Annotated in this window: 113 protein-coding genes and 1 tRNA gene (1 of these 114 running past the window's edge); 54 read left to right on the top strand and 60 right to left on the bottom strand. The window is 56.9% G+C overall.

What is annotated here, in order from left to right; translation table 11 throughout:
- From AC6I7J_RS09090 to AC6I7J_RS09080, 3 genes are all read left to right on the top strand, one after another.
- Positions 1-507, top strand: the 3' portion of a protein-coding gene (locus AC6I7J_RS09090; RefSeq protein ID WP_031280203.1) for a PTS mannose/fructose/sorbose transporter subunit IIC. The gene continues 294 nt to the left of window position 1, outside the view; 507 of the gene's 801 nt are visible here — the last part of the coding sequence; its start codon lies off the left edge, out of view; its stop codon occupies positions 505-507.
- Between the two features lie 14 nt (positions 508-521).
- Complete coding sequence (locus AC6I7J_RS09085; RefSeq protein ID WP_021510027.1) at positions 522-1,367, top strand: PTS mannose transporter subunit IID; 846 nt, start codon at positions 522-524, stop codon at positions 1,365-1,367.
- Positions 1,368-1,459: 92 nt separating this feature from the next.
- Positions 1,460-1,918, top strand: a complete 459-nt coding sequence (locus AC6I7J_RS09080; protein ID WP_058781830.1) for a DUF986 family protein — start codon at positions 1,460-1,462, stop codon at positions 1,916-1,918.
- On the opposite strand, the gene rlmA is transcribed toward AC6I7J_RS09080, so the two are convergent.
- From rlmA to AC6I7J_RS09055, 5 genes are all read right to left on the bottom strand, one after another.
- Positions 1,915-2,721 carry a 23S rRNA (guanine(745)-N(1))-methyltransferase gene (rlmA, locus tag AC6I7J_RS09075; RefSeq protein ID WP_498007180.1) on the bottom strand — a complete coding sequence of 269 codons (807 nt, stop codon included), beginning with the start codon at positions 2,719-2,721 and terminating at the stop codon, positions 1,915-1,917. The genes AC6I7J_RS09080 and rlmA overlap by 4 nt on opposite strands.
- Before the next feature lie 140 nt (positions 2,722-2,861).
- Positions 2,862-3,071 (bottom strand): transcription antiterminator/RNA stability regulator CspE, encoded by a 210-nt coding sequence (cspE, locus tag AC6I7J_RS09070; protein WP_021510024.1) that lies wholly within the window; start codon positions 3,069-3,071, stop codon positions 2,862-2,864.
- A gap of 83 nt (positions 3,072-3,154) precedes the next feature.
- The gene (locus AC6I7J_RS09065; RefSeq protein WP_110866451.1) at positions 3,155-3,229 is read right to left on the bottom strand and encodes a DUF2627 domain-containing protein; all 75 of its coding nucleotides are present in this window, start codon (positions 3,227-3,229) and stop codon (positions 3,155-3,157) included.
- Between the two features lie 540 nt (positions 3,230-3,769).
- Entirely contained in the window at positions 3,770-4,768 is a 999-nt protein-coding gene (locus AC6I7J_RS09060) for an MBL fold metallo-hydrolase (protein WP_498007179.1), read from the bottom strand.
- A gap of 18 nt (positions 4,769-4,786) precedes the next feature.
- Entirely contained in the window at positions 4,787-5,062 is a 276-nt protein-coding gene (locus AC6I7J_RS09055; protein ID WP_152390949.1) for a YebO family protein, read from the bottom strand.
- Positions 5,063-5,280: 218 nt separating this feature from the next.
- Here AC6I7J_RS09055 and AC6I7J_RS09050 point away from each other — a divergent pair, with 218 nt between their 5' ends.
- Positions 5,281-5,517, top strand: coding sequence for a YobH family protein (locus tag AC6I7J_RS09050; RefSeq protein ID WP_021510021.1), 237 nt, complete (start codon positions 5,281-5,283; stop codon positions 5,515-5,517).
- Between the two features lie 40 nt (positions 5,518-5,557).
- Here AC6I7J_RS09050 and kdgR read toward each other — a convergent pair whose 3' ends face one another.
- On the bottom strand, positions 5,558-6,349 hold the full coding sequence (gene kdgR / locus AC6I7J_RS09045; RefSeq protein WP_498007178.1) for a DNA-binding transcriptional regulator KdgR: 792 nt from the start codon (positions 6,347-6,349) through the stop codon (positions 5,558-5,560).
- A 162-nt stretch (positions 6,350-6,511) separates the two neighbouring features.
- Here kdgR and AC6I7J_RS09040 point away from each other — a divergent pair, with 162 nt between their 5' ends.
- Positions 6,512-7,894: an MFS transporter gene (locus AC6I7J_RS09040; protein ID WP_058774591.1), complete on the top strand. Its 1,383-nt coding sequence runs from the start codon at positions 6,512-6,514 to the stop codon at positions 7,892-7,894.
- 42 nt (positions 7,895-7,936) lie between these two features.
- Here the strand turns inward: AC6I7J_RS09040 and htpX are convergent, their stop codons facing one another.
- The 4 genes from htpX to AC6I7J_RS09020 form a co-directional block, all read right to left on the bottom strand.
- Positions 7,937-8,818, bottom strand: a complete 882-nt coding sequence (gene htpX / locus AC6I7J_RS09035) for a protease HtpX (protein ID WP_021510018.1) — start codon at positions 8,816-8,818, stop codon at positions 7,937-7,939.
- A 210-nt stretch (positions 8,819-9,028) separates the two neighbouring features.
- The gene (gene prc, locus AC6I7J_RS09030) at positions 9,029-11,068 is read right to left on the bottom strand and encodes a carboxy terminal-processing peptidase (RefSeq protein ID WP_021510017.1); all 2,040 of its coding nucleotides are present in this window, start codon (positions 11,066-11,068) and stop codon (positions 9,029-9,031) included.
- Positions 11,069-11,088: 20 nt separating this feature from the next.
- Positions 11,089-11,769, bottom strand: coding sequence for an RNA chaperone ProQ (gene proQ, locus AC6I7J_RS09025; RefSeq protein ID WP_010616374.1), 681 nt, complete (start codon positions 11,767-11,769; stop codon positions 11,089-11,091).
- Positions 11,770-11,865: 96 nt separating this feature from the next.
- Positions 11,866-12,366, bottom strand: a complete 501-nt coding sequence (locus AC6I7J_RS09020) for a GAF domain-containing protein (RefSeq protein ID WP_498007177.1) — start codon at positions 12,364-12,366, stop codon at positions 11,866-11,868.
- A gap of 218 nt (positions 12,367-12,584) precedes the next feature.
- On the opposite strand from AC6I7J_RS09020, the gene yebS reads away from it, so the two are divergent.
- From yebS to rsmF, 3 genes are all read left to right on the top strand, one after another.
- A complete protein-coding gene (gene yebS, locus AC6I7J_RS09015; protein ID WP_166711656.1) occupies positions 12,585-13,829 on the top strand; it encodes a membrane integrity lipid transport subunit YebS in 1,245 nt (414 codons plus the stop codon).
- Entirely contained in the window at positions 13,798-16,431 is a 2,634-nt protein-coding gene (locus AC6I7J_RS09010; RefSeq protein ID WP_058771299.1) for a PqiB family protein, read from the top strand. The genes yebS and AC6I7J_RS09010 overlap by 32 nt, the downstream gene beginning before the upstream one ends.
- A 113-nt stretch (positions 16,432-16,544) precedes the next feature.
- Positions 16,545-17,969: a 16S rRNA (cytosine(1407)-C(5))-methyltransferase RsmF gene (gene rsmF, locus AC6I7J_RS09005; RefSeq protein ID WP_498007220.1), complete on the top strand. Its 1,425-nt coding sequence runs from the start codon at positions 16,545-16,547 to the stop codon at positions 17,967-17,969.
- Between the two features lie 6 nt (positions 17,970-17,975).
- On the opposite strand, the gene AC6I7J_RS09000 is transcribed toward rsmF, so the two are convergent.
- Positions 17,976-18,623 (bottom strand): metallophosphoesterase, encoded by a 648-nt coding sequence (locus tag AC6I7J_RS09000; RefSeq protein WP_498007219.1) that lies wholly within the window; start codon positions 18,621-18,623, stop codon positions 17,976-17,978.
- Between the two features lie 251 nt (positions 18,624-18,874).
- Here AC6I7J_RS09000 and AC6I7J_RS08995 point away from each other — a divergent pair, with 251 nt between their 5' ends.
- Both AC6I7J_RS08995 and AC6I7J_RS08990 read left to right on the top strand, forming a co-directional pair.
- The gene (locus AC6I7J_RS08995) at positions 18,875-19,606 is read left to right on the top strand and encodes a class I SAM-dependent methyltransferase (RefSeq protein WP_260640142.1); all 732 of its coding nucleotides are present in this window, start codon (positions 18,875-18,877) and stop codon (positions 19,604-19,606) included.
- 232 nt (positions 19,607-19,838) lie between these two features.
- Positions 19,839-20,600 carry a hypothetical protein gene (locus AC6I7J_RS08990; RefSeq protein WP_021510009.1) on the top strand — a complete coding sequence of 254 codons (762 nt, stop codon included), beginning with the start codon at positions 19,839-19,841 and terminating at the stop codon, positions 20,598-20,600.
- A 43-nt stretch (positions 20,601-20,643) separates the two neighbouring features.
- Here the strand turns inward: AC6I7J_RS08990 and AC6I7J_RS08985 are convergent, their stop codons facing one another.
- Positions 20,644-20,814: a hypothetical protein gene (locus AC6I7J_RS08985; RefSeq protein ID WP_021510008.1), complete on the bottom strand. Its 171-nt coding sequence runs from the start codon at positions 20,812-20,814 to the stop codon at positions 20,644-20,646.
- 388 nt (positions 20,815-21,202) lie between these two features.
- Between AC6I7J_RS08985 and AC6I7J_RS08980 the strand changes: the two genes are divergently transcribed.
- The 3 genes from AC6I7J_RS08980 to AC6I7J_RS08970 all read left to right on the top strand — a co-directional run bounded on the left by AC6I7J_RS08980 (position 21,203) and on the right by AC6I7J_RS08970 (position 22,141).
- Positions 21,203-21,433 (top strand): hypothetical protein, encoded by a 231-nt coding sequence (locus tag AC6I7J_RS08980; RefSeq protein ID WP_058781840.1) that lies wholly within the window; start codon positions 21,203-21,205, stop codon positions 21,431-21,433.
- A gap of 75 nt (positions 21,434-21,508) precedes the next feature.
- Complete coding sequence (locus AC6I7J_RS08975; protein ID WP_058757753.1) at positions 21,509-21,901, top strand: YgiW/YdeI family stress tolerance OB fold protein; 393 nt, start codon at positions 21,509-21,511, stop codon at positions 21,899-21,901.
- A 69-nt stretch (positions 21,902-21,970) separates the two neighbouring features.
- Positions 21,971-22,141, top strand: a complete 171-nt coding sequence (locus AC6I7J_RS08970) for a hypothetical protein (RefSeq protein WP_058774586.1) — start codon at positions 21,971-21,973, stop codon at positions 22,139-22,141.
- Positions 22,142-22,592: 451 nt separating this feature from the next.
- Here AC6I7J_RS08970 and ymcF read toward each other — a convergent pair whose 3' ends face one another.
- From ymcF to AC6I7J_RS08950, 4 genes are all read right to left on the bottom strand, one after another.
- A complete protein-coding gene (gene ymcF / locus AC6I7J_RS08965) occupies positions 22,593-22,742 on the bottom strand; it encodes a cold shock small protein YmcF (RefSeq protein WP_223815600.1) in 150 nt (49 codons plus the stop codon).
- Between the two features lie 20 nt (positions 22,743-22,762).
- Positions 22,763-22,975 (bottom strand): transcription antiterminator/RNA stability regulator CspE, encoded by a 213-nt coding sequence (gene cspE, locus AC6I7J_RS08960; protein ID WP_021510003.1) that lies wholly within the window; start codon positions 22,973-22,975, stop codon positions 22,763-22,765.
- A 498-nt stretch (positions 22,976-23,473) separates the two neighbouring features.
- Positions 23,474-24,103 (bottom strand): hypothetical protein, encoded by a 630-nt coding sequence (locus AC6I7J_RS08955; protein WP_211724383.1) that lies wholly within the window; start codon positions 24,101-24,103, stop codon positions 23,474-23,476.
- A 455-nt stretch (positions 24,104-24,558) separates the two neighbouring features.
- On the bottom strand, positions 24,559-24,873 hold the full coding sequence (locus tag AC6I7J_RS08950) for a hypothetical protein (protein WP_132462392.1): 315 nt from the start codon (positions 24,871-24,873) through the stop codon (positions 24,559-24,561).
- Positions 24,874-25,213: 340 nt separating this feature from the next.
- Between AC6I7J_RS08950 and AC6I7J_RS08945 the strand changes: the two genes are divergently transcribed.
- Positions 25,214-25,438, top strand: a complete 225-nt coding sequence (locus AC6I7J_RS08945; protein ID WP_132462390.1) for a hypothetical protein — start codon at positions 25,214-25,216, stop codon at positions 25,436-25,438.
- A 470-nt stretch (positions 25,439-25,908) separates the two neighbouring features.
- Here the strand turns inward: AC6I7J_RS08945 and AC6I7J_RS08940 are convergent, their stop codons facing one another.
- From AC6I7J_RS08940 to yobA, 3 genes are read right to left on the bottom strand one after another with little or no spacing between them, the layout of a single operon-like run.
- The gene (locus AC6I7J_RS08940; protein ID WP_031280196.1) at positions 25,909-26,256 is read right to left on the bottom strand and encodes a YebY family protein; all 348 of its coding nucleotides are present in this window, start codon (positions 26,254-26,256) and stop codon (positions 25,909-25,911) included.
- Between the two features lie 28 nt (positions 26,257-26,284).
- Positions 26,285-27,166 carry a copper homeostasis membrane protein CopD gene (copD, locus tag AC6I7J_RS08935; protein WP_264251640.1) on the bottom strand — a complete coding sequence of 294 codons (882 nt, stop codon included), beginning with the start codon at positions 27,164-27,166 and terminating at the stop codon, positions 26,285-26,287.
- Complete coding sequence (yobA, locus tag AC6I7J_RS08930; protein WP_498007176.1) at positions 27,166-27,543, bottom strand: CopC domain-containing protein YobA; 378 nt, start codon at positions 27,541-27,543, stop codon at positions 27,166-27,168. The genes copD and yobA overlap by 1 nt, the downstream gene beginning before the upstream one ends.
- Before the next feature lie 153 nt (positions 27,544-27,696).
- On the opposite strand from yobA, the gene AC6I7J_RS08925 reads away from it, so the two are divergent.
- Both AC6I7J_RS08925 and exoX read left to right on the top strand, forming a co-directional pair.
- The gene (locus AC6I7J_RS08925) at positions 27,697-27,927 is read left to right on the top strand and encodes a DNA polymerase III subunit theta (RefSeq protein WP_010616356.1); all 231 of its coding nucleotides are present in this window, start codon (positions 27,697-27,699) and stop codon (positions 27,925-27,927) included.
- Positions 27,928-27,930: 3 nt separating this feature from the next.
- Entirely contained in the window at positions 27,931-28,599 is a 669-nt protein-coding gene (gene exoX / locus AC6I7J_RS08920) for an exodeoxyribonuclease X (RefSeq protein WP_021509985.1), read from the top strand.
- Here exoX and AC6I7J_RS08915 read toward each other — a convergent pair.
- Both AC6I7J_RS08915 and AC6I7J_RS08910 read right to left on the bottom strand, forming a co-directional pair.
- Complete coding sequence (locus AC6I7J_RS08915; RefSeq protein WP_498007175.1) at positions 28,593-30,656, bottom strand: prolyl oligopeptidase family serine peptidase; 2,064 nt, start codon at positions 30,654-30,656, stop codon at positions 28,593-28,595. The genes exoX and AC6I7J_RS08915 overlap by 7 nt on opposite strands.
- A gap of 119 nt (positions 30,657-30,775) precedes the next feature.
- Positions 30,776-31,417 (bottom strand): tellurite resistance TerB family protein, encoded by a 642-nt coding sequence (locus tag AC6I7J_RS08910; RefSeq protein WP_152390758.1) that lies wholly within the window; start codon positions 31,415-31,417, stop codon positions 30,776-30,778.
- Positions 31,418-31,578: 161 nt separating this feature from the next.
- On the opposite strand from AC6I7J_RS08910, the gene purT reads away from it, so the two are divergent.
- Positions 31,579-32,757: a formate-dependent phosphoribosylglycinamide formyltransferase gene (gene purT, locus AC6I7J_RS08905; RefSeq protein ID WP_031280195.1), complete on the top strand. Its 1,179-nt coding sequence runs from the start codon at positions 31,579-31,581 to the stop codon at positions 32,755-32,757.
- A gap of 85 nt (positions 32,758-32,842) precedes the next feature.
- Here the strand turns inward: purT and AC6I7J_RS08900 are convergent, their stop codons facing one another.
- Both AC6I7J_RS08900 and zwf read right to left on the bottom strand, forming a co-directional pair.
- Positions 32,843-33,490, bottom strand: a complete 648-nt coding sequence (locus AC6I7J_RS08900; RefSeq protein WP_058771226.1) for a bifunctional 4-hydroxy-2-oxoglutarate aldolase/2-dehydro-3-deoxy-phosphogluconate aldolase — start codon at positions 33,488-33,490, stop codon at positions 32,843-32,845.
- Positions 33,491-33,768: 278 nt separating this feature from the next.
- The gene (gene zwf, locus AC6I7J_RS08895) at positions 33,769-35,244 is read right to left on the bottom strand and encodes a glucose-6-phosphate dehydrogenase (protein WP_021509979.1); all 1,476 of its coding nucleotides are present in this window, start codon (positions 35,242-35,244) and stop codon (positions 33,769-33,771) included.
- A gap of 374 nt (positions 35,245-35,618) precedes the next feature.
- On the opposite strand from zwf, the gene AC6I7J_RS08890 reads away from it, so the two are divergent.
- The 3 genes from AC6I7J_RS08890 (at position 35,619) to AC6I7J_RS08880 (ending at position 39,366) form a co-directional block, all read left to right on the top strand.
- Entirely contained in the window at positions 35,619-36,488 is an 870-nt protein-coding gene (locus tag AC6I7J_RS08890) for a MurR/RpiR family transcriptional regulator (protein WP_498007174.1), read from the top strand.
- 107 nt (positions 36,489-36,595) lie between these two features.
- Positions 36,596-38,038 carry a pyruvate kinase gene (pyk, locus tag AC6I7J_RS08885; protein WP_021509977.1) on the top strand — a complete coding sequence of 481 codons (1,443 nt, stop codon included), beginning with the start codon at positions 36,596-36,598 and terminating at the stop codon, positions 38,036-38,038.
- A gap of 92 nt (positions 38,039-38,130) precedes the next feature.
- The gene (locus AC6I7J_RS08880; protein ID WP_127834161.1) at positions 38,131-39,366 is read left to right on the top strand and encodes an MFS transporter; all 1,236 of its coding nucleotides are present in this window, start codon (positions 38,131-38,133) and stop codon (positions 39,364-39,366) included.
- A gap of 44 nt (positions 39,367-39,410) precedes the next feature.
- Here the strand turns inward: AC6I7J_RS08880 and lpxM are convergent, their stop codons facing one another.
- From lpxM to znuA, 3 genes are all read right to left on the bottom strand, one after another.
- Positions 39,411-40,385, bottom strand: coding sequence for a lauroyl-Kdo(2)-lipid IV(A) myristoyltransferase (gene lpxM, locus AC6I7J_RS08875; protein WP_498007173.1), 975 nt, complete (start codon positions 40,383-40,385; stop codon positions 39,411-39,413).
- 127 nt (positions 40,386-40,512) lie between these two features.
- The gene (gene mepM, locus AC6I7J_RS08870; RefSeq protein WP_031280193.1) at positions 40,513-41,841 is read right to left on the bottom strand and encodes a murein DD-endopeptidase MepM; all 1,329 of its coding nucleotides are present in this window, start codon (positions 41,839-41,841) and stop codon (positions 40,513-40,515) included.
- Between the two features lie 14 nt (positions 41,842-41,855).
- Positions 41,856-42,827 carry a zinc ABC transporter substrate-binding protein ZnuA gene (gene znuA / locus AC6I7J_RS08865; RefSeq protein ID WP_058771223.1) on the bottom strand — a complete coding sequence of 324 codons (972 nt, stop codon included), beginning with the start codon at positions 42,825-42,827 and terminating at the stop codon, positions 41,856-41,858.
- Positions 42,828-42,904: 77 nt separating this feature from the next.
- On the opposite strand from znuA, the gene znuC reads away from it, so the two are divergent.
- A complete protein-coding gene (gene znuC / locus AC6I7J_RS08860) occupies positions 42,905-43,660 on the top strand; it encodes a zinc ABC transporter ATP-binding protein ZnuC (RefSeq protein ID WP_031280192.1) in 756 nt (251 codons plus the stop codon).
- The gene (gene znuB, locus AC6I7J_RS08855; RefSeq protein ID WP_127834164.1) at positions 43,657-44,442 is read left to right on the top strand and encodes a zinc ABC transporter permease subunit ZnuB; all 786 of its coding nucleotides are present in this window, start codon (positions 43,657-43,659) and stop codon (positions 44,440-44,442) included. Before znuC ends, znuB begins: the two co-directional genes overlap by 4 nt.
- A 6-nt stretch (positions 44,443-44,448) precedes the next feature.
- On the opposite strand, the gene ruvB is transcribed toward znuB, so the two are convergent.
- From ruvB to aspS, 6 genes are all read right to left on the bottom strand, one after another.
- Positions 44,449-45,453 carry a Holliday junction branch migration DNA helicase RuvB gene (gene ruvB, locus AC6I7J_RS08850; protein WP_498007172.1) on the bottom strand — a complete coding sequence of 335 codons (1,005 nt, stop codon included), beginning with the start codon at positions 45,451-45,453 and terminating at the stop codon, positions 44,449-44,451.
- Between the two features lie 8 nt (positions 45,454-45,461).
- Positions 45,462-46,076 (bottom strand): Holliday junction branch migration protein RuvA, encoded by a 615-nt coding sequence (gene ruvA, locus AC6I7J_RS08845; RefSeq protein ID WP_021509969.1) that lies wholly within the window; start codon positions 46,074-46,076, stop codon positions 45,462-45,464.
- A gap of 154 nt (positions 46,077-46,230) precedes the next feature.
- Positions 46,231-46,758, bottom strand: coding sequence for a crossover junction endodeoxyribonuclease RuvC (ruvC, locus tag AC6I7J_RS08840; RefSeq protein WP_021509968.1), 528 nt, complete (start codon positions 46,756-46,758; stop codon positions 46,231-46,233).
- Positions 46,759-46,795: 37 nt separating this feature from the next.
- A complete protein-coding gene (locus AC6I7J_RS08835; protein WP_021509967.1) occupies positions 46,796-47,539 on the bottom strand; it encodes a YebC/PmpR family DNA-binding transcriptional regulator in 744 nt (247 codons plus the stop codon).
- Positions 47,540-47,780: 241 nt separating this feature from the next.
- Positions 47,781-48,212 (bottom strand): dihydroneopterin triphosphate diphosphatase, encoded by a 432-nt coding sequence (gene nudB / locus AC6I7J_RS08830; protein ID WP_058771222.1) that lies wholly within the window; start codon positions 48,210-48,212, stop codon positions 47,781-47,783.
- On the bottom strand, positions 48,212-49,993 hold the full coding sequence (gene aspS, locus AC6I7J_RS08825; RefSeq protein ID WP_059009762.1) for an aspartate--tRNA ligase: 1,782 nt from the start codon (positions 49,991-49,993) through the stop codon (positions 48,212-48,214). Before aspS ends, nudB begins: the two co-directional genes overlap by 1 nt.
- A 230-nt stretch (positions 49,994-50,223) precedes the next feature.
- On the opposite strand from aspS, the gene AC6I7J_RS08820 reads away from it, so the two are divergent.
- From AC6I7J_RS08820 to cmoB, 3 genes are all read left to right on the top strand, one after another.
- Positions 50,224-51,045: a DUF72 domain-containing protein gene (locus AC6I7J_RS08820; protein ID WP_058757508.1), complete on the top strand. Its 822-nt coding sequence runs from the start codon at positions 50,224-50,226 to the stop codon at positions 51,043-51,045.
- Positions 51,046-51,123: 78 nt separating this feature from the next.
- Complete coding sequence (gene cmoA, locus AC6I7J_RS08815; RefSeq protein WP_021509963.1) at positions 51,124-51,852, top strand: carboxy-S-adenosyl-L-methionine synthase CmoA; 729 nt, start codon at positions 51,124-51,126, stop codon at positions 51,850-51,852.
- The gene (gene cmoB / locus AC6I7J_RS08810) at positions 51,849-52,817 is read left to right on the top strand and encodes a tRNA 5-methoxyuridine(34)/uridine 5-oxyacetic acid(34) synthase CmoB (protein ID WP_021509962.1); all 969 of its coding nucleotides are present in this window, start codon (positions 51,849-51,851) and stop codon (positions 52,815-52,817) included. Before cmoA ends, cmoB begins: the two co-directional genes overlap by 4 nt.
- Before the next feature lie 3 nt (positions 52,818-52,820).
- On the opposite strand, the gene AC6I7J_RS08805 is transcribed toward cmoB, so the two are convergent.
- The 3 genes from AC6I7J_RS08805 to cutC form a co-directional block, all read right to left on the bottom strand.
- Complete coding sequence (locus AC6I7J_RS08805; protein ID WP_058757506.1) at positions 52,821-53,441, bottom strand: LysE family translocator; 621 nt, start codon at positions 53,439-53,441, stop codon at positions 52,821-52,823.
- A 45-nt stretch (positions 53,442-53,486) separates the two neighbouring features.
- Positions 53,487-54,335, bottom strand: coding sequence for a hypothetical protein (locus AC6I7J_RS08800; protein WP_498007171.1), 849 nt, complete (start codon positions 54,333-54,335; stop codon positions 53,487-53,489).
- Positions 54,336-54,503: 168 nt separating this feature from the next.
- Positions 54,504-55,256, bottom strand: a complete 753-nt coding sequence (cutC, locus tag AC6I7J_RS08795) for a copper homeostasis protein CutC (RefSeq protein ID WP_498007170.1) — start codon at positions 55,254-55,256, stop codon at positions 54,504-54,506.
- An 85-nt stretch (positions 55,257-55,341) separates the two neighbouring features.
- Between cutC and AC6I7J_RS08790 the strand changes: the two genes are divergently transcribed.
- Positions 55,342-56,481, top strand: coding sequence for a MalY/PatB family protein (locus tag AC6I7J_RS08790; protein WP_125310396.1), 1,140 nt, complete (start codon positions 55,342-55,344; stop codon positions 56,479-56,481).
- Here AC6I7J_RS08790 and AC6I7J_RS08785 read toward each other — a convergent pair.
- Complete coding sequence (locus tag AC6I7J_RS08785) at positions 56,478-57,038, bottom strand: VOC family protein (protein ID WP_141495350.1); 561 nt, start codon at positions 57,036-57,038, stop codon at positions 56,478-56,480. The genes AC6I7J_RS08790 and AC6I7J_RS08785 overlap by 4 nt on opposite strands.
- Before the next feature lie 313 nt (positions 57,039-57,351).
- On the opposite strand from AC6I7J_RS08785, the gene AC6I7J_RS08780 reads away from it, so the two are divergent.
- Positions 57,352-57,474 carry a hypothetical protein gene (locus AC6I7J_RS08780; RefSeq protein ID WP_007889544.1) on the top strand — a complete coding sequence of 41 codons (123 nt, stop codon included), beginning with the start codon at positions 57,352-57,354 and terminating at the stop codon, positions 57,472-57,474.
- 166 nt (positions 57,475-57,640) lie between these two features.
- On the top strand, positions 57,641-59,371 hold the full coding sequence (gene argS / locus AC6I7J_RS08775; RefSeq protein WP_498007169.1) for an arginine--tRNA ligase: 1,731 nt from the start codon (positions 57,641-57,643) through the stop codon (positions 59,369-59,371).
- 50 nt (positions 59,372-59,421) lie between these two features.
- Here argS and flhE read toward each other — a convergent pair whose 3' ends face one another.
- The 3 genes from flhE to flhB are packed head-to-tail and all read right to left on the bottom strand — an operon-like array spanning position 59,422 to position 63,060.
- The gene (gene flhE / locus AC6I7J_RS08770; protein ID WP_262264729.1) at positions 59,422-59,817 is read right to left on the bottom strand and encodes a flagellar protein FlhE; all 396 of its coding nucleotides are present in this window, start codon (positions 59,815-59,817) and stop codon (positions 59,422-59,424) included.
- Between the two features lie 11 nt (positions 59,818-59,828).
- The gene (gene flhA, locus AC6I7J_RS08765; RefSeq protein WP_021509954.1) at positions 59,829-61,916 is read right to left on the bottom strand and encodes a flagellar biosynthesis protein FlhA; all 2,088 of its coding nucleotides are present in this window, start codon (positions 61,914-61,916) and stop codon (positions 59,829-59,831) included.
- Positions 61,909-63,060 (bottom strand): flagellar biosynthesis protein FlhB, encoded by a 1,152-nt coding sequence (gene flhB, locus AC6I7J_RS08760; RefSeq protein WP_021509953.1) that lies wholly within the window; start codon positions 63,058-63,060, stop codon positions 61,909-61,911. The genes flhA and flhB overlap by 8 nt, the downstream gene beginning before the upstream one ends.
- Before the next feature lie 163 nt (positions 63,061-63,223).
- Between flhB and AC6I7J_RS08755 the strand changes: the two genes are divergently transcribed.
- The 9 genes from AC6I7J_RS08755 (at position 63,224) to AC6I7J_RS08715 (ending at position 72,692) form a co-directional block, all read left to right on the top strand.
- Positions 63,224-63,520 (top strand): hypothetical protein, encoded by a 297-nt coding sequence (locus AC6I7J_RS08755; protein ID WP_498007168.1) that lies wholly within the window; start codon positions 63,224-63,226, stop codon positions 63,518-63,520.
- Positions 63,521-63,699: 179 nt separating this feature from the next.
- Positions 63,700-64,191, top strand: coding sequence for a hypothetical protein (locus AC6I7J_RS08750; RefSeq protein ID WP_021509952.1), 492 nt, complete (start codon positions 63,700-63,702; stop codon positions 64,189-64,191).
- A gap of 85 nt (positions 64,192-64,276) precedes the next feature.
- Positions 64,277-65,488, top strand: a complete 1,212-nt coding sequence (icmH, locus tag AC6I7J_RS08745) for a type IVB secretion system protein IcmH/DotU (RefSeq protein WP_058774571.1) — start codon at positions 64,277-64,279, stop codon at positions 65,486-65,488.
- The gene (gene tssM / locus AC6I7J_RS08740; RefSeq protein ID WP_021509950.1) at positions 65,488-67,602 is read left to right on the top strand and encodes a type VI secretion system membrane subunit TssM; all 2,115 of its coding nucleotides are present in this window, start codon (positions 65,488-65,490) and stop codon (positions 67,600-67,602) included. The genes icmH and tssM overlap by 1 nt, the downstream gene beginning before the upstream one ends.
- Positions 67,603-67,615: 13 nt before the next feature.
- Complete coding sequence (tagF, locus tag AC6I7J_RS08735; protein ID WP_058771215.1) at positions 67,616-68,314, top strand: type VI secretion system-associated protein TagF; 699 nt, start codon at positions 67,616-67,618, stop codon at positions 68,312-68,314.
- 33 nt (positions 68,315-68,347) lie between these two features.
- Entirely contained in the window at positions 68,348-69,478 is a 1,131-nt protein-coding gene (gene tagH / locus AC6I7J_RS08730) for a type VI secretion system-associated FHA domain protein TagH (RefSeq protein WP_125310408.1), read from the top strand.
- Positions 69,475-70,251 carry a PP2C family protein-serine/threonine phosphatase gene (locus AC6I7J_RS08725; RefSeq protein WP_058771213.1) on the top strand — a complete coding sequence of 259 codons (777 nt, stop codon included), beginning with the start codon at positions 69,475-69,477 and terminating at the stop codon, positions 70,249-70,251. The genes tagH and AC6I7J_RS08725 overlap by 4 nt, the downstream gene beginning before the upstream one ends.
- 14 nt (positions 70,252-70,265) lie before the next feature.
- Positions 70,266-71,216: a hypothetical protein gene (locus tag AC6I7J_RS08720; RefSeq protein ID WP_058757494.1), complete on the top strand. Its 951-nt coding sequence runs from the start codon at positions 70,266-70,268 to the stop codon at positions 71,214-71,216.
- A 66-nt stretch (positions 71,217-71,282) separates the two neighbouring features.
- The gene (locus AC6I7J_RS08715) at positions 71,283-72,692 is read left to right on the top strand and encodes a serine/threonine protein kinase (RefSeq protein ID WP_498007167.1); all 1,410 of its coding nucleotides are present in this window, start codon (positions 71,283-71,285) and stop codon (positions 72,690-72,692) included.
- A 2-nt stretch (positions 72,693-72,694) separates the two neighbouring features.
- Here the strand turns inward: AC6I7J_RS08715 and AC6I7J_RS08710 are convergent, their stop codons facing one another.
- Positions 72,695-73,366 (bottom strand): gamma-glutamylcyclotransferase, encoded by a 672-nt coding sequence (locus AC6I7J_RS08710; protein WP_021508695.1) that lies wholly within the window; start codon positions 73,364-73,366, stop codon positions 72,695-72,697.
- 238 nt (positions 73,367-73,604) lie between these two features.
- Entirely contained in the window at positions 73,605-73,835 is a 231-nt protein-coding gene (gene chaB, locus AC6I7J_RS08705) for a putative cation transport regulator ChaB (RefSeq protein WP_021313035.1), read from the bottom strand.
- A gap of 369 nt (positions 73,836-74,204) precedes the next feature.
- On the opposite strand from chaB, the gene chaA reads away from it, so the two are divergent.
- From chaA to AC6I7J_RS08690, 3 genes are all read left to right on the top strand, one after another.
- Positions 74,205-75,296: a sodium-potassium/proton antiporter ChaA gene (chaA, locus tag AC6I7J_RS08700; protein ID WP_021508693.1), complete on the top strand. Its 1,092-nt coding sequence runs from the start codon at positions 74,205-74,207 to the stop codon at positions 75,294-75,296.
- A gap of 764 nt (positions 75,297-76,060) precedes the next feature.
- Positions 76,061-76,195, top strand: a complete 135-nt coding sequence (locus tag AC6I7J_RS08695) for a hypothetical protein (protein ID WP_275044638.1) — start codon at positions 76,061-76,063, stop codon at positions 76,193-76,195.
- A gap of 66 nt (positions 76,196-76,261) precedes the next feature.
- Positions 76,262-76,750 (top strand): hypothetical protein, encoded by a 489-nt coding sequence (locus AC6I7J_RS08690; RefSeq protein WP_498007166.1) that lies wholly within the window; start codon positions 76,262-76,264, stop codon positions 76,748-76,750.
- A gap of 299 nt (positions 76,751-77,049) precedes the next feature.
- Here the strand turns inward: AC6I7J_RS08690 and kdsA are convergent, their stop codons facing one another.
- Genes kdsA through hemA form a run of 6 tightly spaced genes read right to left on the bottom strand, consistent with a single transcriptional unit; the run spans position 77,050 to position 82,356 of the window.
- Positions 77,050-77,904: a 3-deoxy-8-phosphooctulonate synthase gene (gene kdsA, locus AC6I7J_RS08685; RefSeq protein WP_021509944.1), complete on the bottom strand. Its 855-nt coding sequence runs from the start codon at positions 77,902-77,904 to the stop codon at positions 77,050-77,052.
- A gap of 27 nt (positions 77,905-77,931) precedes the next feature.
- Complete coding sequence (sirB1, locus tag AC6I7J_RS08680; RefSeq protein WP_021509943.1) at positions 77,932-78,741, bottom strand: invasion regulator SirB1; 810 nt, start codon at positions 78,739-78,741, stop codon at positions 77,932-77,934.
- Positions 78,738-79,136 (bottom strand): SirB2 family protein, encoded by a 399-nt coding sequence (locus tag AC6I7J_RS08675; RefSeq protein WP_058757490.1) that lies wholly within the window; start codon positions 79,134-79,136, stop codon positions 78,738-78,740. Before AC6I7J_RS08675 ends, sirB1 begins: the two co-directional genes overlap by 4 nt.
- Before the next feature lie 9 nt (positions 79,137-79,145).
- The gene (gene prmC / locus AC6I7J_RS08670; RefSeq protein WP_494260560.1) at positions 79,146-79,976 is read right to left on the bottom strand and encodes a peptide chain release factor N(5)-glutamine methyltransferase; all 831 of its coding nucleotides are present in this window, start codon (positions 79,974-79,976) and stop codon (positions 79,146-79,148) included.
- Entirely contained in the window at positions 79,976-81,058 is a 1,083-nt protein-coding gene (prfA, locus tag AC6I7J_RS08665) for a peptide chain release factor 1 (RefSeq protein WP_021509940.1), read from the bottom strand. The genes prmC and prfA overlap by 1 nt, the downstream gene beginning before the upstream one ends.
- Positions 81,059-81,099: 41 nt before the next feature.
- Complete coding sequence (hemA, locus tag AC6I7J_RS08660; RefSeq protein ID WP_021509939.1) at positions 81,100-82,356, bottom strand: glutamyl-tRNA reductase; 1,257 nt, start codon at positions 82,354-82,356, stop codon at positions 81,100-81,102.
- A 216-nt stretch (positions 82,357-82,572) separates the two neighbouring features.
- On the opposite strand from hemA, the gene lolB reads away from it, so the two are divergent.
- The 4 genes from lolB (at position 82,573) to AC6I7J_RS08640 (ending at position 86,533) form a co-directional block, all read left to right on the top strand.
- Entirely contained in the window at positions 82,573-83,199 is a 627-nt protein-coding gene (lolB, locus tag AC6I7J_RS08655) for a lipoprotein insertase outer membrane protein LolB (RefSeq protein WP_021509937.1), read from the top strand.
- On the top strand, positions 83,196-84,053 hold the full coding sequence (gene ispE, locus AC6I7J_RS08650) for a 4-(cytidine 5'-diphospho)-2-C-methyl-D-erythritol kinase (protein ID WP_058771206.1): 858 nt from the start codon (positions 83,196-83,198) through the stop codon (positions 84,051-84,053). Before lolB ends, ispE begins: the two co-directional genes overlap by 4 nt.
- Positions 84,054-84,190: 137 nt before the next feature.
- Complete coding sequence (gene prs, locus AC6I7J_RS08645) at positions 84,191-85,138, top strand: ribose-phosphate diphosphokinase (RefSeq protein WP_006118899.1); 948 nt, start codon at positions 84,191-84,193, stop codon at positions 85,136-85,138.
- 225 nt (positions 85,139-85,363) lie between these two features.
- Positions 85,364-86,533, top strand: a complete 1,170-nt coding sequence (locus AC6I7J_RS08640; protein WP_166711628.1) for a GGDEF domain-containing protein — start codon at positions 85,364-85,366, stop codon at positions 86,531-86,533.
- On the opposite strand, the gene ychH is transcribed toward AC6I7J_RS08640, so the two are convergent.
- Positions 86,530-86,808: a stress-induced protein YchH gene (gene ychH, locus AC6I7J_RS08635; protein ID WP_481657582.1), complete on the bottom strand. Its 279-nt coding sequence runs from the start codon at positions 86,806-86,808 to the stop codon at positions 86,530-86,532. The genes AC6I7J_RS08640 and ychH overlap by 4 nt on opposite strands.
- A gap of 261 nt (positions 86,809-87,069) precedes the next feature.
- Between ychH and pth the strand changes: the two genes are divergently transcribed.
- Complete coding sequence (gene pth, locus AC6I7J_RS08630; protein ID WP_021509932.1) at positions 87,070-87,657, top strand: aminoacyl-tRNA hydrolase; 588 nt, start codon at positions 87,070-87,072, stop codon at positions 87,655-87,657.
- A gap of 107 nt (positions 87,658-87,764) precedes the next feature.
- A complete protein-coding gene (gene ychF, locus AC6I7J_RS08625; protein ID WP_021509931.1) occupies positions 87,765-88,856 on the top strand; it encodes a redox-regulated ATPase YchF in 1,092 nt (363 codons plus the stop codon).
- Between the two features lie 105 nt (positions 88,857-88,961).
- On the opposite strand, the gene uxuR is transcribed toward ychF, so the two are convergent.
- From uxuR to uxuA, 4 genes are all read right to left on the bottom strand, one after another.
- A complete protein-coding gene (uxuR, locus tag AC6I7J_RS08620; protein WP_031280188.1) occupies positions 88,962-89,738 on the bottom strand; it encodes a Uxu operon transcriptional regulator in 777 nt (258 codons plus the stop codon).
- Positions 89,739-89,812: 74 nt separating this feature from the next.
- The gene (gene uxaC / locus AC6I7J_RS08615; RefSeq protein ID WP_058774557.1) at positions 89,813-91,231 is read right to left on the bottom strand and encodes a glucuronate isomerase; all 1,419 of its coding nucleotides are present in this window, start codon (positions 91,229-91,231) and stop codon (positions 89,813-89,815) included.
- Positions 91,228-92,709, bottom strand: a complete 1,482-nt coding sequence (locus AC6I7J_RS08610) for a fructuronate reductase (RefSeq protein ID WP_498007165.1) — start codon at positions 92,707-92,709, stop codon at positions 91,228-91,230. The genes uxaC and AC6I7J_RS08610 overlap by 4 nt, the downstream gene beginning before the upstream one ends.
- Before the next feature lie 64 nt (positions 92,710-92,773).
- On the bottom strand, positions 92,774-93,952 hold the full coding sequence (uxuA, locus tag AC6I7J_RS08605) for a mannonate dehydratase (RefSeq protein WP_282955036.1): 1,179 nt from the start codon (positions 93,950-93,952) through the stop codon (positions 92,774-92,776).
- Positions 93,953-94,315: 363 nt separating this feature from the next.
- Here uxuA and AC6I7J_RS08600 point away from each other — a divergent pair, with 363 nt between their 5' ends.
- The 5 genes from AC6I7J_RS08600 (at position 94,316) to gap (ending at position 100,968) form a co-directional block, all read left to right on the top strand.
- Positions 94,316-95,617, top strand: coding sequence for an MFS transporter (locus tag AC6I7J_RS08600; protein ID WP_058771183.1), 1,302 nt, complete (start codon positions 94,316-94,318; stop codon positions 95,615-95,617).
- 11 nt (positions 95,618-95,628) lie between these two features.
- Positions 95,629-98,022: a glycoside hydrolase family 31 protein gene (locus tag AC6I7J_RS08595; RefSeq protein WP_498007164.1), complete on the top strand. Its 2,394-nt coding sequence runs from the start codon at positions 95,629-95,631 to the stop codon at positions 98,020-98,022.
- A gap of 247 nt (positions 98,023-98,269) precedes the next feature.
- Entirely contained in the window at positions 98,270-98,521 is a 252-nt protein-coding gene (locus AC6I7J_RS08590; RefSeq protein WP_211726895.1) for a YmdA family protein, read from the top strand.
- A gap of 378 nt (positions 98,522-98,899) precedes the next feature.
- Positions 98,900-99,880: a GlxA family transcriptional regulator gene (locus AC6I7J_RS08585; protein WP_498007163.1), complete on the top strand. Its 981-nt coding sequence runs from the start codon at positions 98,900-98,902 to the stop codon at positions 99,878-99,880.
- A gap of 77 nt (positions 99,881-99,957) precedes the next feature.
- Complete coding sequence (gene gap, locus AC6I7J_RS08580) at positions 99,958-100,968, top strand: type I glyceraldehyde-3-phosphate dehydrogenase (RefSeq protein WP_132462284.1); 1,011 nt, start codon at positions 99,958-99,960, stop codon at positions 100,966-100,968.
- A 38-nt stretch (positions 100,969-101,006) separates the two neighbouring features.
- Here the strand turns inward: gap and AC6I7J_RS08575 are convergent, their stop codons facing one another.
- Positions 101,007-101,801 carry a helix-turn-helix transcriptional regulator gene (locus tag AC6I7J_RS08575; RefSeq protein ID WP_132462282.1) on the bottom strand — a complete coding sequence of 265 codons (795 nt, stop codon included), beginning with the start codon at positions 101,799-101,801 and terminating at the stop codon, positions 101,007-101,009.
- 86 nt (positions 101,802-101,887) lie between these two features.
- Here AC6I7J_RS08575 and AC6I7J_RS08570 point away from each other — a divergent pair, with 86 nt between their 5' ends.
- Positions 101,888-103,063, top strand: a complete 1,176-nt coding sequence (locus AC6I7J_RS08570) for a YbfB/YjiJ family MFS transporter (protein ID WP_498007162.1) — start codon at positions 101,888-101,890, stop codon at positions 103,061-103,063.
- Between the two features lie 5 nt (positions 103,064-103,068).
- On the opposite strand, the gene phoA is transcribed toward AC6I7J_RS08570, so the two are convergent.
- Positions 103,069-104,475, bottom strand: coding sequence for an alkaline phosphatase (gene phoA, locus AC6I7J_RS08565; RefSeq protein WP_498007161.1), 1,407 nt, complete (start codon positions 104,473-104,475; stop codon positions 103,069-103,071).
- Between the two features lie 245 nt (positions 104,476-104,720).
- Here phoA and AC6I7J_RS08560 point away from each other — a divergent pair.
- Positions 104,721-104,808, top strand: a tRNA-Ser gene (locus AC6I7J_RS08560).
- A gap of 262 nt (positions 104,809-105,070) precedes the next feature.
- Here the strand turns inward: AC6I7J_RS08560 and AC6I7J_RS08555 are convergent.
- From AC6I7J_RS08555 to AC6I7J_RS08545, 3 genes are all read right to left on the bottom strand, one after another.
- Positions 105,071-105,265, bottom strand: coding sequence for a hypothetical protein (locus AC6I7J_RS08555; protein ID WP_498007160.1), 195 nt, complete (start codon positions 105,263-105,265; stop codon positions 105,071-105,073).
- Between the two features lie 68 nt (positions 105,266-105,333).
- Entirely contained in the window at positions 105,334-106,599 is a 1,266-nt protein-coding gene (gene umuC / locus AC6I7J_RS08550; RefSeq protein WP_498007159.1) for a translesion error-prone DNA polymerase V subunit UmuC, read from the bottom strand.
- The gene (locus tag AC6I7J_RS08545; protein WP_325924592.1) at positions 106,599-106,838 is read right to left on the bottom strand and encodes a DNA polymerase V; all 240 of its coding nucleotides are present in this window, start codon (positions 106,836-106,838) and stop codon (positions 106,599-106,601) included. The genes umuC and AC6I7J_RS08545 overlap by 1 nt, the downstream gene beginning before the upstream one ends.
- 269 nt (positions 106,839-107,107) lie before the next feature.
- Here AC6I7J_RS08545 and AC6I7J_RS08540 point away from each other — a divergent pair, with 269 nt between their 5' ends.
- The gene (locus AC6I7J_RS08540) at positions 107,108-108,136 is read left to right on the top strand and encodes an acyltransferase family protein (RefSeq protein WP_498007158.1); all 1,029 of its coding nucleotides are present in this window, start codon (positions 107,108-107,110) and stop codon (positions 108,134-108,136) included.
- 466 nt (positions 108,137-108,602) lie between these two features.
- Here AC6I7J_RS08540 and AC6I7J_RS08535 read toward each other — a convergent pair whose 3' ends face one another.
- From AC6I7J_RS08535 to AC6I7J_RS08525, 3 genes are all read right to left on the bottom strand, one after another.
- On the bottom strand, positions 108,603-109,514 hold the full coding sequence (locus AC6I7J_RS08535; RefSeq protein ID WP_498007157.1) for a hypothetical protein: 912 nt from the start codon (positions 109,512-109,514) through the stop codon (positions 108,603-108,605).
- Positions 109,515-109,598: 84 nt separating this feature from the next.
- On the bottom strand, positions 109,599-110,852 hold the full coding sequence (locus AC6I7J_RS08530; protein ID WP_498007156.1) for a tail fiber domain-containing protein: 1,254 nt from the start codon (positions 110,850-110,852) through the stop codon (positions 109,599-109,601).
- Between the two features lie 59 nt (positions 110,853-110,911).
- A complete protein-coding gene (locus AC6I7J_RS08525; protein WP_498007218.1) occupies positions 110,912-112,219 on the bottom strand; it encodes an IS4 family transposase in 1,308 nt (435 codons plus the stop codon).
- Positions 112,220-112,229: the final 10 nt, after the last annotated feature.

The raw sequence follows: 112,229 nt of genomic DNA, 5'->3' as shown, positions 1-112,229 counted from the left end.
GCCATCCCGCTGGCCGCAGCCGGTCAGGTGCTGACCATCATCGTGCGTACCATCACTGTCGCCTTCCAGCACGCCGCGGATAAAGCTGCGGAGAAAGGCAACCTGACGGCGATTTCGTGGATCCACGTCTCTGCCCTGCTGCTGCAGGCGATGCGTATCGCTATCCCGGCGCTGATTGTGGCGGTCTCGGTCGGTACCAGCGCGGTACACAGCCTGCTGAGTTCGATTCCGGAAGTGGTCACCAATGGTCTGAACATCGCCGGCGGCATGATCGTGGTGGTCGGTTACGCGATGGTCATCAACATGATGCGTGCCGGTTACCTGATGCCGTTTTTCTATCTGGGCTTTGTCACCGCCGCGTTCACCAACTTTAACCTGGTGGCGCTGGGCGTGATTGGCGTGGTAATGGCGGTGCTGTACATCCAGCTAGCGCCAAAATACAACCGCGTCGCAGGCGCTGCCTCGGCGGGCCCGGCTAACAACGACCTCGACAACGAACTCGACTAGGAACAGGTGACATCATGGTAGATACAACCAATACTCCAAAGAAACTCACCCCCGGTGACGTGCGCGGTGTGTTCCTGCGCTCTAACCTGTTTCAGGGTTCGTGGAACTTTGAACGCATGCAGGCGCTGGGCTTCTGCTTCTCAATGGTGCCGGTGATCCGTCGCCTGTATCCGGAAAACAACGACGAGCGTAAGCAGGCGATTAAGCGTCACCTTGAGTTCTTCAACACCCATCCTTACGTGGCAGCGCCAGTGCTCGGCGTGACCATGGCCATGGAAGAGCAGCGCGCCAACGGGGCGGCGATCGATGACGGTGCCATTAACGGGATCAAAGTGGGTCTGATGGGGCCGCTGGCTGGCGTGGGCGACCCGATTTTCTGGGGGACCGTGCGTCCGGTGTTCGCCGCACTGGGTGCCGGTATCGCGATGAGCGGCAGCCTGCTCGGTCCGCTGCTGTTCTTCTTCCTGTTTAACATTGCGCGTATGCTGACCCGCTATTACGGCGTGGCTTATGGCTATCGCAAAGGGGTGGATATCGTCAGCGATATGGGCGGCGGCTTCCTGCAAAAACTTACCGAGGGGGCATCGATACTCGGCCTGTTTGTCATGGGGGCGCTGGTCAACAAATGGACGCACGTCAACGTGCCGCTGGTGGTATCCCGCATCACCGACCAGACCGGCAAAACCACGGTCACCACCGTGCAGTCGATTCTCGACCAGCTGATGCCCGGCCTGATTCCACTGCTGCTGACCTTTGGCTGTATGTGGCTGCTGCGCCGTAAAGTTAACGCGCTGTGGATCATCGTTGGCTTCTTTGCCATCGGTATCTTTGGTTACTGGATCGGCCTGCTCGGTCTGTAATCTCACCGCCGGGAGTCAGACTCCCGGCGTTTTTTGAACGGCGTGACCTGAGCGCCAACGCTGAGGTCACTTCGGTTGAGGAAGAAGCCTGTATGTCACTGACTGACGCCCTGATTGCCCTGCTGATCGCCGCTCTCGCCCTGTTTGCGATTTACGACGATCTCATCCTGCCCCGCCGCAATGGACCGACCCGACTGCGCGTCACCCTGCGTCGCCGCCATAAAATCGACAGCGGCATCTTTATCGTGCTGCTACTTATTCTGCTGTGGAACAACGTCAGCCATCATGGCCCGCAGCTCACCACCACTTTGCTAATGGTGCTGTGCTTTATGGCTATCTGGCTGTTCTGGATCCGCAGCCCGCGGCTGCTGATGAAAAATGACGGCCTGTTTTTTGCCAGCGTGTGGATCGATTACCGGCGTATTCAGAGTATGAACCTGTCAGAGGATGGCATTCTGGTGATGCAGCTGGAGCAGCGTCGCCTGCTGATTGCGGTGAAACAGCTCGACGACCTGGAGAAAATCTATCATACGCTGGTGGAGGCGCGTTAAACGCGCTGCCACAGCGTCAGGGTGAAATCCGCGTCACAGCTGAAGGTGGCGCTGGAGGCCAGCTGCTGCCACACCGCTTCACGCGCACGCCAGGCAAAGGGGGTCATCTGCAGCAGGCTCACCGCTTCCGCCCCGTTCAGCGTCATCGTGTAGTGGAGGTTTTGCTGATCGATCTGATCAAATCCCGCATAGTTTTTCTCTTCCGCCGTATGCAGCTGCACTTCACGATAGATCAACGCTTTAAACTGCTGCAGATGGTGCGGCCCCGGCGTCACCGTCAGCAAATAGCCGCCGGGCCTGATAACGCGGCTCAGCTCCTGCTCGTTACAGGGCGCGTAAATGCGCACGATGGCGTCCAGTGAACCATCGGCAAACGGCAGGCGCTGGCTGGAGGCGACACAAAAGTTAACCGCGCGATAGCGCTTTGCCGCCATGCGCACCGCGGCTTTGGCCACATCCAGACCGTACAACTGGCTGTCGGGCAACGCGGCAGCCAGGGCGGCGGTGTAATAGCCTTCGCCACAGCCGATATCCAGCAGCTGCGCGGGCCGGTTCGTGAGCGGCTGAGCCAGACGTTGCGCCACCCGATCGCGCAGCGGCTGATAGTGTCCGGCATCCAGAAAGGCCCGGCGCGCCTGAAGCATCTCTGCGCTGTCGCCCGGTTCCCGTGAACCTTTATGCTGCACCGGCAGCAGGTTGACGTACCCCTCTTTCGCCCGATCGAACTGATGACCGGACGCACAGCGATAACTGCTGGCGTGCAGGTGCAAAGCGAGGTGGCAAAGTGGGCAAATCAACGACATAGATAACTCCGGGTTAGCGATTCGCGGCGCAGTTTACCCTGATCATCCGGTAACAGAAAGGATAAAGAAAAGCCCCGCTCATTGAGCAGGGCTTTTAAGATTCGATTCAGCGGTGCATGACACCGAGCCTGAGTGCGAAATCAGATAGCAGTAACGTTAACTGCTGCCGGGCCTTTCTGGCCGTCCTGAATTTCAAACTCAACTTGTTGACCTTCGGCCAGGGTTTTAAAACCGTTGCCCTGGATAGCAGAGAAGTGAACGAACACGTCTTTGCTGCCGTCAGCAGGAGTAATAAAACCAAAACCTTTAGACTCGTTGAACCACTTAACCTGACCTTTAATCTTTGCCATTTTTGCAAATTCCTTAGAGTGTTTATATTGCCCGCAGGCAGTCTTACAGAGAAACCAGAGACATTACTGAATGAGGCACTAATTTAAGGTTCGGCAAGGAAGCGGTATTCAACGTCAACGTCTTTACTCGTAACTTCTTTACTGAAGATGCCATACATAAACAGAACTGTACCTCGTTTGACCCACGATTCGTTATCACATATCCGCTAATTAATGGCAAGCCATTTTTAAACAGTGATCGACATGCCGCACATAATTGCCTGAAACCGGCAGCGAAAGGTGGATAACGTTATTGACAGCAACGCCTCAGCGTGTGCAAAAAAAGTCTATGCGTCAGTATAGTTAGCGCCAGACTCGCGTTTCGTCAAGCGCAGCGGTAAACGCTGCCTTTTCACATTTAAACCAAATAAGTTTAGGCAAAAAATATTGCATTAATATGGCACAGATAAGCTATTTCACTGGCCGTTGTGCAATGAGCAACATAAACTGCGCAGCGCTCAAATCTTGTACAATAAATTGCTGGCAGTACAAGTTAAAAATAGTTTTGCACCAAAATCAGGAAAATATAATCGCCGTTGCCCCAAATATAGGCAGACTGCACGCTGGCATTTATCTCATTTTTTTCTAAACACCCAACAATTAAATGTTAAAAAGCGCGGAAGCCGCTGGCATTTAACAAAAATGGCTTAGGATAAATCTTAATCGTAATTCATCAGGCTGCGGCTCTCGCCAATTCGCCATGGGGCAAAAGGCGCATCGACCTCGCCCGCCTGCAGCAATGCTTGCGCCAGCACCGTCGGCGGATCGTCAAGCGACTCGTCCGCCAGTTCAAACACGCCCCAGTGAATGGGAATCGCCAGCGGTCGCCCTATCTGCTGCCAGAGCTGTACCGCCTGATCCGGGTCCATGTGCTGGCCGCGCATGAACCATTTTGGTGCATAGGCACCTATCGGTAACGCAGCCAGATTAAACGGCCCCAGCCGCTGTGCGACGGCAGAGAGATTATCGCTGTAGCCGCTATCGCCGGAGAACCAGAAATTGAGCTGCGCATTACGCACTACCCAGCCGCACCACAGCGACCGGTTGCGATCCCAGAAGGTACGCATGCTCCAGTGGCGCGCGGGAACGGCTGTGAAGCTGATGTCGTCCAGTTGCAACTGCTGCCACCAGTCCAGTTCGGTGACGGTGCGCACGCCACGCCGGCGACACCAGTCGGCCATCCCCAGCGGCACCAGAAAGTGCGCGGCAGGAAAGCGGCGGGCGATGCGTTTCACCGTAGGCCGATCAAGGTGGTCGTAATGGTTATGCGAGATCAGCACATAATCAAGATGCGGCAGCTGCGCCACGCTGATCGGCGCCGGGGTTTTACGCTCCGGCCCGGCAAACGGCAGCGGCGAAGCGCGTGCCGACAGCGCCGGGTCGATCAGAATATAGCGCTGATTGAGACGCAGCAGCAGCGCGGCATGGCCCAGCCACCAGACACGGTCATCTTCACCGCTCAGGTCGGCCTGCTGGCACCAGCTAGCGGTAAAGGCCGCATAGCCGGACTGCGGTGGCAGCGGCAGATTCTGCTGCTTACGCTCGCGCCGCCAGCGCTGTAGATCGCCAGGCTGACGCAACTCCTGTTCCGGGTTACGAAAGCCGTGCGGCGTATGATGGGCCAGCGAAGCGTCATACCAGGGATTTTGCCAGGCCATGGCCTCTCCGTTGTGTGCTTAACGTTCCGGAATCAGGCGGATAAAGTCGCGCTTGTCCCCGGCATCCTGCTCATCCTGCGCTTTTTCGGCCACCGGCTGCGCCTCAGCGATACGGCGCAGCAGCGCGTTCTGTTTCTTTTGCTCTTCCAGCAGCGCTTCCAGCAGCTGAAGCTGTTCACTGGCGCGCACGCTGGCCCGGTTAACAAAAAACCAGGCAATAAACGCCACAACCACAATGATGGCCAGCACGCCATAGTTAAACAGCGGACCGGTACTGGCGGCTAATTCGTTCATAACTGCATCAATCCTCAAACATCATTCAGGTACATCGCCGCTGATTCTACTCGTTGCGTGCGGAAAAGATACGGTGGCGGAGATAAAGCAGATTATCCCGCCTGCGTGCCGCTTTCAGTTATCTCTGATCGATCCGGCGAGAAAAGCGAGGCATGCTGCTACTATAGAGTTCGCAGCAATGCGGGAACAGCTGCGTTATGTAACACAAGGAGATAAAAATGAAACTACTGATTCGTGCGGTGATGGTGCTGGCTGTCTTGTGGCTGGCGATGCTGTTTACCGGCTACGGCGTGTTAACCGGCAGCAATAAAAACGCAGCCGGGCTGGGCTTACAGTGTAGCTACCTGACCGCGCGCGGCATGATTACCGCACAGTATCTGCACACCGACAGCGGCATTGTTGGCGTTACCGATTGTCCGCTGCTGAAGAAAAGCGGCGAAGTGGTCGACAACTAAGTTAAGCCGCCTGCCGGGCTGCGCGTCAGCCCGGCAGAATTCAGAACGGATAGTCGTAATAACCCATTTGCTCCGACACCTTGCGCGCAGCACGATGCAGCATCGCCACATACTCTTTTTTTGCCGGTTCGGAGAAGCGCACCGTCGGAAAAGAGAGGCTCATGCCGGCAATCACCATGCCTAAGCGATCAAACACCGGTACCGCCAGACAGCGAATTCCCGCTTCCTGCTCTTCATTATCCTCACCAAAGCCCTGTTGCCTGACCTGCTCCAGCACCGGCAGTAGCGCCTGCGCGCTGACGATAGTGTTAGCGGTGCTGCGACGAAATTCCACTTCACGCAGAATGTCGTTCACCTCCGCGCGCTCACGCCACGCCAGCAGCACTTTGCCGATGGCGGTACTGTGCAGCGGATTACGCCGGCCGATGCGCGAATACATGCGCAGGTTATACAGCGAGTCAATCTTGTGGATATAGACGATGCTGTCCTCTTCCAGCGCGCCGAGATGAATGGTCTCTTTAGTCTGGCGCGACAGTTCGCGCATCTCCACATCGGCGCTGCGAATCAGATCCACGTTCTGCAGCGCGTGCGCGCCAAGTTCAAACAGCTTGAGCGTCAGCGAATATTTTTCGCTCTCGCCCTCCTGCGCCACGTAGCCGAGCGATTTCATGGTCTGCAGAAAGCGGTAGACCGTGCTTTTCGACATCATAACCCGCTGCGAAAGCTCGGTGATGCCGTGATCGCGCTCTTCGCCCAGCGCCTGCAGAATGCCAAACACTTTCATCACTGATGATACGGCATCCGGCTGTTTATCGTTATCGCGGCTCGCCATGCGGGACTTCCTTAACGCTTTTGCAAAAAAGGCCAGTATAGAGGTTACAGCCGGACGGCGGCAACGACACATCCACTTGTAATTTTTGTCCATTAATGCGGTGATTTCAGGCAGAAAATTGATTAGCATGATGATATTCACTTACTTCACTTCTCCCTGTTTATGTCTCCTACCGTGTCTCAGGATGGATTACCCGTTCCACAGCGCTACGGCGCAATAATTACCATTGCGCTTGGCATCATGATGGCGGTGCTGGACGGCGCGATTGCCAACGTGGCGCTGCCGACCATTGCGCGTGAGCTGAACGCCAGCCCGGCGGAATCGATCTGGATCGTCAACGCCTATCAAATCGCTATCGTGATTTCGCTGCTGTCGCTGTCGTTTCTTGGCGATATGTTCGGCTACCGGCGCGTCTATCAGGTCGGGCTGGTGCTGTTTGTGTTCACCTCGCTGTTCTGTGCCCTTTCCTCTTCGCTGAATATGCTCACCGTGGCGCGCGTGCTGCAGGGCTTCGGCGGTGCGGCGCTGATGAGCGTCAACACTGCGCTAATCCGTATTATTTACCCGCAGCGCTTTCTGGGACGCGGCATGGCCATCAACTCGCTGATCGTGGCGGTCTCCAGCGCCGCCGGTCCCACGGTGGCGGCCGCGATTCTCTCCATCGCCAGCTGGAAATGGCTGTTCCTGATCAACGTGCCGCTCGGTGTGGTGGCGCTGTGGCTGGCGCTGCGCTTCCTGCCGGATAACACGCAGAAAGCGAAGCAGCAGAAATTTGATGTGCCGAGCGCCATCATGAATGCACTGTTTTTTGGCCTGCTGATTTCAGCGCTGACCGGCTTCGCGCAGGGAGAAAATGGCTGGCTGATTGCGGGTATGCTGCTGGCGCTGCTGCTGATCGGCGTGGTGTTTGTGCGGCGTCAGCTGGCGATGCCGGTGCCGCTGTTGCCGGTGGATTTGCTGCGCATTCCGGTGTTTTCGTTGTCGATCGGCACCTCGATCTGTTCTTTCTGCGCACAAATGCTGGCGATGGTGTCGCTGCCGTTTTTCCTGCAAAACGTACTGGGCCGGGATGAAGTCGCAACCGGCCTGCTGCTGACGCCGTGGCCGCTGGCTACCATGGTGATGGCACCGATTGCCGGCCGCCTGATCGAGAAGTTTCATGCCGGGCTGCTGGGTGGGCTGGGGCTGGCGCTGTTTGCCGCCGGGCTGTTTCTGCTGGCGCTGCTGCCTGCACAACCCACGGATGCCGATATAATCTGGCGCATGATGCTGTGCGGTGCCGGCTTCGGGCTGTTCCAGTCACCCAACAATCACACCATCATCTCGTCGGCTCCGCGCCAGCGTAGCGGCGGTGCCAGCGGCATGCTCGGCACCGCGCGACTGGTCGGCCAAAGCACCGGCGCCGCGCTGGTGGCGCTGATGTTTAACCTGTTCAACGACAGCGGCACGCATGCCTCGCTGCTGCTGGCCGGAACCTTTGCCAGCGTGGCGGCGATCGTCAGTATGCTGCGCATGACGCAAAGCCGTCAGCCGGCAGAGTCATAAAAAAAGGGCGCCCGCAGGCGCCCTGTTCATTTTCTATGTGGCTTACTTAAGATAAGCACCGCTGCGCAGCGCTTCGATACGCTTGTCGAGCGGCGGGTGCGACATAAACAGCTCGCTCAGCGACTTACCTTTACCGTTAATACAGAACGCCATCATGCTGCTGGGTTCCTGCGGTTCGTAGCTGGTTTTCAGGCGCTGCAGCGCGGCAATCATCTTTTCACGACCCACCAGCTTCGCAGAGCCGGCATCGGCGTGGAATTCGCGATGGCGCGAGAACCACATGGTGATGATGCTGGCGAGAATACCAAACACCAGTTCCAGCACTGTCGCCACGGCAAAATAGACCAGCGGATTGCCGTTGCTGCTCTCTTCGCCGTCGCGGTTGCCGGACAGGAAGCCAGACGCCACCTGCGCAATGATACGCGAAATGAAGATCACGAAGGTGTTCACGATACCCTGAATCAGCGTCATGGTGACCATGTCACCGTTCGCGATGTGGGCGATCTCGTGCGCCAGCACCGCCTCCGCTTCGTCGCGGCTCATGTTTTGCAGTAAGCCGGTTGAGACCGCTACCAGCGAGGCATCACGGCGTGCGCCGGTGGCAAAGGCGTTGATATCGGGCGCGTGGTAAATCGCCACCTGCGGCATCGCAATGCCGACCTGCTGAGCCTGGCGGCCGACGGTTTCCATCAGCCAGCGTTCCGTCTCGTTACGGGGTTGTTCAATCACTTCACCGCCGACCGAGCGTAACGCCATCCATTTGGACATCAGCAGTGAAACAAACGCACCGCCAAAGCCAAACAGACCTGCCATAATCATCAGACCCTGAACACTGCTTGACTGGATTCCTGTCAGACTCAGAATCAGTCCGAATACCAACATCACCGCCAGGTTGGTGACCAGGAAAAGCGCAATACGCATCATAAACGTTAATCTTCCTCAGTTGTGCTCGCGCTCATGCGCGGATATACATCCTATGTCCATTGTGGCGCTTTTCAAGCGACCTTAATCTTTAAGTGCCTAAAAAGACATAACTTTACATTTGGTAATGGTAGCGGCTGCAGCCTGCCGGGCGGCGAGTTGCAGGCAAAAAAAAGCACCGCCGCAGCGGTGCTGTGATTTCAGGCCGAAGGGTTACTTCGCTGCCGCCGGCGCTGGCTGGTCTTTTTCCAGCTGGGCCAAATCGTTAGCGATTTTCACCGTTTCATCCAGATATGGATCCGGCTCTTTGTAGTCTTTCGGCAGATCGTCCAGGCTCTTCAGCGGCGCTTTGCCTTCCGCCTGGTAGCGCGCATTGATACGTTCCAGACGCAGCGCATCTTCTTCGTGGTTCTCTTTCTCGCGCTGGGCCAGATTCAGCGACACGATGTTACGCTTATCCTTCATCGCGTTGAAACGCGCGATGTCTTTCATGATGTACTGGAACTCGCGATCTTTGGCGATGCGATCGGCGTGCTCTTTGGTCAGCTGCGGCACCAGCGGCGTGATATCGCCGGTTTTGGTGTAGGTCGCCGCGTTGATGCTGTCCCACGGCAGCGCGTTATCCTCAAACTTCTCGCCGGTCTCTGCTGCTTCCACACCGGTCGGCATCAGCAGGTCTGGCGTGACGCCTTTCCGCTGAGTACTGCCGCCGTTGATGCGGTAGAACTTCTGAATGGTGTACTGGACTGAGCCCAGCGCTGGCCATTCCGGACGCAGCATCTGATCGTAGATGCGGTTGAGTGAGCGATACTGCTGCACCGTGCCCTTACCGAAGGTCGGTTCGCCGACAATCAGCGCGCGGCCGTAATCCTGCATCGCCGCGGCAAAGATTTCCGACGCCGAGGCGCTGAAGCGATCGACCAGCACCACCAGCGGACCTTTGTAGTAAACGATGCCGTCGTTGTCGCTGTCCTCACGCACGCGACCATTATTGTCACGCACCTGCACCACCGGGCCACTCGGAATAAACAGGCCGGAGAGCGATACCGCTTCGGTCAGCGCACCGCCGCCGTTGGTACGCAGATCGATGACGATGCTGTCGACGTTCTGCTTCTGCAGTTTCTGCAACTGCACTTTCACATCATCGGTCAGGCCAACATAGAAGCCCGGGATATCCAGCACGCCGACTTTCTCTTTGCCGACGTTGTGCACGGTGCCCTTCACCGCGCGATCTTCCAGACGGATTTTCTCACGCGTCAGCGTCACGGTACGGGTTTTGGTGCCCTTGCCGGCTGGCAGGATCTCGAGGCGCACTTTGCTGCCCTTCGGCCCTTTGATTTTGGACACCACGTCGTCCAGACGCCAGCCAATCACATCTTCCATGGGCTTGCCCGGCTGGCCGACGCCCACAATGCGGTCGCCCACGCTGATGGATTTGCTCTTGGCCGCCGGACCACCGGCCACCATCGAGTTGATCACCGTGTAATCATCATCCATCTGCAGCACGGCACCGATACCTTCCAGCGACAGGCTCATTTCGGTATTGAACTGCTCGGTGTTGCGCGGTGACAGATAGTTAGTATGCGGGTCGATTTCATGCGCGAACGCGGTCATCGCCAGCTGGAACACATCTTCGCTGTTGCTTTGTGCCAGACGACGGATGGCAAAGTTGTAACGCTTGGTCAGCGTCTCGCGAATCTCTTTGTCATCTTTCCCGGCCAGCTTCAGGCTCAGCTCGTCATACTTCACCTTGGCATCCCACAGCGCGTTTAGCTCATCTGTGCTTTTCGGCCACGGTGCTTTGGCACGATCGATATCGATGGTGTCATTGCCGGTGAAGTTCATCGGGCGGTTCAGCACGCTGAGCGCATACTGATAGCGCTCGAAGCGGCGCTTCTGCGCCAGATTATAGAGATCGTAAAACACATCCAGCTTGCCGCTGCGCAGCTCATCACCGAGCGTGGTTTTTTTGTCGGCGAATTGTGCCACGTCCGACGCCAGCAGCACGTTATGGCTGTAATCGAGCAGATTCAGGTAGCGGTCAAAAATTTTCGCCGAAAAATCCTGATTCAGATCGAACTGACGATAGTGGGAGCGGGTGAAACGCGAAGTGACGCGTTCACTGACGGTAGGATGCTGTGCTTCTTCGTGTAACTGGGGAATCTGGTCGGCGCGGGTAATGTTGTCCGCGCCAAAGGTGGGGCCTGCCAGCAGCAGGCCCGCGATCATACCGATCTTAAAAATGCTGTTCATGCCAGGGTCGGGCCTCCGTTTCAGAACTGCAAGTGTTCTGCGCGCACAATCATTGCCAGGCCGGAAGCGAGCTGGACCCGGACGCCATCTTTGGTAATCTCCAGGATGGTAGCGTCCATTGCACTTTTGCCTGCTTTGACTTTGATGTTTTGACCCGCTTGCAACGTTGAAGTGTCAGTGACGGGTTTTGCCCGCGGTGGACGCGGAGCAGCCTGACGCTCACCGGCCGCAGCACGCGGTGCCTGTGGACGTGGCTTACGCGGTGCGTCGCCCTCCGCCGCTTTACGCGCAGCAGGCTTGCGCGGACGACGCTCAGCGGTCTCTTCCCCGGCTTCACGTTTTTTCGCTTTTTGCTGCTCGCGCTGCGCCTGCACGCGCGCTTTGGCTTCTTCCAGCTGCTTGCGCGCGTGTTCTACGTGCTGCTCATCCAGCACGCCACAGGCGTTGCCGTCGAGATCGACACGGGTGGCACCGGCTTTAATGCCGTAAAGATAACGCCAGCTTGAGGTATAAAGGCGTAAGGCCGAACGCAGTTGCGTCTTGCTCAGGCTGTTTTCGCCCTGAACGCGCTCCACCAGATCCTGAAAGATACCGATTTTGAGCGGACGCGCTTCACCTTCGGCGCTAAAGCAGTGCGGAAAACGCTGCGCCAGAAAGGCGATGACTTCTTTACTGCTGTTCAACTTAGGTTGATTTTCCATGAAATTTCCTGATTACAACGGGTTTGCCGACCAGAGCAGGCATGAACAGGCGACATTATAATGACAACATCGCCAAATGCTATGTGATCCAGTCGATTAGCTGCGCGTCAGCTGAAGAAATTTTTCAATGTCGCTGTTCGCCAGCACTGCACAAAGCCCGTCGGTAAGGGCTACCAGCCCCGCTTCATCCTCGCTATCGAAGCGAGAATAAACCGTACTGTCGATGTCGAGAACACCGACCATCGTGCCATTCACTTTCAGAGGAATCACGATTTCCGCGTTGCTGGCGGCGTCGCAGGCAATGTGCCCCGGGAAAGCGTGTACGTCTTCAACCCGCTGCACGCTATCCTCCGCAACCGCGGTGCCACATACTCCTTTACCCACCGGAATGCGTACGCAGGCGATTTTGCCCTGGAACGGCCCCAGTACCAGCGTCTCCGGCTCGGTCAGCAGATAGAAGCCTGCCCAGTTAACCCCTTCCAGGCGTTCAAACAGCATCGCACTGCAGTTGCCCAGCGCCGCCAGGAAAGAAGTTTCGCCCGCTAACAGTGCGCGGACATCGCGATTTAAATCCTCGTAAAAGGCTTTTTTGTTCATTGTTTAACCATAACTCATCACTGGCGTGACCTTGTTGTCACTCAGTTGTTAAAATAAGCACTAATAATCCAACCCCACAAGGTGAATCATTGTGTTAGTTACTATACCCTTAGCACGCTATGCTTGAGACTATTCTCGTACCATAGATTGATGCAGACAGACGTGCTCTGCTCCGCATGCCGGTAACTGTAACGAACAATGGGCCCCTTGCGTCATTTATGAAAATTCACGCCATCAGCCAGACGTTGCCCCACGCACGTTATCAGCGTTGCCCGCAATGCGATACCCTTTTTTCCTTACCGGATGTGAAATCGCATCAGTCGGCTTATTGCCCGCGCTGTCATGCCCGTATTCAGAACGGTCGCGACTGGTCAATGACGCGGCTCACCGCCATGGCCGTCACGATGATCGTACTGATGCCGTTCGCCTTCAGCCTGCCGCTGGTGGATATCCGCCTGCTTGGCATGCGCATCAACGCCAGCCTGCTGGAGGGCGTGCTGCAGATGGCGCAACAGGGCAACGTGCTGACAGCCGCCATGGTGGCGTTTTGCACGATTGGCGCGCCGGTGACGCTGGTGGCCGGCATCTGCTATTTGTGGATTGGCCACGCGCTCGGCATGAACCTGCGCCCGGTCCTGCTGATGCTGGAGAAGCTCAAAGAGTGGGTCATGCTGGATATCTATCTGGTCGGCGTGGCGGTGGCATCGATTAAGGTGCAGGATTATGCCGCGCTGGAGGTCGGCTACGGGCTGGTCGCCTATCTCGCGCTGACCATTATGAGCCTGCTGACGCTGATTCATCTCAACGTGGAGGAGCTGTGGGAACATTATTACCCGCAGTCGGTGCCGCACGAACCGCCCGAGCGGTGGCAGGTTTGCCTGAACTGCCACCATACCGGTATGCCCGATGAACGCGGACGCTGCACGCGCTGCCATACGCCGCTCGATTTTCGCCGCCGCCACAGCCTGCAAAAATCCTGGGCGGCGCTGATCGCCTCGATTGTGCTGCTGATCCCGGCTAACCTGCTGCCGATTTCGGTGGTGTACGTCAACGGTGCGCGGCGCGAAGACACCATTTTCTCCGGTATTCTTGGCCTCGCCTCCGGTAACGTGCCGGTGGCCGCGGTGGTGTTTATCGCCAGTATTCTGGTGCCGTTTACCAAGGTGATAGTGATGCTGACGCTGTTGCTCAGCATCCATTTTAAGTGTGAACAGGGTTTGAAAACCCGCATCCGTCTGCTACGCGCCGTCACCTGGGTGGGCCGCTGGTCGATGCTGGATCTGTTCGTCATTGCTTTAACCATGTCGCTGGTCAATCGTGATCAGCTGCTGGCTTTTACCATGGGACCTGCCGCCTTCTACTTTGGCGCGGCAGTCATCCTGACCATTATGGCCGTTGAGTGGCTCGATAGCCGCCTGATCTGGGATGCACATGCAACAGGAAACGCCGACTACACCGACTAGCGCTAATCTGCGTAATAAACGCAAGATTTCGCCGTTCTGGCTTTTGCCCATTATCGCCCTGCTGATTGCCGGCTGGCTGTTATGGACCAATTATCAGGAGCGCGGCACCACCATCACCATCAACTTCCAGACCGCGGACGGCATCGTGCCGGGCCGCACGCCGATTCGCTATCAGGGCGTGGAAGTGGGCACCGTGCAGGGCATTGTGCTGAGCGATGACTACCGCAGCATTCAGATCAAAGCCAGCATCAAGAGCGACATGCGCGATGCGCTACGGGAGAACACCCAGTTCTGGCTGGTGACGCCAAAAGCCTCGCTGGCGGGCGTCTCCGGGCTGGATGCGCTGGTGGGCGGTAACTACATCGGCATGATGCCCGGCGACGGCAAAGAGCGCGATCACTTCACCGCGCTGGACACCCAGCCAAAATACCGGGTAAACACCGGCGAACTGCTGATTCACCTGCACGCGCCCGATCTCGGCTCGCTCAACACCGGTTCGCTGGTCTATTACCGTAAAATTCCGGTCGGCCGCGTCTATGACTACAGCATCAACGGTAATACCGATGGCGTGACCATCGATGTGCTGATTGAGCGGCGCTTCACCAACCTGGTGAAAAAACAGAGCCGCTTCTGGAATGTCTCGGGCGTTGACGCCGATGTCAGCCTGAGCGGCGCCAAAGTGAAGCTGGAGAGCCTGGCCGCGCTGGTGAATGGCGCGATTGCCTTTGACTCGCCGGACAGCGGCGAACAGGCCAACAGCGATCAAAACTATCAGCTCTATTCGGACCTGGCGCACAGCCAGCGCGGCGTGCTGATTTCGCTCGATCTGCCCAACGGCGACAACCTGAAAGCCGACAGCACGCCGCTGATGTATCAGGGGCTGGAAGTGGGCACCCTGACCAAACTGACGCTGCTGCCGGGCGGCAAAGTGTCCGGCGAGCTGACGATCGATCCCTCCGTCACCGGCCTGATGCGCAGCGGCACGCGGATTGAGATGCGCGCGCCGAAACTCAGCCTGACCGACACCAGCCTGAGCAGCCTGCTGACCGGCAATACGCTGGAACTGGTCCCGGGCGAAGGTGAGCCGCAGGATCACTTCAGCGTGCTGCCGGCCAGCGAAACGCTGTTGCAGAAGCCGGATGTGCTCACCGTTCAGCTCAGCGCGCCGGAAACCTACGGTATCGACGCCGGACAGCCGGTGATGCTGTATGGCGTGAAGATCGGCCAGGTGATTTCGCGCCGGCTGGATGAAAACGGCATCAGCTTTGTAGCGGCCATCAATCCGGAGCACCGCCAGCTGGTACACGCCGACAGTAAGTTCATCGTTAACAGCCGTCTCGACGTTAAATTTGGCCTCGACGGCATGCAGGTGCTGGGTGCCAGCGCGCGCGAATGGGTCGACGGCGGTATCCGGCTGGTGCCGGGTGCGAAAGGTCAGCCGTCCAGCCGCTATCCGCTGTACGCCGACTCAGAGCGCGCGGCGGAAGGCATTACCGGCGATCAGCCGCCGACCACGCTCAAACTGACCGCCAACAGCCTGCCGGATGTACAGGCCGGCTCGGTGGTGCTGTACCGCAAGTTCCAGGTCGGTGAAGTGGTGGATGTGGTGCCGCGCGCCGATGCGTTTGAGATTTCGGTCCATATCCAGCCGCAATATCGCAAGCTGCTGACCAGCGAAAGCGTGTTCTGGGCCGAAGGCGGTGCCAAAGTCCAGCTCAACGGCAGCGGTCTGACCGTGCAGGCTTCGCCGCTGAACCGCGCGCTAAAAGGCGCAATCAGCTTTGATAACCTGACGGGCGCGCAGGCAGCGAAAGGCGTTAAGCGCGTGCTCTATCCGTCAGAAACCGCCGCACGTGCGGTCGGCAGCCAGATTACCCTGCACACCTTTGATGCCAGCAAACTGTCGGCCGGCATGCCAATCCGCTACCTCGGCATCAACGTCGGTCAGGTGGAGTCGCTGGCGCTGAGCCAGGATAACAACCAGGTGGTGGCGAAAGCGGTGCTCTATCCGGAGTATGTGCAGGACTTCGCGCGCATCGGCAGCCGCTTCTCTGTTGTCTCGCCGGAGATTTCGCCCGCCGGCGTTAATCACCTGGAAACGCTGCTGCAGCCGTATGTGAACGTGGACCCGGGCAAAGGCGCGCTGGCGCGCAGCTTTGAGCTGCAGGAGAGCACCATTACCGATTCGCGTTACCTTAACGGGCTGAATATCTATGTGGATACCACCGAAGCCGGTTCGCTGTCGATTGGCACGCCGGTGCTGTTCCGCGGTGTAGAAGTCGGCACGGTAACCGGCACTTCGCTGGGTAACATGGCCGACCGCGTGCAAATCGCGCTGCGCATCAGCAAGAAGTATCAGCATCTGGTGCGTAACAACTCGGTGTTCTGGCTGGCCTCCGGTTATAACCTCGACTTTGGTCTGATTGGCGGCGTGGTGAAAACCGGCACCTTCCAGCAGTTCATTCGCGGCGGCATCCAGTTTGCCACACCACCAACGGTGCCGCTGGCGCCGCAGGCCGGTGCCGACAAGCACTTCCTGCTGCAGGATGAAGCGCCAAAAGAGTGGCGCAACTGGGGCACGGCGATTCCGTCGCCAAACTAGGACAACGGGCAGCCTGCGGGCTGCCCGACTTATTTGCGCCGGGGATATTGCGCACGGCTGTACCTGAGCCGGGCTCGGCGTTACACTTCGCCCTCACTTTGTTAGTCCGGTAGATATCCGTGTCCGATCGTTTTCCTGAACATTTTCTCGCGCTGATGCGCGCCAGCCTGGCCGACGAGGCCGAACTCGAACGCTTTCTCGCCATCAGTCAGCAGCCGCTGCGCCGCAGTCTGCGCGTCAATACGCTGAAAATCAGCGTGGAGGATTTTCTCACGCGCGTGGCGGGCTATGGCTGGCAGCTGACGCCGATTCCGTGGTGTCGGGAAGGCTTCTGGATTGCGCGTGATGACGAATCGCTGCCGCTCGGCAGCGTCGCGGAACACCTCAGCGGTCTGTTCTATATTCAGGAAGCCAGCTCAATGCTGCCGGTCAGCGCGCTGTTTGACGCCGCGCCGGATGTCCGCCAGGTGATGGATGTGGCCGCTGCGCCGGGCTCTAAAACCACGCAGATGGCCGCGCTGATGCGCAATCAGGGCGCGATCCTCGCCAATGAATACTCCGCCAGCCGGGTGAAAGTGCTGCATGCCAATATCAGCCGCTGCGGCGTCAGCAATGTGGCGCTGACCCATTTCGACGGGCGCGTCTTTGGTGCCGCGCTGCCGGAACAGTTCGACGCCATTCTGCTGGATGCGCCCTGCTCCGGCGAGGGTGTGGTGCGCAAAGATGCTGACGCGCTGCGCAATTGGACGCTGGCCAGCACCGAGGCCATCGCCGCCACCCAGCGCGATTTACTCGACAGCGCTTTTCACGCGCTGCAACCGGGTGGCACGCTGATTTACTCGACCTGTACGCTTAATACTATCGAAAACCAGCAGGTGATTGCCTGGCTGCAGCAGCGCTATCCGCAGGCGCTGGAAATTGTGCCGCTCAACGATCTGTTCGCTGGTGCCGAACGCGCGCTGACGCCGGAAGGGTTCCTGCACGTGTTTCCGCATATCTTCGACAGCGAAGGCTTTTTCGTCGCGCGGCTGCGCAAAACTGCCAGCGTGCCGCCATTGCCGGCGCCGACCTACAAACTCGGCAAGCTGCCCTTCTCGCCCGCCAGTCGCAAGCTGGTGGCGGAGGTGGCGCAGGCCGCGCACAAGGTGGGACTGCACTGGGATGAGAGCCTGACGCTGTGGCAGCGCGACAAAGAGCTGTGGCTGTTCCCGGCGGCGCTGGAGAGCTGGCTCAGCAAAGTGCGTTTCTCGCGTATCGGTCTCAAACTGGCGGAAACCTTCCCGAAAGGCTTTCGCTGGCAGCATGAAGCGGTGGTGGCGCTGGCGCAACCGGACAGCGCGCTGGCGTTCGAACTGGACGAAGCGCAGGCGGAAAGCTGGTATCGCGGTCAGGATATTCATCCCGACACGCCGCCCGCGCGCGATGAAGTGATTGTCACCTACCAGCAGCAGCCGCTGGGCCTGGCGAAACGCGTTGGAAGCCGCATCAAAAACAGCTATCCGCGTGAACTGGTGCGCGACGGGCGGCTGTTCCGCTAACACGCATTACTGCAACTGCACCAGCGTCAGCCGGTTGCCAAATACCGCGCCGGTATCAATATAATGCTGATTCGCGGCGTTAAGCGGCTGCTCCAGCGGCGTATGGCCAAAGTAGAACGCACTGGCACCGGCGATCGGCTGCGAACGGCCGCGCTGATGGCGAGCGAGCCGGTCGCGGCTCCAGACGACCTGATGCCAGTCGACATCCTGTCCCAGTGCATAGGCACTGGCAGGATAGTCAGCATGAGCAATGACGATGACGCGCTCCTCGAATTGCAGATGTAAAATCAGCGGCAGTTCGGCACAGCGCTTCAGCGCATGACGCGCGGCAATCAGCCGCGCACCGCTCAGCTGCCAGAACCAGTCCCCGCCGTTCATCATCCACAGCATCGGATCGTCGCCCTGCAGCGCATCGAGCGCCATCTGCTCGTGATTACCGCGCACGCAGCGGAACCAAGGCTCTTCCAGCAGTTGCAGACAGCCAAGGCTGTCCGGCCCGCGGTCGATTAAATCCCCGACCGATAGCAGCAGATCCTGTTGCCGATCAAAGCCCTGCCGCATCAGCTGCGCATCAAGCTGCGCGCGGCAGCCGTGCAAATCACCGACCACCCAAATATTGCGCCAGTTATTTGCACGCAGCGTCTGATAAAACATGTAATCTGCCCCGGTTGACTGGAAGTTTAGTAAACCCGGCATAAAGTATAGTCCGGTGAGGGGTAGCCGCGGAGGCATCAGCGTGAGCAGTCGGAAACAGTTTGTTGGCATCCTCGTGATGATTTTTATTGGCAGCCTGCTGCTGCTGGAGTCGCTCGCGCGCCTGGTGCATCTGCTTTTTGTTGGCTGAGCGGTGTTTCATGCCGCGCTAAACGCTTACACTCCTTTGCGTCTTACTGAAAGGAGTCGCCATGAGTCAGAATATCTACGATAACCCCGAATTTTTTGCTGGCTACGCCACCCTGCCGCGTTCGGTCAACGGACTGGACGGCGCGCCCGAGTGGCCCGCGCTGCGGGCAATGCTGCCTGAGCTGCGTGACCAGCGCGTGCTGGATTTGGGCTGCGGCTACGGCTGGTTTTGTCGTTACGCGCAGCAGCAAGGCGCGCGTGAAGTTGTGGGGCTGGATGTGTCAGAAAAAATGCTGGCGCAGGCCGCTGCCATGACCGATCGGCCCGGCATCACTTATCAGCGCGCTGATCTCGAAACCCTGCAGCTCAGCAGCACCTTTGATGTGGTGTACAGTTCGCTGGCGCTGCACTATCTCAGCCATATCGACGCCCTGTTTGCCACGATCTTTCATGCGTTACGTCCCGGCGGCGCGCTGGTGTTTTCATGCGAGCACCCAATTTATACCGCTCCGCGTCAGCAGGAGTGGTTCATTGATGATGCCGGGCAGCGCAGCTGGCCAGTCAATCAGTATCAGCAGGAAGGGGAACGGGTCAGCAACTGGTTTGCCGCTGGCGTGAAGAAGCAGCACCGCAAGCTGGCAACGTGGATAAACGCGCTGATTGCCGCCGGTCTGGTGATTGAACGGCTGGATGAGTGGGGTCCGGATGTACAGCAGGTAGCGGAGAATCCGGCGCTGGACGAGGAGCGCGAGCGTCCGATGCTGTTTTTGCTGGCGGCGCGCAGGCCGCTGTAAGGTTTTCAGCAGTGGCTGCATCCTGCAGCCCTGTGAAAATTCCCCCCGGCGCTTATCTCCGGCACTCAATCAAGGTGTTAGCTCTGTAAGGGACGGCACCTACTGTAACGCTTAAGATTATTCCGAACAAGTTAAATGATATTAACTATCATTCTCAACTATTGATCTGGCGCGCTGTTAATGCCCGTTGCGTTTGTGTCGCTTCTGTCTGCTGAATCCCACAGGAGCCCGCATGATCACTGACTACACCTTTAACTATCTGAATGGCCTGGATGTGCACTACCGCTATAAACCGGCCAGTCTGGATAATCAGCATCTGTTGATTGTCATGTCCGGGTTTAACCTGCCCGATCCTACCGTGTATGATTTTACTTTGCTGGAGCACACCCGCGCAGCCGTGTTATGGATCAAAGACGATTTCAACGGTTTGCCAGCGTATTACCTGTGTAACAATCTTCAGTTCAACATCGAGCACGGCGTCAGCCAGCTCATCCGGGCGGTGATTGAGCTAACCCAACCTTCTGACGTGACCATTCTCGGCGCGTCGAAAGGCGGCAGTGCCGCGCTCTACTTTGGTATCCGCCACAACATCAGAAACATTATTACTGCAGTACCGCAGTTTTTTCTCGGTGACTATGCAAGCCAGATTTGGCCCAGTGTGGGTAAAGCCATGATGGGTGAGATAAGCCCGGCTGCGGTCGCGTTGCTAAATAAATATCTGCCCAATGCCCTGCGACGCGATCGCCAGACGCAGAAAAATATTTATCTGTTTACTGCTCTGGCCGATCATCAGCGCGAGCAGGAAGTGTTACCACACCTCGGGCTGCTGGAAAAATACAGTAATTTCAATCTGATTGAATCGTCATCACCCTGTATCACGCAACATAATGAGGTGACCCGCTATAACCTCAATCTGATTCTGGCGCTGATATATCAGCTGGAGCAGAATATCACCCCGCGCTGGGGCCATATTCGCAACGGCAGCAGTTGGTAACGGCGCAGCTGAAAATCATAGATTCGCTATGACGAATCCCCGGCTAACGCGTGATTAAAAAGATCGCCAGCATAAAACCGATAAACAAACCGGCAAAGGTCAGCAATCCGGTGCGCGGCGTTTTGGCCTGACCGACAATCGCGCCGATAAAAATGCTCAGAATGGTGAGCGTGCCAATCATTACCCAGAGAAGATAGTGTGTATTTGCTGCCATGCGAAATCCTGTTAAGCGGCCATCAATCAATGCGCCCTGTTATACCATTTTTCGCTGTGGCTGGCTGCTGCAAATATCCGCTGCGTTGCGCGCAGCATGATAACGCACCACGCAGGTGACAACGTCACTTACGTATTATCTCACGCAATGTTATCGCGCTTATTAAATGCGCTAATTGAGCAAATAAAGTCCGGCGACAAGGGTACCGACGGAAATAATATGGAATAGCTCAGTCATGGTAGCGACCTCAATTTAATGCCTGTACGACTCAGTCAAGAACAGCATCTGGCGTTCGTCAAATCATCACCGCCTGCATTAAGCGCAGCCGATGGCATAAATACCAATCGATGCTTAACTGAATACGTACCCATAAGACAGGAGGAAAGCCATGAGCCAGTCTGCATTAGCCACCTACCTTGCGTTAAGCGACGACGACCTCAATGAGATGGGCATCCGTCCGGACACGCTGTTCAAAGCGCAGCCCGACGATAACGGCGCCGCCGGTTACTATTTCAACGTACCGGACACCACGCCGCAGCGCGTGCTGGGGCAGAAACGCTGGTCGCTGGGCGATCGCATCGACATTCCGGCCAGCGTGCTCAATAACGATTCAGCGTAACGGCTCCCGGGATGCGCGATCCTGTGCCAGGCTTAAGTCATTGTGGAATGTTGCAATCAAGAGGGAATGATTATGATGAAAAAAACGGTACTGGCGTCACTGCTGATGGTGTTTAGTCTGGGCGCTATCGCTGAACAGGGCGGCTTTGAGGGCGGTAAAACCCCGCCACCGCAGAAACAACAGGACGCCGGTTATAAAGGCTCTGAAGACACCGGCCAGACGCATATCGAACAGATTCGGGATTTTCGTCAGGGCGGCTATGTCACGCTGGAAGGCTATATCGTTAAAAAGTTAAGCGGTGATAATTATCAATTCCGCGACAGCACCGGCACCGTGACCATTAAGGCTGCAGCCGATACCTTCAAAGGCAAAACCTATAACGCCGAGGATCAGGTCCGGGTGAGCGGCAAAGTATATGGCCGGGGCGAAAATACCCGCGTCGATGTTGCACGTATCGAAGAACCTTAATGCATTATTGTCCGGTCCGCCGTCGCGTGTGCGGCGGACGTTATCTTTCCATTCGCAGGAAATCATCGCATGAAGAGCCTGTTTGCCAGTCTGTTAATCCTCTCCACCCTGACCGCGCTGGCTGGCTGTCAGCAACCTGAACGGCCAATTGGCCCGGACGGACGCCCTAATGTCCCTGCAGAACAACCGGTGCCCGGCGGTCCAATGAGTAAAGGGCCGGTAGGTCAGCCGCAGGCCTGACCGCAGAAGAACGCAGCAGTATCACTCAATAAAGAAACCGGGTTCAGAGGAAAAAAACCTCCCGCAGGAGGTTTATCACCTAGATCGGTTTCTGCCCATCGTCTTCGCCGGTGTCATCATCGTCATCAAGCGGCTCTTCGCCGGGCACCTGCGCATCATCAGGCAGCGGAGTGACATCATCGGGTCGTTCTGACATAAGCACCTCCATACCCCACATTGGGTAATAACTATTTTAGTTGCGTTATCCTTCAGCCCGGCGGGTTTATCACGCATCTGTGAATTAAGCGTAAGAAGTAAATTAGTTATGGGTTAACGCTTTGCTTATCGCCTGCCCTCGGCTAACGCGATAAACAAAAAAGGCCACCCGAAGGTGACCAATAATAGGGTACTCGCTGCGTTAGTCATCAGATGTGGTTATTAATTTATTTCGCCACATGATAACACAACTGAATTAATTCGCTTCTTTCATCACATACAACGACGAGGCGATGGCAATCATAATCGACTTACAAAAAATACATTTTGCGCCGAGTGGATTTTGCCTGTTCCTGTCAAAAACGGACTGGCGATATTGAGAGCCCTGACATTGTGGGCATCTCATAGCATTAATTACTGTAATAATCAGAGACCTGTAACGTTAACAGCTGACGGACCTTTAGGGCCGTTTTCCACAGAGAATTCAACTTTCTGACCGTCATCGAGTGAACGGAAGTCAGTTCCCTGAATGGCAGAGAAATGGACGAAAACGTCTTTGCTGCCGTCTTCCGGAGAAATGAAGCCGAAACCTTTCTCAGCGTTGAACCATTTTACTGTACCGAGCATTTTATTTGACATGTTTATACCTTGATAATGAGCCATATGGCATTAGAGGCTGAACCGCAGCGACACATCAGAACCTGAGATAAAACTCAAAGAGAAAGGCACAGGAAAGGCACTAACACAGATGAGAGATACAAAACGAACTAACTATGGGACTGTCTGCTTATCAGACCGGAGATGCATTAACGCACGTCTGGCGGATAAACACAAGGGGTAATAAAATTTATTGATAAATTCCGGGTATGACGAAGCGGTGACTGCGCCGCGTTTAAAATTTTAAGTGGTTAAATTTATTCACTGTTTCCCTTTTTGAAACATCAGGCTTTAAAAATAATCATTTTCTTGCGGTCATGGCTGCCATTCAACCTTGTAAAGAACAAGCCAAAAAAGAGGAAAAAGACCTTTCGGCTCCTATCATTATTTTTTAATGAATTATTATAATTGGCGGTAATGAAATGGCCCCGTAAAATTCAAGGCTGCTGCGGACGAGATTTCACCACCACCTTATGGTCTCTAATCCACTGTGTGACGTTTGATGAGCTTCGAGGAGTCGATCAGCCTTGCAGCGGCAGAAAGATTTACATACGCTAGAAATGCCCCTGCGGACAATGCGTATAACGCCATACCGATTTTTGCCAATGCTGAAAAATTACTCATTTTCTCTAAAATAAATTCAGGCAGTAATGCACCGTAAATTAGCGGCGAAAAAAACATTAACACCCCGATTGTGTACAGAGCTATCTTAGCAGAGATTGAGATTACAAAATAAAATTTATTTGCGTATTTTCTCTTCTTCCAAACAAATGATAGTGGCTCGGTTTTAATATCAAGCAGCCCTCTACACTTTACAAACAAGTCAATATCTCTAGTAGGATTTTCACTTCTAACTAAAGCTCTTCTTTGCTGCAGACTAAGAAAGCTCTCTTTAGTGATTGCAGCATAGCCATATTCAATAGAAAGCCGCTTTAGTTCTTCATCCTCAGTAATTTTATAGAGATCATAACTGAGTTTACTTAGCTTTTCTCTTTCCTCAAAAATGCGTCGTTTAGTTAAAAACATTTCTTTAAAAAAAGAAAGCACTGCCACCAAAGCCAAAATAATTGGCAATATCACTTTGACAAATGTTTCAAGTATTTCAGACATGCGACTTATCCTCTTATAACAGGTTTTCTTGCTTCCATCACGGTAGTCCATTCGTAAGGTTCTATAATCTCCCCTGCCTTATGAATGATAATATACCCTACAAACCGATCAAGCCTGGATCTCTTGAATTTAATAGACAAATGGGTGTAACCCTCTACCTACTCACCATGGAATCTCTTAACATCATTGTCTCGAAAACCGCTTTTAACCTGCTCCCCATCGATCGATACACCGCTATGTTAGTAATGCCTTCATAAGTCACATCAGGACATCCACATGAAGAAGCGATTTTCGTCGAACATATCATCAGTATTCTCCACGAGACGGAAGCTGGAGTTTCGGCCCGGGACTCTGACGAATCGTAAATGTGTGGGTTATCTATACATATTCATGAGAAAAGGCGCCTGAGAAAGAATGACTAGTCATAGAAGGGGTAAGAACCCCCTCACCAATGATTATTTAATCCGCTTACCTGTATACTGTCGATTCACCTTGCCGGAAACCGATGGGAAACCAAAAAATAAGTAGATTCTCTCCTCAAACTCACTTATCTCAATTTTACCAAAATTCTTGATAGCGTAGTCAAACCCTTTCTGAACATCTTCGTAGATGCTCTGTATAGATGCGCGAGTATCATCAACCATCCAGTATGAATACATCTTCGTGTTGCCACCTGAGTTGATTAGCTCGGCATCCAGAAAAACTCTTTCCATATTTTTTTCATCAGCTTCAATCTTAACAACATAAGAAACCACAGAATACTTCGCCATTTTAAGTCCTTTTCAAATTTAAGAGGGTTAATAATCTATACATGCGCTAAGATTTACAAGAAAAAATGAAATAATGTGCACTTTTTGTAATAATATCATTTATGCTTCACGACCTTGCAGCACGCAGCTAAGAATATTGAGAAACTTCAACATGGATTTAGTAGCGTCGGGCGTAGCGTTCGAAGAGCGGATGAACGTGCTGTTCCATACCACATGAAGCTGAGAAGCAACAACTGGCAGAGCTTCATGAATTTTCCAAAGAATTTCTGCAGTAATACAGTAACATCGCTCTGTAGTTCCCGCATGGCGGCAGTCTGGTTTATCATAAGGATGCGTATAAATGAGCATAATTTTTGTTCCCCCGCTTATCACGCTTCTACTTAGCAGTGAGAGTGAGAAAGGCAGCCCACTGACTGAGGATGAAGTAAATAGCATCAGAGACGATGCGACAGCTATCAGTCTGGATAGTGAAACTGCTTTGGCGATGGCGGAGAGCCGCGGCTATCGGGATATAGACCCTGAAAATTGCTGGGCAGAGTGGTTGGCATTCAGGAGCGATAAGTAGCGTCTAAGAGTCTGGTGTCAGTGAAATACATGCCGCTTATACGCAGCGGAGAATTAGGGAAAATTTGCGCAAAGGTTGCCAGGCTATAAGAACATGTCCAGGACCAAAAAGTATCGGGATTGACGCGGTCAGGAATACGTGATGATTTAACCTGAGTATGAATATTTCGGAAAATTTTCGGACATCTTCGCACAAGCCTGAAAAATATCCTTTAATAACATACAGATAAAAAAAGACCCAATACGATTCCTGTATCGGGTCCAGGGAAATGGCTCGTTGAGAGCCGTGCGCTAAAAGTTGGCATTTTTGCAGGCGAGGACGCCTTGCCTTTTAAAGGTAGACCAGCATCGGTGATTTTCCAGCCAGCGGGCTTCGCCGCCGGCAAAAGCTGCCAACTCTGTGATCGGGCTGGCACTAACGGCTGGCAGGCGCAGCGGCAAAAATGTGCGCTACGCCTGAAAATGCAGGGGTTATTTACCGCACAACTGCTGCGCGCGATCGACGATCGGCTGCAGGCTCATTTTTTGTCCCGGATGCGCTTTATCAGCGGCAAGGATGGTATCGATGGATTGCAATGTGCCCTGCCCGGCATTGCCGCGCGCCAGCGCTTTATCATTAAGCGGATACTGCAGCAGCGTACTGGGGTTGATGGCAAACAGCGCGCCATCTTTCTCGCAGGTCAGCATCACCTCTTCACGGGTGAACGGCCACTTATCTTTGCCAATTTCAAAACGGCTGACGGTGATAATCTGCCCGGCGAACGCCTGGCTGCACAACGCCATCAGTAACCCAGCTGGAATCAGTTTCTTCAGCAAAATCTCGACCTCATCTCATCTTTTAACAGATTCAGGCCGGCGAAAGCGTGGCAAACACGCTCACCAGCCCGATAACAATCAACGCCAGCAGCAGCTCGAGCTGCGTCAGACGGATAAAAAGTTTCGGTGCCCGGCTGGCGGCCAGGCGAAAACGCGGCACCAGCAGATAGCGATTAAGCAGCGCAATCAGCACCATCAGTGCCACCAGCAACGCTTTGCTCACCAGCAGCTCGCTCCACAGCGTGGCGGTCCAGTTGAGCGGCGTGCCGGCAATCAGCAGGCTGTTGACCGTGCCGGTAACAATCGCCAGCGCCACGGCCAGATGACCATAGCGTGAAAAGCGCATCATGCTGCGAATGGCATCGGTTCGCCAGGCAATGTTACGCGCCTCGCGCATCAACAGCAGTAGCGGCAGCAGACCACCGGCCCAGAAGGCGGCCGCGATCAGGTGCAGCGCATGATTCCCCTGCTGCAGCAGTCCCGGCATGCCATCGCGCATCGCCGCATGGCCGACGCCCGCCAGTGCCACCAGCTGCAACAGCGCAGTCGTCAGTAACGCCTGCTGGCGCAGATTACCGCGCAGGCGCAGCGCCAGCGTGCTGAGCAGGGCAAACAGGATAACCCAGCGCCACACCGCGCCGAAGCGCGTGCCCAGCACCGCCAGCCAGACGTCAATGCTGGCGATACTGCGCCAGTCGCCGCTCATCAGCCCGGTCTGCGCCGCCAGCATCAACAGCGCACTGAGTAAACTCAGCACGGCGCTGTATCCCATCAGCCGCCGCCAGCGCTGTGTCAGCACCGGTCGGTAGCGCGCCGGCGCCAGCAGCGCGGTATAAAAGGCACTGCCGGTCAGCAGAAACAGAGCCAGAAAATGCAGCACCCGCAGGCCGATCCAGAACGCGCTAAGACTCATTACTTCACGCTAAAGCTGTAGCTACCTTTGGTTTTGTGGCCGTCCACTGACAGCACGTGCCAGTTGACCTGATACTGGCCCGATGCCAGCGGCTGGGCGATCGGCACAATCAGCTGATCGTGCTGCTGCGGATTCAGCTGGGCTTTCTCCAGCGCCACCGGCTGCTGCTGCGCGTTGGTCATTTCAACGCCGCTGAATGCCGGTTCAATACCTTCGGTAAATGTCAGGGTGAGTTGCTGCGGCGCGTGCTCCACCACGGCGTTATCCGCCGGCACCGGGGCTTTCAGGTGGGCATGTGCCAGAGCCAGCTGGCTGAAGCCCAGCGTCGCGCCCGCCAGCAGTAGCGCGATAACGCGCCTGGATGCAGTTTTCATCATCACGTCTTCCCTTTTAACTGCGGCACTGCGCCGCAAATGTGGCAGCAGGATACGCCGCTGCTTTTAGGCTGTCGAGACTTGCGGTGCGATCCAATTCCCTTGATCCAGCAGGGCGAAACCATTATTTTTGCCCCTGTTTATCAGGAGAAAAGCATGAGCCAAAACCTTGCCCTGCTGTCGCAGGAAGAGAAAGATAAAGTAAACGTCGATCTCGCCGCCGCTGGCGTGGCGTTTAAAGAGCGCTACAACATGCCGGTGATCGCCGAGATGGTGGAGCGCGAGCAGCCGGAAGCGCTGCGCGACTGGTTCCGTCAGCGCCTGATGGCCTATCGACAGGCATCGCTCAGCCTCTCCCGCCTGCCCTACGAACCTAAGCAGAAATAATTTATGTTACGCGTAATCGATACGGAAACCTGTGGCCTGCAGGGCGGCGTGGTGGAAGTGGCGTCGGTGGATGTCATTGACGGCCAGATCGTCAATCCGATGAGCGATCTGATCTGCCCGGACCGGCCCATCAGTCGTCAGGCGATGGCGGTGCACCGCATCACTGAAGCCATGGTGGTGGGCAAGCCGACCATCGAAGAGGCGATTGGCCGCTATCACGGTAGCCCGCACTATGTGGCGCATAACGCCAGCTTTGACCGGCGCATGCTGCCGACGATGCCGGGCGAATGGATCTGCACCATGACGCTGGCGCGCCAGCTGTGGCCGGGCATTAAATACGGTAATCAGGCGCTGCGCCACAGCCTCAAACTCGAGGTGTCGCCGCCGGATGATCTGCACGCGCACCGCGCGCTGTACGATTGTTACGTCACCGCCGCGCTGCTGATCCGCATTATGGAAACCTCCGGCTGGAGCGCCAGCGAGATGGTGAGTCGCTGCCAGCCGGCGCCGGTCAGCGACGAGGTGTTCCCGTTTGGTAAGTATCGCGGTCAGAGCATCGGCAGCATCGCGCGTAAAGATCCGGGCTATTTGCGCTGGGTACTGGAAAACGTACGTGATTTGCGCGCGCCGCTGCGGCAGACGCTGCGCAAATACGTTAAGGACACTCAGTAATCGCTGCGCGGCGGCAGCGTGCCCTGCGCCAGGGCGATCAGGAAAGTGAACTCCTGCGCCACGCCTTCATAGGATTTATAACGTCCTGATTTGCCGCCGTGGCCGGAATCCATATCGGTGCAGAGTAACAGCAGCGCATCGTTGGTGCGCAGCTCACGCAGCTTTGCCACCCACTTCGCCGGCTCCCAGTACTGTACCTGCGAATCGTGCAGCCCGGTCGTCACCAGCAGGTGCGGATACGCCTGCGCCGTCACGTTGTCATACGGGCTGTACTGGCGGATGTAGCGATAGAATTCCGCCTGCTCCGGATTGCCCCACTCATCATATTCACCGGTAGTCAGCGGAATCGACGGATCGAGCATGGTCGTGACCACATCGACAAACGGCACCTGAGCGATCACGCCGTGAAACAGCTGCGGCGCCATATTCAGCACACCGCCCATCAGCAAGCCCCCGGCACTGCCGCCCATGGCGTACAGCTGCTGCGGGTTACCGTAGCCTTTCGCTACCAGCGCTTCAGTGACATCAATGAAGTCGGTGAAGCTGTTCATTTTATGTTGCAGCCGGCCATCGTCATACCACTGCTGGCCCAGCTCGCCGCCGCCGCGCACGTGGATAATCGCGTAGATGAAACCGCGCTCCAGCAAACTGATGCGGCTGGTGCCGAAGCTGGCCTCCATGCTGCTGCCATACGCGCCGTAGCCGTACGCCAGCAGCGGATTGGCGCCGCGCTGAAAGTGTTTACGGTGATAAACCAGTGAGACCGGCACTTCCGTGCCGTCGCGCACCGTGATCCACAGGTGTTCACTTTTGTAGTCGGCAGAGTCAAAGCCCGGCACCGGGGTTTGCTTGAGAATGCGCCGCTCGCCGGTCTCCATGTTCAGTTCGAACAGCGTGGTCGGCGTCGTCATCGACGAGTAGCCGTAACGCAGCGTGTCACTTTCCGGCGTGGGGTTGTAGGCCAGCCAGGTGACATAGGCCGGATCGTCAAAGGCAATACCGTAACTCTCGCCGCTGGCCCAGTTAATCTGGCGCAGGGTATTTACTCCGCGCTGGCGCTCTTCGACCACCAGCCAGTTACGAAACAGCTGGAAATCTTCCATCACTACGTGGTCGCGCGGCGGAATCAGGGTTTGCCAGCGATCTTCAGCCAGCCACGCGCTGCGGTACAGGCCGAAATTTTTGCCGTCGCGGTTGGAGCGAATGAAGAACTGGTGATCGTAGTGATCGATGCTGTATTCATGATCGCGCCGCCGCGGACAAAACACCTGCGGCTGTGCGTCCGGATATTCCGCGTCAATCAGCAGAATTTCACTGGTAGTTGTGCTGAACAGCGCGATCAGGATGAAGTGTTCCGAGGTGGTTTTATGCACGCTGAGGTGGAAAGACTCATCCTGCTCTTCATACACCAGCTGATCTTCCGACTGCGGATGCCCCAGTTCGTGACGCCACACCTGATAAGCCAGCAGCGTTTTCGGATGCTTGCGTACGTAGTAGAGGGTGCGTGAGTCGTTGGCCCACGCCACGCTGGAGGACGCGTCGCGCAGCACCTCCGGATACCAGCTGCCGCTGTTGAGATTACGAAAGCGGATGCCGTACTGGCGGCGCGATAAAAAATCTTCCGCCAGCGCCATCACCTGGTTATCCGGGCTGATATCCAGCGTGCCCATGGTGTAAAAGTCACTGTGCGCGGCGCGCTGGTTGCCATCCAGCAGCAGTTGCCACGGCTGGTCGGCGGGCGCATCCACCGGCTGGCGGAAATAGGCCGCGTACTCATTGCCGGCTTCGTAACGGCTCTGGTAGCGATAGCCGCGTTTAATGTACGGTACCGAGTGGTCCTGCGCCGGTAGCCGATCGATGATCTCTTTCAGTACCCGATCCTGCAGCGCATCCTGAGAAGCCATCATTGCTTTACCGTAGCGGTTTTCCGCCTCCAGATAAGCCAGTACCTCGGGGTTTTGCCGGTCATCATCACGCAGCCAGAAATAGTTATCGGTGCGCGTTTCGCCGTGTAACGTCATGTGGTGGGGGATTTTTTTCGCTTGCGGCTGATTCATTACAGAGTTTCTCCCTGAAAGACGACATCCTGCAAGCGTGGCACTTCTGGCAGCGGAAGCCAAGCCAGAAGCGCACGCGAAGTGTAACCAAAGGCCGCCGCAGCCGCCTCTGGCATGACTCAGGCCGCTTTTTCCGCCGCGATGTCGCGCTGAATACCGTCGCGCACGTCCTGCGGGATTTTCAGCGCATCACCGAGCGCGGAGAGGTAACTGCGCTCCATGAAATGATCGACATCGATCGCCGCACAGCTAAGGAAATAGAGCTCCAGCGCTTCCTCTTCGTTTTTCACGTCGGCGGCCAGCCACTGCGGATCGAGCGGACGGTTCATTGCCTGCTGAATCAGCGCTTCCGCCTGCGCCCCGTAACCGGCCTGATGGATATTCTGCTCGATGGCCGAGCGCTCGCGATCGTCAATGTGCCCGTCGCTTTTCGCGGCAAACACCAGCGCGGTCACCAGTCGCTCCGCGCGCTGATCGAGCGGCGTCTGCAACTGGCCAAACGCAGGCTCATCCTGATGGGTTTCCCGCACGCGCTGCTTGTATTTATTCCACAGCACCGCGCCTGCCGCCGCCCCGCCGCCGACCAGCAGCGCGGTGCCGCCGTATTTGGTTAACAGCTTGCGCGACGATTTGCTGGCAACCAGTAAACCAGCCAGGCCACCCAGCGCGCCGGGTGCCAGCATATCGCTCAGGCCGCCTGTTTTGCCATCACCGCCCTTCTTTGCCAGAACCGATTGAATTTGCTGCAGCCAGTTACTCATCGTTTAACTCCTGTTTAAGTTTCCGCTCACTATGCTGCCGCACGCTGTGTCAGTTAACGTCAGAGCCGGCAAAGTATGGCAAAGCCGGACGTGCGCAATGCGTGAGTACGCAAACGTTTTCGTTTATACTGCGCGCGCATTTTGACTGCTAAGGTGAAATTATGACGACTCTCGGAACCGCGCTGCGTCCTGCCGCAACGCGTGTCATGCTGTTAGGTTCAGGTGAATTGGGCAAAGAGGTGGCGCTGGAGTGTCAGCGTCTCGGGGTGGAAGTGATCGCCGTCGATCGCTATGCCGATGCCCCGGCGATGCACGTTGCGCATCGAAGCCACGTCATTAACATGCTGGACGGTGACGCACTGGCGGCGCTGATTGCGCAGGAGCAGCCCCACTTTGTGGTGCCGGAAATCGAAGCCATCGCCACCGAAAAACTGCTGGAGCTGGAAGCGCAGGGGCAAAAAGTGGTGCCGACGGCCCGTGCTGCGCGTCTGACCATGAACCGCGAAGGCATTCGCCGTCTGGCGGCAGAAGAGCTGGCGTTACCGACCTCAACCTATCAGTTTGCGGATAGCAAAGCGCGTTTCGTCGCGGCCGCGCACGAGATCGGTTTTCCCTGCATCGTGAAACCGGTAATGAGCTCCTCCGGTAAAGGCCAGAGCTTCATTCGCGAAGCCAGCCAGCTGGATCACGCCTGGGATTATGCGCAGCAAGGCGGACGCGCGGGCGCGGGCCGGGTGATTGTCGAGGGCGTCGTGAAGTTCGATTTTGAAATCACCCTGCTGACCATCAGCGCGGTGGACGGCATCCATTTCTGCGCGCCAATTGGCCATCGTCAGGAAGACGGTGATTATCGTGAATCCTGGCAGCCACAGCAGATGAGCGAACTGGCCCTGCAGCGCGCGCAGGACATCGCCGCTAACGTGGTGAAAGCGCTGGGCGGTTACGGCCTGTTTGGCGTGGAGCTGTTTGTGTGCGGCGACGAGGTGGTGTTTAGCGAAGTCTCTCCGCGTCCGCACGATACCGGTATGGTGACGCTGATTTCGCAGGATCTCTCTGAGTTCGCGCTGCACGTGCGCGCCTTCCTCGGCCTGCCGATTGGCGGCATTCGCCAGTACGGTCCGGCTGCTTCGGCGGTGATCCTGCCACAGCTCGATAGCCACAACGTGCAGTTTGTGAATGTGGAAGCCGCACTTGGCGCCGGTTTGCAGCTGCGTCTGTTTGGTAAGCCGGAAATCGCCGGGCAGCGCCGTCTGGGTGTCGCGCTGGCGACCGGTGACAGCACCGATGATGCCGTGGCCCGCGCCATTGCCAGCGCCGCGGCCGTGCAGGTTCAGGGCTGATTGACCGGGTGGTGACGCAGCGCCATCACCACCCGCAAAAATTGACCGCTGCCGCGTTGCAGTTACGCGGCAGCGCTATTCGCGATCAGCGGGGTGAAGCCGCACCTGCCACTGCCTCACGCGCCAGCTGCGTAATGCGATCCCAGTCGCCGCTCTCCAGCGCATCGTTTGGCACCAGCCACGAACCGCCAATACACAGCACGCTTTTCAGCGCCAGATAGTCATGATAGTTGGCCGGGGAAATACCGCCGGTCGGGCAGAAACGCACCTGCGGGAATGGACCACCAATCGCCGCCAGCGCTTTGACGCCACCGTTAGCCTCTGCCGGGAAGAACTTGAACTCGCGCAAACCATAATCCATGCCGACCATCAGTTCCGACACGGTGCTGATGCCTGGAATCAGCGGCACCGGGCCTTCCACCGCCGCCTTGAGCAGTGGCTCAGTGAGCCCCGGGCTAATGACAAACTGCGCACCGGCGTCGGTCACTTCTTTCAGCTGCTGGGTATTGATCACCGTGCCGGCACCCACAATCGCTTCCGGGACTTCTTTGATCATTGCCCGCAGCGCATCCATCGCCACCGGCGTGCGCAGCGTCACTTCCAGCACGCGTACGCCACCTGCGACCAGCGCTTTGGCCATCGGCACCGCATGTTCCAGCTTGTTGACGACGATCACCGGCACAACCGGGCCGGTAGTCAGAATCTGTTCCGCACTCGTTTTCCAGTTCTTCATTACGTTTCCTCAGGAGAGACAGCCCAACGCGCGGTCCGGCTGTCAGAAAGAGAGCCCTACCATACAAGATCGGCCGGACGGACGTCTATTGGATATCATCAATTTTTGAAACCGCGGTTCATTTTTGAATGATTGCCTGGTGCGCATCATTTCGCATCGGTCTGCAGAGTCGCCATTAATGGCGACGAGGATAAACCCTGCTGACTGAAAACAAAACGCCCCTGGCGAGCAGCGCAGGGGCGTTATCATGAACTTCTCAGTCAGCGATGCAGGAGCGGTTATTCAAACTCGTTCCACGAACGGCCGTCGCGGGTGATCATCGCCACCGAGGCGACCGGGCCCCAGGTGCCGGCCTGATACGGTTTGGAGGCGTCGCCATCCGCATTCCACGCTTCAATAATTGAATCGACATAGGTCCACGCCGCTTCAACCTCATCGCGGCGCACAAACAGTGCCTGAATGCCGCGCATGGTTTCCAGCAACAGACGCTCATAGGCATCCGCCAGATGCGACTGATTGAAGGTTTCGGAGTAGCTCAGATCCAGCTTGGTAGTCTGCAGCTTGTGCTTGTGATCGAGACCCGGCACCTTGTTGAGGATCTCAATATCCACGCCCTCGTCCGGCTGCAGACGAATCGTCAGCTTGTTCTGCGGCAGTTCGGCGTAAGAGTCCTTAAACAGGTTCATTTCCGGGTTTTTGAAGTACACCACCACTTCTGAGCACTTGGTCGGCAGACGCTTACCGGTGCGCAGGTAGAAAGGCACGCCCGCCCAACGCCAGTTATCGATATCCACGCGGATGGCGACGAAGGTTTCGGTGCTGCTCTGCTTGTTAGCACCCTCTTCTTCCAGGTAGCCCGGCACTTTTTTGCCCTGCACAAAACCGGCAGTGTACTGACCGCGTACGGTTTTCTCGCGCACGTTGGTCTGGTCGATGCGGCGCAGCGAGCGCAGCACTTTCACCTTCTCATCACGAATCGCGTCAGCACTGAGATCGGACGGCGGCGACATGGCGATCATGGTCAGGATCTGCAGCAGGTGGTTCTGGATCATGTCACGCATCTGGCCGGCTTTGTCGAAGTAACCCCAGCGGCCTTCGATACCCACCTCTTCCGCCACGGTAATCTGCACGTGGTCGATGGTGCGGTTGTCCCAGTTATTAACGAAAATCGAGTTGGCAAAACGCAGCGCCAGCAGGTTGAGCACCGTCTCTTTACCAAGATAATGGTCGATACGGAACACCTGACTTTCATCGAAGAATTTACCGACGCTGTCGTTGATCTCCTGCGAGGTCTCCAGCGAGGTGCCGAGCGGCTTCTCCATCACCACGCGCGCTGGTTTGGCGTTGAGTTTAGCGGCGCCCAGGCCTTCACAGATGGCGCCAAAGGTGCTCGGCGGCATGGCAAAGTAGTTGATGGTGACGCGGTTTTTCTGATCCAGCATCTTGCCCAGTTTCGAGAAGTGCGAGGTGTCGTTAACGTCGAGGTTGCAGAAGTCGAGACGGCCGCTGAGTTTATCCCACAGCGCTTCGTCAATCTTCTCCTTCATGAAGGTTTCCAGCGCTTCACGCACCACTTTGGTGTAGGCCTCTTTGTCCCACTCCGCGCGACCCACGCCAATAATGCGCGTGGTATCGTGAATCTGACCGGCTTTTTCCAGTTGATACAGTGAAGGCAACAGTTTCCGGCGTGCAAGATCGCCTTTGGCACCGAAAATCACCAGATCGCATGCCTGGGCTGTTTGTGTTACCGCCATTTTCCTCTCCTCGTTGCAGGATATACCCGGCCTGAGCGTCCTCATCCTGCCGGGTCCTTATTGTAATTTTCTTACAGCACAATGTACTTTTTTCACCGCGCCAGGACAACCCGGCTGCGGTCGGTTACAGGTGATTATCCTGCACCGCCGGGTCGCATTTAACGTGTTGCGAAGTGCGCTAACGCGCCTTTTTCTGTTTCGATGTTTGTCGGGCGAAAACCCGGCAGCGATCAAAGTATGACAAAAAAAGCGCGGTTACATTTGTCCGCCGCTGCGTACGTCAGGCTATTACACGGTATATTCCGCATAATTGGCAGCGATTTCACGCACGGGTGAACGCAAAAAAAGTGATTGATGGTCATCGGGTTAACAACATGCTGGATCAAATACAGGCGCAGCTGGCCGCGCTGAGCAAATCAGAACGCAAAGTGGCAGAACAGATTCTGGCCGCGCCGCAGCAGGCGATGCACTCGAGCATTGCCACGCTGGCACAGGCGGCGCAGGTCAGCGAACCGACGGTGAACCGCTTCTGTCACCGCATGGGCACGCGCGGCTTTCCCGATTTCAAGCTGCAGCTGGCACAGAGTCTGGCCAAAGGACCGAGCTGGGTCAGTCGCGATGTCGAAGAAAATGACAGCGTAGAACGCTACAGCCACAAGATTTTTGATTCCGCGCTGGCGGGACTCAGCCGCGTGCGTCAGCAACTGGATATGCAAGTGGTGGCTCAGGCGGTGCAGGCATTCTCACAGGCGCATAAAGTAGCCTTCTTTGGTCTTGGCGCCTCGGCGGTGGTGGCGCATGATGCCACCAATAAATTTCTGCGTTTTAATCTGCCGGTCATCTGGTCCGAGGATATTGTGATCCAGCGCATGAGTTGCATAAATAGTGGACCAAATGACGTGTTTGTTCTGATATCGCATACTGGCCGCACCAAAAATATGATAGAACTGGCTCGCCTGGCGCGTGTAAACGCTTCCACCGTGCTGGCTATCACCTCGCCTGGATCGCCGCTGGCTGAGGAAGCCACGCTGGCGCTGACGCTGGATGTACCGGAAGATACCGACATCTATCTGCCGATGGTTTCCCGCCTGGCGCAGCTCACCGTGGTTGACGTGCTGGCAACCGGTTTTACCCTGGAGCGCGGTACCGCTTTCCGCGAGAATCTCAAACGGGTAAAAGAGGCGCTGAAAGCGTCGCGCCTCGAAAAGCCGGCGACGGAATCACGCGCACAGCAAAATAATTAACATCACATTCACAATGTGAGTCGAATCACAGCCCCTCGATCATATAGAATGAGTGACCATTGCGTGTCACTTGTGATCGACACGATACTTTGTCAACGGAGTCCTTCATGTCCAGACGTCTCAGAAGAACCAAGATCGTTACAACCCTCGGCCCCGCCACCGATCGCGACAACAACCTCGAAAAAATCATCGCGGCGGGCGCTAACGTTGTGCGACTCAATTTCTCCCACGGCACCCCGGAAGATCATCAACTGCGCGCCGATAAAGTGCGGCAGATTGCGGCCAAACTCGGTCGCCACGTCGCCATTCTTGGCGATCTGCAAGGCCCTAAAATTCGCGTATCAACCTTTAAAGAAGGCAAAGTTTTCCTCAATGTCGGTGACCGCTTTCTGCTGGATGCCAACCTGAGCAAAGGCGAAGGCGACAAAGAGAAAGTCGGTATCGACTATAAAGGCCTGCCGGAAGATGTGGTGCCGGGCGATATCCTGCTGCTGGACGACGGTCGTGTGCAGCTGAAGGTGCTGGAAGTTCAGGGGGTGAAAGTCTTCACCGAAGTGACCGTCGGCGGCCCGCTCTCCAACAATAAAGGCATCAACAAGCTCGGCGGCGGCCTGTCGGCTGAAGCGCTGACCGAAAAAGATAAGCTGGATATCATTACCGCGGCGAAAATTGGCGTCGACTATCTGGCGGTCTCGTTCCCGCGTAACGGCGAAGACATGAACTACGCACGCCGTCTGGCACGCGATGCCGGCTGCGACGCCAAACTGGTGGCAAAAGTGGAACGCGCCGAAGCGGTGGCAACGCAGGAAGCGATGGATGACATCATCCTCGCCTCCGACGTGGTGATGGTGGCGCGTGGCGATCTCGGCGTGGAAATTGGCGATCCGGAGCTGGTGGGCATTCAGAAAGCATTGATTCGGCGTGCGCGTCAGCTGAACCGCACCATCATTACTGCTACCCAGATGATGGAGTCGATGATCACCAATCCGATGCCGACCCGCGCGGAAGTGATGGATGTGGCAAACGCCGTGCTGGACGGCACCGATGCGGTGATGCTGTCGGCGGAAACGGCGGCCGGTCAGTATCCGGCGGAAACCGTGTCGGCGATGGCGAAGGTTTGTCTCGGCGCGGAAAAAATTCCAAGCGTGAACGTATCCAAACACCGCCTGGACGTGCAGTTCGACAATATCGAAGAAGCGATTGCCATGTCGGCGATGTACGCCGCTAACCATTTGCAGGGCGTGTCGGCCATCATTACCATGACCGAATCTGGCCGTACCGCACTGATGACGTCGCGTATCACTTCCGGTCTGCCGATCTTCGCAATGTCACGTCATGAACGTACCCTGAACCTGACCGCGCTGTACCGTGGCGTGACGCCGGTGTTCTTTGACAGCAACAACGATGGTGTCGCCGCCGCGCACGATGCAGTTAATCTGCTGCGCGACAAAGGGTTCCTCGTCTCCGGCGACCTGGTGATTGTCACCCAGGGCGACGTTATGGCGACCACCGGCACCACCAACACCAGCCGTGTCCTGCGCGTAGACTGAGTTTTACGCACCTTCTGACAGCGGCTGTAACAACATGGACAAACGCGACTGCCTGGCAGTCGCGTTTTATTTTTCACTGACAAGGAGGCCAGATGGCCCGCTATCAACCCATCAGTCAACTCACCGGGCGCGTGCTGCTGTTTCCGCTCGCGCTGGTGCTGTTTGAGTTCGCGACCTACATCGCCCATGACATGATTCAGCCCGGCATGCTGCTGGTCACCGCCGAGTTTAACGTCGGCCCGGAATGGGTATCCACCTCACTCACTGCCTATCTGATGGGCGGCGTGGTGCTGCAGTGGCTGCTCGGTCCGCTGTCGGATAAATATGGCCGGCGTCCAGTGTTGCTGTTCGGCATTCTGTTCTTTGCCGCCGCCTGTGTTCTCACCACCTGGGTGAGCAACATCGAGCAGTTCGTTACGCTGCGCTTTATCCAGGGCATCAGCCTGTGCTTCATTGGCGCAGTAAGCTATGCCGCAGTGCAGGAGGCGTTTGACGAGGCGTTAGCTGTGCGCATGATGGCGCTGATGGCTAACGTGGCGCTGCTGGCACCGCTGGCGGGTCCGCTGGCCGGTGCCGCCTGGCTAACGGTGGGCGAATGGCGCAGCATGTTCTGGCTGTTTGCGGTTTGCAGCCTGCTGGCGTTTGTGGTGCTGTGGCGCATCATGCCGGAAACCGCCGGCGATCGCAGCCACTCCATTGCGTTACCGAACCTGGCGCGCGGCTACGGACGGCTGACGCGCGATAAGCAGGTGATGTACGGCTCCTTCGCTATCGGCCTGGTGTTCATCCCGATTCTTACCTGGGTGGCGCTGTCGCCGGTGATTCTGATGCATGAAGAGGGCTTATCCCGCCTGCAGTATGCATTGCTGCAATTACCGGTGTTTCTGGCGATGATCGCCGGTAACCTGACGCTGGGCAAACTGGCGGGACGCGTGGCCATCGAGCAACCGGTTAAATTTGCCGCCTGGCCGATTCTGCTCGGCCTGAGCATCGCGCTGGTGGCGAACCTGCTCAACAGCCACAGTTACCTGCTGCTCACCGCCGGCCTTAGCCTGTATGCGTTTGGTGCCGGGATGGTCAACGCCGGGCTGTACCGGCTGACGCTCTATTCCAGCAGCGAAGGCAAAGGCAGCATCGCCGCGATGCTGGGGATGATCAGCATTCTGACGCTGGCGGCAGGGATTGAAGTGGCAAAAAGCGGTTATTTCAGCGGCGGTACGCCGTGGTTCAGCGCGATCAACTTCGTCGCCGGCGTGTTGTGGTTTGGCCTGGTGACGCTGTTCCTGCGCGAGCGCAAGCGGCGCAGTCGCCTGACGAGCGTAGAATAAGTGATGATGAACCGTGCCGGGCGGCACGGTTCAGCGCGCGTTAGCTATTTACGCGGGTACAAATCCTTTCGCGCGTAAGGCTCAATATCCCCTTCTTTACGCGTCTTCAGCAGTTTGAGAATCCACGTGTACTGCTCCGGATGCGGACGCACGAAGATTTCCACCTCTTCGTTCATGCGCCGCGCCAGCGTGGTGTCATCGGCATCCAGCAAATCGTCCATCGGCGGGCGCACATAAACCTCCAGCTTGTGCGTCGCGCTGTTATACACCGGGAACAGCGGCACTACGCGCGCACGGCATACTTTCATCAGACGCCCGACCGCCGGCAATGTCGCTTTATAGGTAGCAAAGAAATCGACAAACTCGCTGTGCTCAGCACCGTGGTCCTGGTCCGGCAGATAGTAGCCGTAATAGCCCTGACGCACCGAGGCGATAAACGGTTTGATGCCGTCGTTGCGCGCGTGCATGCGGCCGCCAAAACGGCGACGCACAGTGTTCCAGATATAATCCATCAGCGGATCGCTTTGATTGTGGAACATCGCCGCCATCATCTGACCTTCCGAGGCCAGCAGCATCGCCGGAATATCCACGCCCCAGCCGTGCGGCACGAGGAAAATCACGTTCTCATGATTCTCCTGCAGCGCCGTGATGATCTCGCGGCCGTGCCACTCAACGCGCTGGCGCACGCGTTCAGGATTACGCATCCCCAGCTCGGCCATCATCACCATCGCCTGCGGCGCGGTGGCAAACATACGATCAGCAATCTCTTCGCGCTGCGCTTCGCTGAGCTCCGGCAGGCAATAGTAGAGATTGATCAGCGCACGGCGGCGCGCACTTTTCGCCAGCTTGCCGGCAAACTTACCCAGCCCGCCCAGCACCGGATCGCGCACCCTGGCCGGCAGCATCGCCATACCGGCCAGCGCACCAATCGCCAGCCAGCTGCCCCAGTATTTCGGCTTTAAAAAAGAACGTTGAAAAACGGGAATAAACTCACTGTTATTTTTTTTTCGGGTTTCCATGCACTCGCCTCTGACAATGACGGCTCAATAATAGTGACGGCAGGTAATTTTGCAATCTTCACAGGCCAGATAGCAAAAAACCGACGAAGAATCCGTCGGTTTTTGCGCGTTTGCCCGGAAATTAACGTTATTTCAGCGTCAGCTGTGGCAGATAACTCTTCACCTGCGCCAGATAGGTGCTGCGATCTTTACCAGTCAGCCCTTCCATGCGCGGCAGCTTCGCCGTCAGCGGGTTGACCGCCTGGTTGTTGATCCACACTTCATAATGCAGATGCGGTCCGGTGGAGCGACCGGTGTTACCGGAAAGCGCGATGCGATCGCCGCGTTTCACTTTCTGTCCCGGTTTCACCAGCGCTTTGCTCAGATGCATGTAGCGGGTCATGTACTGGCGACCGTGACGGATCGCGACGTAGTTACCGGCGGCTCCGCCGTTTTTCGCGATCACCACTTCGCCATCGCCGACAGCCAGCACAGGCGTACCAATCGGCAGCGCAAAATCGACGCCTTTGTGCGGCGCGATGCGCCCGGTCACCGGATTCAGGCGGCGCGGATTGAAGTTTGACGAGACACGGTACTGCTTGACCGTCGGGAAGCGCATGAAGCCACGCGCAAGACCGGAGCCGTTGCGGTCGTAGAACTTGCCGTCTTCCGCGCGGAACGCGTAGTAATCTTTACCGCCGGTGCGCAGCCGCACGCCGAGCAGCTGGCTCTGCGCACTTTTACCGTCCAGCATCTCGCGCGACATCAGTACGCTAAAGTCATCGCCGGCGCGCAGTTTGCGGAAATCCATCTGCCACTGCATGGCTTTAATCACGCTGCTGGTTTCGGCGCTGGTCAGGCCGGCGCGCTGGGCGCTGGCGGCGAAACTGCCGCGCACTTCGCCTTTCAGGACGCTGTTCTGCCATTCACCCTTCTGCATCTCCTGCTGCATCTTAAAGCTGCCGTTCGGCTGACGCGCATAGGTGCGGGTTTCACGCCGATCGATCTCCCAGGTGAAGTCCTGCAGCGCGCCATCGGCATCCAGCGTCCAGCTCAGCTGCTGTCCCACGCGCAGATTACGCAAACTCTTGTCGCTGCTGACCAGCGCGTTGATGTCACCGAGATCGATACCGTACTGATTAAGCGCGCTGCTCAGCGTATCGCCTGAGGAAACGGTGTAATCATGCTGATCGGGATTGACCGGCACGTCTTTGTCGATGTCATCCGACGGGATCTCGTCTTCCGGCTCCGCCGTGGTTTGATCGATCGGTTCACTGGCTTCCGGCAGCAGCGTGCGCAGCTCGTTTTTGTCCAGCGTGATGTCTTTCACGATGGGCGCAACATCGCGGGGATGATAGACGTAAGGCCGCCAGACAGCGACGGCCAGTGTAACAACGGTGAGTGACCCCAGCATAACGCGGTGGGGGCGCGGCAAATTATTAAATGCGAGGGCGACAGAGCGGGCTATCTGCTGCACTTTTACCTATTCCTCTATGCTCCATTCAGGCAGCTCGCATACTGGCTTGACAGCTGTGAGAGGAATTTCACGTAGCTGTCTTTGGTTAAGCTGATTCCCATGCCTAACGGGTCGAGGGTGCCTTTACGCACGCTGGTTCCGCGAGACACGGCATCGATGACCGCCGGCCTGAATTGTGGTTCAGCAAAAACGCAGACTGCTTTCTGCTCAACCAACTGTGTTCGTATTTGATGTAAACGCTGGGCGCCCGGCTGGATCTCAGGATTGACGGTAAAATGACCTAATGGTGATAAACCGTAATGTTTCTCAAAGTAGCTGTAAGCGTCGTGAAAAACGAAATAACCCTTGTTCCGTACCGGCGCGAGTTGTGCGCCAATCCGTTTGTCTGTGTCCGCCAATTGTGCCTCAAACTGCTGCAGGTTGGCGTCAAGTTTGGCTTTGCTTTGCGGCATAAGTTCCAATAATTTTCCGTGGATTGCAACAGCAGATTGTTTCGCAATCTCCGGCGACATCCACAGGTGCATATTAAACTCGCCGTGGTGATGATGAGTATGAGACGGGTCCTGGTTCTCAGAATTGTCTGAGTCATGGTCGTGATCGTGACCGTGCTCATGTTCGTCCTCATCTTCACCACCGCTAATCAATAGCGGTTTTACGCCAGGCAAGGCGGCAATTTCAAGGTTTTTACTGGCCGGTAACTCCCCGGCGGACTTCGTCAGAAAGGCTTCCATCTCCGGACCGGTCCATACTACTAAGTCAGCGTTTTTAATACGTTTTACATCGGATGGCCGTAAGGCATAATCGTGCTCTGAGGCACCGTCCGGCAGCAATACTTCAACCGGCGTAATGCCATCGGCAATGGCGGCTGCGATAAATCCGAGAGGCTTGATTGAAGCCACCACCGCAGACTGCGCGGAAAACGTGGTGGCGAGGCCGATCGCCGCCGCAGAAAGGGTAAAAGCCAGGCGCTTTTTATTGTGTAACATAATGCGTCATTCCATCGTGACCAGGTGATGGAATGTGATATTATAACATTCGAAATTCAATGCAACCCGTAAATATCATGTCGTCACTTGTTACACTCGAAAACATTTCGGTGAAGTTTGGCCAGCGCGCGGTGCTGGCAGGCATCAGCCTGTCGCTGCAGCCGGGCAAAATTCTCACCCTGCTGGGTCCCAATGGAGCCGGCAAGTCCACGCTGGTGCGCACGGTACTCGGCCTGCTCGCGCCAGACAGCGGCAGCGTCCGCCGCGCGCCGGGGCTGCGTATTGGCTATGTGCCGCAAAAGCTGCACATCGATCCGACGCTGCCGATCAGCGTTGAGCGCTTTATGCGTCTGACGCGCGGCAGTCGCCGTGATGATATTTTGCCGGCGCTGAAGCGGGTGCAGGCCGGCCATCTGCTGCAGTCACCGCTGCAAAAACTGTCTGGTGGCGAAACGCAGCGCGTGCTACTGGCGCGCGCCCTGCTCAACCAGCCGCAGCTGCTGGTACTGGACGAACCGACGCAGGGCGTGGATGTGAACGGCCAGGTGGCGCTCTACGACTTGATCGATCAACTGCGACGCGAGCTCAACTGCGGCGTGCTGATGGTGTCGCACGACTTGCATCTGGTGATGGCAAAGACCGACGAAGTACTGTGCCTCAACCATCACATCTGCTGTTCCGGCACGCCGGAAGCCGTCTCGCAGCACCCGGAATTTATCGCCATGTTTGGCCCGCGCGGCGCACAGCAGCTGGCGATTTACCGCCATCACCATAATCACCGTCACGATTTACAGGGACGCATTGTTCTGCGCAAAGGAAACGGCCCGTCATGATTGAACTGTTATTACCCGGCTGGCTGGGCGGTGTATTGCTGGCCCTGGCGGCCGGTCCGCTCGGCTCTTTTGTCGTCTGGCGCCGCATGTCCTATTTCGGCGATACCCTCGCCCACGCCTCTCTGCTTGGCGTGGCGTTTGGTCTGCTGCTGAATGTGAACCCCTATTATGCGGTGATTCTGGTCACTGTCTGTCTGGCGCTCGGGCTGGTGTGGCTGGAGCGACGCCCGCATCTGGCGATCGATACGCTGTTAGGGATTATGGCGCACAGCGCGCTGTCGCTGGGTCTGGTGGTGGTCAGTCTGATGCAGGGCGTGCGCGTTGATTTGATGGCCTATCTGTTTGGCGATTTGCTGGCGATCACCCCGGACGATTTGTCGCTGATGGCGGCCGGCGTGGCAATCGTGCTGGTGGTGATGGCGTGGCAATGGCGTTCGCTGCTGTCGATGACCATCAGTCCGGAGCTGGCGCAGGTGGACGGCGTAAACATTCAGCGTACCCGCCTGATGCTGATGCTGGTAACCGCGCTGACCATTGGTGTGGCGATGAAATTTGTTGGCGCGCTGATCATTACTTCACTGCTGATCATTCCGGCCGCCACGGCGCGACGCTTCTCGCGTTCGCCAGAACAGATGGCCGGCTTTGCGGTGCTTATCGGCATCATAGCCGTCACCGGTGGCCTGACCTTCTCTGCCAGCTACGACACCCCGGCCGGTCCGTCGGTGGTGCTGTGTGCTGCGGTACTGTTCATTATCAGCATGGCAAAAAAACCGGCGGCGTGACGCCGGTTACTCTTCGCGGCTGATGCCGAAATGCTTATAGGCGTGCTGCGTGGCCATCCGGCCGCGCGGCGTGCGCTGAATAAAGCCCTGCTGGATCAGGAAGGGTTCGATAACGTCCTCAATGGTTTCACGCTCCTCACCAATCGCCGCCGCCAGATTATCCAGCCCCACCGGACCGCCCATAAACTTGTCGATGATCGCCAGCAGTAGCTTGCGGTCCATATAGTCGAAGCCCTGATTGTCCACATTGAGCATATCCAGCGCGCTGGCGGTCACTTCGCCACTCATGTTGCCGCTGGCGCGCACTTCGGCGAAGTCACGTACACGGCGCAGCAGGCGGTTGGCGATACGCGGCGTACCGCGCGCGCGGCGCGCCACTTCCAGCGCGCCCTCTTCGCTCAGCGTCAGCCCCAGGCAGGCGGCGCTGCGTCCGACGATGTGCTGCAGATCCGGCACATTGTAGAACTCCAGGCGCTGCACAATCCCAAAGCGATCGCGCAGCGGTGAGGTGAGCGAGCCTGCGCGGGTGGTAGCGCCAATCAGGGTGAACGGCGGCAAATCCAGTTTGATCGAGCGCGCTGCAGGTCCGTCACCGATCATGATATCCAGCTGATAATCTTCCATCGCTGGATACAGCACCTCTTCCACTACCGGCGACAGGCGATGAATTTCATCGATAAACAAGACGTCGTGCGGTTCAAGGTTGGTGAGCATCGCCGCCAGGTCACCGGCCTTTTCCAGCACAGGACCGGAGGTGGTGCGCAGATTGACGCCCATCTCATTAGCTACGATATTGGCCAGCGTGGTTTTGCCCAGCCCGGGCGGACCAAAGATCAGCAGGTGGTCCAGCGCATCGCCGCGCAGTTTGGCGGCCTGGATGAAAATCTCCATCTGCTCTCGCACCTGCGGCTGCCCGACATACTCCGTCAGCAGTTTGGGGCGAATCGCGCGGTCGAGGCTCTCTTCCTCAGTGAATGAACTGCCCGAGACCAGGCGGTCGGCTTCAATCATGCATTACCTCAAATAGCAGCGCGCAGGGCTTCGCGAATCAGGGTTTCACAATCCGCATCTGGTTTGCCAACCTTGCTGACCATACGGCTGGCTTCCTGCGGTTTATAACCCAGCGCTACCAGCGCCGCAACTGCTTCAGCCTCGGCGTCGTTGTTATCCTGCTGTGCCGACGGCGTGGTCAGGGTAAACGCCGAGTCGCCGCCAAACAGGTCGCCGTGCATGCCTTTGAAGCGATCTTTCATCTCAACCACCAGACGCTCAGCGGTTTTCTTGCCCACGCCCGGCAGCTTTACCAGCGAGGCGATCTCTTCGCGCTCCACCGCCGTGACAAACTGCTGCGCTGACATGCCGGAAAGAATCGCCAGCGCCAGTTTGGGCCCGACGCCGTTGACTTTGATCAGCTCACGGAACAGCGCCCGCTCCTGCTTACTGTTAAACCCGAACAGCAGCTGCGCATCTTCCCGCACCACAAACTGGGTGAAGATAATTGCTTCCTGGTTGATGTCCGGCAGCTCGTAAAAGCAGGTCATTGGCAGGTGCACTTCGTAACCCACACCGTGCGCCTCAATCAGCACCAGCGGCGGCTGTTTTTCCAGAATAATGCCTCGTAAACGACCAATCACCTGAGCAATTCCTTAGTGTATGTGTAAGCGTCTGAATCATCGGCCTCCTGCCACACCGCGCTCAACCGCGCGCCTGCTGGAGGTAAAATGTCGGCTATGTATATCATAAAAAAGGCTGGATGCATATCCAGCCTATTGAATGGCCACGCTTTTGCTAACCGGATCGCAAACGTCCGCGCGTCAGCACCAGTTTGCTGTCGCTCATGCGCGCCGCATTCTGGCTGACGTGGCAATGGGTGATGGCGATGGCCAGCGCATCGGCGGCATCCGCCTGCGGATTGGCCGGCAGTTTGAGCAGCGTGCGCACCATGTGCTGCACCTGGCTTTTTTCCGCGCTACCGATGCCGGTTACCGTCTGCTTCACCTGACGGGCCGCATACTCAAACACCGGCAGATCAAGGTTGACTGCTGCGACAATCGCCGCGCCACGCGCCTGCCCCAGCTTGAGCGCCGAATCCGCGTTCTTCGCCATAAACACCTGCTCAATGGCGAAGTAATCCGGCGCGAACTGGGTGATGATTTCGCTGACACCAGCGTAAATCAGTTTGAGGCGGGAAGGCAGATCGGTGACGTTAGTGCGGATACAGCCGCTGCCCAGATAGCTGAGCTGGCGGCCGGTCTGGCGGATGACACCGTAGCCGGTGACGCGCGAGCCGGGGTCAATCCCGAGTATTATCGCCATAGCGCGTCTCCGTAGTGCGAGGGTTTGCGTAACGCCATTACAGCGTTTCCGCTACCTCATCAGAAATTTCACCGTTGTGGTAAACTTCCTGCACATCATCACAATCTTCCAGCATGTCGATCAGACGCAGCAGTTTAGGTGCCGTCTCGGCATCCAGTTCCGCTTTGGTGGATGGAATCATCGACACTTCGGCGCTGTCGGCTTTCAGGCCGGTGGCTTCCAGTGCATCGCGCACGCTGCCCAGCTCTTCCCACGCGGTAAAGACGTCAATCGCGCCATCGTCATAGCTCACGACGTCTTCTGCACCGGCTTCCAGCGCCGCTTCCATCACGGCATCTTCGTCCTGGCCTGGCGCGAAGGAGATCACACCCTTCTTGCTGAACAGGTAAGAGACCGAACCGTCGGTGCCGAGGTTGCCACCGGTTTTGCTGAAGGCGTGACGCACTTCGCCCACGGTACGGTTACGGTTATCACTCAGACACTCCACCATGACCGCAGAGCCGCCCGGACCGTAACCTTCATAGATGATGGTTTCCATGTTGCTGTCATCTTCACCGCCGACGCCGCGCGCGATAGCACGGTTCATGGTGTCACGCGTCATGTTGTTGGACAGGGCTTTGTCCATCGCTGCGCGCAGACGCGGGTTGGAGCCGGCATCGCCACCGCCCAGCTTGGCCGCTGTCACCAGCTCGCGAATGATTTTGGTGAAGATTTTACCGCGCTTGGCGTCCTGAGCCGCTTTGCGGTGCTTCGTATTCGCCCATTTACTATGTCCAGCCATCTTACATATTCTCCGATCTTTAACAGGGTGCAGGCTATCTTGCTGGCAATCTTGTTCCCCGGCAGTGCGCGCAATCCTCACGTACTCATGTACGCTCCGGTTGCTGTGCGCTGGCGGTGAACAACCTTGCTGCGCCGATGACGCCTGACTGTTCTATTTTAGCGGTGCAAATCTTTCGACTTACACCGTATGTCTGTAATTTAACGATAAAACCACCGGAAAAACGCGCGGTGGCGGGCATTCAGATAAATTCGTCGATTGCCTGACGATTACTCCACGAGCGGGTTAGTGCGGCGGCGGCGGCCGGTGTCAGCCACTGGGCGGCGAGGTGCTCGCTCAGCAGTGGCTGGCGTTCGGCGGGCAGCGCCAGCCGGAACCAGTGTTCCCGGTTATGCGTGATGCCCGGCGCATAGCGATGGCGGTAGTGCGGAAAGATCTCAAACTCAATCTGTTTGTGGCAATCTTCCAGCACCAGCCCCTCTGCGGCGATATCAATCGCCAACTCTTCAGCCACTTCGCGCTGCGCTGTTTGCGCCGGCGTTTCGCCCGGCTCCAGGCTGCCGGTAACCGACTGCCAGAAGCTGGGATCATCGCGCCGCTGCAGCATTAACACCCGGCCGGTATCTTGCGCAAAAATCACCACCAGCACCGATACCGGGTGTTTATAGCCCATTATTTCGTCTCTGGAGTGACTTTCTTCGGCGCGATCTGGATACCGAGATCCGCTAGCGCCGCCGGATTGGCTTCGCTTGGCGCTTCAGTCATCAGACAGGCCGCCGCGGTGGTTTTCGGGAACGCAATCACATCGCGGATATTGTCGGTGCCGGTCAGCAGCATGGTCAGACGGTCAAGACCGAATGCCAGACCTGCGTGCGGCGGGGTACCGAACTTCAGCGCATCCAGCAGGAAGCCAAACTTCTCACGCTGCTCTTCTTCGCTGATGCCCAGAATGCTAAACACCGTCTGCTGCATATTACCGCTGTGGATACGCACCGAACCGCCGCCCACTTCATAACCGTTGATCACCATATCGTAGGCGTTAGCCACCGCCTGCGTCGGATCGGCCGCCAGCTGTTCCGCCGTCAGCGCTTTTGGCGAGGTGAACGGATGGTGCATCGCCGCCAGGCCGCCCTCGTCGTCCTCTTCGAACATCGGGAAGTCAACCACCCACAGCGGGGCCCAGGCTTTATCATTGGTGATTTGCAGGTCACGGCCCACTTTCAGGCGCAGTGCACCCAGCGCATCCGCCACCACTTTGGCACGATCGGCGCCGAAGAAGATCAGGTCGCCGTCCTGCGCGTCGGTACGCTGCAGAATAGCTTCAACGATCTCTGGCGTCAGGAATTTGGCCACCGGGCTCTGCACGCCGTCGAAACCGCTTGCGCGCGCATTGATCTTCATCCACGCCAGACCTTTGGCACCGTAAATGCCGACAAAGCTGCCGTATTCGTCGATTTGCTTACGCGTCAGCGCGGCACCGCCCGGCACGCGCAGCGCCGCAACGCGCCCTTTCGGGTCGTTTGCCGGGCCGGCGAACACCTGGAATTCAACGCTTTTAAGCAGGTCCGCAACGTCCACCAGCTCCATCGGGTTACGCAGGTCTGGCTTATCGGAACCATAGCGGTTCATCGCTTCGGCGAAGGTCATCTGCGGGAAGTCACCGAGGTCGACGCCTTTAATGTCCAGCCACAGTTCACGGATCATCCGCTCCATCACGCTGCGCACCTGCTCAGCGCTCATGAACGAGGTTTCCACGTCGATCTGGGTGAACTCCGGCTGACGGTCTGCACGCAGGTCTTCGTCACGGAAGCATTTGACGATCTGATAGTAGCGGTCAAAACCAGACATCATCAGCAGCTGTTTAAACAGCTGCGGTGACTGCGGCAGCGCGTAGAATTTACCTTTGTGCACCCGGCTCGGCACCAGGTAGTCACGCGCGCCTTCCGGCGTGGCTTTGGTCAGCATCGGGGTTTCGATGTCGAGGAAGCCTTCACCGTCCATAAAGCGGCGCACGAAGCTGGTAATTCTGGCACGGGTTTTCAGACGCTGCGCCATTTCCGGACGACGCAGGTCGAGGTAGCGATACGTCAGACGCGCTTCTTCGCTGTTGGTCTGGTTAGAATCCAGCGGCAGCGGTTCTGCGCGGTTAATGATGTTCAGCTCATGGGCGAACACTTCGATGTCACCGGTTGCCATGTCGCTGTTGCGGTTTTTCTCTTCACGCGCACGCACAGTACCGGTGATCTGGATACAGAATTCATTACGCAGTTCAGACGCCAGCTGGAAAGCCTGCTGATGATCGGCATCGAAAAACACCTGCGCGATGCCTTCGCGGTCACGCATATCGATAAAAATCAGGCTGCCGAGATCGCGACGGCGATTGACCCAGCCGCAGAGAGTAACTTGCTGACCCACATGAGACAGATTGAGCTGTCCGCAATATTCTGTACGCATAACGTATCCTTTTAACTTCGCCGCTGCTGCCAGACAGCATCAGGCCGCGTAACCTTCTGAGATGCTGCCGCAAAAAAGGCGGCTATTATAATGGAAAATGGCAGGCAGGATAAGCAGATCCCGCGCAAAGCGGACAAATCGTCAGCGTTTGCCGCGCGATCGGTTCCTGCCCGTGGCAAAACCAGGTAACGTACGGCGCATTTTCCGCGCCACAGCAGGCAGGAGCAGTTTTGACACTTCGTATTGGATTACCACAATGGCAGCACGCCAACTGGAAAGTATTGGGTATCGAAACCCTGGCGGATTACGCCCGGCTGTTCGGCTGCGTCGAAGGCAACACCACGCTTTACGCGCTGCCCAAACCCGAAGTAGTGCAGCGCTGGTATGACATGACTGACGACGCCTTTCGCTTCTGCTTTAAATTTCCTGACACCATCAGCCACAAAGCGGCGCTGAAGAACTGCGATGAGCTGGTGAATGAATTTCTGCGCCTGCTGGATCCGCTCAGCCAGCGCATCGGTCAGTACTGGCTGCAGCTACCCGCCGCCTTTTCACCGGCGCAGCTGACAGATTTATGGGCGTTTCTCGATCGCCTGCCGCGCAGCTTTCACTATGGCGTTGAAGTGCGCCATGCGGCCTTTTTTGCCAAAGGCGAGGCCGAGCGCGCGCTGAATCGCGGCCTGCATCAGCGCGGGGTTAATCGGGTGATTCTCGACAGCCGTCCGGTGCACGCCTCTGCCTCGCTCAGCCCGGCCGCCGTGCATGCGCGCGCGCAAAAGCCGCGCGTGCCGACGCACGCGGTGCGCACTGCCGGTCAGCCGATGGTGCGCTTTATCGGCAGCGACAGCGTGGAGGAGAGCCTGCCGCTGTTTGATGTCTGGCAGCAAAAACTGGCGGACTGGCAGCACGACAGCGACCCGCTGCTGTTCATCCACACGCCGGATATGGGCGCGGTGTTTCCGCTGCTGCAGGCGCTGTGGCCGCAGCTGCAACAGCTGGAGCCGACGCTGCGCCCGCTCCCCGCCTGGCCACAGCAATCCAGCCTGTTCTAAACGCAGGGAAACGGGTGCAGCCTGCGGCAGTTTCTGCCAGAATAGCGCCCTTTCCGTTTTCTCTCCGGATAATTCATTATGTCTGACCGCGATACGCTATTCTCCGCGCCCATCGATAAACTGGGCGACTGGACCTTTGACGAGCGCGTGGCTGAAGTCTTTCCCGATATGATTCAGCGCTCGGTGCCGGGTTACTCCAACATCATTTCGATGATTGGCATGCTGGCAGAACGCTTTGTGCAGCCCAACAGCCAGGTTTACGATCTCGGCTGCTCGCTGGGCGCGGCCACGCTGGCGGTGCGCCGCAATATTCAGGCACCGGGTTGCCAGATTATTGCCGTCGATAATTCGCCGGCGATGGTGGAACGCTGCCGCCGTCACATCGACGCCTTCCGCGCCGCTACGCCGGTGCAGGTGCTGGAAGCGGATATCCGCGATGTCCACATCGAAAACGCCTCACTGGTAGTGCTCAACTTTACCCTGCAGTTCCTTGAGCCGGACGCGCGCCTGACGCTACTGCAGAAAATCGCCGCCGGCCTCAATCCGGGCGGTGCGCTGGTGCTGTCGGAAAAGTTCAGCTTTGAGGATGCCGACGTCGGCGAACTGCTGTTCAACATGCACCACGACTTTAAGCGCGCCAACGGCTACAGCGAGCTGGAGATCAGCCAGAAGCGCAGCATGCTGGAGAACGTGATGCTGACGGACAGCGTGGAAACGCATAAGGCCCGCCTGAAAAGCGCCGGCTTTGCCCATGCCGAATTGTGGTTCCAGTGCTTTAACTTTGGCTCACTGGTGGCGTTGAAATGATTGATTTTGGCCGTTTTTATCAGCAAATCGCCACCGGCCCGCTCGCCAGCTGGCTGGAAGTGTTGCCGGCGCAGGTCGCCGCCTGGCAGCGTGAAAACCTGCACGGACATTTTCGCAACTGGGAGAAGTCGGTCGACAATCTGCCGCTGCTGGTGCCGCAGCAGCTCGATCTGCTGCACAGCGTCAGCGCGCAGCATGACGCGTTAACCGATCGCCAGCGCGCCGGCATCGAAAAGCTGCTGCGTAACCTGATGCCGTGGCGCAAAGGGCCGTTTTCGCTCTACGGCTGCGACATCGACACAGAATGGCGCTCCGACTGGAAGTGGGACCGCGTGTTGCCGCATATCTCTTCGCTGGCCGGTCGAACCGTGCTGGATGTAGGCTGCGGCAGCGGTTATCACATGTGGCGCATGATTGGTGCCGGCGCGCAGCTGGTGGTCGGTATCGATCCGATGCAGCTATTCCTGTGCCAGTTCGAAGCGGTACGTAAGCTGCTGGGTGACGATCGCCGTGCGCATCTGCTGCCGCTGGGCATTGAACAGCTACCGGCGCTGCAGGCGTTCGATACCGTGTTCTCCATGGGCGTGCTCTATCACCGACGTTCGCCGCTCGACCATCTGCTGCAGCTGAAAAATCAGCTGGTCAGCGACGGCGAACTGGTACTGGAAACACTGGTGATTGAAGGCGATGAAAACGCGGTGCTGGTGCCGGGTGAACGCTATGCGCAGATGCGCAACGTTTACTTCATTCCGTCTGCCGCGGCGCTGAAAAACTGGCTGGAGAAGTGCGGTTTTGTTGATGTGCGCATCGCCGATTACGCCATCACCTCGGTGGAAGAGCAGCGTCGCACCGACTGGATGACCAGCGAATCGCTGGCGGAGTTCCTCGATCCGCACGACAGCAGCAAAACGATTGAAGGCTATCCCGCCCCGCTGCGTGCCGTGCTGGTGGCGCGCAAACCGTAACGCTTAACGCCGCGACAGCGCCAGCTTCGCGGCGAAACCAATAAACACGCAGCCGGTCAGGCGATCCATCACTTTTAACACTGCCGGACGGCGCAGATGACCGGCAAAGTACTGGCTGCCGCTAATCAATACCGCGTTCCACACTAAGCCAATCACCATGTGGGTGAGCGCCATCAGCGTGCACCACAGCGCCACCGATCCGCCGGCCGGGATAAACTGCGGCAGGAAAGTGACGTAAAAGACCCCGACTTTGGGATTGAGCAGGTTACCGGTCAGGCCACGCGCAAAGCAGGTCAGATAGCGCTCTTCCCGCTTTTGCCCCTCCTGCCCGCTGGCCACCGTGCTGCGCGGGTTAAGCAGCAGTCTGACGCCGAGATACAGCAGGTACACGGCACCGATGCCTTTCAGCAGGTTATAAGCCATTTCCGAAGCCAGCAGCAGCGCGCCTAAGCCCAGCCCGACCGCCACGCCCCACACCAGACAGCCGAGCGTAACGCCCAATGCCGTCGCCGAGGCACGCTGCCAGCCCTGCGCAGCCGCCGAACGCAGCACCAGCGCGGTATCGAAGCCGGGCGTCAGCGTAAGCAAGGTAATGGCGAAAAGGAATGAAATAATCAGTGTCATGATGGGCTCCCGGGTTGTGCACAGAACAGCATACGCGACGGCGCATCAATTGTCCGTCGCCGGACGATCCCAGTACTGATATTTGTAGGCCGAACTCAGATGCCGCTCAATGGTGCCTTTGGCAAACACTTCGGTCTCATGCAAATAGCTCAGCGTGCAATTGCCCACCTCGTCCCACAGCTGGCACTCATCCACCGAGCGCAAAGTGCTGACCGGCGTGGTCGAGGTGCCGTGCAGCCGCAGTTCGCGCCACTGATTATCGTAGCTGTAGGTATCTTTACTGCGCGCGCTGGTGGATGCCACCACCAGCCCCTGCGGATTCCAGCGCCAGTTATTCTCGCCGTTAGTCAATTCATCGCTGCCGCGCGCAATACTTTTTTCCAGCCGGAAGTGTTTATCGTAGCGGTAAGTGGTATCGGTAAAGCCCTCTTTCCCCATGCTGGTAAATTTGTCCGAGGCGCTGATGATGTTGCCGTGTTGCCCCATCTGCCAGCTAATGGTGCCCTGCCGGTTATCCACCACCTCCTCTTTGCCCGCGCGGGTCACTTTAACCAGATAAGCATAGTCAGCCACCCAGCCGCGCTGCACGCGCGCGATATGCTGCTCCATGCTCAGCACCACGTTGCCTTCGCTTTTGTCATAGGTGATGTCAGCCACCATCAGATCGCCGCACTGGTCAAACTGCCCGAGCACGCGCTTCTGCGAGTTGACGTCTTTACCAAACTCCCCGGCCACCACCTGGCGCACCGCGCCTTTGGCGTCGCCACCCAGCATAATCCAGTTGTTGCTGCTGGTGATGTTTTTGCTCAGCGGCGGGCAGGTGCTGCTGGCGGCCAGCGCCGCGCCGGCAACGGGGAACAGCAGAATCACAACAGCATAAGGGAGGGATTTCATCAGCGTTATCCGCGCGTTAAGCCATAGAGTAATCAAAGCATCTTTTTCACCAATGCGCTATTCATGGCGAAGCGGCAGACAAAAAGAACCCCAGCAAGGAACTGGGGTTTGGTACTTGCAAACATCACGTCAGGTTTTCGGCGTGCTGCGCGGCAAAATTGGTACGGGTCAGGCGACCCGGTCAACGCTCATCTGCATCATGCTCTTCATGGCTTCGACGACATCGCCATCGACACAGGAGCGGCTGAATTCATCGGTTTCCGCTTCAGAACACATCGAGACACCGGCTTTACGGTAGCGCATCGGTGACGCGACGGCACGGCTGGCGGAGCTGTGGACTTCCTGCAATCCGCTGTCGAGGAACTTTTGCAGATTGCTGAGGCGCACGCCTGCCCCTGCCATAATGATTGGACCGGTGCTGTGTTCATTTAGTTCCCGTAATAATGCAATTCCGGTTTCAGCGCTCTGCTGCTGACCGGAAGTCAGAATGCGGGCGATCCCTAAATCAGTCAGCACCTCCAGCGAACGCTTCGGGCTGTGACACAAATCAAAGGCGCGATGGAAGGTCACCGCCATGCCGTCGCACAGCGCCATAATCTGCTGCATGCGTACCGTGTCGACGTGCGCATCTTCGTCCAGCATGCCAATCACCAGGCCAGGAAAACCCAGCTCGCGAATGCGCGCCACGTCCGATTTCATCACCTCAAATTCGCGTGCGGTGTAACAAAAATCGCCGCCGCGCGGCCGCACGATCGGGTGGACCGGAATGGTCAGTTCACGTTGTGCGGCTTTCAGCATACCCGCCGAAGGTGTCAGTCCGCCTTCACGCGGAGCACTGCACAGCTCCACGCGATCGGCACCGGACGCCTGCGCAGTCATTGCGCAGTCGATGCCATAGCAACAAATTTCCAGTTTCGTCATACCTTGCTCCTTTTCATGACTGCTGGCTCGGGAGGAGTGCATCAGTTAGTCTGCTCATTCAGACAGTTTACGTGGAAAGCGCACTATGGCATTCGATTTTGATCAAGGGATAGACCGTCGTCACAGCGATAGTTTGAAATGGCACAAATATGGTGATCGCGATGTGCTGCCTTTGTGGGTTGCCGACACCGATTTTCGCTCGCCGCCGTGCATCATTGAGGCCATTAAACAGCGTGCTGATCACGGTGTATTCGGCTACGGCGCGACGCCGCACGGTTTGATTGATATCACTATTTCCCGCTTAGCCCAGCGCTATGGCTGGCAGATTGAGCCGGAATGGATTGTGTTGCTGCCGGGCGTGGTAAGCGGACTGAATTTATCGGTCCGGGCATTTACCGAGTCGTCGCAGAGCACCGTGGCACCGACGCCAATTTATCCGCCGTTTCGCGCGGCGGCGCGGCTGGCGCAGCGCGCTCAGGTCAATCTGCCATTGCAATTGCAGCAGGATCGCTGGGTGATGCAGCTGGATGACAGCCAGATGCAGGGCAACGAGCGCCTGCTCATGCTGTGCAATCCGCAGAATCCGGGCGGCACCGTCTACCGCCGTGATGAGCTGGAGGCGCAGCTGGCCTTTGCCCAACGCCACGATTTGCTGGTGTGCTCCGATGAAATCCATTGTGACCTGCTGTTAACGCCCGGCGTACAGCACATTCCGTTTGCCTCGCTGAGCGAAGATGCCGCCCAGCGCAGCATCACCCTGATTTCGCCGTCTAAAACCTTCAACATCGCCGGGCTGGGTGCGTCCATGGCCATTATCCCTCATCCCGAACTGCGGAAACGCTTTAAGCAGGTGCGTGAAGGCATCGTACCGGGCGTGGATATTCTGGCGCTGGTGGCGGCGGAAGCCGCATGGCGCGGCGGTGATGCATGGCTGGCGGACCAGCTTGCTTACCTGCGCGCCAATCGTGACTGGCTGGTGCAGCAGGTGAATGCGCTGCCGGAACTCAGCATGGTCGCGCCAGAGGCCAGCTATCTCGGCTGGATTGACGCCAGCCAGCTGGATGTTGCCAGCCCGGCGCTGTATTTCGAAAAACACGGTCTCGGTTTCTCGCCGGGCCGTGATTTTGGCGACGATCGCTTCGTGCGCTTCAACTTTGGCTGCACGCACGCCACCCTGCAGCAGGCGGTATCGCGCCTGCAGCAGGCGGTGGCAGCGCGGCGCTAAGCCTGTTCGCTGGCAACGATCTCCTCCAGCCGCCATGGATGAAACTTGATGGTAGTTTGCCCGTCCGTCACCGCTAAGGTCGGATTGGGCAGACGTTCATTTTCACCCTGCGGCGTGCTGGTTTTAAACGCGATGCCCGGCTGCGTCAGCGCCTCGTCTGCCAGCAACGCCATCGCACGCATGCCCAGCGTTTCCGGCTCGCCGCGCAACACAATTTCCACATGCTCCCAGCCTTCATGGCGATACAGCTTCTCACCGGGCCACGGCAGCTCGATCACATCCACCTGCCAGCCCGCGATGCGCAGCGGCTGATGCAACTTAAACAGGCAGATCGGCCGTCCATTAATCATCGCTTCGGAAAACTGCTCGCCGATTTGCATTAACCCGGCTTTCCAACGTTCTGCCGTGGCGAACTGGTGACAGCGCACCGCCACGTGGTCCGCCTCGTGCTGCGTGAGGTCAAGACCGAGGCGTGCCGCAAAGTGTTGCAAAGCCTGTTCAAATCGGGACAGGTCTTGTTTTAAGTCACTCAGTTCTGAAGGAAAATCCAGATTCATACGTTAAATACCTCAAACTCAGTTCAGATCTTTTAATCAATAAAAAAACAGGGCTGCCGCAGCTTTCGCTTGACAAAATGCTCGGATTCATCCGATTTCACGCCAAAAACCTTCAAAAACCGCATAAATCGCCCCTCTCTTTCGGATTAATCGCGTAATCAGGTCCACACGTTACTTTATAAAAGCGCCTTAACCAACTGTTATTATTAACAATAGTTAATACAATGAGATAACTCTTATTTACCCGTCAATCAATTGCAGTAGCTGACCCTTTCTTATAAATTTGGGTTTCACAACTACAAGGAATGGCCCTATGTCTATGCTCATTGTTGTCGCGGTCCTGATAGCCTTGATGGGATTTGCAATTTCCCGCCACTGGAAGGTGCGTGAAGACAAAAGCGTTAAAAATCCCCGTCGCCACCCGCGCCGCCGTTAACCGGCGCGCGGGCCTGCGTCCAACGGCAGCCATAACCGATTGCTGACGCACCCCAACATTTCACGTATACTTCCCCTCTTATTTTTTCCGTCCCGACACGCACGCGGGATGACGACATCGGCTCGCCCTCAGCTGGCGGGCCTTTTCAGCATATGAAGGTAACGCGGTGAATATTCAGGCTCTTCTTTCCGATAAAGTCAGTCAGGCGATGGTGGCGGCAGGCGCACCGGCCGATTGCGAACCGCAGGTTCGTCAGTCTGCAAAAGTGCAGTTCGGCGATTACCAGGCGAACGGTATCATGGCCGTGGCGAAAAAGCTCGGTCAGGTGCCGCGCCAGCTGGCTGAGCAGGTAGTTCAGCATCTGGATCTGGCTGGCATCGCCAGCAAAGTCGACATCGCCGGTCCCGGCTTTATCAACATCTTCCTCGACCGCCAGTGGCTGGCACAGCAGGCCGCGCAGGCGCTGCAGCTGCCACGCCTGGGCGTCAGCGAAGTGACACCTCAGACTATCGTGATTGACTACTCGGCGCCCAACGTGGCGAAAGAGATGCACGTCGGTCACGTGCGATCCACCATCATCGGTGATGCCGCAGTGCGCACCCAGGAGTTTCTCGGTCATCACGTCATCCGCGCTAACCACGTCGGTGACTGGGGCACACAGTTTGGCATGCTGATCGCCTATCTGGAGAAGCAGCAGAACGAGCACCATGAAGATATCGCGCTGGCTGACCTTGAAGCCTTCTACCGCGAAGCGAAACGCACCTATGACGAAGACGAAGCCTTCGCCGAGCGCGCCCGCGGCTACGTGGTGAAACTGCAGGGTGGCGACGAATATTGCCGCGCCATGTGGAAAAAGCTGGTGGATATCACCATGAGTCAGAACCAGCAGGTGTATGACCGCCTCAACGTTACCCTGACGCGTAAGGATGTGATGGGTGAAAGCCTGTATAACGACATGCTGCCGGGCATCGTCGCCGATCTGCGCGAAAAAGGGCTGGCAGTGACCAGCGAAGGCGCCACCGTGGTCTTCCTTGATGAGTTCAAAAACAAGGAAGGTGAACCGATGGGCGTGATCATCCAGAAGAAGGATGGCGGCTATCTCTACACCACCACCGATATCGCCTGCGCCAAATATCGCTACGAAACGCTGCATGCCGATCGCGTGCTGTACTACATCGATTCCCGCCAGCATCAGCATCTGCAGCAGGCGTGGACCATCGTGCGCAAAGCGGGCTATGTGCCGGAGTCAGTGCCGCTGGAGCACCATGCGTTCGGCATGATGCTGGGCAAAGATGGCCGTCCGTTCAAGACGCGCAGCGGTGGCACCATCAAACTCTCCGATCTGCTGGATGAAGCCGTTGAGCGCGCCCATGCGCTGGTCAGCGAGAAGAATCCGGAGATGAGCGCGGCAGAGCTGAAAGAGCTGGCGGAAGTGGTCGGCATCGGCGCGGTGAAATACGCCGACCTGTCGAAAAGCCGCACCACCGATTACATCTTCGACTGGGACAACATGCTGGCGTTTGAAGGCAACACCGCGCCGTACATGCAGTATGCCTACACGCGTGTGCTCTCAGTATTCCGTAAAGCGGGCATTGAGGTAGACAGCCTGCACGGTGATATCATCCTGACTGACGAGCGCGAAGCGCTGCTGGCGACCCGTCTGCTGCAGTTTGAAGAGACCATCACCCAGGTCGCGCGCGACGGCACGCCGCACGTGATGTGTGCTTATCTGTACGATCTGGCCGGTCTGTTCTCGGGCTTCTATGAGCACTGCCCGATTCTCTCCGCTGAAGAGGAAAACGTTCGCAACAGCCGTCTGCAACTGGCGGCGCTGACGGCGAAAACCCTGAAGCAGGGGCTGGATACGCTGGGCATCAAAACCGTCGAGCGAATGTAAGCCTAAAAAAACCCGCTGCGGCGGGTTTTTTATTGGCTATTGGCTATCTGCTATTGGTAATTGACCATCACTTCACTGCTCACCACCCGCAGGCCGGGCGGCAACGCGCCCTGCCCCTGAAATCCGAAAGCCAGATGCAGCGTTTCATCGGCTGCCACGTTGGCGAGGCCGCGTGTGCTGCCGCTGGCGCCGTCCAGCTCCACGCAGCGCTGGCTGGCGCACAGCCGCACCACCAGACCGGATGGCGCCGGGCGGCTCAGCGTGTAGCGCCAGTTCACCAGCGAAATAGTCCCTGCAGCCGCCGAGGGCGCTTTAAGCGCCGGCGACAGCAGCCAGTTGCCGCGCACGCCAAGGCTCGGGCCGCTGGCGCTGGCCTGCCACGCACCGCTGGCGGCTTTGCCCGTTAGCGGCAGCGCCAGCAGCGCTGCCAGCAGCCATGAGAGCATCACGCCTCGCATTATTTGCCGCCTATGGTAGCAGTCATGCGGATCTGCCGGTTATCGGTCAGTTCCATATTGGACAGCACCACCAGCTGCGGCAGGTTACGGCGCAGGAAGCGCGCCAGCAGCGCCCGCAGCGGATGATTAACCAGCAGCACCGGCGGCGCACCGGTCATCTCCTGCTGCTGCAGCGCGGCCTGCGCCTGCATCAGCAGTCGATCGGCAAGACCCGGTTCCAGACCGCCACCGCCCTGCAGCGCCTGCAGCAGCAGACGCTCCAGTGTGGCATCCAGTCCAATCACCTGCACTTCGCCGTTGCCCGGGAACCACTGCTGGGTAATCGCGCGGCCCAGCGCGACGCGTACCACGCTGGTCAGTTCCTGCGGATCGTTCTGCACCGGCGCATGTTCGGCCAGCGTTTCGATAATGGTGCGCATGTCGCGAATCGAAACGCGTTCGGTCAGCAGATTTTGCAACACTTTATGCAGCGTGGTCAGGGTAATCACGCCCGGCACCAGATCTTCCGTCAGCTTTGGCATCTCCTGGGTGACGCGGTCCAGCAGCTGCTGCGCTTCCTGACGCCCAAACAGCTCGCTGGCGTACTGGCCGATCAGGTGATTAAGGTGAGTAGCCACCACGGTACTGGCTTCCACTACGGTGTAGCCCTGAATCTGTGCCTGCTCTTTCAGCGCGCTGTCGATCCAGATGGCCGCGAGGCCAAACGCCGGGTCAACCGTCGCTTCACCCGGCAGCGTGCCCGCCGCCGTGCCCGGGTTGATCGCCATCCAGCGTCCCGGATAAGCATCGCCGCTGCCAATCTCCACGCCCTTCATCAGGATGCGATAGCGCGCCGGCGGCAGCTCCATGTTGTCACGAATGTGCACCACCGGTGGCAGGAAGCCAACCTCCTGCGCCACCTTTTTACGGATACTGCGGATACGCCCGAGCAGCTCGCCGTTTTGCAAATGATCGACCATCGGAATCAGGCGATAGCCCACTTCCATGCCGAGCGAATCTTCCAGCTGGACGTCGGTCCACGAGGCTTCGACCGTGGCCGGCGTCTCCTGCGTTTTCACCACGCTGGAGGCTTCACTTTGCTTCTTCGGCTGCATTTCGCGGCCGCGCAGCCACCAGGCCAGGCCGAGCAGCGCCGCGGTGAACAGCAGGAACACAAAGTTCGGCATGCCGGGCACCAGGCCCAGCAGGCCAATCACGCCGGCACTCAGCATCAGCACGCGCGGATTGTTAAACAGCTGGCCCACCATCTGTTCGCCGACGTCCTGATCGGTGCTGACGCGGGTAACGATGACACCGGCAGCGGTCGAGATCACCAGCGCCGGAATCTGCGCCACCAGGCCGTCACCGATGGTCAGCAGCGTATAGGTTTCCCCGGCGTGGCCGAGATCCATACCGTGCTGCACCACGCCCACCAGCAGGCCGCCGATCACGTTAATCACCATGATCAGGATGCCGGCGATGGCGTCGCCGCGCACAAACTTACTGGCACCATCCATTGAGCCGTAGAAATCTGCTTCCTGGGTCACCTCGGTGCGCCGGCGTTTGGCTTCGTCTTCACCAATCAGGCCGGCGTTCAAATCGGCATCGATCGCCATCTGCTTGCCGGGCATACCATCCAGCACGAAACGCGCGCCCACTTCGGCGATACGTCCGGCACCTTTGGTGATGACCATGAAGTTGATGATTACGAGGATGATGAACACCACGATACCAATGGCGAAATTACCGCCCACGAGGAAGTGACCAAAGGCTTCAACCACGCGCCCGGCGGCATCAGCACCCGTATGCCCTTCCAGCAGGATGATACGCGTTGAGGCGACGTTCAGCGCCAGACGCAGCAGCGTTGAGAACAGCAAAATGGTCGGGAAGGCAGCGAATTCCAGCGTGCGCTGGGTGAACATCGCCACCAGCAGCACCATGATGGACAGCGCAATGTTGAAGGTAAACAGCAGGTCAAGGATGAACGCCGGCAGCGGCAATACCATCATTGACAGGATCAGCATGATCAGCACCGGACCAGCCAGCACCTGCCATTGCGTGTCTTTAAAATTGCCCGGTAAACGCAGCTTTTCGGCCAGATTAGCCATGGTTGGTGTTCTCTCCTGCAAAGTCCATCTCTGCCGGGACCGGCAGATGTTTTGGTTTGTTTGGAATCAGGCCGCCTTCACGCTTCCAGCGTCGCAGCTGCCAGACCCACGCCAGCACTTCTGCCACGGCGGCATAGAGCGCGCCGGGAATAAACTGGCCAATTTCCGTATGACGATAGAGCGCACGCGCCAGCGGCGGCGCTTCCAGAATCGGTACGCGGTGCTCTTTTGCGATTTCACGAATGCGCAGGGCAATGTCACCGGCGCCTTTGGCAATCACTTTCGGCGCGCTCATCTTGCCTTCCTGATACTGCAGCGCCACCGAGTAGTGCGTCGGGTTAGTCACGATGACGTCCGCCTTCGGTACGTCGGCCATCATGCGGCGGCGGGCGGCGGCACGCATCGCCTGGCGGATACGCCCTTTAACGTGCGGGTCGCCTTCGTTCTGCTTGTGTTCATCGCGAATTTCCTGGCGCGTCATGCGCAGCTTTTTGAAGTAGCTGTAGAGCTGCCAGAACACATCAAAGCCAACCATCGGGATCAGACCCAGCATCACCAGCGCGCAGCTGATGGCGGTCATCGACAGGCCATGCTGCAGCGCATTCACCGGCGATTCGCTCATCAGACGCAGCATCTCCTGCCAGTGACTCCACAGATACCAGCCAGCCACCAGCGCCACCAGCACCGCTTTGAGGATCGCCTTCACCAGTTCCGCCCACGTCTGACCGGAGAACATGCGCGCAATGCCCGGTAACGGGTTGAGCTTTTTGAAATCGAATTTGATGGATTTTCCGCTGATGTTGATTCCGCCCAGAATCATCGGCGCGGCGATGGCAACGATCACCAGCCCGGCCATCAGCGGCAGCAGCGCGATCACCGCCTGCATCACCAGGTTGCCGATGTGCGAGACGATAATTTTATCGTCGTTGACCATGCCGTGGTCAAAGCGGAAGCCGGTGGCCACCATGCTGGCCAGCCGTTGCGCCATATTGTGGCCGCCCAGCCAGATGATCAGCAGCCCGGCCAGCAGCATCAGTACCGAAGTCAGCTCGCGCGAACGCGGAATCTGCCCCTCCTGCCGTGCTTTCTCAAGTCGGTGGGGGGTGGGCGATTCTGTTTTGTCCTCGTTGCTTTCTTCAGCCACGACATACCTCAGCTGGCAGGAATTCTGAGCATAGGATGCCAAAACCCTTCGGGTCTAAAGCGCGGATTAAGCGAGAAAAAGATGGGTTTATTTAGCCATAAGTGAAATCAGGACCTGCGCTAACCTGGTGCGGGCCAATCACCAGCGAACGGTTACGCGACCTTTGCTGCGTAATACGGTTAAGTGGTGGAGCAAGCAAAAGCCGTGCCGGACTGGCTGGGTTAAAGACGTGGCTGCGCCCGGAAATTCCGAAAATCATAAAATTGTTTCGCCGCGCAATCTTTTTTTATCTGAAAAAATAGATAAATCTTATTTACCAATTCCCCTAAGCACCATCAGGGGGCAAATGTCGCGCCGCACACCAGCCGCGCTTGCTTACGCAAATAAATTAATGCAGCTTATCTATCGTCCCCGCCAGAACGATCGCGGCGTGCCGTTAAGGCGTTTTTTCGCCCGGTAGCACGGGATTTGCCGCGGTGCAATGGTTTGAATTCTCAAAAGTCTTAGGTAGACTTAAGTCAGCACTATCTTTCTGTAATTTGACTGTTTTTTAGTGGCCTTCTCACTGCATAATCTGCCCGCCCGCTAAGTGCGTGCCGGATACAACTCTGCAGCGATACTGATGAAAATTTGAGGATCATGGTGAATAAGAGTCTCTTGCTAACGCTGCTGGCGGCTTTAACGCTGGCGGGATGTAAAGCGCCTCCACCGCCCGTGACGGATGACACCCTGGTCACCAGCGAAGTGAACGGCGTAAAACTGGTTCATCGTCATGCAGTGGCAGCACCCGGTGAATTTACCCCGGTGAATGAGAGCTTTCGCGCGCTGTATGCCGCCTCTGTGATGACCCTGCCGGATTACGGCGGCAAAGTGGTGCGTTATCTGGATAACGCCCAAACCTTTGAGGTGCTGGGTCGCGTCGAGCACAACTGGCTGGCGATTGCAGAAGAACCCAGCGGTCAGCTGATTGGCTACGTGCCCCCCAAAGCTGGCGTGGAGAGTAGCCGCTATGATGCCACGCTGCGCAGCGACCGGCCGCGTCCCCGTCGTACTAAACAGGTCTGCGTGGCCGTGGGCGGCGCCAGTAAAGCATGCCGCACCAATGATACCGCGACCTGGATCTTAGACTGATGATGCAATCCGGCGCATATTGCCCGCAGCACACCGCTGCTTTGCGGGCTAACCGTTCCGTTATTGCCAGGATAATTGAGATTTAATGACTCAGGACTCCCTTGCCCGCGATGGCATTGTCGCGGGCAACGATAACCTTTTGCTGAATGCCGCAGCCCCGATTCTGAATGCCGTCGTGCGTATACGGCAGGCGGCGACGCACGACGATCCCGCTGGCCTGCGTCAGCTGCTGATTGAAGAGATCCGCCAGTTCGAGCAACGCTGCAAGCAGGCGGGTTTGCCATTTGAGATGATCATCGGCGCACGCTACTGCCTGTGTAGCGTGCTGGACGAAGCGGCGGCGCAAACTCCCTGGGGCACGCGCGGCGTCTGGTCCGGCAACGGCATGCTGGTGACCTTTCATAACGAAAGCTGGGGCGGCGAAAAAGTGTTCCAGCTGCTGTCACGCGTGTCGCAAAGCCCGCAGCAGCATTTATGGCTGCTGGAAGTGATTCACTACTGCCTGCTGCTTGGCTACGAAGGGCGCTATCGCGGCAGCGACAGCGGACGCGCGCAGTGTGAAGGCATCCGTAAACGGCTGGCGCAGCTGATTGCGGAAACCCGCCCGGCACCACCACCGCGCGCGCCGCTGGTGGAAGTGCATCCGCTGGTCAGCACCCTGACGCGGCCGATGGTACCACTGTGGGCCTGCGTCACGCTGGCTACGCTGATTGCCTGTCTAATCTACAGCGGGCTCAACTGGCGGCTGGGCAATGCGGCCGAACCGCTGCTGCGCGCCATCTATCAAACCCCGCTGCCACAAATCATGCCGGGCCGCCGCCCCACCTCACCGCAGGCGCTGCTCGATCTGCATCAGCGTCTTAACGACGTGATTGCCGCAGGCCAGCTGGAAGTGAGCGACGGTGCCTTTGGCAGTAAAGTGATCATTCCTGCGGACAAGCTGTTTGCGCCGGACGGTACCGTAGTGAACCAGGTTGGCCGCGCGCTGCTGGCGCACGTGGCCAGCGCGATGAAGACGGTAAAAGGCACGGTGCTGGTATCGGTCTATACCGATAATCGTCCGGTGGATGGCCGTTTCGCCTCCAGCTATGAATTCTCCTTCGCCCGTGCCCGTGCCGTTACGCAACTGCTGAATACGCAGCTGGCGGACGGTCACAGCGTTAAAGCCGAAGGCCGCGGCGACAGCAATCCGCTCTTACCCAATGACAGCAATGAAAACCGCGCCCGCAATCGCCGGGTGGAGATCACCCTGTTTGCGGCACCGGAAACCCTCGGCAATCATCAGGGAGGCCAGTGATGCGCGCATCACTCCAACATCTGTTAACCCATCGCCTGCTGTGGGGCCTGATTGGCGTCACGGCGCTGAGCTGCGTGCTGTGGATGCTCGGTCCGCTGTGGAGCTGGGGCGATACCCGTCCACTGGAGCCGGTATTCCCGCGCCAGCTGGCGGTCGGTCTGCTCTATTTCTGCTGGGTGCTGTTCCAGTTTATTCCCGCCATCTGGCGCGGCTGGTTTAACAGCAAGCTGCTCAATCGCCTGCAGGAGATGAGCCACGAAGAAGCGTCCGATCGCCAGGCGACCGAGACGCTGCTGACCCAGCGCTTCAGTGAAGCAGCGCTGCGGCTGAAACGCACCCAGTTTGGTCGCCGGCATCAGAAAAGCTGGCTGGCGCGTTTTCAGAGTCACTATCTGTATCAGCTGCCGTGGTACGTGATGATAGGTGCGCCCGGCGCCGGTAAAACCACCGCGCTGCTGAATGCTGGCCTGGAGTTTCCGTTAACTGACAGCCTCGGCAAAGAGGCGGTACGCGGTGTCGGCGGCACGCGTCACTGCGACTGGTGGTTCACCGACAGCGCCGTCTTAATCGACACCGCGGGCCGTTACGCACTGCAGGAGAGCCAGCGCGCGCGCGACGGCGCCGAGTGGCATAACTTCATTAAATTGCTAAAGCGCTACCGCACGCGCCAGCCGATCAACGGCGTGATCATGACCATCAGCGTGGCCGACCTGCTGACCGATTCCGCTGAGGCACGTCACGCCCAGGCCAGCGCGCTGCGCAGCCGCATGGTCGAGCTGCATCAGCAAACCGGCATTCACTTCCCGGTGTATGTGATGGTCACCAAAACCGACCTGCTGAAAGGGTTTATGAGCTTTTACGGCAACCTGAGTAAACCGCAGCGCGATGCCATCTGGGGCTTCACCTTCCCGTGGGAACCGGGCAAGCCGCATAAAGATGACTGGCACCGCAGCTTTAGCGAGCGCTTTCAGCAGCTGGAGCAGCGTCTGCAGCAGCAGCTGGCTGACGTGATGGCCGGCGAGCGCGATCTCACCCAGCGCGCCGACAGCTTCCTGTTCCCGCAGGAATTCAGTTCGCTGCGTCCATTACTCAACGAATATCTCGACGTGGTGTTTTCCCGCCATCAGGATGAGATTGCCTGGTCGGCGCGCGGCCTGTTCTTCACCAGCGGTACCCAGGAAGGCCTGCCGTTTGACCGCATCATGGGCGAACTCAACCGCAAGCTACAGCTGCCACACACCGGCGAGTCGAGCCTTGCCGCATGGGACAGCGTTAACCGCAGCAATCCGATTCCGGGTACCAAAGGCCAGAGCTTCTTTATTCGCGACCTGTTAAGCGACCTGGTGTTCCGCGAAAGCGGCCTCGCCGGCAGCAACCGTCACTGGGAGTATCGTAACCGGCTGCTGCACTGGATCGGTTACGGCGCGCTCACCGGCGCGCTGGTGCTGCTCTCCGGTTTGTGGCTCACCAGCTACGTGCAGAATCAGCGTTATCTCGATCAGGTCGCGGCGCGTATCGGGCCGATTACCGCGCAAAGTCAGCAGGTTATTCATCAGCCAGCCGATAATATTTTTGATCTGCTACCCTTCTTAAATAACCTGGTGAAACTGCCGCTGTCGGCGCATTTTTCTCTCGACAATCCACCGCTTACCATGCGCGCTGGACTGTATCGCGGTAACCAGGTGAGCGATGCCGCATGGGTGCTTTATCAAAATGCGCTTAAGTCTTTACTGCTGCCGCGCGTGGCCCAGCAAATTACCAACCTGCTGCGTGACGATCCCGGCACCGACAATGACTACAGCCGCAATGCGCTGCGCGCTTATCAGATGCTGTATCAGCCGCGTAACTATGACGGCGAATTTCTGCGCGGCTGGCTGATGCAAAATCTGCAGCGCACGCTGCCGGACAATGTCAGCGCGCGCGATCTGCAGCAGCTTGACTGGCACCTTAGCCAGCTGCTCGATCAGCAGATTCAGTCGTCGCCTTATGCGCGCGACAATGCGCTGATGATGCGTAAGCTTGCGGAAAATCTGAAAAATGCCGGTCAGAATGGCCGTATGCTGGCGGTTGCGCCACACACCGTATCGCAGCGATTGACCGGACACAGTGAGTAATGGTGAGGTAACCATGGCGAGTTACACCGCGCCGGGCTGGTATGGCAAATTACCGGCCACCGGTGATTTTCTGCGCCAGCGGCTCAGTGAAGCCACGGTGACGCCGTGGAGCCACTGGTTTCAACAAGGCTTAATCCACTGGCATCAGCAGGAAGAGGCCAGTACGCAACAGTTTTTACGCGCGCCGGTATGGAATTTTGTCCTGCCGCTATCGCCGCTGCGCCAGCAGGTGCAGCTGGGCTGTCTGCTGCCCTCGTGCGATCGCGTCGGCCGTGCGTGGCCGCTGCTGGCGCTGCACAGCATCCCGCTCAGCGCGTGGCATGCTTCACAGCTGGCGATCTCCGGCGACTGGTATCAGGAACTCGGCGCGCTGCTGTGGCAGGCGGTGCGCGATCGCCACAGCCCGGACGCGCTGGAGACGCAGATTCAGCAGCTGGCTCCACTGCTGCTGCCGGATAAGCAGCGCAGCGACATCATGGATGTGATTGGTTTTGACGATTTGCCCTGCACCCTGAGCTGGCGTGAAGTGGCCGACCGTTTTGATCCCCAACAGCACATTAGCTACTGGTGGAGTAATCGCAGTGACGGCTTTGCCCACGCCACGCATAAACACAGTGGCCCGCTCACCGCGCAACTTTTTTCGTTATTGTTTAACCCGGCGGCGGGTGCCCAGCCGGGACGTAATGGCCTCTATCCACCGATGTTTGAGTAGGCCAGTGCGCTTGCCTTGTTAACGGGATGACTCATGCAATTTACCATTGTGCAGTGCAATACGGATGTGCCCGCCAAAACCGTCGCGTTTAGCCCGCCTGGCGGGACCATTGGCCGCAGCCAGGATAACGATCTGGTGCTGCCCGACGAATCGCGCGCTATCTCGCGCCTGCAGGCGCTGGTGCACCTGTCGCCAGACGGCGAGTGCCGCCTGACCAACCAGGGCAGCGTCACTTCGGTGGTGCTGAACGGCGTGGCGCTACAACGCGGCTCGCAGGTGCGGCTGCGCCACGGCGATACGCTGCAGATTGGCGAATATGGCCTGGAAGTGCGCGACCCGGCGTGTCAGAACGCACCGCAGGATGATCCGCTGGCGTTTTTTGCTGACAGCGCCGCCGATCCGCTGGGTATGCAGCAGGACGAAAACGTGCCGGAACCGGAAGTCCTGCCGCAGAGCGACAGTCCGCGTCACGAACGCCGCCCGGACGCGCGCCTGGCGATCGATCCGCAAAGCGATGCGCCCGTAGTGCCAGCCGTGCTGCCGGGCGCCGATCAGGACAAACTGATCGCCGCGCTGCTGGAAGGCATGGGCCTGAATAATGGTCACCAGACGCCGATCACCGAAGAGCAGATGCGCGTCACCGGCCGTATGCTCAGCCTGTTTTCGCAGGGTACGGTTGCCCTGCTCTCTTCGCGCTCCATCCTCAAGCGCGGCGTGAAAGCCGACATGACGATGATCCTTAACGAAGCCAATAACCCGTTTAAAATTCTGCCTTCCGGCAAAACCGTGCTGATGCAGATGTACCAGAGCCAGATGCCTGGCTTTATGCCACCGGAAGCAGCGGTGCGCGATGCGCTGGTGGATTTACAGGCGCATCAGCTGGGGATGATTGCCGGCATTCGCGCCATCATTGCCGCGATGCTGCAGTCGTTTAATCCGCAGCGTCTGGAAGAGGAAGCGCGCAAAGACGGCGTGCTGCCTAAGATGCCGTTCAGCGGCGGACGTAAAGCGGCGCTGTGGGACTATTTTCTCCGTCACTATCAGCGCACCGCGGGCGAAATTGAAGATGACTTCCACACCCTGTTTGGTGAAGCCTTTCTGCATGCCTACGACATGGAAGTAAATCAGTACAAAGATTCCCAGACGCGGACCGAAGACGCATGAAGATGAAGTTTGCCAGCCGCTGCCAGCAGGGTATGCGTGACGAAAACCAGGATCGCACCGGTGCCGAAGTCGATGAACAGAAAGCCTGTTTTCTGGTGTGCGACGGCGTGGCTGGTCTGCCCGGCGGCGATTATGCCGCCCAGCTGGTGCGCGATACCCTGCTGACGCAGCTGCAGCAAAGCGACACGTTCACGCCGGAGAGTACGCGCGCGGCGATTGAAAAGTGTCAGCAAACGCTGGTCAGCGCCCAGGGGAACAATCCGAATTTTTCGCGCATGAGCACCACCCTTGCCGCCCTGTTTATTGACCGCACAACGCAGCGCGCATGGTGGGCGCACGCCGGTGATAGCCGGGTTTATCACTTCCGCCACGGGGTGCTGCATCAGGTGACGCGTGACCACAGTCTGGCGCAGCAGCTGCGCGAAGCCGGCTATGAAAATACCGGCATTAACAGTAATTTACTTTATAATGCGCTGGGTATTGAGCCGGCCCGACCGGCCACCTTCAGCGAGGTGATTGAGCTGACCGATGGTGACGCATTTCTGGTTTGTACCGACGGTTTCTGGCTCAACCTCACCACCGACGAAATGGAACAGGCACTGCGCATGGTAAACGCCTGCGAAGAGTGGCTGGCATTGATGGAACAGGCCGTAAACCGCAGTGTTAAAAGCGACAATCTCAGCGCTCTGGCAATCTGGATTGGCGAACCGCAGGACGCGACGCTGCTTTATTCCCAGGCTGATGCGGCACGTTTTCTGCCGTCACGTTATTGATTGCAAGGATCATTATGAAACTGTGGTTGCCGGGCGTTGCCGCCCTGTTACTGGCCCTGAATGCGCAGGCGGAAGATTACCGGGTGGTCTACTCGCCCAGCCTGTCGCTGGAAGTCTATATCGATAACGTTGCCAGTAATGCGCCCGACGACTGGTGTAAAGAGACGCTGCCGCTGCGTATCGTGTCCGGCAAAAGCAGCGACACCAGCATTCTTACCAGCTTCCTGCCGCGCGTCGGCACGCTGCTGGCGAATCAGTGCGGCCTGCTGGATGAGATCCCCTGGCAGATGACCAGCAAAGAGGGCAGCGTGCTGGCTAACGGCAGCGCGGCAAAACTACAGAACTGGCGGCCGATCATCCTCAACGACGCGACCGCCAGCGCCAGCGCAAATACCGCGGCGCCGCTGGATTTATCGCGTCCGGCCGACAGCACGCCGCTGCAGCACTTCGCCCTGCCCGGCGGCTGCCATTTCCGTACCTGGTGGGATGAAAACGGCGGTTCGCTGTTTATCCCTGAGAACCCGCAGCAGCATTGCTCAACCGAGGGCTGGCTGGAAGGTCCGGCGGCGATGACGCTGCTGAGTGACGGCAAAACGCGCAGCCAGACGGTAACCTTCCTGCAGGGTTATCCCATCGCCGATCTTACGCTGACCCGCACGCCGCTGGAGGTGGTAGCGGTGAACAAACAGCGCATGATTGTCACGCGGCCCGATGCCAGTGATAGCTGGCTGGTGCTGCCGTTTGATGCTCAGCAGCACGTCTGGCGTTTCAGCGGCACGCTGCTGATTAAAATGGATAAAAACACCGGCACGGATAGCGAAGCGGTGAAATCGCGGGTTGATAGCTTACGCGGCATCTGGTCGCCGCAGTTTATGCCACAGCAAAAAGTGACTGTGTTACTGATTGACACCCTGCACGCCGATCTGGCCGATCCGGCAATTGGTGCCTGGCGTAACATTAATTAATTAGCGGTTGTTGCCCGCCGTCACCGGCGTGACGGGGCGCTACAGGACGTGTTCAGAGAGCTCACTATGTCGGCAAACGAAAATCATACCCCCAATGCCCTGCCTGCGGGCTACCGGTTTAACGAGTTTGAAATCAAGGAAGTGATCGGCGGCGGCGGCTTTGGCATTGTCTATCGCGCCTGGGATCATCAGCTGGAACGCACCATCGCCATCAAAGAGTACATGCCGGTGTCGCTGGCGGTACGCGGTGCGGATCTGGCGCTGGAACTGCGCGGCGAGCGCTTCCAGAAACTGTTTAATGCCGGACGCAACAGCTTTATTCAGGAGGCACGGCTGCTGGCGCGTTTCAATCATCCCGGTCTGCTGCACGTCCTGCGCTTCTGGGAAGAGAACGGCACGGCTTACATGGGCACGCTCTATTACAGCGGCATGACGCTGAAAGAGTGGCAGCTCACCAGCCCGGACAGCATTGACGAAGCGTGGATTCGCCGTCTGTTACCGCCGCTGTTTGGTGCCATCAACACCATTCACACCGCCGGTTACCTGCATCGTGATATTTCGCTCGATAACATTCAGATTCAGGAAAATCAGCTGCCGGTGCTGCTCGACTTTGGCTCGGCGCGCAAAGAGATTGGCAACCTGTCGGATGAAACCGAGATCATGCTCAAGCCGGGCTTCGCGCCAATTGAGCAGTACAGCGAAGAGGGAGAAGTCGAACAGGGACCCTGGACCGATATCTACGCGCTGGGCGCGGTGCTGCATACGCTGATCACCGGCCACGCGCCGCCGGTCAGCGTGGTGCGCTGCATTGAAGATAACTACCAGCCGCTGGTGGAGCGCAAGCCTGAGGGGTATTCGCTGCCGCTGCTGCACGCGATCGACTGCGCGCTGGCGATGAAGCCGGAAGACCGGCCACAGAGTATTGATGCTTTTGCCCGGCTGATCGATCTGCCGGTGAGCGATGTCGAAGCGCTGGTGACGACCTTCCCGGTGGAGAGCCAGTCCGCGCCCGAGTCGGTAGCGGCCGTGCCGGAACCGCAGGTAATGGCGGTTAATCATGCTGCCGCCGCGATTGAACCGGTGACGCCACGCAATGTGCGCCGTCTGTCGCCCGCCCTGCTCGCTGCCGCTGCCGTGGCGTTGCTTGCCGTGATGGTCGTAGTGTGGAAAGCCAATCGCCCGAGCGACGCACCGCCGGTGGCGGCCAGCAGCGCCCCGGCAGCGACCCCATCAGCGGGCAGCGCGCCCGCCAGCAGCGCGCCAACCATGGCGACGGTTTACCTGCAGTTGCAGGCAGGGGAAAATATCGTGCTGAACGGCGAAGCGAAGGATGTGAAACCCGCCAGCAGCGGTTTCGCCTCGCTGAATCTGGCGGCAGGCAGCTATCGTATTGAAGTGCATCACGGCAGCCAGGTGCGCAGCCAGATGCTGACGATTAACCAGCCGGGCACCTGGCTGATTAATCCGGGTAATTGAGGTTAGCCGCGCGCGGCGCTCTGCTGCAGCGCGCGCACTTCGGCCGCAAGGCGCGTTAACGCCTCTTCCTGCATGCCGCGTTTGCCCAGCTCCTGTTCCAGCGAGAACAGATACTGCGCGTTGCTGCCGAGCGGGCCGCTGGCCTGAGCGATCAGCGGAGCAATGGTGCTGCGGCAGGAGTCGGCTTCATACAGCGGATGACGCGGATCCATGATAAACACCAGCGCCGTAACCGTGCGGCCATCCTCCAGCGTCAGTTCACACCAGGTGGGCAGATAGCAGCCGGTGATCATTTCCCGTTTCCACAGTAGCTCAAGCTCTTCATGCAGGCGCGCTTCCGGCAGGCGAAACGCCAGACCGCTGGTAGAACCGCCCTCTTTCAGCGCCAGCATCCGTCCCGGTGCGGCAACGGTGCCGCGTCCGGCGGTCAGCCGCAGGCAAAAAGCACGGTGCCAGCCCTCAAGCCGTCCGGTCGCCACCTCTTCCGCTTCAAAGACCGGGTTCCACATCAGGGAACCGTAGCCGAAGATCCACACCGGGCTTTGATCGGGACGACAGGCAAGCGTGGCGCAGAGCGACGCGGCGCGCTTTTCACAGCTCCACAGCAGCGCTTCGTCAATATCACCAAATGAAGTTTTGCAATCCGCTTTTAGTAAGAATTCCCGGGTTAACACTGCGATCTCCTCTACTGCGCTGACCTTCCTGTCGTTATGGCTCCCTGAATCTGCGATTTTACAGGCGGCGCCCGCGGCGTCGACTTAAGACAAGACAGTAATGCATTTGCCATAAACGTTTCAAGATTGACCCCGATCACAAAGGGGAAATTATCTGTAAATAGCATCGGCTGCCTGGCAGGATTCTTGAACGAAGCGCGGAGAAGTGTGAAGCGGGCCGCAGTGGCCCGCGCGGGAGCTAGTGTTTAGGATGCCACTTGTCGTCCTCGCCTTTGGCGTACTCTTTTTTGACCGCCGCCCAGGCGACTTTGTGTGCCACCTGCTCGCGCGATTCATCACCGCGACGATCATCTTCATCTTTATACTGATCCCAGGCGCTGTTAAACGCCTTTTGGTAGATGGTTTGCGCATGGCCCGGCAGCACGTGGCGCACGCTGTCCGGCAGTTCCCGGTTCGATGAATAAGGCATAGTTCCTCCTGTTTCAGGTTCCCTGTATAAGTCTGGAAGAGAACGGCAAAAACGCAAACCTGCTATTTCATACTTCTGCCAGCAAAAAAGGCGGGTAGTGAGGATAAGGCCAGATGATTCAGTTCTGTTCTTCCTCCTTTCACGCAGGATAGATGAGAAACACGCACTATTAACCTGCTGATGAAAAGGGCTAATTTGCTGATTAACGCGAATTTCTCTTCGTTCAGAGAAAAATGACAAAAAGTAAAAACGCGTAAAAAATCTGCGTGAGCAGTGGTGAAAAGTTACACTGCGCTTCGTCAGATGAGTCACTATATTTATCAGGCAGCAATTGCCTGTTTTTGTTCTTTTTGCCGAAGAGGATGGCGCATGGCTGGACATGAGAAGACCCGACACAGCGAGTATTCGCTGATTTTCCCGATTCTGGCGCTGGCGGTGCTGAGCTTTTTTGGCGGCCAGACAGCGCTTCTGCCGGTAATCGGCATCAATCTGCTGGCGCTGGTAGCGATTTTAAGCAGCGCCTTCAGCGTAGTACGTCACGCCGACGTTCTGGCGCACCGGTTAGGTGAACCCTACGGCTCGCTGATCCTCAGCCTGTCCGTGGTAATTCTGGAAGTGAGCCTGATTTCGGCGCTGATGGCGACCGGCGATGCAGCGCCCGCGCTGATGCGCGATACGCTCTACTCCATCATCATGATCGTTACCGCCGGACTGGTGGGCTGTGCCCTGCTGCTTGGCGGGCGTAAATTTGCCACCCAGTACGTTAACCTGGCCGGCGTGAAGCAGTACATGATCGCCATTTTCCCGCTGGCGATTCTGGTGCTGGTGTTTCCCAATGCCCTGCCCGGCGGCAATTTCACTACCGCGCAGGCGCTGATCATTGCGGCGATCTCTGCGGCGATGTACGGCGTGTTCCTGCTGATTCAGACCAAAACCCACCAGAGCCTGTTTGTTTACGAGCATGAAGACGAGAGCGATGATGGCGACCCGCACCACGGTAAGCCTTCCGCGCACAGCTCGCTGTGGCACACCGCGTGGCTGATTGTGCATCTGATTGCGGTGATCAGCGTGACCAAGATGAACGCCAACTCGCTGGAAATGCTGCTCACTGAAATGAACGCACCGGAGCAGTTTACCGGCTTCCTCGTCGCGCTGCTGATTCTGTCGCCGGAAGGTCTGGGTGCAATCAAGGCGGTGCTGATGAATCAGGTGCAGCGCGCGATGAACCTGTTTTTCGGTTCGGTGCTGGCCACCATTTCATTGACGGTACCGACGGTGACCATTATCGCCACCCTGACCGGTCAGCAATTGATTTTCGGCCTTGAGCCGCCGCATATGGTGGTGATGAGCGCGGTGCTGATTTTGTGCCACATCTCGTTCTCCACTGGCCGCACCAACGTGCTCAACGGCGCAGCGCATCTGGCCCTGTTTGCCGGCTATCTGCTGACGATTATGCTGTGACGCTGAAGTGAGTATACGGGTGATACGGTCGCCATAAATGGCGACCCTACAGCGCAGGGTACGCATTCATGCGCATCAGGTGCATCGGTCGTCATGAACGGCGACCGTACAACGCAGGGTGCGCATTCATGCGCATCAGGTGAATCGGTCTTCAGGAACGGCGACCGTACAATGTAGGGTGCGCATTTATGCGCACCTGGATAGAGATATCTTTACGGCTTAATAACAGCCGTTAGCACATCTGGCCCTGCCAGCTATTTGCTAAAAATTAAGCCTTGAATCGAATAGTTTATTGCAAATTTTCTTTTTACCCGAAGAATTTAAAATGTTCACTGCATGCAATCTGGCTGCCAGTCATTATTTATGATTCCCTGTAAATAATCCATACGTCAATTGATTTACATTCCTTTCAGCCCAGACACCGTATCAAAGTGCTGCTTGTACATTAAAACCTTACCGCTTAGCGATGGACGCTATCAGCTTTAATGTCAACCATGAGAGAAAAGCAGATAATAAAATAGTTGCGATAATCAACGCATCAATGGTCGATAAAAAAACATGAAAAGGGTTCACTAATTTACCTGACAGCATATACGATGATTCGGAAAGGAACCTGAACATAATCTCAGGAATAATAATTGCGTAGCCTAGCGTTAAGACAATTAGTAATAGTATCCGTTTCATTTCATGTATGCTCCTTGCAACAAGATGTGATGAGTATATAATCGTTTCTTAAGGATTTCTACAGTAAGGGATGATTAACCATGTCGTATCTGAAATTGAAGCTTCAGACCGATCGTACCATTGCACTCAATTTTGAAAAAGCACTGGCGCAACTGCGTGAAGAAACGCGAACCGCCAGTATCACGGTTGCCTCGGGCATTGAAAGAGCTAGCTGATATGGTTCCTGCGTTTTTGATGATTACAAAGATGTGTGTAAACGACTGAGAAGTGAAGATGTTCGTATGTTTTCAGCTCTGCCACAGGTTTTTTCACGACACGATGTCATCCTTGATATGGTTGAAATCTACTTTAGAAAAAAACTTGCGCGTCTCAGTGAACATAATGTTCAAAATCTGGTGCGCCAACTTGCTGAAAAGGCGGCTAATTATACAAGCGGTAAAGCTTCAAAACTCACCATTTCATTTCTTATCGCGCGCATAGTTACCGAATCTAAAGTTTTTAAGAGTTCGCTGGTTGATGTGATTGACCGGACTTCGCTTTATAGTGTCACAGTTTTAAAATTTTATGGGAAAATACAAATCGCTGCAACAGCAGCTCAGCATTTAAAATTTGCGGATCCGGAATATTATTTCGATCTGTATCAACAGAAATTAGAAATGCTTTATTATCTCATAGAGCCTGAAATGTCTAAAATTATTTACTTAAAGAAATCCGGCTCAACAAATGATGAGCAAATACTGGCATTAGTAGAACGGTTACTGACAAAATGAAACGAATCTTTTCCTGGTTCTATGCATGGTTAAGTCAGTCTATTTTTTCACTAATACCGGTGATTGCGGCGGTAGCAGGTGGAATACTTTTGACAGCGCTTTTCCCTCATTATGGGCTGTTATTGACTCTACTGTGGGTCATTGCCATGGGTGCTATTTACGTGAAATATTTTAGATGGTTTTGACGGTCAATTTCATTTGATACTTTATGTAATCCCTTCGTTGTTAAGCGCCTGCGACAGAATTTACCATTCGATTACAAAGGCACCCGCGGGTGCCTTTGCTGCTGCTATGACAAATCAGTTACTGGTATCCAGCTCCGGGAAGCTTTTAACCAGATCGTCAATCGCTTTCATCTGCGCCAGGAACGGTTCCAGCTTATCGAGCGGCAGCGCGGACGGGCCGTCGCATTTGGCGCTGTTCGGTTCCGGGTGTGCTTCGATGAACAGACCGGCGATGCCTACCGCCATGCCCGCACGCGCCAGTTCGGCAACCTGCGCACGACGACCACCGGAAGCCGCGCCAAACGGATCGCGCGTCTGCAGCGCATGGGTAACGTCAAAAATCACCGGGCTGTTGTTAGTGACTTTCTTCATTACGTTGAAACCGAGCATATCAACCACCAGGTTGTCATACCCGAAGTTGCTGCCACGATCGCACAGAATCACCTTGTCGTTGCCGCCTTCGGCAAACTTATCGACGATATTGCCCATCTGGCCCGGGCTGACGAACTGCGGCTTCTTCACGTTGATCACGGCACCGGTTTTCGCCATCGCTTCCACCAGGTCGGTCTGACGCGCCAGGAAGGCCGGCAGCTGAATCACATCCACCACGTCAGCAACCGGCTGCGCCTGCCAGCTTTCGTGCACGTCAGTGATAATTTTCACGCCGAACGCCTGCTTCAGCGCCTGGAAAATTTTCATGCCTTCGTCGAGGCCAGGGCCACGGTAAGACTTGATGGAAGAGCGGTTGGCTTTGTCAAAAGAGGCTTTGAACACATACGGAATGCCGAGCTTGTCGGTTACCTTCACGTAATGTTCGCAGATGCGCATGGCGAGATCCTGGGATTCCAGCACGTTCATGCCGCCGAAGAGAACAAATGGCAGATCGTTTGCGACCTTGATATCGCCGATACTCACTACTTTCTGTGTCATGCCCTTTCCTTAAATGTCGGGGGACGCTTAGTGCAGCGTCACCTGTTTCTGTTCAATTGCGTGGATCTGCACTTTAATCATCTCGCTGACCGGGTCTTCAGGACACTGTTCAACGAAATAGGTCAAATCGGTCAGTGCGATATGCTCGCACTCCAGCTGGGCGTAAATCAAACCGCGGTCGCGAATCTCATAGGGATCGTCCGGGTCGATTTGCAACAGCACCTGGCTGACGTTGAGCGCCAGCTCCATCTGCTTCTCATCCATCAGCGCCGCTTTCAGCGTGTCGAGCATTTTGCGCATCACGCTGACGGTTTTCGCTTCGTCGAGATCGTCAGAATAGAGCTTTGCCGTCGGGCTGATGTTGCCCTTCAGCCACACTTCCAGCGTATGGGTGTCGAGCGTTTCACCGTTAAACGGATTGATCAGCCACATTTCACCGTCGAGCCAGTCGGCACGCAGAATAAGCTGCGTCGGGAAAATCACCGGCATCAGCGGCAGCTCTAGCTCATCCGCAATGTGCAGCAGAATCACGCCGAGTGATACCGCCGTCCCCTGCCGGCTCTTCAGCACTTTATCGATCCACAGCGCGTCTGACAGATTGTAGACGCCGCTGGCACCGCCAAAGCCCCACTGCTGGTAAAACAGATCGAGCAGCTTCTCCAGCTGCAGATCCGCATCCTGTTCGCTACTGACATAGCGCCGCGCCTCTTCAACCAGGTCAGCCAGCTGCTGCTGGACGGAAGGCGCGGAAAAATCATTGCGTATGGCGCAGGTCGCGCCAATCACCGCTTCACTTAACGGTGTTTCACTGTAATCAAGTTGCACTGGCGAGGTCATACTATCCCCAATAACGGCATTTTGGTCATCGCCAGTTTAATCACCAGTAATAATGCGACCACGGCGACTAAACAGGCGACCCAGCGGGTCGCCATGCTGCGCGGGCGACGACTCAATGCCACGGAACCTAAGGCGATGTAGATGATAACCGCTAACAGCTTCTCCGTCAGCCAGCTTCCTTGTGGGGTAAACGGATAAAAGTGGGTAATAAGCACCAGCAGTGCACCGCTGAGCAGCAGGAATGTATCGTTGATATGCGGCGCAATGCGCACCCAGCGGCGCTGCAGCAGGGCAGATCCGGTGGTCAGCCAGTAAAAACGCAGCAGAAACAGTGTGATGGTGATCGCGACCGTCAGCAGATGGAAATTTTTAATCAGCGGATACCAGCTGGCCATAGTGCTTCCTTAAGTAAGTTGTCCAAGCGTGACGCGCGGATTGCCGCCGTAATCCTCAACGGTAGTAACCGCCTGAAAGCCATTACGGGTTAGCAGCGCGCGTACAGCCTCGCCCTGCTGCCAGCCGTGTTCCAGCAGCAGCCAACCCTGCGGCTGCAACCAGTGCGGCGCGCGTTCAATGATTAATCGTAAATCGGCCAGCCCGACCTCCTCCGCCACCAGCGCGCTGAGCGGCTCAAAACGCACGTCGCCCTGCTGCAGATGTTCATCGGCGGCATCAATGTAAGGCGGATTGCTGACAATCAGATCGAAACGTTGGGCGGGCAGATCGTCGAACCAGTGGCTGAGCACAAATCCGGCGTTGGTGAGGTGCAGGCGCTGGGCGTTGTCCTGCGCCAGCGCAACCGCAGCGGCGATGCGGTCGCAGCCGGTAATCTGACAATCTGGCCGCTCGCTGGCCAGCGCCAGCGCAATGGCGCCGGTGCCGGTACCGAGATCGAGCACCGCGGAGGGCGTCGCGGGCAGCCGCAGCAGCGCCTGCTCCACCAGCACTTCGGTATCCGGACGCGGAATCAGCGTGGCATCACTGACGCGCAGCGGCAGCGACCAGAACTCGCGTTCGCCCACCAGATGCGCAATCGGCTCACCGCGCACGCGGCGTGCCAGTAACGTCTCCAGCTGTGCCAGTTGCGCATCATCGAGCGGGCTGTCATCAAACGCTATCAGCCAGCTGCGCGACTTGCCGGTGACAAAACCCAGCAGAATCTCCGCGTCGCGCTTCGGGCTATCGCCTCCGCACAACGCAGCCTGCGCCTGCTGTAGCCAGCGCCGGACGTTCATCACTCCTGCCCGGCCAGTGCGGCCAGCTGGTCAGCCTGATACTCCTGCACAATCGGCTCGATCAGCGTATCCAGCTTGCCTTCCATGGTTTCGTCGAGGCGGTAGAGCGTCAGGTTAATGCGGTGATCGGTGACGCGCCCCTGCGGGAAGTTATAGGTACGGATTCGGTCGGAACGGTCGCCGCTGCCCAGCAGGTTACGCCGCGTTGAGGCTTCCGCCGCCTGGCGCTTCGCCATTTCCGCTGCGTGAATGCGTGCACCCAGCACCGCCAGCGCTTTGGCTTTGTTTTTGTGCTGCGAGCGCTCATCCTGGCACTCCACCACGATGCCGGTTGGCAGGTGGGTGATACGGATCGCCGAATCGGTGGTGTTAACGTGCTGACCGCCCGCGCCGGAAGAGCGGAAAGTGTCGATTTTCAGATCGCCCGGATTGATGTCCGGCAGCTCGGCTTCCGGCAGCTCCGGCATCACCGCCACGGTACAGGCGGAGGTGTGAATGCGCCCCTGCGATTCGGTTTCCGGCACGCGCTGCACGCGATGGCCGCCGGATTCAAACTTCATGCGGCCATAGGCGCCATCACCGGTAATACGCGCAATGACTTCTTTGTAGCCGCCATGCTCGCCGTCGTTGGCGCTCATGATCTCCACCTGCCAGCGGCGCGCTTCGGCATAGCGGCTGTACATGCGGAACAGATCGCCGGCGAAAATCGCCGCTTCGTCGCCACCGGTGCCGGCGCGCACTTCGATAAAGCACGGACGTTCATCGTCGGGATCTTTCGGCAGCAGCAGCACCTGAAGTTGCTGTTCCAGCACCTCGCGCTTTTCGCGCGATAGTTTCAACTCTTCCTGCGCCATGTCGCGCATTTCCGCATCGTCGAGCAGCATTTCAGCCGTTTCGACATCTTCCTGCACCTGCTGCCATTCGCGGAAACAACGGGTGACGTCGCTCAGCTGGGCATATTCACGTGATAACGCGCGGAAACGGTCCTGATCGCCAATTACGCCGGCATCGCCCAGTAACGCTTCAACTTCTTCATGGCGTTCCTGCAGCGCTTCCAGCTTGGCAACAATCGAGCTCTTCATCTAATAGAGGGTATCCCAGTGATAGGTCGTGACAGACCAGATTACTCTAAACCGAGGCTGTCACGTAAGATCTGCAGGCGTTCGCTGTCGCCGTCGCGCGCGGCCTGCTGCAGTGATTTGGTTGGTGCATGAATTAAACGGTTGGTGAGCTTGTGTGCCAGCTCCTGCAAGACTTTTTCGGCATCAGCACCCTGACGCAACGCCGCCAGCGCGCGATCCTGCAGCTCGGCGCGCACGTCGTCAGCCTGCGCGCGGTATTCGCGGATGGTCTCACCGGCGCTTTGCGCGCGCAGCCAGGCCATGAATTCACCGCTCTCCTGCACCACAATGCTTTCCGCCTGCACCGCCGCCGCTTTGCGCTGCGCCATGTTCTGCTCGATAATCGCCTGCAGATCATCCACGCTGTACAGATAGGCGTTAGCCAGCTTGCCCACTTCCGGCTCAACATCGCGCGGCACGGCGATATCCACCAGCAGCATAGGCTGGTTGCGGCGTGCCTTCAGCGCCCGTTCCACCATGCCTTTGCCAATAATCGGCAGCGGACTGGCGGTGGAGGAGATAATGATATCGGCATCGGCCAGACGGGTTTCGATATCGGCGAGACCGATCACTTCGGCACCCACTTCGTCCGCCAGCAGCTGCGCGCGTTCGCGCGTGCGGTTGGCGATCATTAGTTTGCGCACGCTGTGTTCGCGCAGGTGACGCGCCACCAGTTCGATGGTTTCACCGGCACCAACCAGCAGGACGTTAACGCTGCTGAGTGATTCGAAAATCTGACGGGCTAAGGAGCAGGCAGCGAAGGCGACCGACACCGCGCTGGCGCCGATTTCGGTTTCGGTGCGCACGCGCTTGGCCACCGAGAAGGTTTTCTGGAACATGCGTTCCAGCTCGCTGCTCAGCGCATGGTCGCGCGAGGAGTCAGCATGGGCTTTTTTGACCTGACCGAGAATCTGTGGCTCGCCCAGCACCAGCGAGTCGAGTCCGCTGGCCACGCGCATCAGGTGGCTGACCGCCGCGTTGTCCTGATGCCAGTACAGGCTGTTGCGCACGTCCTCTTCACGTAAGTCGTGATACTCGCACAACCAGCGCACCAGCTGCTCCTGCAGATCGGTCTGCTGCTCTACGCTGAGGTAGAGTTCCGTCCGGTTACAGGTAGAAAGCACCACCCCGCTCTGCACCATCGGCTGAGACAGCAAGCTGTTCAGCGCCTGGTCCAGCGTGTCTGGCGTGAACGAAACACGTTCGCGCAGCGCAACAGGTGCGGTTTTGTGGTTGATTCCGAGAGCAAGCAGCGTCATGGTGATTCGGGTTGGGAAGTCCCAATAATTGTCAGGTTTTGTGTTGCGCATTCTACAAGATGCAACAGATCAAGAAAAGCCATACAAAGCCTATGACTGTAATAAGATTAAACTGATCGTGCGCAATTATCCTGACATCGCCATTGACGGCACAGAGACGGATGGTTAGCGTTACCGGTTACGACGTAAAAACGTGTCTGAGGAGACGACCACGTGATGCATTTGCCCCCGCGCCAGCTGTTGCGCCTTTTGCCCCTTGCCAGCGTGTTGCTGGCTGCCTGTAGCATCAACAAACCCCAGCAAGGTCCCGGTCCCAGCACGACATCACCGCAGTGGCAGCAACACCAGCAGGCGGTAGCGAAAATCACCCAGTACCAGACGCGCGGCGCTTTTGCCTATCTGTCAGATAAGCAGAAGGTTTATGCCCGCTTCAACTGGCAGCAAACTGCTGCAGACCGTTACCGTCTGCTGCTGACTAACCCGCTCGGCAGCACGGAACTGCAGCTCGACGCGCAGGGTTCGGTGGTGCAGATTGTCGATAACAAAGGCAAACGCTACGTCAGCAACGACGCGGAGAAGATGATTTCCCAGCTCACCGGCATGGATATTCCGCTGGCGAATCTGCGTCAGTGGATGATGGGGCTGCCAGGCGACGCCAGCGACTATCAGCTGAACAACAATTATCAGCTGCAAAGCCTGACCTACAGCCGCAACGGCCAGCAGTGGAAGGTGAATATCAGCGATTACGACAGCAAGGTGAACCCGCCGCTGCCGGCCAACCTCGAACTGACCGAAGGCGGTCAGCGCATCAAACTGCGCATGGATAGCTGGACCACACAATGATCACCACCTGGCCCGCGCCGGCAAAGCTCAACCTGTTTCTCTACATTACCGGCCGTCGTGCAGACGGCTACCACAATTTGCAGACGCTGTTTCAGTTTCTCGATGTTGGCGACACCCTGGAGATTACCCCGGATCACAGCGGCAGTATCACCCTGCTGACGCCGCTCGACGGTGTGGCCGATGAAGACAACCTGATCGTGCGGGCGGCGCTGGCGCTGCGCGCCGCAGCGGCGGACAAAGGCACGCTGCCGCCGCAGGCCGGTGCCCGGATCGCGCTGGAGAAGCGCTTGCCGATGGGCGGTGGTCTGGGCGGTGGCTCGTCTGATGCAGCGACGGTGCTGGTGGCGCTGAACCATCTGTGGCGCACCCAGCTCAGCGTGGATGAGCTGGCTACGCTTGGCCTGCGTCTCGGTGCCGATGTGCCGGTATTCGTGCGCGGCCACGCGGCGTTTGCCGAAGGGGTCGGCGAGCAATTGCAGCCCGCAAATCCTGCGGAAAAATGGTATCTGGTGGCGCATCCTGGTGTCAGCATCGCTACCCCGGATCTGTTTCGCGATCCTGAACTGACGCGCGATTCACCAATACGCACATTAGATGAACTGTTGCAGCGTCCTTTTCACAATGATTGTGAAGCGGTAGCAAGAAAACGTTTTCGTGAGGTTGATGCGCTGCTTTCCTGGCTGCTAGAATACGCGCCGTCGCGCCTGACAGGGACCGGCGCTTGTGTGTTTGCTGAATTTGACACCGAGTCCGCTGCTCGTCAGGTGCTGGAGCTTGCCCCGAAATGGATGTGCGGATTTGTGGCGCGTGGGCTTAATCTCTCGCCGTTACAGCGTACCCTTTCCGGGCTCTAAGCGTAAACGTGACAGTGTCACCCTGTTCCAGACACTGCACGTGACGCATTAACACACCCGTATGAACAGGCTCAAATGTATTCGCCGGTTATTTTTGAGCGGTTCATTCTCTGGACGCCAAGCCTGAGGTTCTTCTCGTGCCTGATATGAAGCTATTTGCTGGTAACGCCACCCCGGAACTAGCACAACGTATTGCCAACCGCCTTTACACCAGCCTCGGAGACGCCGCTGTCGGCCGTTTCAGCGATGGCGAAGTAAGTGTACAGATTAATGAAAATGTACGCGGTGGTGATATTTTCATCATCCAGTCCACCTGTGCCCCCACCAATGATAACTTGATGGAGCTGGTTGTGATGGTCGACGCACTGCGTCGGGCTTCTGCTGGTCGTATTACTGCTGTAATCCCTTACTTTGGCTATGCCCGTCAGGACCGCCGCGTGCGTTCTGCCCGCGTGCCAATTACCGCCAAAGTTGTGGCTGATTTCCTCTCCAGCGTCGGCGTGGACCGTGTACTGACGGTTGACCTGCACGCTGAACAGATCCAGGGCTTCTTTGATGTCCCGGTGGATAACGTGTTCGGTAGCCCGATTCTGCTGGAAGATATGCTGCAGATTGGTCTGGAAAACCCGATTGTGGTTTCGCCGGACATCGGTGGCGTAGTGCGCGCTCGCGCTATCGCCAAACTGCTCAACGACACCGACATGGCCATCATCGACAAACGTCGCCCGCGTGCGAACGTGTCGCAGGTGATGCACATCATCGGTGACGTTGCCGGTCGTGACTGCGTACTGGTCGACGATATGATCGACACCGGCGGTACGCTGTGCAAAGCGGCTGAAGCACTGAAAGAGCGCGGCGCGAAACGCGTGTTCGCTTACGCCACCCACCCAATCTTCTCTGGCAACGCGGTGGAAAATCTGCGCAAATCAGTGATTGATCAGGTGATTGTTTGCGACACCATTCCGCTGTCGGAAGAGATGAAGTCACTGCCTAACGTGCGTACGCTGACGCTGTCTGGCATGCTGGCCGAAGCCATTCGTCGTATCAGCAACGAAGAATCGATTTCGGCGATGTTCGAACATTAATTGTTCGCGAAAAACCGGGCGCCCTGCCCGGTTTTTTATTGCCTGTGCGCAGAGTAACATCCCGATAAAGCCGCTTCCGCCGCCACTATTTGCGCGATAAATGGCCTCAAAATCCGCCAATCTCCCCGCCTTCCACTCTTTTTATCAGACAAGCGCATCCGGGCTTTAGCGGTCCAGTGATTAGTGATATTTTTCACCACACTTTTGCTGAGAACTCCGACCACCATGCCACTCGACATTTATACGTTGTTTATTTGCGAGCTCTACGTGCTGGGGTTTCTGAGCATTATTTTGATTTTTGCCTGGGTCGGGGCGCAGTACGACCGGGTGCTGGGTTTTACCACCCTGACGCTAATACTGACGCTTGCCGCCGTGCTGCTCAGTAGCCTGCGCAGCGCCGGTTTGCACTTTTTGCCGGTGGCAGTCGGGAATGTCATCATGCTGCTGGCCTACGGCACCCTGCTCAACGCCTTTCGTACTTTTTGCCGCCTTCCACTCGGTTTTTGCTGGATCACTGGCGCGCTACTGTGGGCGCTGCTTTGTGCCTTTCCGCAGTTCTATCACGGCCAGCCGAAACGCGTGCTGGTCATGTGCCTGCTGTGCATCATCTTTACCGCCGCGCTGATTCGTCTGCTGTGGCAGGCACGCGCCTCGCTGACCGTCACTTTCTGGCCCGCGCAGATACTGCTGTGGATCCACTTACTGTTCCATCTGGCGCGCATTTTCCTTGACGATGCGGTAGCCACCCCCGTACCGGGCGCCATTGGCGGGTCCGGCTTTTCGGTGTATGTGATTCTGGAGTCGATCCTCTTCGTCATCGGCCTGACATTCACTATCCTGGCGATGGTCAATGAGCGTACGCAGATCGCCCATAAGCTGGCGTCGCTGCACGATCCGCTTACCGGCGTCTGGAACCGGCGCGCATTGTTTGAGGCCGCAGAAAAACTGCTGCTGCGCCACGCACGTATGCCGCAGCCCTATATTTACAGTGCAGTGCTGTTCGACCTCGATCATTTCAAAAGCATTAACGATCGCTATGGCCATCAGCAGGGGGATCGTGTGCTGGTCGATTTTTGTCAGGTGGTGAAAGCGTTAATGCCGGTTGAGGGTCAGTTTGCCCGGCTGGGCGGTGAGGAGTTTGCCGCGTTGCTTCCTGGCGACAGTGAGCAGGCGCAGCGCATATGTGAGCGTATCCGGCTGGCGACACAGCTGTCGCTACCCAACGACATCGGTTATACGGTGAGCATTGGCTTTGCTACTGCCAGCCAGCGGCATCAGGCTTTTCCCGCCCTGCTGGCGCTGGCTGATGAAGCCTTGTATCGCGCTAAAGCCGCCGGACGTAACCGCGTCGAAGGTTATCAGACGCCGCAGGCGGCAATGGCTGAAGCCGGTTAGTGCGTTGAGTGGTGATCGCGACGGCAGCGTTTGTCACCGTAGTGACGCAGCCAGTAGTAGCGGTCTTCTACCCTCTCCCGCCCGCTGACGCGTGCGCCGACCAGCCACAGTAGCGCACCCACGAAAATACTGAACATCGCTCCATGCGCGAGGAACTGTGGCAGGTTGACCGACGGCAGCTGGTTAATGATGGAATAACCCACCCCGAGCACCATGGTTAACAAGCCGAGACACATCAAACCATTACCGACGGTGCGGCAGTGTTGACGATTCATGATTCACCTCCATCCTTTTCAGCAACGCAGAAAACAGCACGTTTGGTTAACTGGCCATAAGTTTAGGCAATGGCTGGCGGTTAAGATGCGTACAGGATCACACATCCTTCACAAGGTCTGACAAAACTTTACCGCCAGCGCCTTGATTTCGATAGAAATTGATTAGTCACCTCAGGTCATTAATCTGCCACTGCGCCCTTTGTCATCCCCGCCGGCAGGCAGTAAACTATCGCCCTTTCGCAGCGAGACAGGATAAACATCGTGAGCAGCATTAAACTGATTGTGGGGCTGGCCAATCCCGGCGCTGAATACGCGGCAACGCGCCATAACGCTGGCGCCTGGTATGTGGATTTACTTTGCTCGCGCCATAATCAGTCTCTCAAAGAGGAGCCGAAATTTTTCGGCTACACCGCGCGCCTGTCGCTGGCCGGCGAGGATGTGCGCCTGCTGGTGCCCACCACCTTTATGAACCTGAGCGGCAAAGCGGTGGCGGCGATGGCAACGTTCTATCGCATTACGCCGGAAGAGATTCTGGTGGCACATGATGAAATGGACCTGCCGCCAGGCGTGGCGAAATTCAAACAGGGCGGCGGCCATGGCGGTCATAACGGTCTCAAAGACATCATCAGCAAGCTCGGTAATAACAACAATTTTCATCGCCTGCGCGTCGGTATCGGCCATCCGGGCGATCGTAACAAGGTCACCGGATTTGTACTCGGCAAGGCACCGGCCAGCGAGCAGAAGCTGATTGACGAGGCGGTCGACGAAGCGGTGCGCTGCACCGAGCTGTGGCTAAAAGAAGACAAGATTAAGGCGATGAACCGCCTGCACGCCTTCAAAGCCAGCTAAGCCAATTCCCGCGCCGCCGCAGGGAATTCTGTGTATAATGCGCGAAAATTTTTGAATCAGTCGGCGCTGTCTGCCAGCGCTGCACACTCAGTGAGAAAGGTAAGATCATGGGATTTAAATGCGGTATTGTGGGCCTGCCGAACGTCGGTAAATCCACCCTGTTCAACGCGCTGACCAAAGCGGGTATCGAAGCAGCCAACTTTCCGTTCTGCACCATCGAGCCCAACACCGGCGTGGTGCCGATGCCTGACCTGCGCCTCGATCAGCTGAGCGAGATTGTTAAGCCACAGCGCGTGGTGCCAACCACCATGGAGTTCGTGGACATCGCTGGTCTGGTAAAAGGCGCGTCCAAAGGTGAAGGCCTGGGCAACCAGTTCCTGACCAACATCCGCGAAACTGAAGCTATCGGCCACGTAGTGCGCTGCTTTGAAAACGACAACATCATCCACGTCTCCGGTAAAGTAAACCCGGCGGAAGATATTGATGTCATCAACACCGAGCTGGCGCTGTCGGATCTCGACACCTGCGAACGTGCCATTCAGCGCTGCCAGAAGAAAGCCAAAGGCGGCGACAAAGATGCTAAGGCGGAACTGGCCGCGCTGGAGAAGTGCCTGCCGCATCTTGAAAACGCCGGTATGCTGCGCTCGCTGGCGCTGGACGCCGATGAGAAAGCGGCGATTCGCTATCTCAGCTTCCTGACGCTGAAGCCGACCATGTACATTGCCAATGTCAATGAAGACGGTTTCGAGAACAACCCGTATCTCGACCAGGTGCGCGCGATTGCTGAAGCCGAAGGCTCAGTGGTGGTGCCGGTCTGTGCGGCAGTGGAATCGGACATCGCCGAGCTGGAAGATGAAGAGCGTGACGAGTTCATGGCCGAGCTGGGCCTGGAAGAGCCGGGCCTCAACCGCGTGATCCGCGCCGGTTATGCCCTGCTCAACCTGCAGACTTACTTCACCGCGGGCGTGAAAGAAGTGCGTGCCTGGACCATCCCGGTTGGCGCCACCGCACCGCAGGCAGCCGGCAAAATCCACACCGACTTCGAGAAAGGCTTTATCCGTGCTCAGACTATCGCCTTCGAAGATTTCATCACTTACAAAGGTGAACAGGGCGCGAAAGAAGCCGGCAAAATGCGTTCAGAAGGTAAAGAGTACATCGTGAAAGATGGCGATGTGATGAACTTCCTGTTTAACGTCTGATTGGCTTCCAGGGTGTCATGAGGTTCCACTTATCTCATGAACCCGGAAAAAATAAAATCCACGCAATAGCGTGGATTTTTTTATAGCTGAAGCCCTGTCGCCAGGCTAATTATCCGATCCGTTAGTGGCATACAGCGGCCATGACTCAAACAGGTAGCCGTCGAAATCAATGTCGTCCACATCAGAAAACTCCAGCAGCAGCTGCTTGACGTTTTCCAGGTGTTGCCACATCGCCTGTTTCGCGGCGCGCGCGTCTTTCTTAATTAAGGCGGCGAGGATCTTTTTATGATCGTCGAGCCACTTTTTGCGGTAGTTGGTATTGATCAGATGCCGATGCAGCTGGCTCCACATCACGTTGTCTTCCCGCCACTGCCAGGATTGTTTGAACAGCTCCACCAGCATGCTGTTGTGCGTGGCTTCGGCAATCGCCAGGTGGAAATTGCGGTCGCCGTTTTCGCTGTCATTCACTGCGCCTGACGCCAGCTCGCGTTCTTCCAGCGCCAGCGCCTGGCGCATTTTGATAATGTCTTCACGCGTCGCCTGTAACGCAGCGAATTCGGCGATATTACTCTCCAGCAGCTGGCGGGCCTGCAGCATCTCAAACGGACCGGCCGCATTGCAGGCGGTTTGCGCAGCGGCACGCGGTGCCGGCGTGTCATTGATCACATAAATGCCTGCGCCACGCCGCACTTCAATTAACCCTTCCAGCTCTAGCATAATCAGCGCCTCACGCACCAGCGTGCGCGTGACGTTTAGCAGCATCGCCAGTTCACGCTCCGGCGGCAACCGCTCGCCAATTGCGTACTGTTTCTGCGTGATCATGTTGCGAAGCATCTCGCCCACTTCCTGATAGGGTCGCTGTGCTGAAGCTTGTGGTTTCATAACGCTCTTTTCTGCTGGTTCAGACATTAGGCCGCCAAATTTTCTACCCTGCACTATAACACAGGGCGTGATTTTCACCGTGGGTTAAGGCTGAAGTAGCGTCGGGCGTTATGGAAGCAGATATCCTGCAACATCGCGCCCAGCGCGGCTTCATCGTGCGGCACGATGCCGTCACGCACCCACTCGCCAAACAGATTGCACAGAATGCGGCGGAAGTATTCGTGCCGCGTATAAGAAAGAAAACTGCGCGAATCGGTCAGCATGCCAACGAACTGGCTGAGCAGCCCCATCTGCGCCAGCTGCTCCAGTTGCCGCAGCATCCCGTCACGCTGATCGTTGAACCACCAGCCAGAGCCGAACTGCATCTTGCCCGCCATCCCTGCGCCCTGAAAGTTACCCGCCATGGTAGCCAGCACTTCGTTGTCACGCGGATTGAGGCAGTAAAGAATGGTTTTTGGCAGCTGGTCATTGGTGTCCATCGCGTCCAGCAGGCGCGCCAGCGGCCAGGCAACAGGATGATCGCCGATGGAGTCGAAACCGCTGTCCGGGCCGAGCTGACGGAACATGCGCGTGCTGTTATTGCGGATTGCACCGATATGTAACTGCATCGCCCAGCCACGGCGGGCATACTCCGCGCCCAGCCACACCAGCACAGCGGTACTGAACTGCGCAATCTCCAGCTCGCTCAGCGCCGTACCGCTGCGGCGTCTGGCGAGAATGCCATCCAGCACGCTGTCGGCTGGCACCGCAGCATAGCGCAGCGTTTCAATGCCGTGGTCGGCGGCACGGCAGCCATGGGCGGAAAAGTGGTCCAGTCGGCGCAGTAACGCCACACGCAGCGCATCAAAGCTGTCGATACTGACATCTGCGGCGGCTTCCAGCCGGGTCAGGTAATCGGTGAATCCTTCCAGTTCAATCTTGAACACCCGGTCCGGACGCCAGCTCGGTGCCACCTCAATATCAAAGCTGCTGTCTTCAGCTATCTGACGATGGTACTGCAGGGAGTCGATCGGATCGTCAGTGGTGCCCACCATACGCACGTTCATCTGGCGCATGATGCCGCGCGCGGAAAATTCAGGCGTGGCCAGCTTCTCCGCACACTCATGCCAGATGCGCGGTGCGGTTTCCGGTCCAAACAGCGTGTCAGTGATACCGAACGGCCGGCGCAGCTCCAGATGCGTCCAGTGATAGAGCGGATTGCCAAGCGTTTTCGGCACGGTCTGCGCCCAGGCTAGGTATTTATCGTAATCGCTGGTGGTGTTACCGGTGATCAGTGATTCCTCTACGCCCGCCGCGCGCAGTGCGCGCCATTTGTAGTGATCGCCCTCCAGCCAGATTTGCCCGAGGTTGGCAAACTGCCGGTCTTCTGCAATCTCCTGCGGATTGAGGTGGCAGTGGTAATCATAGATCGGCATCTGCGCCGCCACGTCGTGATACAGGCGACGCGCCACCTCGCTGTGCAGCAGAAAATCATCATCCATAAAGCGCTTCATTTGGCCTCCGGATTGAGGGATGCAACCGCGACTCTGGCACCCTGCTGGCACAGGCGGTCATAGGTGTGTTGCAGGGCGGCAACAAAGGCCGGATTGGCGGGTAAATCGTCCGCAAAGATCTCGTTAATGCCCAGCAGCGCCTGCACGCGCGCGGGGCCTGAAGGAAACTGCTGATTAATCCGCTCAAACTTCGCGACCAGCGGATCAGCCACCGGGTAGCGCTCGCCCTTCTCGTCTTCGCCGAGGATATAACGCATCCAGCCCGCGATGCCGAGCAGCAGATGCCGGCAGTCACTGCCGTGGTGCAGATGATAACGCAGCGAATCCAGCATGCGCTGTGGCAGTTTCTGACTGCCATCGCTGGCAATTTGCGCCGTGCGATGGCGCAGCGACGGATTACTGAAGCGCTCAAGCAGTTGATGCGCATACGCGTTCAGATCGCTGCCTGCTGGCATCGTTAGCGTGGCACGCTGTTCAGTCAGCATCAGCGACAGCGCAGCCTGACGGTAAGCGGGCAGCTGCATAGTATCTGCGATAGTTTCACAACCGCCGAGGTAGCCAAGATACGCCAGAAACGAGTGTGTGCCATTCAGCAGACGCAGTTTCATCAACTCGTAGGGGGCGACATCCGGAACAAATTGCGCACCAACGCGCTGCCAGTCGGGACGTCCCGCCACGAAGTTATCTTCGATCACCCACTGACGAAACGGCTCACAGGCGACACCGCAGGGATCGGCGATGCCCAGCAGCCCGGTAATCTCGCGCTGCGTCTCTTCCGTCACGGCCGGCACGATGCGGTCAACCATGGTGCAGGGAAACGTGACCTGTTGCTCAATCCATGCCGCCAGCGCCGCATCCTGCCGTTGTGCCAGACCGATGACCGCAGCCCGCGCGACGTGGCCGTTATCACGCAGATTGTCGCATGACAGCACGGTAAAAGGCGCTAACCCGGCTTCACGCCGCAAGCGCAGCGCCTCAACGATAAAGCCAATGGCGGATTTCGGCTGCCGGGGATGGGCCAGATCGTGCACGATCAGCGGATGGGTGCTGTCCAGTTCGCCGGTTGCGCCATGAGTGCAATAGCCTTTTTCGGTTATCGTCAGCGAGACGATGGCGGTTTCCGCGCGGGCAAGCGCGTTAAGAATGCCGTCACAACCGTCCAGCGCCGGGTGCAGCGCTGAATGCACGGAACCAATGATTTTGACGTCATGACGCGTCGCACCTTGCTCGGTGACGCTGTAGAGCAAATTCTGCTCGCGCAATTGTTCCACCAGCTTTCTGCCGCTGGCCGACATCAGGTTGACCTCGCAAATGCCCCAGTCGCTGTCGCTTATCTCCAGCAGATGGTGCTGATAGAGCGCCTGGTGCGCGCGATGAAACGCGCCGCAGCCGATGTGCACGATGCGCGGCACCAGCCGCTGCTGCTGCCATGCGGGCCGCGCCACCTTAATGCTGGCGTCGGCAAGGTTGTGTTGCATGTGAACTCCTCAGTGTCCGGCGCGACTGCGCGTCCGCCGGGCAAGCGGTACAGGGCGACCGGCGTCAGAAAAAGGCGCGGTGTATCGCCAGCTCAACGCCACGAATCTCAGCCAGACCTTTCAGCCGGCCAATCGCGGAATAACCCGGGTTAGTTTTCTTATGCAGATCGTCCAGCATCTGATGCCCGTGGTCGGGCCGCATCGGGATCAGGTCTTCCTGCCCCGCATTACGACGGCGCTGCTCCTCTTCGGCAATCGCTTTGATCACCGCAAACATATCGACATCGCCGCCAAGGTGCGCGGCTTCATGAAAGGTTTTGGGATTGGCTTCACGCCGGGTTGAGCGCAGATGGGCAAAATAGATACGCGGCCCAAAACGTTTCACCATGCCGGCTAAATCATTTTCCGCCAGTACGCCGTACGAACCGGTACACATCGTGAAGCCGTTGGCCGGGCTGTCGATGGTGTCGATCATCCACTGCAGGTCGTCGGCATTGGAGACGATACGCGGCAGGCCGAGGATCGGGCGCGGCGGATCGTCCGGATGTACCGCCATGCGAATACCGACCTCTTCAGCAACCGGGATGATGCCGCGCAGAAACGTGGCAAAGTGCTCGCGCAGCCGGGCTTTGTCGATGCCGTCATAGCGCGCCAGCTGAGCACGGAACTGCGCCAGCGTGTAGCCCTCTTCCGCGCCAGGTAATCCGGCGATGATGTTACGCGTCAGCCGCAGCTTGTGCTCCTCGCTCATGCTGGCGAAGCGCGCAGCGGCCTGGGCTATCTCGTCAGCGCTGTAATCATTTTCTGCGCCCTGACGCTGCAGGATATGCAGCTCGAATACCGCAAATTCAATCTGATCGAAGCGCAGCGCTTTCGCGCCATCCGGCAGCTCGAACGCCAGATCGGTGCGCGTCCAGTCCAGAATCGGCATGAAGTTGTAGCACACGGTGTGGATGCCGCACTGCGCCAGATTGCGCAGCGACTGCTGATAGTTGCTGATCCACTGCTGGCACTGCCCGCTGCCGGTTTTGATCTCCTCATGGATCGGCACACTCTCCACTACCGACCAGACCAGCCCGGCCGCCTCAATCATCGCTTTGCGCTGCAAAATCTCCTCCACGGGCCACACCTCGCCGTTAGGGATGTGATGCAGGGCAGTCACAATGCCGGTAGCGCCCGCCTGTCGGGCATCGGCGAGTGAAACGGGATCATCAGGGCCATACCAGCGCCAGGTCTGCTTCATGTCGTTTTCTCCTGCGGGCCTGAGCATCACTCTCAAAGCCCTTTCATTTTGGTTGACCAATTTTACAAGTAAAGCGCTTTCTGAGTCGTAAAAAGTGCCTGCGCAGCGTCAAATTCGGCTTTTCACCGGCGGAAGTCAACCTGATAAATGATTTTGGTTAACCATATCACAAATACCGCATCAGGCTGGCGACCACCTGGCCTAACTGTGGTTCACTCCCGGCGGATAGGTAAAACAGGACGCATACGCCACGCCCGGCAATCAAGGGCCAGGGGTTATGCGCTGGCCGGTATGGACTCCACCTCCGGCCGGGCAGTCACAGACGTTGCTCACACATGCTGTTAATAATGAATGGAGAATCCGATGAACCGCAGTTTGAACCCAGGGATTGCCGCAACCGGCACGAAACGCGTCATCCGTCATCTGCGCTGGTGGGTGCTGGTGCTGTTTCTGGCCGGCGTCACCGTCAACTACATTACTCGTAACTCGTTAGGCATTCTGGCACCCGAGCTGAAAACCAGTCTCGGCATCACCACAGAACAATATTCATGGATAGTCGGCGCTTTTCAGCTGGCTTATACCTTCTTTCAACCGATCTGCGGCTGGCTGATTGACGTCATTGGCCTCAAACTCGGCTTCTTGATCTGCGCCACCATCTGGGCGCTGGCCTGTCTGTTCCATGCCGGCGCCGCCAGCTGGTTGCACCTGGCCATCTTGCGCTTTGTCATGGGCGGAGCTGAAGCGGCCGCCACACCGGCTAACGCCAAAGTGATTGGTGAATGGTTCCCGAAAAAAGAGCGTCCAATTGCGGCCGGCTGGGCCGGCGTCGGCTTCTCGATTGGCGCCATGCTCGCACCTCCCATCATCTACTTTGCCCACGCCTCGTTCGGCTGGCAGGGCGCATTCCTGTTTACCGGCTGTCTGGCTCTGGGCTGGGTGGTGCTGTGGTGGCTGTTGTATCGCGATCCGGAACGTAACCCGAATCTCAGCAGCGATGAGCTGGCCTTTATTCGTCAGGATAATGAGCCACCGGCGGTCAAACTGCCCTTCTTCAAAGCCCTGAAAACCGTCTCCAGAAACAAGCGTTTTTACGGTATCGCCATTCCCGCTTTTATGGCTGAACCGGCATGGGGCGTGCTGAGCTTCTGGGTACCGCTCTATCTGGCAAAAGACCTGGGAATGGACCTGAAACAGATTGCCATGTTCGCCTGGCTGCCGTTCCTCGCGGCGGATCTCGGCAGTGCAGCCAGCGGCTACCTGACGCGCATCTATACCCGGCTGTTTGGCTTCAGGCAGGTGAATTCCGTTGTCGCCAGCTCGGTCACCGGCGCCTTTCTGATGCTGTCGCTGGCGCTGGTGGCGATGACCAAAGACCCCTATGTCGCGATTGCTCTGATCTCGATTGGCGGTTTTGGTCATCAGATCATCTCCTGCATGTTGAGTGCGCTGGTGGTGGAAAAATTTGATAAGGGCCAGATGGCCACGGTGAATGGCATGCGCGGCTCGTTTGCCTGGATCTCCAGCTTCCTGTTTTCGCTGGTGATTGGCGTGACGGCTGACAAAATCGGCTTTAACCCGCTGTTTGTCGCCATGGGCTTCTTTGACCTGATCGGTGCAGTCTTCCTGATTGCGTTTATTGCTGAGCGTCGTTCAGCGACCCAATGAAGTAGGTAACGATGAAAACCTTAAAAAACTGGTCTTTAGCCCATTCTGATCATCACCATGTGGTGCTTAACGTCGATGGCAAACACCATCTGTGCCTGTACGTGCTGGAAAAAGGTCTGTTCCGCGTGGTGATCAAGCGCCACGGCAACTACAGTCTGGACCGCACCTGGAGCATTGCACCGGAACAGGATGTTCCATGGGAAGGGCGTCCGCGCGACAGCCTGGCCGGGTTTAGCCTGCCCGGCTTTACGCTGGAGGAAGAAGCCAGTTGTCTGACCATTAGCACCGACACGCTGCGCGTGATGGTGCGTCAGCCGCTGGCGCTGGAGTGGCAGTACCGTGATGCCGCAGGCCACTGGCAACTGCTGACCGGCGATCGCCCCACCAGCGCCTATCAGATCAACGCACACGGCGACGGCGTGGCACACTATCAGCGCCGCATGGCGGACGACCGCTACTACGGTCTGGGCGAAAAAACCGGCGATCTGCAACGCAACGGCAAACGCTATGAGATGCGTAATCTGGATGCCATGGGTTACAACGCTTCCTCCACCGATCCGCTCTACAAACATGTGCCCTTCACCCTCACGCGGCGTAACGACGTCAGCTTTGGCCTGTTCTACGATAATCTCAGCACCAGCTGGTTCGATCTGGGTAACGAACTGGATAACTATCACCAGCCGTATCGCCGCTGGCAGGCGGAGAGTGGCGATATCGATTACTACCTGTTTGTCGGTAAGCGGGTGCTGGATATCACCAAAACCTTCGTACGCCTGACCGGCAAAACGCTGTTCGGCCCCAAATGGAGTCTGGGCTACAGCGGCTCGACCATGCACTACACCGATGCGCCGGACGCGCAAAACCAGCTGATGAACTTTATTCGCCTGTGCGAAGAGCACGCTATTCCGTGCGACTCCTTCCAGCTCTCCTCGGGCTATACCTCCATCAATAACAAGCGTTATGTGTTCAACTGGAACTACGACAAAGTGCCGCAGCCGGAAGCGATGAGTCAGGCGTTTCACGATGCCGGGCTGCGTCTGGCGGCCAACATCAAACCCTGCCTGCTGCAGGATCACCCGCGCTATGAAGAAGTCGCAGCTCAGGGACTGTTTATCCGCGATTCGGAAGAGGATGTGCCAGAGCGCTCGGTGTTCTGGGATGATGAAGGATCGCACCTCGATTTCACCCATCCGCAAACGGTGGCCTGGTGGCAGGAGAACGTCACCCGTCAGCTGCTGGAAAAAGGCATCGACGCCACCTGGAATGATAACAACGAGTATGAAGTCTGGGACGGCGAAGCGCGCTGTCACGGCTTCGGCACGCCGATTGCCATCAAGCATATTCGCCCGGTGATGCCGCTGCTGATGATGCGCGCCTCGATGGAAGCGCAACAGCGCTTTGCCCCCGAACAGCGACCGTTCCTGATTTCGCGCTCCGGCTGCGCCGGGATGCAGCGCTACGTGCAAACATGGAGCGGCGATAACCGCACCAACTGGACCTCGCTGCGCTACAACATTCGCATGGGCCTTGGCATGAGCCTGTCCGGCTTGTATAACGTCGGTCACGACGTCGGCGGCTTCTCGGGCGATAAACCCGACGCGGAGCTGTTTGTGCGCTGGGTACAGAATGGCGTCATGCATCCGCGCTTCACCATTCATTCATGGAATGACGATCACACCGTGAATGAGCCGTGGATGTATCCTTCGGTCACGCCCGCGATTCGGGCGGCCATCGCGCTGCGCTATCGCCTGCTGCCGTATCTCTACACGCTGCTGTGGCAGGCGCATGCGGACGATGAACCGATGCTGCGTCCGACATTCCTCGATCATGAACACGATGCCCAGACCTTTGCTGAGTGTGATGAATTCCTGCTCGGCCGCGATCTGCTGGTCGCCAGCGTGGTGGAACCCGGCCAGCGTGAACGCCGCCTGTGGCTGCCCGACAACCAGACAGGCTGGTATGATTTCGCCACGCAGCAGTGGTACAGCGGTGGTCAGTGGATCACCTTGCCTGCGCCCCTGGAAACGCAGCCGCTGCTGGTGCGCGCAGGTGCGGCACTGCCACTCAGCGAGCGAATTGCTCACGTCGAGGCCGCCGCAGACGATCGTCGCACGCTGCAGCTTTACCCGTTGCAGGGCAAAGGCGTTAGCCACGGCGAACTGTTCGAAGATGATGGCGAGTCCTGGGGCTATCAGCAGGGCAATGCGCTGTGGCTGCAGTGGGAAATGCGCTGCGAAGCCACAGCCATTCACCTTACGTTGCGGCGCAAGGGTGATTATCAGCCGGCATGGCAAACGTTGCAGATTACCCTGCCCGCCAGTGAACAGCGTGCGCTGTTTATCGACGGTGTCGCCGCAGACGCTGCGCCAGCCGACGTGACGCTGGCTCAGATTTCCCGCAGCTGATAAAAGCAAGAGCGCACCGATGTCGGGTGCGCCTGCTTAACTTCACCACAGCCCGCTTTTCTCTCCCTCAGCAGCTTACACCACCACGATATCTGCCCGTTTTCTGTCCCGACGTTATCCCGCTAATAAATCTATCCGGTTTAAGCAATATTCAACTTTGGCGCGCTATTAGTCATTAAGACGACATATAACCGGATAATTCCCGACTTCTCAAAGGGCCTCTGTGATGAAAAGATTGCTGTTACCGATGATAGCTTTACTTGCCAGCCACGCCACCCTTGCCGCCGACGGTCAAATCACGTTCGTCGGCGCGATCGTTGAACCCTCCTGTGAATATGCCGTGACGCGCAGCGTCTCGCTGAACTGCACGCGCGAAGGGATTAAAAAGAGCGAAACCCTGCAGGTTAATGGTGCCGCGCGTGAATTACCTTACGCGCTGGGCATCGCGCACATTACCCGTGAGCGTGGTTTGACTTTTCTGCAGGTAGAATATAATTGATGGTTTTAAGTCTGATTTACTCAGCTGCTCATTATCGTAGTCATTATCACTGCATGGCAAAGGAATGCTTTATAAAACAGAGTTTCTCATAACTCATCCTGGCATTTCACTTCCAAAATAACAGGCACCTGATTAATCTGGCCTCCAACGCTTCAATCTGCGGATATTTTTAACTGCACGATGATGGATATATGCATCATTTGCGACATCATGATTTTATATAAATAAAGTGCCTGAACCAACAGGCCGGTGCCGACCAGCGCCTGTACGGTGCCGCCGGCAGCGCCCCGTCTGATGGCCGCGGCCGGGTATTCAGCTCGCGCGCCTGATCGCCCATCGCACATTGACTTCTTTCGTGGCGCAGGTACATTTTACGCCATGAAAACCTTTCTGATTATTGTCCCGGACGGCGGCATGCTGTTCGAAGCGGCGGGTATCGCCGACATCCTGATGCACGCCAACCTGCACCTGTCGGTGGGCGTGGCTGGCGCACGCTATCGTATCAGCATTGCAACCACGCAGCCGCACCAGGTGATCCACGGCCAGTCCGGCCTCAATCTGCTCGCCGATCTCAAACTGGCTGAACTCGATCCGCGCGAACGCTGGGACACCATCATGATTACCGGCCGCGGTGATAACCCCGAAGAACGCAACATGGTGGTGGACTGGATTAAGCTGGCTGCCCCGCAGGCGCGCCGCGTGGTGTCGATTTGCGGGGCGGCAATGCTGCTGGCGGAGGCGGGATTGCTGGATGGCCGGCGCGCCACCAGCCACTGGCGTCTGCTGGACACGCTGCAGGCCAGCTATCCGCGCGTGCAGGTTGAAGGCGGCCCGCTGTATATTCAGGACGGCCCAATCTGGACCTCCGGCGGCGTCAGCTCCGGCTTCGATCTGACGCTGGCGCTGGTAGAGGAAGATTTTGGTTTCAGCGTGGCGCGCGACATCGCACAGGATATGGTGATGTATCTGCGTCGTCCCGGCGGCCAGATGCAGTTCAGCCGCTTTCACCTGCAGTCCGTCAGCGAGTCGGGGCCGATTGCTCAGTTGCAGAGCTGGATCGCCGCCCATCTGGCGGAAGACCTGTCGGTGGAGAAACTGGCGGCCCAGGTGGCGATGAGCCCGCGTAACTTTACCCGCGTGTTCAGCCGCGAAACCGGCGTTTCACCGGCGCGCTATGTGGCTGAAGCGCGGCTGGCGGCGGCGCGCGAACGGCTGGAGCAGACGCGCGAGACGCTGGAACGCATCGCCATCGCCACCGGCTTTGGCAGCAGCATTAACCTGCGGCGCAGCTTCGAGCGCCAGCTGCATCTCACGCCCAACGAATATCGCCAGCGCTTTCACAGCCGCAAAATGGCGTAAAGTGATCCTTTTTTGTCGTTTACGCCAGCGCGCCTCCGGCCTAAAGTGACTGCAGTAACTTCACTAAGGAGTCAGTCATGATCAAGGTAGGCATTAACGGTTTTGGCCGTATCGGACGTAACGTATTCCGCGCCGCGCTGGGCAGCAGCGACATCGATATTGTGGCGATTAACGATCTCACCGACAGCAAAACGCTGGCGCATCTGCTGAAGCACGACTCCCTGCTGGGTCGGCTGCCGGCAGAAGTCAGCGCTGGCGACGGCGAGCTGCGCATTGATGGCAAACCAGTGCGGGTGTTCAGCGAGCGCGATCCGGCCAATATTCGCTGGCGTGAAGTGGGCGTGGATATCGTCATCGAAGCCACCGGCTTTTTTACCGAGCGTGACAAGGCCGCGGTGCATATCACGCACGGCGGCGCCAAACGCGTGATCATCTCTGCGCCGGGCAAAAATGATGATTTGACGATTGTGATGGGCGTCAACGACCAGCGCTACGATCCGCAACTGCACTTTGTAGTGAGCAACGGCAGCTGTACCACTAACGGCCTGGCGCCCGCCGCGCAGGTGCTGCATCAGGCGTTTGGTATTGAGCACGGTCTGATGAACACCACCCATGCCTATACCAACAGCCAGGCGCTGCATGACCAGCCAGAGAAAGATCTGCGCGGCGCGCGTGCGGCGGCGCTGTCGATTGTGCCCTACTCCAGCGGCGCAGCTAAAGCGCTCGGCCGGGTGATTCCGGAACTGGAAGGCCGCTTAACCGGTTACTCGCTGCGCGTGCCGGTGCCGGTGGTGTCGGTGGTGGATCTGACGGTGACGCTGAAACGCGACGTGACGGCCGAAGAGGTGAATGACGCCTTTAAAGCCGCTGCTGCTGCGGGTCCGCTGCAGGGTATCCTCGGCTACAGCGATGAGCCGCTGGTCTCCAGCGATTATCAGGGCGATGCGCGCTCATCGATTATCGACGGCTTATCGACGCTGGTGATTGGTGGCAACCTGGTGAAGATCCTTGCCTGGTACGATAACGAATGGGGCTTCTCCAACCGTCTGGTTGACCTCGCACGCCTGATGGCACAGCGCGGTCTGTAATCTCCCCGGCGGCGTGCGCCCGACCTGCGCGCGCCGCGCTAATGCGCCAGATAGAAGATCAGATGCATTCCCGGTGCCTGCTCAATTTGCAGTGAGGTAAAGGTGTATGTCTGCATCCTCCCTTCGACATCAATCAGGGTTTTATTGCCCGCGCCGATTTTCCCCACATCATGGTCATTCCACAGCGTGCGAAACCCAGCACTGCGCGCCAGCAAATCCTCGATCACCACCTCGAATTCCTGCGCCTGATTGCTGGCGGCATAACCGGCGCGAAACGCCGACAGCGTATGGCGCGCCGCCTCTTCCCAGCCATGAATGCGCTGCTGGTAGGCTTCACTGATGAACATTAGCTTGAGCGAGTTGCGATCCGCCGGAGGCAGGGCCGCCCAGTCGACAATCAGCGACTGCGCTGCCGGATTCCAGTAGACAATATCCATGTTGGCGCGGCGCACAAACGCCGGATGTGGGTCCAGCGCATCCACCATCGCCCTCACCTCAGGCGGCAATTCATGACTGAAAGGTTGCGAATGTGCGTTACCAAACACCAGCGCTTCAAGATACTCCTGCTCGGTGACCGAGAGTTGTAGCACTTTGCCGATACGCTGCAGCGCGGCGGGCGAAATACTAATGTCGCGGCCCTGCTCGAGCCAGGTGTACCAGCTGACGCTGACCGCCGCCAGCTGTGCCACTTCTTCGCGCCGCAGTCCGCTGACGCGCCGGTTTTGCCGGCTGAAGCCATAGATCTGCGGATCAATACGCGCGCGCTGGCGGGTAAGGAAGTTTTTCACATCTTCACCACGCGATTTGACGGTCTGGGTATGACCTGTAGTCATAGGATAAACCACCCCATTTTTCACTGACTGATTGACATTTACTATCACCGGACAGAGTAAGGGATCTCAGCGGAGTAAAGCAAAGTATGTCAGCAGATTCAGTTTCCGCCGGACGGCAAACAGTCCGGCACACCCGAGTGAGCCTGATCACCATGCTCACCGGCATGGTGACCCTGATTGTGGTAATGGGTATCGGCCGCTTTTCACTCACGCCGCAGATCCCGCTGATGATCGCCAACGGTCACCTGACGCTCTCCAGCGCTGGTGTGCTGGCGGCGATGAATTACATCGGCTACCTGCTGGGTGCACTGCACGTGAGCCGGATCACCGCCCATCACGCGCGCTACCTGAAGGCCGGTTTGCTGGCCACCGCGCTGGTGACTCTGCTCTCCGGCTTTAGTCATGCCTGGGTACTGCAGTGCCTGTTCCGTGTGGTGGCGGGTATCGGTGGTGCCTGGGCCCTGATTATCGTCACCTCCTGGACGCAGATGGTGCTGGCACAGCAGCAAGCCCCGCGCATGTCCGCCGCGGTATTTGCCGGCCCGGGAGCGGGCATCACCCTGAGCGGCGTGCTGGCGTGGCTTATCACCCGGTTACACCTGAATGACGATCGCGCCTGGCAATGCTATGGCGTGGTAGCGCTGGCTGGCGTGCTGCTGCTGTGGCGCGCGCTGCCCGCGTCGCTCCCCGCCCGGCAGCGGGAAAGTGCGCCGGCGGCACCGGGTAGTGCGGTAAAACGGCTATGGCTGGCCTATACGCTGGCCGGTTTCGGCTACATTTTGCCCGCGACGTTTCTGTCACAAATGGCGCACAGCCTGTTTGCGCAGGGTCAGCTGGCAGCGCTTTTCTGGCCGCTGTTTGGACTTTGCGCAGTGGCTGGTGTGGTGCTGATTATGCTGTTTTCAGCGCGCCTGAATACGCGCCTCAGCCTGGCGTGGGTTATGTTCCTGCAGGGGCTGGGCGTGGCCAGCGGCGTGCTCATCCCGGGCGTGAGCGGGCTGCTGATCTCAACGGTGATGGTCGGGCTGGGGTTTCTTTCGATTATGCAGCTGTCGATGCAGCTGGCGCGCGCCGTCTCCAATATCAGCGTGGCAAAAACCGTGGCGATATTGACGTCAGGCTATGCCACTGGCCAGCTGATCGGGCCGCTGATCTCCGCCGCCAGCGTGCAGATTTTTGCTTCCCTGCACCCTGCGCTGCTGCTGGCCGCTGGCGGACTGGTGCTGGGCGGGCTGCTGGTGCTGCGCATCCGCCCGCACTGACGCGCTTACTTCAGTGCCATCGCCTGCTTCAGCGTGAAGAACAGGTCGGTCTGATCGGTCAGGCCGACCACATTCGCCGCGTGCGGACCGTAGGCCGCGATGCGCAGCTGGGTGCCGGTGTGCTCCTGTGAATCCTCTTCCGAGTTACCGTAGCTGATGGTCATCACCGCGCCATCTTTGGTGTTGAGCGCCTGAGTCAGACCTGGCGCTTTGGTACCGTTTTCGACGATCTGGCTGCTGTGCGCGTGATCGGCGGTTACCACCACCAGCGTATCGCCGTGCTCGCGCGCATACGCCAGCGCCACCTGCACCGCCTCATCTAAATCGACGGTTTCACCAATCTGACCGCACGGGTTAGCAGCGTGATCCTGCTTATCAATCGACGCGCCCTCCACCTGCAGGAAGAAGCCATGACTGTTGTGGCTGAGCAGGTCGATGGCTTTTTGTGTCATCTGCGCCAGGGTTGGCATTGATGCCGGACGATCTTTATTGACCTCACAGGTCACCACCGGTTTATCCAGATTGCCGTGATAGCTGGCTTTCGGCCCCTGCCAGCGCACCGGCATGTTGCCCTCCGAGAACAGCCCCAGCAGTGGCGTCTGTTGATTCGCCTGCTGTACCGCATTCAGCGCGGCGAGATTATCGACCAGCTGGAACCCCCGTATTTCGGCCTGCTCGCGCAGGGTTTTGCCCTGATAATCACCCGCTTTAGCCCGCTCAGCGAAAGATTTGGCACCGCCGCCCAGCGTGACGTCGGGACGGGTTTGCAGCAGCTGCTCGCTGATTGATCCTTTCCCGCCCTGCTCCAGCGCGTTACCCGGACACAGCTCAGTGGTTTTTTCCGGGCCGTAGCATTTGCGCGAGGTAACGTGCGCCATCAGCGCGGCCGGCGTGGCATCCTGCAGTTCTGCGGTCGAGACGTTGCCGGTGGCTTTACCGGCTGCTTTGGCCAGCTCAAGCAGCGTAACCTGATCTGTGCCGTTGACATCGACACCAATCGCGCCGTTATAGGTTTTCGTGCCGGTGGCCCAGGCGGTGGCCGACGCGGCAGAATCCGTTACGTAGTTTGGCTTATGCGTTTTCTTGTCCAGCGAGTAATGGGTGTACTGGCCGGTGAGCGGCAGCGCATCAATACCGGGAAAGAAGCCGCCGGCCCCCATTGCCTGATTGCGTGCCGCGGTGATTTCGGAATCGCCCATGCCATCGCCAATCAGCAGGATGACATTCTTCGCCGTGCTATTGCTCAATGAGGCTTTCAGCGCCTCGGTCTGGTCGCCGCTCAGGCGACGCGCGCCGCCGTGCTGGGTAATATCGCCAATGGCGGCGCGTTGATAGCTGGCGCTCTCTGCCAGCGCGGACGTGGTGGTGAGTGAAGCCAGCACAGAGAGCGTGAAAAGAGGTAAGCGTTTCATTTATCAGCATCCTTATCCGTAGATATAACCAAATGTTTCCGCCGACAAGTCTGCGACAGTGCGGTGACACTTTTGTGTCAGTTAAGGAATGTTTTGATGACAAAACCGGCAAAGTGGAGAGGCTTAAGGCAATCTGCGCAGAGGTTAAGCAAATAGAAAAAAAGGAGAAAATAGCCCTTGACCCTTATCGCTGAACTCCCTATAGTAGCGCCCCGTTGACCCAGTGCGGTCAGCAAACAAAATGTGGTGAGGTGTCCGAGTGGCTGAAGGAGCACGCCTGGAAAGTGTGTATACGGCAACGTATCGGGGGTTCGAATCCCCCCCTCACCGCCATAATTAGTAGGACGTTGAGCGGACAAACCCGCATGTAGACTGGATCCAGAGACTACACAGAGACAACGGAACTACAAAAGCAGTACAAAAAAGTGCACGTGAAATGCACGCGCATCTTGGATGCAAACAAAAAAGCCTTTGGTTAACGCCAGAGGCTTTTCTGTTTGTGTCCAATTGATACTGAATATTTCACTCTCCCTTACGTTAATGACTGAAGGACAGATGATTCCCTCCAATCACTAACGCACATCCGGAACGGCAACTATATCGTCGGCCGGCCATCCCCATAGACTTCCACGACATTCCACATCTGCACGCCAATCACGCTGATATCTTCCAGCACCTCCCCTTCATACGTATCGCCGTCTTCACAGATGATGTAGTCCGGCCCGAGCCGGCCGATATGGCAAATCCCATACGCCTCAAACAGGATGGTGTCACCTGGTTTTGGCCGCACCGACCTGTCGATAATCGCCACGCCATCGCACGTCGGAACGTGGAGCGTTTCAGACGGCCGCGAGGTGATCAGCACCGGACCACCGGCAGGTCGGAAACTTTTGTGGTATATGCCGGCGAAAGCATCTCGCGCTTCATCGCCCACGTGTTCTGTATACCCTGCCCTGCGAACCATAGATTCCCCTTCCCGCTCAGGTTGAGACCATCCATCACGCGCATCAGCGCTTCGCTGTTGGCCTGTGGTTTGTTTTCATCAAACAGATTCAGCTGCGACACGCCTTCGCTGTAGAAGTCACCCAGCATCACGCCTGCCTTCATGTAGCGGTGCCCTTCAAGCCAGATGCGATCGAGCGCCTCAATGGCCACCCGGATGATGTCGCGCGTATCGTTGGTTGGAGTGAGAACCTTGCCGGTCGACTGGTTGCCGTAGAAAACTTCGCCCACGGCGTGAGGGCTTGTCCGGACGAACACGGCTATCTGCGTGCAGTACTGGCGCTCACCACGCAGCTTACCCGCGGCGCGCGCGGCAAAGGTGCATATGGCTTCGCGCATGTCGTCGTATTTGGTTATTCGGCTTCCGAACGAGCGGGAGCAGACAATCTGCTGTTTGGTGGGGGCAAACTCTTCCAGCTGCAGGCATGGCTCACCGCGCAGCTCTCTGACGGTTCGCTCCAGCACAACGTTGAAGTGTTTACGGATGGTGTAGGTGCTTTGCTCTGACAGGTCTTTTGCGGTCATGATGCCCATTCCGTTCAGCTTCTTGCTGATGCGCCGGCCGACGCCCCACACATCCTCAACCGGTACCAGCGCCATAAGCTTGCGCTGACGGTCGATGTTCGACAGGTCCAGCACGCCGCCGGTCTTCGTCCACTTCTTGGCGGCATGATTAGCCAGTTTGGCGAGCGTTTTGGTCTGCGCTATCCCTACGCCTACGGTCAGGTGCGTTTCCTGCTTAATGCGCGCCCGCACAGCGCGGCCAAAGTCCTCAAGCGGGTGATTGCGCTGCATGCCGTCCAGGCACATAAACGCCTCGTCGATGGAGTAGATTTCCACGGCCGGCGCCATGCTCTCAAGCGTGCTCATCACGCGGTTGCTCATGTCGGCGTATAGCGCATAGTTGGAGCTGAACACCTGCACCTTGTGCCGGCGGAATTCATCCTTCAGCTTGAAGTACGGCGCGCCCATGGTGATTTGCAGCGCCTTAGCCTCTGCCGATCGCGCAATAACACAACCGTCATTGTTGCTCAGCACCACTACCGGCTTTCCCCGCAAATCGGGCCTGAATACCGTTTCGCAACTCGCATAGAACGAGTTCACATCGACCAGGGCAAACATCACACACCGCCATTCGGATTGAACACCTGAAACAGGCGCTCTTCACCGTCGGTTTTGGTGATGTCGCGGAACGTCGTGGTGTGCATCTCGATCCACTTATTGGCCGCCCGCAGCGTGTAATGCCAGTTCATGCGGTCAAGTTCTCTGATGAAGTCGAGCGTGCTGATGGTGTAGCGGCCGGCAGCGTCGCGTTTCACCGCCTGCCGGAAAGCAATCATGATTTCGTAGTCGCGTGGCATGGTCATTTACCTCCGTGATAAATACTGTATGGATAAACAGTAATATCGATCGGTGGAACTGATCAAGCCGCTGCGGTTGGGGTTTTTGTAAAGCCTTTGGTGGGTAAAGAGATTTAGTTTGGTAGGTGCGGTGCGAGTGACTAAGCTTTAATCATCCATCCTTGTTCAGAAGAAGATGAACGAGGTTTGCATCAACCCCGACTTGGGGACTTTTTCATGGGACAGAAAGACCGTATAATTATTGTAAAATTTTACCCATGGAATAATTAATGAACGAGATTAAGCCGCTAACTTCGATTAGGGGATTATTTGCTCTTTATGTGGCAATCTATCATATCTTTCCAAGAACAAACGCATTCCTAGCCAATGGATACCTATCTGTTGATTTATTTTTTGTATTAAGTGGCTTTATCATGAGCTACGTTTACAGTGTTAAGTTTTCATCAAACATACAGATAAAAGATTATCTTTTATATATCAAGGGCAGGTTTGCCAGGGTATATCCTCTTTATGCATTTATTATAATTATAACTTCATTTCTTTATTTCAAAAATGAAATTCCAACCCCAAGCTTCAAAGATTACATAATCCTCTTTTCTTTTCTTCAGTCAATAACAGATGTGGATAACAATTTAATCCCTCACGCATGGTCGATTGCTGTTGAGTTCATTGCTTATCTCATTTTCCCCTTTGCCATGTTATGTTTGTCAAAGAGGCATGGATTTATCACATTAGCAATCGTAACTCTGGCGGCATTTATCGGCCTTTACATGGCATCGTCAAAGGGCTACTGGGGCCCATTGGATGTTTTCAGTGGTGGTTTTTCAGTCGTTCGATGCCTTAGTGATTATGCATTAGGAATAGTCAGCTTTTTTGCGCTTCAAGCTGCCAGAGAAAAATTAAACGGTAAAGTTTTAGATGCTCTTCTTATCTTTTTAGTAGCATTTGCATTTGCAACACTAAATTTCAGAGGATTTGATCTTCTCGTTGTAGCCTGCTTCGCCTTAATAGTGCCTCTACTGTCAGAATCTCATGGCATAGTATATAAGCTCATGTCATTTTCTCCATTGGTATATCTCGGTGAGATATCATATTCAATTTACCTGATACATTACCCACTCTGCCGAAAACTAGCATTTATTCCTGGATGGCTCCATAACAAGACATGGCTCATAGATGTCAATTACATTGCGTTATTAATGACAGTCATCATCTCAATTTTCACGTATCATTTTATCGAGGTGCCTTTCAGGAGTTTAATAAGAGGCACAACCAAAAGAACTGCAGCGAGGGTCTAAAGAACAGCAAATAACAAGTGTATTTAGTAGTAAATCCTTTAATTCTTAAATGAATCTATGCCTGTGTAGCGCAGGCTTTTTTTCACTCTAATCTGCATCCGCTAGCATGCGATACTGACAGCTTATACATACAAAATTCATATATTTACACAATCTTAACGTTACGCTTTTCCCCCATAGACTACGATGATTGAGTAACACAGCAATGCTGCTGCGTTCGAGAGTAGATTACCCTTGTTTTTCAGCCAGGTATGGCTGGATTCAGCCGCTCGACGAGACAATGCCAATACCAGGGATGTTTGGCTCGGAACTGATGCCGCCCGAATATCCGTTCGGGCTTTTTTTTCGCCTGCCGCTTGGCTCCACTTACCGCTGCGTTCTACCCTGATAGCACCCACCCCGTAGCCTGCTCAGATCGGCGCGGTATACTTCTGCCCCGTCGCCGGGGCTTTTTTTGAAAATAACATCATTTGCCGAGTTGGTTTTCCTCTTTCTGCAAGCTCTTCCTATCTAATATTGCATCTTTTCTTAGCTTTAAGTATATCAATCTAAGAGCTACGAAAATACAAAAACTAACTACTGAACAAATGGAAAACGATAACTTATTTTGCGAGAATAGAGTAAACAAATCTTGGCTTGGCATGGCCCAATCAAAATAACTCTTAAATTTTGGTGTCCACTCTATAAACGAACCAGAAAGCAAAATTAAAATGTTAACAGAAGCAATATTTACATAAAAGATAATAAAAATAGACAGCAATGACATGAAACCCTCACCGATACCAAACCAAAACTTCTGCCTATCTATTGCTGCTGTAGTTTTATTTATTTCTTGCGGCATAGCCTCTAAATAATATTTAAAGCTCATACGCACATCTTTGTTATATCTTTTATATGCCTTTTCTTCTACAAGTATCTTATCAGAGGCTATACTCAACCCTATATCCTTCTTGTTTATTGATATCCACTCACTCCTAAAAAACTTCCACCACTTCCAAACTTTTATGTAATCAAAAACACCATTTATAATTGGCTTAAAAAGCCCTGCGGAATTATCAATAACTATAACATACTTTTCTTTACCCTTGTCAGTAAACTTGACACCAAGATAAGGATTAAATATGGATGTGGCGTAGGTTCTTCCTCCGGTCAGTGAAATCAAGCATTTTGAATCAATTATCTCTTCGAACACACTATGATCCTTTACAAAATGGAAAAGGTATTTAGGTTTGTTTTCTTTGCCATCCTTAACTTTAAGTATGATTGATATTAAAACAGCAATCCATAAAAAAGGGATAGCCAGCGTCAATATAATAAAGAGATAGAAATTACACGGCTTTAGTGGCTGATAATCTGGCAGATTAAAACTCTTACTCATCTAATTCCCTTATTTAAATTTGTTTCATACAAGGATAACAACGCGCTCAATTTAAGGAAATACCTTTATGTAAAAACATATCTATCAATCTTTGGCTTCAATGCATTTCTTTAAAGAGGTTATCGATTTCGCCTGAGTATCTATAATGTCAGACAGCTCTTTTATAGCTTCGACCAACAAGCCAACTGTGTCACCGTAGGCTACACCAAGTGCATCAGGGATGATATCGCCCTTTTTCAGATCATTAACGTTGCTCTGTAGAGTGTAAGGCCCCATCACTGATACAGCTTCAGGCAATACTGCCTGTAATTCCTGAGCTATGAGACCTGTAAATTTTGATCCATCCCTGTTACCTGTGTAACCGGTAAGAGATTTAACTTTGGCTAAAGCATCTGAAATCACTTTCAGGTCAGACTTGAAGCGCCTGTCGGAACCGTTCTGCCAAGTTCCGTTGATAGCATAGGCATTGCCGCCAATGTCGAACTGCCAGCGCTTAAATTGGGATCCATCACCCAGCGTCAAGACGCCATAAAGTGATTGACCCACCACTGCTTCGATGAAAGTGGAAAATTGTGCAGTGGTATTTGCTGTCGAGTACATGCTCTGGAACCAACCCCCCTGACTTAGGCTGCCGCTGGTTCCACTCCATGGCTGCCGGGCAGTCATGTTGTTTCTCACAGTTTGAACCGCGCCGGTCGAAAGGCTCAAGTTACCGGATGCAATGGTTATACCAGAGTTAATCGTGCCGCCAGACTTTGCATCAACAGTAGTAAGTCGAGAATCGTTTCCTGATGCAACCGTTCCGCTTGCGGTTCCCACATCCAAAACCGCAGCTCCCTTAAGCCCAAGATTTGTGCGTGCAGCGGCTTTGTCCGTCAGGCTGTTTAGATTATCTGCTTTTGTGAGTACGTCACTTGTATTGGCTTTGCCGGCAAACTGCGTTGCCATGTAAGCCCAGCTCGGCCCCTGCCATGAAGTGCCATCCGGCAAGCTTACTGTGATGTTACCCGGCGCAGTAAAGACCTGCTGCCAGTTCGCCTTATCAAGGTTTAAACCGCGAATTGCATAGGTCACCTGAGCTGCAAGCTGGGCGGTAATAGCCGCCATTGTACCATATGGTACAGGAGTCCATGACTGCCCAGATGCTGACGGACCGGTGTAGATTTCCATCAGGGTAAGCGAGGTGTTGGACTCTATGGATTTCACGCCGAGCGTATAAGCGACGCCACCAACCGTTGATACCACAAAATCATTTACCTTCAGCTCGGTAGTAAAGCTGGTTCCGCTTCCAGTGACGGTTGCGGAGTTGTTTGTTAAAGCAATAGTGCCTGCTGGCATAGTTCTCTCCGGGCAATAAAAAACCCGGCGCTGTTGCCTAATGCTTGTCAGTTAAGCTTTTAAGAACGCCGCAGCGGGTAACGCTGCGGTTTCTTTTTTACCGCCCGCGGATAATGCCGCTGACGACGGCCGGGTAATACGAAGCTTCCCGCCATCGCCATTATTTCATTCATCACCTTCGGTATTCTTCCCGGTGCAACCGCAGGCAGCAGACTCAGCTGACCGCTCAGATACAACGCCGCCTGTTTAAAGCCCAGCTGATAAGGCTCCACATTTTTAAGGCTGTATGCCATCTGTGCCATCATAAAGCGCAGCAGGTTATACGCCAGTGCCACCCCCCACAGCTCCTGCTGCACCAGCTCCGGCTTTTTACTTCTCAGCGTCAGCTCATTATTCAGCAGGTGCTGCTTCATCTCCCTGAAGCCATGCTCGATTTCCCAGCGATGACCGTACAGGTCCACGATATCGGCTTTCGGATAGCGAAGCGGATCACACATGGACGTCAGTATCTGTACCGTTCTGCCGCCGGTTTCCTTACTGATAAGTCTTGCCGTCAGCTTGGCCGGTGCGCCGCTCCATTTTTTTCGCGCCTGCGGCGTCAGGCTCAGCTCAACCAGCTCATGTCCGGGACCCAGCCTCTCTTTTACCCGGTACTGAGCACCTTTTCGCAGCGGTATCATCCAGTGCTTTTCGGTGCCTGATGTCTGCCAGTGATGAAGGAGGCCCGGAGCATAGAAGCCCTTGTCCATTATCGTCAGGGAATGAGCAGGCGTCTGTGCCGCCAGCCGGGCGGCGAGCTCAACTTCGCTGGTTTCAGAGACGCTGCCGAAGGCAACGCCCGACAACAGGTGACTGGTGACCTCCATCTGACAGACCATGCGCAGCTGTGGCCAGTCAGAACGGGCGTGTTCATTGGCCGTGCGGCCGAATGCGGCGTCGTTTTCCGGCGTGTCCGGCGTTCGCCACAGCGTCCCGTCCACCGCCATCAGCGTGAGGCCGTTCCAGTGCGACATCGGTGTTTTTTCGAACCAGAGCTGGCGGGTCTTTTCAAAAACCAGGCGGACGGCTTCAGCCCCGAGCCGCTGACGTGCCTGCACAACCGCGCTGGGTGCGACGAAGGGACGTTTACCCGGGAGGACAATATCAAGGTGGGAAACGAGCTGATTCATGGAAAGAGAGCGGAAAAGCGCCATGCCGGTCACGGCCCATACCATCATTTCCATGGGCAGACGGCGCTTTCGCACCGTGACAACCCCGGTATCCGCCAGGCATTCATCAATAAGCTCAGGTGAAAGCAGGTCAGAAAGCGCAGAAAACTCTTTCGGAGAGAACTTAAGAACAGCATCAAGGGCCTGGCTGAGGAGCATAAAAAAATCC

The organism is Type-C symbiont of Plautia stali (assembly GCF_059730935.1).
This window is presented reverse-complemented; position numbering and strand designations above follow the sequence as displayed.

Bases quoted from the DNA above. Each gene is read 5' to 3' on its own strand.
- cspE (WP_021510024.1), bottom strand. From the start codon at position 3,071: ATGGCAAAGATTAAAGGTCAGGTTAAGTGGTTCAACGAGTCTAAAGGT.
- AC6I7J_RS08910 (WP_152390758.1), bottom strand. From the start codon at position 31,417: ATGAGTAACTGGCTGCAGCAAATTCAATCGGTTCTGGCAAAGAAGGGC.
- hemA (WP_021509939.1), bottom strand. From the start codon at position 82,356: ATGACGCTGCTTGCTCTCGGAATCAACCACAAAACCGCACCTGTTGCG.
- AC6I7J_RS08800 (WP_498007171.1), bottom strand. From the start codon at position 54,335: ATGAAATCCCTCCCTTATGCTGTTGTGATTCTGCTGTTCCCCGTTGCC.
- AC6I7J_RS08980 (WP_058781840.1), top strand. From the start codon at position 21,203: ATGAGCCAGTCTGCATTAGCCACCTACCTTGCGTTAAGCGACGACGAC.
- AC6I7J_RS09080 (WP_058781830.1), top strand. From the start codon at position 1,460: ATGTCACTGACTGACGCCCTGATTGCCCTGCTGATCGCCGCTCTCGCC.
- ruvB (WP_498007172.1), bottom strand. From the start codon at position 45,453: ATGATTGAAGCCGACCGCCTGGTCTCGGGCAGTTCATTCACTGAGGAA.
- uxaC (WP_058774557.1), bottom strand. From the start codon at position 91,231: ATGAAGCGCTTTATGGATGATGATTTTCTGCTGCACAGCGAGGTGGCG.
- chaB (WP_021313035.1), bottom strand. From the start codon at position 73,835: ATGCCTTATTCATCGAACCGGGAACTGCCGGACAGCGTGCGCCACGTG.
- AC6I7J_RS08990 (WP_021510009.1), top strand. From the start codon at position 19,839: ATGATCACTGACTACACCTTTAACTATCTGAATGGCCTGGATGTGCAC.
- AC6I7J_RS08545 (WP_325924592.1), bottom strand. From the start codon at position 106,838: ATGCCACGCGACTACGAAATCATGATTGCTTTCCGGCAGGCGGTGAAA.
- rlmA (WP_498007180.1), bottom strand. From the start codon at position 2,721: ATGTCGTTGATTTGCCCACTTTGCCACCTCGCTTTGCACCTGCACGCC.
- flhE (WP_262264729.1), bottom strand. From the start codon at position 59,817: ATGCTCTCATGGCTGCTGGCAGCGCTGCTGGCGCTGCCGCTAACGGGC.
- lpxM (WP_498007173.1), bottom strand. From the start codon at position 40,385: ATGGAAACCCGAAAAAAAAATAACAGTGAGTTTATTCCCGTTTTTCAA.
- purT (WP_031280195.1), top strand. From the start codon at position 31,579: ATGACGACTCTCGGAACCGCGCTGCGTCCTGCCGCAACGCGTGTCATG.
- AC6I7J_RS08590 (WP_211726895.1), top strand. From the start codon at position 98,270: ATGATAGCTTTACTTGCCAGCCACGCCACCCTTGCCGCCGACGGTCAA.
- ispE (WP_058771206.1), top strand. From the start codon at position 83,196: ATGATCACCACCTGGCCCGCGCCGGCAAAGCTCAACCTGTTTCTCTAC.
- znuC (WP_031280192.1), top strand. From the start codon at position 42,905: ATGTCGTCACTTGTTACACTCGAAAACATTTCGGTGAAGTTTGGCCAG.
- ruvC (WP_021509968.1), bottom strand. From the start codon at position 46,758: ATGGCGATAATACTCGGGATTGACCCCGGCTCGCGCGTCACCGGCTAC.
- AC6I7J_RS08785 (WP_141495350.1), bottom strand. From the start codon at position 57,038: ATGAATCTGGATTTTCCTTCAGAACTGAGTGACTTAAAACAAGACCTG.
- ychF (WP_021509931.1), top strand. From the start codon at position 87,765: ATGGGATTTAAATGCGGTATTGTGGGCCTGCCGAACGTCGGTAAATCC.
- AC6I7J_RS08525 (WP_498007218.1), bottom strand. From the start codon at position 112,219: ATGCTCCTCAGCCAGGCCCTTGATGCTGTTCTTAAGTTCTCTCCGAAA.
- AC6I7J_RS08955 (WP_211724383.1), bottom strand. From the start codon at position 24,103: ATGTCTGAAATACTTGAAACATTTGTCAAAGTGATATTGCCAATTATT.
- kdsA (WP_021509944.1), bottom strand. From the start codon at position 77,904: ATGACACAGAAAGTAGTGAGTATCGGCGATATCAAGGTCGCAAACGAT.
- ymcF (WP_223815600.1), bottom strand. From the start codon at position 22,742: ATGAGATGCCCACAATGTCAGGGCTCTCAATATCGCCAGTCCGTTTTT.
- AC6I7J_RS08530 (WP_498007156.1), bottom strand. From the start codon at position 110,852: ATGCCAGCAGGCACTATTGCTTTAACAAACAACTCCGCAACCGTCACT.
- tssM (WP_021509950.1), top strand. From the start codon at position 65,488: ATGCGCGCATCACTCCAACATCTGTTAACCCATCGCCTGCTGTGGGGC.
- AC6I7J_RS08915 (WP_498007175.1), bottom strand. From the start codon at position 30,656: ATGAATCAGCCGCAAGCGAAAAAAATCCCCCACCACATGACGTTACAC.
- AC6I7J_RS08715 (WP_498007167.1), top strand. From the start codon at position 71,283: ATGTCGGCAAACGAAAATCATACCCCCAATGCCCTGCCTGCGGGCTAC.
- flhA (WP_021509954.1), bottom strand. From the start codon at position 61,916: ATGGCTAATCTGGCCGAAAAGCTGCGTTTACCGGGCAATTTTAAAGAC.
- yobA (WP_498007176.1), bottom strand. From the start codon at position 27,543: ATGATGAAAACTGCATCCAGGCGCGTTATCGCGCTACTGCTGGCGGGC.
- htpX (WP_021510018.1), bottom strand. From the start codon at position 8,818: ATGATGCGTATTGCGCTTTTCCTGGTCACCAACCTGGCGGTGATGTTG.
- pyk (WP_021509977.1), top strand. From the start codon at position 36,596: ATGTCCAGACGTCTCAGAAGAACCAAGATCGTTACAACCCTCGGCCCC.
- AC6I7J_RS08985 (WP_021510008.1), bottom strand. From the start codon at position 20,814: ATGGCAGCAAATACACACTATCTTCTCTGGGTAATGATTGGCACGCTC.
- prfA (WP_021509940.1), bottom strand. From the start codon at position 81,058: ATGAAGAGCTCGATTGTTGCCAAGCTGGAAGCGCTGCAGGAACGCCAT.
- AC6I7J_RS08595 (WP_498007164.1), top strand. From the start codon at position 95,629: ATGAAAACCTTAAAAAACTGGTCTTTAGCCCATTCTGATCATCACCAT.
- AC6I7J_RS08995 (WP_260640142.1), top strand. From the start codon at position 18,875: ATGAGTCAGAATATCTACGATAACCCCGAATTTTTTGCTGGCTACGCC.
- copD (WP_264251640.1), bottom strand. From the start codon at position 27,166: ATGAGTCTTAGCGCGTTCTGGATCGGCCTGCGGGTGCTGCATTTTCTG.
- AC6I7J_RS08925 (WP_010616356.1), top strand. From the start codon at position 27,697: ATGAGCCAAAACCTTGCCCTGCTGTCGCAGGAAGAGAAAGATAAAGTA.
- AC6I7J_RS08945 (WP_132462390.1), top strand. From the start codon at position 25,214: ATGAGCATAATTTTTGTTCCCCCGCTTATCACGCTTCTACTTAGCAGT.
- cmoA (WP_021509963.1), top strand. From the start codon at position 51,124: ATGTCTGACCGCGATACGCTATTCTCCGCGCCCATCGATAAACTGGGC.
- uxuA (WP_282955036.1), bottom strand. From the start codon at position 93,952: ATGAAGCAGACCTGGCGCTGGTATGGCCCTGATGATCCCGTTTCACTC.
- umuC (WP_498007159.1), bottom strand. From the start codon at position 106,599: ATGTTTGCCCTGGTCGATGTGAACTCGTTCTATGCGAGTTGCGAAACG.
- prc (WP_021510017.1), bottom strand. From the start codon at position 11,068: ATGAACAGCATTTTTAAGATCGGTATGATCGCGGGCCTGCTGCTGGCA.
- znuA (WP_058771223.1), bottom strand. From the start codon at position 42,827: ATGTTACACAATAAAAAGCGCCTGGCTTTTACCCTTTCTGCGGCGGCG.
- exoX (WP_021509985.1), top strand. From the start codon at position 27,931: ATGTTACGCGTAATCGATACGGAAACCTGTGGCCTGCAGGGCGGCGTG.
- uxuR (WP_031280188.1), bottom strand. From the start codon at position 89,738: ATGAAACCACAAGCTTCAGCACAGCGACCCTATCAGGAAGTGGGCGAG.
- cutC (WP_498007170.1), bottom strand. From the start codon at position 55,256: ATGACGAAACTGGAAATTTGTTGCTATGGCATCGACTGCGCAATGACT.
- nudB (WP_058771222.1), bottom strand. From the start codon at position 48,212: ATGGGCTATAAACACCCGGTATCGGTGCTGGTGGTGATTTTTGCGCAA.
- AC6I7J_RS09055 (WP_152390949.1), bottom strand. From the start codon at position 5,062: ATGAACGAATTAGCCGCCAGTACCGGTCCGCTGTTTAACTATGGCGTG.
- yebS (WP_166711656.1), top strand. From the start codon at position 12,585: ATGAAAATTCACGCCATCAGCCAGACGTTGCCCCACGCACGTTATCAG.
- AC6I7J_RS08540 (WP_498007158.1), top strand. From the start codon at position 107,108: ATGAACGAGATTAAGCCGCTAACTTCGATTAGGGGATTATTTGCTCTT.
- AC6I7J_RS08805 (WP_058757506.1), bottom strand. From the start codon at position 53,441: ATGACACTGATTATTTCATTCCTTTTCGCCATTACCTTGCTTACGCTG.
- AC6I7J_RS08535 (WP_498007157.1), bottom strand. From the start codon at position 109,514: ATGAGTAAGAGTTTTAATCTGCCAGATTATCAGCCACTAAAGCCGTGT.
- AC6I7J_RS08790 (WP_125310396.1), top strand. From the start codon at position 55,342: ATGGCATTCGATTTTGATCAAGGGATAGACCGTCGTCACAGCGATAGT.
- AC6I7J_RS08720 (WP_058757494.1), top strand. From the start codon at position 70,266: ATGAAACTGTGGTTGCCGGGCGTTGCCGCCCTGTTACTGGCCCTGAAT.
- aspS (WP_059009762.1), bottom strand. From the start codon at position 49,993: ATGCGTACAGAATATTGCGGACAGCTCAATCTGTCTCATGTGGGTCAG.
- AC6I7J_RS08750 (WP_021509952.1), top strand. From the start codon at position 63,700: ATGGTGAATAAGAGTCTCTTGCTAACGCTGCTGGCGGCTTTAACGCTG.
- gap (WP_132462284.1), top strand. From the start codon at position 99,958: ATGATCAAGGTAGGCATTAACGGTTTTGGCCGTATCGGACGTAACGTA.
- kdgR (WP_498007178.1), bottom strand. From the start codon at position 6,349: ATGGCGAGCCGCGATAACGATAAACAGCCGGATGCCGTATCATCAGTG.
- AC6I7J_RS09085 (WP_021510027.1), top strand. From the start codon at position 522: ATGGTAGATACAACCAATACTCCAAAGAAACTCACCCCCGGTGACGTG.
- AC6I7J_RS08780 (WP_007889544.1), top strand. From the start codon at position 57,352: ATGTCTATGCTCATTGTTGTCGCGGTCCTGATAGCCTTGATGGGATTT.
- AC6I7J_RS08675 (WP_058757490.1), bottom strand. From the start codon at position 79,136: ATGGCCAGCTGGTATCCGCTGATTAAAAATTTCCATCTGCTGACGGTC.
- znuB (WP_127834164.1), top strand. From the start codon at position 43,657: ATGATTGAACTGTTATTACCCGGCTGGCTGGGCGGTGTATTGCTGGCC.
- AC6I7J_RS08585 (WP_498007163.1), top strand. From the start codon at position 98,900: ATGAAAACCTTTCTGATTATTGTCCCGGACGGCGGCATGCTGTTCGAA.
- AC6I7J_RS08880 (WP_127834161.1), top strand. From the start codon at position 38,131: ATGGCCCGCTATCAACCCATCAGTCAACTCACCGGGCGCGTGCTGCTG.
- AC6I7J_RS08570 (WP_498007162.1), top strand. From the start codon at position 101,888: ATGTCAGCAGATTCAGTTTCCGCCGGACGGCAAACAGTCCGGCACACC.
- AC6I7J_RS08575 (WP_132462282.1), bottom strand. From the start codon at position 101,801: ATGACTACAGGTCATACCCAGACCGTCAAATCGCGTGGTGAAGATGTG.
- AC6I7J_RS08970 (WP_058774586.1), top strand. From the start codon at position 21,971: ATGAAGAGCCTGTTTGCCAGTCTGTTAATCCTCTCCACCCTGACCGCG.
- cspE (WP_021510003.1), bottom strand. From the start codon at position 22,975: ATGTCAAATAAAATGCTCGGTACAGTAAAATGGTTCAACGCTGAGAAA.
- AC6I7J_RS09050 (WP_021510021.1), top strand. From the start codon at position 5,281: ATGAAACTACTGATTCGTGCGGTGATGGTGCTGGCTGTCTTGTGGCTG.
- proQ (WP_010616374.1), bottom strand. From the start codon at position 11,769: ATGGAAAATCAACCTAAGTTGAACAGCAGTAAAGAAGTCATCGCCTTT.
- tagH (WP_125310408.1), top strand. From the start codon at position 68,348: ATGCAATTTACCATTGTGCAGTGCAATACGGATGTGCCCGCCAAAACC.
- prmC (WP_494260560.1), bottom strand. From the start codon at position 79,976: ATGAACGTCCGGCGCTGGCTACAGCAGGCGCAGGCTGCGTTGTGCGGA.
- AC6I7J_RS09060 (WP_498007179.1), bottom strand. From the start codon at position 4,768: ATGGCCTGGCAAAATCCCTGGTATGACGCTTCGCTGGCCCATCATACG.
- AC6I7J_RS08610 (WP_498007165.1), bottom strand. From the start codon at position 92,709: ATGCAACACAACCTTGCCGACGCCAGCATTAAGGTGGCGCGGCCCGCA.
- AC6I7J_RS09010 (WP_058771299.1), top strand. From the start codon at position 13,798: ATGCAACAGGAAACGCCGACTACACCGACTAGCGCTAATCTGCGTAAT.
- sirB1 (WP_021509943.1), bottom strand. From the start codon at position 78,741: ATGACCTCGCCAGTGCAACTTGATTACAGTGAAACACCGTTAAGTGAA.
- zwf (WP_021509979.1), bottom strand. From the start codon at position 35,244: ATGGCGGTAACACAAACAGCCCAGGCATGCGATCTGGTGATTTTCGGT.
- cmoB (WP_021509962.1), top strand. From the start codon at position 51,849: ATGATTGATTTTGGCCGTTTTTATCAGCAAATCGCCACCGGCCCGCTC.
- chaA (WP_021508693.1), top strand. From the start codon at position 74,205: ATGGCTGGACATGAGAAGACCCGACACAGCGAGTATTCGCTGATTTTC.
- tagF (WP_058771215.1), top strand. From the start codon at position 67,616: ATGGCGAGTTACACCGCGCCGGGCTGGTATGGCAAATTACCGGCCACC.
- icmH (WP_058774571.1), top strand. From the start codon at position 64,277: ATGACTCAGGACTCCCTTGCCCGCGATGGCATTGTCGCGGGCAACGAT.
- AC6I7J_RS08900 (WP_058771226.1), bottom strand. From the start codon at position 33,490: ATGAAGAACTGGAAAACGAGTGCGGAACAGATTCTGACTACCGGCCCG.
- lolB (WP_021509937.1), top strand. From the start codon at position 82,573: ATGCATTTGCCCCCGCGCCAGCTGTTGCGCCTTTTGCCCCTTGCCAGC.
- AC6I7J_RS08975 (WP_058757753.1), top strand. From the start codon at position 21,509: ATGAAAAAAACGGTACTGGCGTCACTGCTGATGGTGTTTAGTCTGGGC.
- AC6I7J_RS08950 (WP_132462392.1), bottom strand. From the start codon at position 24,873: ATGGCGAAGTATTCTGTGGTTTCTTATGTTGTTAAGATTGAAGCTGAT.
- AC6I7J_RS08600 (WP_058771183.1), top strand. From the start codon at position 94,316: ATGAACCGCAGTTTGAACCCAGGGATTGCCGCAACCGGCACGAAACGC.
- AC6I7J_RS08835 (WP_021509967.1), bottom strand. From the start codon at position 47,539: ATGGCTGGACATAGTAAATGGGCGAATACGAAGCACCGCAAAGCGGCT.
- AC6I7J_RS08695 (WP_275044638.1), top strand. From the start codon at position 76,061: ATGTCGTATCTGAAATTGAAGCTTCAGACCGATCGTACCATTGCACTC.
- phoA (WP_498007161.1), bottom strand. From the start codon at position 104,475: ATGAAACGCTTACCTCTTTTCACGCTCTCTGTGCTGGCTTCACTCACC.
- AC6I7J_RS08890 (WP_498007174.1), top strand. From the start codon at position 35,619: ATGCTGGATCAAATACAGGCGCAGCTGGCCGCGCTGAGCAAATCAGAA.
- AC6I7J_RS09040 (WP_058774591.1), top strand. From the start codon at position 6,512: ATGTCTCCTACCGTGTCTCAGGATGGATTACCCGTTCCACAGCGCTAC.
- AC6I7J_RS08690 (WP_498007166.1), top strand. From the start codon at position 76,262: ATGTTTTCAGCTCTGCCACAGGTTTTTTCACGACACGATGTCATCCTT.
- AC6I7J_RS08725 (WP_058771213.1), top strand. From the start codon at position 69,475: ATGAAGATGAAGTTTGCCAGCCGCTGCCAGCAGGGTATGCGTGACGAA.
- AC6I7J_RS09020 (WP_498007177.1), bottom strand. From the start codon at position 12,366: ATGAACAAAAAAGCCTTTTACGAGGATTTAAATCGCGATGTCCGCGCA.
- AC6I7J_RS08640 (WP_166711628.1), top strand. From the start codon at position 85,364: ATGCCACTCGACATTTATACGTTGTTTATTTGCGAGCTCTACGTGCTG.
- ychH (WP_481657582.1), bottom strand. From the start codon at position 86,808: ATGAATCGTCAACACTGCCGCACCGTCGGTAATGGTTTGATGTGTCTC.
- AC6I7J_RS09000 (WP_498007219.1), bottom strand. From the start codon at position 18,623: ATGTTTTATCAGACGCTGCGTGCAAATAACTGGCGCAATATTTGGGTG.